The sequence below is a fragment of the Candidatus Galacturonatibacter soehngenii genome, from assembly GCF_008830185.1.
GTDB lineage: Bacteria > Bacillota > Clostridia > Lachnospirales > Lachnospiraceae > Lachnotalea > Lachnotalea soehngenii.
In genome coordinates this window covers 403,699-519,041 of record NZ_WAGX01000004.1, presented here as the reverse complement: position 1 = coordinate 519,041, position 115,343 = coordinate 403,699, and the positions used below count along the sequence as shown (strand labels likewise).

General features: G+C 33.6%; 120 protein-coding genes and 2 riboswitches (1 of these 122 running past the window's edge). Of the genes, 34 read left to right on the top strand and 86 right to left on the bottom strand.

Translation table 11 applies throughout. The features are described from left to right. Both F7O84_RS04955 and F7O84_RS04950 read left to right on the top strand, forming a co-directional pair. Positions 1-682, top strand: partial view of a CPBP family glutamic-type intramembrane protease gene (locus tag F7O84_RS04955; RefSeq protein WP_151142548.1) — the 3' portion only. The gene continues 122 nt to the left of window position 1, outside the view; 682 of the gene's 804 nt are visible here — the last part of the coding sequence; its start codon lies beyond the left edge, outside the window; the stop codon is at positions 680-682. Beyond that, the gene (locus F7O84_RS04950; protein WP_151143705.1) at positions 679-1,524 is read left to right on the top strand and encodes an ornithine carbamoyltransferase; all 846 of its coding nucleotides are present in this window, start codon (positions 679-681) and stop codon (positions 1,522-1,524) included. The genes F7O84_RS04955 and F7O84_RS04950 overlap by 4 nt, the downstream gene beginning before the upstream one ends. A gap of 5 nt (positions 1,525-1,529) precedes the next feature. Here F7O84_RS04950 and F7O84_RS18935 read toward each other — a convergent pair whose 3' ends face one another. Further along, positions 1,530-1,700 (bottom strand): glycine zipper domain-containing protein, encoded by a 171-nt coding sequence (locus F7O84_RS18935; RefSeq protein WP_192451686.1) that lies wholly within the window; start codon positions 1,698-1,700, stop codon positions 1,530-1,532. Positions 1,701-1,900: 200 nt separating this feature from the next. Here F7O84_RS18935 and F7O84_RS04945 point away from each other — a divergent pair, with 200 nt between their 5' ends. From F7O84_RS04945 to pepF, 6 genes are all read left to right on the top strand, one after another. Beyond that, on the top strand, positions 1,901-3,274 hold the full coding sequence (locus F7O84_RS04945) for an MATE family efflux transporter (protein ID WP_151142546.1): 1,374 nt from the start codon (positions 1,901-1,903) through the stop codon (positions 3,272-3,274). Positions 3,275-3,459: 185 nt separating this feature from the next. Next, positions 3,460-5,118: an FAD-dependent oxidoreductase gene (locus F7O84_RS04940; RefSeq protein ID WP_151142544.1), complete on the top strand. Its 1,659-nt coding sequence runs from the start codon at positions 3,460-3,462 to the stop codon at positions 5,116-5,118. A gap of 167 nt (positions 5,119-5,285) precedes the next feature. Beyond that, positions 5,286-5,906 (top strand): GNAT family N-acetyltransferase, encoded by a 621-nt coding sequence (locus F7O84_RS04935; RefSeq protein WP_151142542.1) that lies wholly within the window; start codon positions 5,286-5,288, stop codon positions 5,904-5,906. 39 nt (positions 5,907-5,945) lie between these two features. Continuing rightward, the gene (locus tag F7O84_RS19155; RefSeq protein WP_243140808.1) at positions 5,946-6,134 is read left to right on the top strand and encodes an NUDIX hydrolase; all 189 of its coding nucleotides are present in this window, start codon (positions 5,946-5,948) and stop codon (positions 6,132-6,134) included. An 11-nt stretch (positions 6,135-6,145) separates the two neighbouring features. Further along, complete coding sequence (locus tag F7O84_RS19150) at positions 6,146-6,361, top strand: hypothetical protein (protein WP_243140807.1); 216 nt, start codon at positions 6,146-6,148, stop codon at positions 6,359-6,361. 178 nt (positions 6,362-6,539) lie between these two features. After that, a complete protein-coding gene (gene pepF / locus F7O84_RS04925) occupies positions 6,540-8,357 on the top strand; it encodes an oligoendopeptidase F (protein WP_151142540.1) in 1,818 nt (605 codons plus the stop codon). Positions 8,358-8,450: 93 nt separating this feature from the next. Here pepF and F7O84_RS04920 read toward each other — a convergent pair whose 3' ends face one another. Continuing rightward, a complete protein-coding gene (locus tag F7O84_RS04920; RefSeq protein WP_151142538.1) occupies positions 8,451-8,825 on the bottom strand; it encodes a PH domain-containing protein in 375 nt (124 codons plus the stop codon). Between the two features lie 204 nt (positions 8,826-9,029). Between F7O84_RS04920 and F7O84_RS04915 the strand changes: the two genes are divergently transcribed. From F7O84_RS04915 to F7O84_RS04905, 3 genes are all read left to right on the top strand, one after another. Next, positions 9,030-9,578, top strand: a complete 549-nt coding sequence (locus F7O84_RS04915) for a ClbS/DfsB family four-helix bundle protein (protein ID WP_151142535.1) — start codon at positions 9,030-9,032, stop codon at positions 9,576-9,578. Between the two features lie 300 nt (positions 9,579-9,878). Next, positions 9,879-11,144, top strand: coding sequence for a Y-family DNA polymerase (locus F7O84_RS04910; RefSeq protein ID WP_151142533.1), 1,266 nt, complete (start codon positions 9,879-9,881; stop codon positions 11,142-11,144). Then, entirely contained in the window at positions 11,134-11,469 is a 336-nt protein-coding gene (locus F7O84_RS04905) for a YolD-like family protein (protein ID WP_330578723.1), read from the top strand. Before F7O84_RS04910 ends, F7O84_RS04905 begins: the two co-directional genes overlap by 11 nt. A gap of 130 nt (positions 11,470-11,599) precedes the next feature. On the opposite strand, the gene F7O84_RS04900 is transcribed toward F7O84_RS04905, so the two are convergent. Further along, entirely contained in the window at positions 11,600-12,490 is an 891-nt protein-coding gene (locus F7O84_RS04900; protein ID WP_151142531.1) for an AraC family transcriptional regulator, read from the bottom strand. Positions 12,491-12,727: 237 nt separating this feature from the next. Here F7O84_RS04900 and F7O84_RS04895 point away from each other — a divergent pair, with 237 nt between their 5' ends. From F7O84_RS04895 to F7O84_RS04880, 4 genes are all read left to right on the top strand, one after another. After that, on the top strand, positions 12,728-13,561 hold the full coding sequence (locus F7O84_RS04895) for an HAD family hydrolase (protein WP_192451662.1): 834 nt from the start codon (positions 12,728-12,730) through the stop codon (positions 13,559-13,561). A gap of 265 nt (positions 13,562-13,826) precedes the next feature. Then, positions 13,827-14,210: a maltose acetyltransferase domain-containing protein gene (locus tag F7O84_RS04890; RefSeq protein WP_151142526.1), complete on the top strand. Its 384-nt coding sequence runs from the start codon at positions 13,827-13,829 to the stop codon at positions 14,208-14,210. A gap of 142 nt (positions 14,211-14,352) precedes the next feature. Then, on the top strand, positions 14,353-14,760 hold the full coding sequence (locus F7O84_RS04885) for an MmcQ/YjbR family DNA-binding protein (RefSeq protein WP_330578722.1): 408 nt from the start codon (positions 14,353-14,355) through the stop codon (positions 14,758-14,760). Between the two features lie 182 nt (positions 14,761-14,942). Then, positions 14,943-15,548 (top strand): lactate utilization protein, encoded by a 606-nt coding sequence (locus F7O84_RS04880; protein WP_151142521.1) that lies wholly within the window; start codon positions 14,943-14,945, stop codon positions 15,546-15,548. A gap of 231 nt (positions 15,549-15,779) precedes the next feature. On the opposite strand, the gene F7O84_RS04875 is transcribed toward F7O84_RS04880, so the two are convergent. The 3 genes from F7O84_RS04875 to F7O84_RS04865 are packed head-to-tail and all read right to left on the bottom strand — an operon-like array spanning position 15,780 to position 17,382. Beyond that, positions 15,780-16,406 (bottom strand): class I SAM-dependent methyltransferase, encoded by a 627-nt coding sequence (locus F7O84_RS04875; RefSeq protein WP_151142519.1) that lies wholly within the window; start codon positions 16,404-16,406, stop codon positions 15,780-15,782. A gap of 30 nt (positions 16,407-16,436) precedes the next feature. Then, positions 16,437-16,937, bottom strand: coding sequence for a GNAT family N-acetyltransferase (locus tag F7O84_RS04870; RefSeq protein WP_151142517.1), 501 nt, complete (start codon positions 16,935-16,937; stop codon positions 16,437-16,439). Beyond that, positions 16,930-17,382 carry a MarR family winged helix-turn-helix transcriptional regulator gene (locus F7O84_RS04865; protein WP_192451661.1) on the bottom strand — a complete coding sequence of 151 codons (453 nt, stop codon included), beginning with the start codon at positions 17,380-17,382 and terminating at the stop codon, positions 16,930-16,932. The genes F7O84_RS04870 and F7O84_RS04865 overlap by 8 nt, the downstream gene beginning before the upstream one ends. Positions 17,383-17,628: 246 nt before the next feature. Between F7O84_RS04865 and F7O84_RS04860 the strand changes: the two genes are divergently transcribed. The 6 genes from F7O84_RS04860 to arsA all read left to right on the top strand — a co-directional run bounded on the left by F7O84_RS04860 (position 17,629) and on the right by arsA (position 23,268). Further along, positions 17,629-17,883, top strand: a complete 255-nt coding sequence (locus F7O84_RS04860; protein WP_420886631.1) for an ArsR/SmtB family transcription factor — start codon at positions 17,629-17,631, stop codon at positions 17,881-17,883. A 15-nt stretch (positions 17,884-17,898) separates the two neighbouring features. After that, complete coding sequence (locus F7O84_RS04855) at positions 17,899-19,542, top strand: FAD-dependent oxidoreductase (RefSeq protein WP_151142513.1); 1,644 nt, start codon at positions 17,899-17,901, stop codon at positions 19,540-19,542. A 97-nt stretch (positions 19,543-19,639) separates the two neighbouring features. Further along, complete coding sequence (locus tag F7O84_RS04850) at positions 19,640-19,987, top strand: ArsR/SmtB family transcription factor (RefSeq protein ID WP_151142510.1); 348 nt, start codon at positions 19,640-19,642, stop codon at positions 19,985-19,987. Positions 19,988-20,000: 13 nt separating this feature from the next. Next, a complete protein-coding gene (arsB, locus tag F7O84_RS04845) occupies positions 20,001-21,053 on the top strand; it encodes an ACR3 family arsenite efflux transporter (RefSeq protein WP_151142508.1) in 1,053 nt (350 codons plus the stop codon). A 32-nt stretch (positions 21,054-21,085) separates the two neighbouring features. Then, positions 21,086-21,478, top strand: coding sequence for an arsenite efflux transporter metallochaperone ArsD (gene arsD / locus F7O84_RS04840; protein WP_151142506.1), 393 nt, complete (start codon positions 21,086-21,088; stop codon positions 21,476-21,478). 53 nt (positions 21,479-21,531) lie between these two features. Then, on the top strand, positions 21,532-23,268 hold the full coding sequence (arsA, locus tag F7O84_RS04835; protein ID WP_151142504.1) for an arsenical pump-driving ATPase: 1,737 nt from the start codon (positions 21,532-21,534) through the stop codon (positions 23,266-23,268). A 488-nt stretch (positions 23,269-23,756) separates the two neighbouring features. Here the strand turns inward: arsA and F7O84_RS04830 are convergent, their stop codons facing one another. The 14 genes from F7O84_RS04830 to F7O84_RS04765 form a co-directional block, all read right to left on the bottom strand. Then, a complete protein-coding gene (locus F7O84_RS04830; RefSeq protein ID WP_192451660.1) occupies positions 23,757-24,347 on the bottom strand; it encodes a class I SAM-dependent methyltransferase in 591 nt (196 codons plus the stop codon). A 19-nt stretch (positions 24,348-24,366) separates the two neighbouring features. Continuing rightward, entirely contained in the window at positions 24,367-24,753 is a 387-nt protein-coding gene (locus F7O84_RS04825; protein WP_151142500.1) for a VOC family protein, read from the bottom strand. A gap of 194 nt (positions 24,754-24,947) precedes the next feature. Then, positions 24,948-25,919, bottom strand: a complete 972-nt coding sequence (locus tag F7O84_RS04820; protein WP_151142498.1) for a hypothetical protein — start codon at positions 25,917-25,919, stop codon at positions 24,948-24,950. A gap of 477 nt (positions 25,920-26,396) precedes the next feature. Further along, on the bottom strand, positions 26,397-27,119 hold the full coding sequence (locus F7O84_RS04815; RefSeq protein ID WP_151142496.1) for an AAA family ATPase: 723 nt from the start codon (positions 27,117-27,119) through the stop codon (positions 26,397-26,399). A gap of 205 nt (positions 27,120-27,324) precedes the next feature. Beyond that, positions 27,325-30,138, bottom strand: coding sequence for an Ig-like domain-containing protein (locus F7O84_RS04810; protein ID WP_151142494.1), 2,814 nt, complete (start codon positions 30,136-30,138; stop codon positions 27,325-27,327). A 216-nt stretch (positions 30,139-30,354) separates the two neighbouring features. Further along, positions 30,355-31,167, bottom strand: a complete 813-nt coding sequence (locus F7O84_RS04805) for a pentapeptide repeat-containing protein (RefSeq protein ID WP_151142492.1) — start codon at positions 31,165-31,167, stop codon at positions 30,355-30,357. A 32-nt stretch (positions 31,168-31,199) separates the two neighbouring features. Further along, a complete protein-coding gene (gene rpiA / locus F7O84_RS04800) occupies positions 31,200-31,880 on the bottom strand; it encodes a ribose-5-phosphate isomerase RpiA (RefSeq protein ID WP_151142490.1) in 681 nt (226 codons plus the stop codon). 57 nt (positions 31,881-31,937) lie between these two features. After that, positions 31,938-32,288, bottom strand: a complete 351-nt coding sequence (locus F7O84_RS04795) for a DUF2200 domain-containing protein (RefSeq protein WP_151142488.1) — start codon at positions 32,286-32,288, stop codon at positions 31,938-31,940. 242 nt (positions 32,289-32,530) lie between these two features. After that, positions 32,531-32,947, bottom strand: coding sequence for a VOC family protein (locus F7O84_RS04790; RefSeq protein ID WP_151142486.1), 417 nt, complete (start codon positions 32,945-32,947; stop codon positions 32,531-32,533). Positions 32,948-33,013: 66 nt separating this feature from the next. Further along, complete coding sequence (locus F7O84_RS04785; protein WP_151142484.1) at positions 33,014-33,925, bottom strand: helix-turn-helix transcriptional regulator; 912 nt, start codon at positions 33,923-33,925, stop codon at positions 33,014-33,016. Continuing rightward, the gene (locus F7O84_RS04780) at positions 33,915-34,664 is read right to left on the bottom strand and encodes a MerR family transcriptional regulator (RefSeq protein ID WP_192451659.1); all 750 of its coding nucleotides are present in this window, start codon (positions 34,662-34,664) and stop codon (positions 33,915-33,917) included. The genes F7O84_RS04785 and F7O84_RS04780 overlap by 11 nt, the downstream gene beginning before the upstream one ends. Before the next feature lie 123 nt (positions 34,665-34,787). After that, positions 34,788-35,768 (bottom strand): GGDEF domain-containing protein, encoded by a 981-nt coding sequence (locus tag F7O84_RS04775; RefSeq protein ID WP_192451658.1) that lies wholly within the window; start codon positions 35,766-35,768, stop codon positions 34,788-34,790. 175 nt (positions 35,769-35,943) lie between these two features. Then, positions 35,944-37,056 carry a 5-methyltetrahydropteroyltriglutamate--homocysteine S-methyltransferase gene (locus tag F7O84_RS04770; protein WP_151142478.1) on the bottom strand — a complete coding sequence of 371 codons (1,113 nt, stop codon included), beginning with the start codon at positions 37,054-37,056 and terminating at the stop codon, positions 35,944-35,946. 143 nt (positions 37,057-37,199) lie between these two features. After that, the gene (locus tag F7O84_RS04765; protein WP_151142476.1) at positions 37,200-38,111 is read right to left on the bottom strand and encodes a LysR family transcriptional regulator; all 912 of its coding nucleotides are present in this window, start codon (positions 38,109-38,111) and stop codon (positions 37,200-37,202) included. A gap of 279 nt (positions 38,112-38,390) precedes the next feature. On the opposite strand from F7O84_RS04765, the gene F7O84_RS04760 reads away from it, so the two are divergent. The 3 genes from F7O84_RS04760 (at position 38,391) to F7O84_RS04750 (ending at position 40,085) form a co-directional block, all read left to right on the top strand. Further along, on the top strand, positions 38,391-38,753 hold the full coding sequence (locus F7O84_RS04760) for a winged helix-turn-helix transcriptional regulator (RefSeq protein WP_151143698.1): 363 nt from the start codon (positions 38,391-38,393) through the stop codon (positions 38,751-38,753). Positions 38,754-38,965: 212 nt separating this feature from the next. Next, positions 38,966-39,148: a hypothetical protein gene (locus tag F7O84_RS04755; RefSeq protein ID WP_151142473.1), complete on the top strand. Its 183-nt coding sequence runs from the start codon at positions 38,966-38,968 to the stop codon at positions 39,146-39,148. Positions 39,149-39,626: 478 nt separating this feature from the next. Next, positions 39,627-40,085 carry a hypothetical protein gene (locus F7O84_RS04750; protein ID WP_151142471.1) on the top strand — a complete coding sequence of 153 codons (459 nt, stop codon included), beginning with the start codon at positions 39,627-39,629 and terminating at the stop codon, positions 40,083-40,085. Positions 40,086-40,155: 70 nt separating this feature from the next. Here the strand turns inward: F7O84_RS04750 and F7O84_RS04745 are convergent, their stop codons facing one another. From F7O84_RS04745 to F7O84_RS04720, 6 genes are all read right to left on the bottom strand, one after another. Then, positions 40,156-40,902: a response regulator transcription factor gene (locus F7O84_RS04745; protein ID WP_151142468.1), complete on the bottom strand. Its 747-nt coding sequence runs from the start codon at positions 40,900-40,902 to the stop codon at positions 40,156-40,158. Continuing rightward, positions 40,895-42,646, bottom strand: coding sequence for a sensor histidine kinase (locus tag F7O84_RS04740; protein WP_192451657.1), 1,752 nt, complete (start codon positions 42,644-42,646; stop codon positions 40,895-40,897). The genes F7O84_RS04745 and F7O84_RS04740 overlap by 8 nt, the downstream gene beginning before the upstream one ends. Before the next feature lie 89 nt (positions 42,647-42,735). Continuing rightward, positions 42,736-43,575: a carbohydrate ABC transporter permease gene (locus F7O84_RS04735; RefSeq protein ID WP_151142464.1), complete on the bottom strand. Its 840-nt coding sequence runs from the start codon at positions 43,573-43,575 to the stop codon at positions 42,736-42,738. After that, positions 43,576-44,457, bottom strand: a complete 882-nt coding sequence (locus tag F7O84_RS04730) for a carbohydrate ABC transporter permease (RefSeq protein WP_151142462.1) — start codon at positions 44,455-44,457, stop codon at positions 43,576-43,578. A 2-nt stretch (positions 44,458-44,459) separates the two neighbouring features. Next, the gene (locus F7O84_RS04725) at positions 44,460-45,797 is read right to left on the bottom strand and encodes an extracellular solute-binding protein (protein ID WP_151142460.1); all 1,338 of its coding nucleotides are present in this window, start codon (positions 45,795-45,797) and stop codon (positions 44,460-44,462) included. Between the two features lie 109 nt (positions 45,798-45,906). Next, on the bottom strand, positions 45,907-47,157 hold the full coding sequence (locus F7O84_RS04720; protein WP_151142458.1) for a DUF4317 domain-containing protein: 1,251 nt from the start codon (positions 47,155-47,157) through the stop codon (positions 45,907-45,909). A 197-nt stretch (positions 47,158-47,354) separates the two neighbouring features. Here F7O84_RS04720 and F7O84_RS04715 point away from each other — a divergent pair, with 197 nt between their 5' ends. Next, a complete protein-coding gene (locus tag F7O84_RS04715) occupies positions 47,355-48,215 on the top strand; it encodes an aminotransferase-like domain-containing protein (RefSeq protein ID WP_151142456.1) in 861 nt (286 codons plus the stop codon). A gap of 137 nt (positions 48,216-48,352) precedes the next feature. Here F7O84_RS04715 and F7O84_RS04710 read toward each other — a convergent pair whose 3' ends face one another. From F7O84_RS04710 to F7O84_RS04655, 12 genes are all read right to left on the bottom strand, one after another. Further along, on the bottom strand, positions 48,353-48,628 hold the full coding sequence (locus F7O84_RS04710) for a hypothetical protein (protein WP_151142454.1): 276 nt from the start codon (positions 48,626-48,628) through the stop codon (positions 48,353-48,355). Between the two features lie 52 nt (positions 48,629-48,680). Further along, complete coding sequence (locus F7O84_RS04705; RefSeq protein WP_151142452.1) at positions 48,681-49,454, bottom strand: hypothetical protein; 774 nt, start codon at positions 49,452-49,454, stop codon at positions 48,681-48,683. A 164-nt stretch (positions 49,455-49,618) separates the two neighbouring features. Beyond that, a complete protein-coding gene (locus tag F7O84_RS04700) occupies positions 49,619-50,563 on the bottom strand; it encodes a M14 family metallopeptidase (protein WP_151142450.1) in 945 nt (314 codons plus the stop codon). A 1-nt stretch (position 50,564) separates the two neighbouring features. Beyond that, positions 50,565-51,923 (bottom strand): MATE family efflux transporter, encoded by a 1,359-nt coding sequence (locus tag F7O84_RS04695; RefSeq protein WP_151142448.1) that lies wholly within the window; start codon positions 51,921-51,923, stop codon positions 50,565-50,567. Continuing rightward, the gene (locus F7O84_RS04690) at positions 51,920-52,666 is read right to left on the bottom strand and encodes an ABC transporter ATP-binding protein (RefSeq protein WP_151142446.1); all 747 of its coding nucleotides are present in this window, start codon (positions 52,664-52,666) and stop codon (positions 51,920-51,922) included. The genes F7O84_RS04695 and F7O84_RS04690 overlap by 4 nt, the downstream gene beginning before the upstream one ends. Continuing rightward, positions 52,650-53,492: an ABC transporter ATP-binding protein gene (locus F7O84_RS04685; protein ID WP_151142443.1), complete on the bottom strand. Its 843-nt coding sequence runs from the start codon at positions 53,490-53,492 to the stop codon at positions 52,650-52,652. The genes F7O84_RS04690 and F7O84_RS04685 overlap by 17 nt, the downstream gene beginning before the upstream one ends. Continuing rightward, positions 53,489-54,313 (bottom strand): nickel/cobalt ABC transporter permease, encoded by an 825-nt coding sequence (gene opp1C / locus F7O84_RS04680; protein WP_151142441.1) that lies wholly within the window; start codon positions 54,311-54,313, stop codon positions 53,489-53,491. Before opp1C ends, F7O84_RS04685 begins: the two co-directional genes overlap by 4 nt. Then, the gene (gene opp1B / locus F7O84_RS04675) at positions 54,314-55,252 is read right to left on the bottom strand and encodes a nickel/cobalt ABC transporter permease (protein WP_151142439.1); all 939 of its coding nucleotides are present in this window, start codon (positions 55,250-55,252) and stop codon (positions 54,314-54,316) included. Between the two features lie 124 nt (positions 55,253-55,376). Next, positions 55,377-57,020 (bottom strand): nickel ABC transporter substrate-binding protein, encoded by a 1,644-nt coding sequence (gene nikA, locus F7O84_RS04670; RefSeq protein ID WP_207708036.1) that lies wholly within the window; start codon positions 57,018-57,020, stop codon positions 55,377-55,379. Positions 57,021-57,138: 118 nt separating this feature from the next. Beyond that, positions 57,139-58,047: a LysR family transcriptional regulator gene (locus tag F7O84_RS04665; RefSeq protein WP_151142437.1), complete on the bottom strand. Its 909-nt coding sequence runs from the start codon at positions 58,045-58,047 to the stop codon at positions 57,139-57,141. 27 nt (positions 58,048-58,074) lie between these two features. After that, the gene (locus F7O84_RS04660) at positions 58,075-58,692 is read right to left on the bottom strand and encodes an NUDIX hydrolase (protein WP_151142435.1); all 618 of its coding nucleotides are present in this window, start codon (positions 58,690-58,692) and stop codon (positions 58,075-58,077) included. A gap of 149 nt (positions 58,693-58,841) precedes the next feature. Further along, positions 58,842-59,777 (bottom strand): hypothetical protein, encoded by a 936-nt coding sequence (locus tag F7O84_RS04655; RefSeq protein WP_151142433.1) that lies wholly within the window; start codon positions 59,775-59,777, stop codon positions 58,842-58,844. Positions 59,778-60,133: 356 nt separating this feature from the next. On the opposite strand from F7O84_RS04655, the gene F7O84_RS04650 reads away from it, so the two are divergent. Continuing rightward, a complete protein-coding gene (locus tag F7O84_RS04650; RefSeq protein WP_243140806.1) occupies positions 60,134-60,448 on the top strand; it encodes a hypothetical protein in 315 nt (104 codons plus the stop codon). Positions 60,449-60,542: 94 nt separating this feature from the next. Here F7O84_RS04650 and F7O84_RS04645 read toward each other — a convergent pair whose 3' ends face one another. The 5 genes from F7O84_RS04645 to F7O84_RS04625 form a co-directional block, all read right to left on the bottom strand. Next, on the bottom strand, positions 60,543-61,040 hold the full coding sequence (locus F7O84_RS04645; protein ID WP_192451656.1) for a CarD family transcriptional regulator: 498 nt from the start codon (positions 61,038-61,040) through the stop codon (positions 60,543-60,545). Positions 61,041-61,393: 353 nt separating this feature from the next. Then, positions 61,394-62,422, bottom strand: coding sequence for a ribonucleotide-diphosphate reductase subunit beta (locus F7O84_RS04640; RefSeq protein WP_151142429.1), 1,029 nt, complete (start codon positions 62,420-62,422; stop codon positions 61,394-61,396). Between the two features lie 18 nt (positions 62,423-62,440). Beyond that, positions 62,441-64,732, bottom strand: coding sequence for a ribonucleoside-diphosphate reductase subunit alpha (locus F7O84_RS04635; protein ID WP_151142427.1), 2,292 nt, complete (start codon positions 64,730-64,732; stop codon positions 62,441-62,443). Positions 64,733-64,833: 101 nt separating this feature from the next. Further along, a complete protein-coding gene (locus F7O84_RS04630) occupies positions 64,834-65,259 on the bottom strand; it encodes a hypothetical protein (protein ID WP_151142425.1) in 426 nt (141 codons plus the stop codon). 79 nt (positions 65,260-65,338) lie between these two features. Further along, a complete protein-coding gene (locus F7O84_RS04625; protein WP_192451655.1) occupies positions 65,339-65,791 on the bottom strand; it encodes a zinc-ribbon domain-containing protein in 453 nt (150 codons plus the stop codon). 227 nt (positions 65,792-66,018) lie between these two features. Between F7O84_RS04625 and F7O84_RS04620 the strand changes: the two genes are divergently transcribed. Both F7O84_RS04620 and F7O84_RS04615 read left to right on the top strand, forming a co-directional pair. Continuing rightward, positions 66,019-67,986, top strand: coding sequence for a methyl-accepting chemotaxis protein (locus F7O84_RS04620; RefSeq protein WP_151142421.1), 1,968 nt, complete (start codon positions 66,019-66,021; stop codon positions 67,984-67,986). Between the two features lie 139 nt (positions 67,987-68,125). Continuing rightward, a complete protein-coding gene (locus F7O84_RS04615; RefSeq protein WP_151142419.1) occupies positions 68,126-69,121 on the top strand; it encodes a choloylglycine hydrolase family protein in 996 nt (331 codons plus the stop codon). A 45-nt stretch (positions 69,122-69,166) separates the two neighbouring features. Here F7O84_RS04615 and F7O84_RS04610 read toward each other — a convergent pair whose 3' ends face one another. The 6 genes from F7O84_RS04610 to F7O84_RS04585 all read right to left on the bottom strand — a co-directional run bounded on the left by F7O84_RS04610 (position 69,167) and on the right by F7O84_RS04585 (position 77,484). After that, positions 69,167-69,550: a PaaI family thioesterase gene (locus F7O84_RS04610; RefSeq protein WP_151142417.1), complete on the bottom strand. Its 384-nt coding sequence runs from the start codon at positions 69,548-69,550 to the stop codon at positions 69,167-69,169. 39 nt (positions 69,551-69,589) lie between these two features. After that, positions 69,590-72,088 carry a CoA-disulfide reductase gene (locus F7O84_RS04605; protein WP_151142415.1) on the bottom strand — a complete coding sequence of 833 codons (2,499 nt, stop codon included), beginning with the start codon at positions 72,086-72,088 and terminating at the stop codon, positions 69,590-69,592. Positions 72,089-72,220: 132 nt separating this feature from the next. Beyond that, on the bottom strand, positions 72,221-73,564 hold the full coding sequence (locus F7O84_RS04600; protein ID WP_151142413.1) for an AI-2E family transporter: 1,344 nt from the start codon (positions 73,562-73,564) through the stop codon (positions 72,221-72,223). A gap of 205 nt (positions 73,565-73,769) precedes the next feature. Beyond that, a complete protein-coding gene (locus F7O84_RS04595) occupies positions 73,770-75,062 on the bottom strand; it encodes an ABC transporter permease (RefSeq protein ID WP_151142411.1) in 1,293 nt (430 codons plus the stop codon). After that, the gene (locus tag F7O84_RS04590; RefSeq protein WP_151142409.1) at positions 75,059-75,757 is read right to left on the bottom strand and encodes an ABC transporter ATP-binding protein; all 699 of its coding nucleotides are present in this window, start codon (positions 75,755-75,757) and stop codon (positions 75,059-75,061) included. Before F7O84_RS04590 ends, F7O84_RS04595 begins: the two co-directional genes overlap by 4 nt. Before the next feature lie 11 nt (positions 75,758-75,768). After that, positions 75,769-77,484 carry an HlyD family efflux transporter periplasmic adaptor subunit gene (locus F7O84_RS04585; protein ID WP_151142407.1) on the bottom strand — a complete coding sequence of 572 codons (1,716 nt, stop codon included), beginning with the start codon at positions 77,482-77,484 and terminating at the stop codon, positions 75,769-75,771. Between the two features lie 227 nt (positions 77,485-77,711). Here F7O84_RS04585 and F7O84_RS04580 point away from each other — a divergent pair, with 227 nt between their 5' ends. The 3 genes from F7O84_RS04580 (at position 77,712) to F7O84_RS04570 (ending at position 80,543) form a co-directional block, all read left to right on the top strand. Continuing rightward, entirely contained in the window at positions 77,712-78,389 is a 678-nt protein-coding gene (locus F7O84_RS04580) for a response regulator transcription factor (RefSeq protein ID WP_151142405.1), read from the top strand. Next, positions 78,382-79,425, top strand: coding sequence for a HAMP domain-containing sensor histidine kinase (locus F7O84_RS04575; RefSeq protein ID WP_151142402.1), 1,044 nt, complete (start codon positions 78,382-78,384; stop codon positions 79,423-79,425). Before F7O84_RS04580 ends, F7O84_RS04575 begins: the two co-directional genes overlap by 8 nt. A 68-nt stretch (positions 79,426-79,493) precedes the next feature. Beyond that, positions 79,494-80,543: a tyrosine-type recombinase/integrase gene (locus F7O84_RS04570; RefSeq protein ID WP_151142400.1), complete on the top strand. Its 1,050-nt coding sequence runs from the start codon at positions 79,494-79,496 to the stop codon at positions 80,541-80,543. 206 nt (positions 80,544-80,749) lie between these two features. Here the strand turns inward: F7O84_RS04570 and F7O84_RS04565 are convergent, their stop codons facing one another. From F7O84_RS04565 to F7O84_RS04515, 11 genes are all read right to left on the bottom strand, one after another. Further along, positions 80,750-81,715: a tocopherol cyclase family protein gene (locus tag F7O84_RS04565; RefSeq protein WP_151142398.1), complete on the bottom strand. Its 966-nt coding sequence runs from the start codon at positions 81,713-81,715 to the stop codon at positions 80,750-80,752. A 216-nt stretch (positions 81,716-81,931) separates the two neighbouring features. Beyond that, complete coding sequence (locus tag F7O84_RS04560) at positions 81,932-82,690, bottom strand: MBL fold metallo-hydrolase (protein ID WP_151142396.1); 759 nt, start codon at positions 82,688-82,690, stop codon at positions 81,932-81,934. Positions 82,691-82,937: 247 nt separating this feature from the next. Beyond that, positions 82,938-83,429, bottom strand: a complete 492-nt coding sequence (locus tag F7O84_RS04555; protein ID WP_151142394.1) for a hypothetical protein — start codon at positions 83,427-83,429, stop codon at positions 82,938-82,940. Positions 83,430-83,437: 8 nt separating this feature from the next. Further along, positions 83,438-83,740, bottom strand: coding sequence for a DUF3781 domain-containing protein (locus tag F7O84_RS04550; RefSeq protein WP_151142392.1), 303 nt, complete (start codon positions 83,738-83,740; stop codon positions 83,438-83,440). A 72-nt stretch (positions 83,741-83,812) separates the two neighbouring features. Then, positions 83,813-84,361, bottom strand: coding sequence for a GNAT family N-acetyltransferase (locus F7O84_RS04545; RefSeq protein WP_151142390.1), 549 nt, complete (start codon positions 84,359-84,361; stop codon positions 83,813-83,815). A 258-nt stretch (positions 84,362-84,619) separates the two neighbouring features. After that, positions 84,620-85,315 (bottom strand): class I SAM-dependent methyltransferase, encoded by a 696-nt coding sequence (locus tag F7O84_RS04540; RefSeq protein ID WP_151142388.1) that lies wholly within the window; start codon positions 85,313-85,315, stop codon positions 84,620-84,622. A gap of 3 nt (positions 85,316-85,318) precedes the next feature. Further along, entirely contained in the window at positions 85,319-85,744 is a 426-nt protein-coding gene (locus tag F7O84_RS04535) for a hypothetical protein (protein ID WP_151142386.1), read from the bottom strand. 21 nt (positions 85,745-85,765) lie between these two features. Next, entirely contained in the window at positions 85,766-86,137 is a 372-nt protein-coding gene (locus F7O84_RS04530) for a hypothetical protein (protein WP_151142384.1), read from the bottom strand. Between the two features lie 28 nt (positions 86,138-86,165). Next, a complete protein-coding gene (locus tag F7O84_RS04525) occupies positions 86,166-87,362 on the bottom strand; it encodes an enhanced serine sensitivity protein SseB (protein WP_151142382.1) in 1,197 nt (398 codons plus the stop codon). Between the two features lie 30 nt (positions 87,363-87,392). Next, positions 87,393-87,818, bottom strand: coding sequence for a VOC family protein (locus F7O84_RS04520; RefSeq protein WP_151142380.1), 426 nt, complete (start codon positions 87,816-87,818; stop codon positions 87,393-87,395). A gap of 197 nt (positions 87,819-88,015) precedes the next feature. Then, positions 88,016-90,037 (bottom strand): glycoside hydrolase family 127 protein, encoded by a 2,022-nt coding sequence (locus F7O84_RS04515; RefSeq protein WP_151142378.1) that lies wholly within the window; start codon positions 90,035-90,037, stop codon positions 88,016-88,018. A 407-nt stretch (positions 90,038-90,444) separates the two neighbouring features. On the opposite strand from F7O84_RS04515, the gene F7O84_RS04510 reads away from it, so the two are divergent. Both F7O84_RS04510 and F7O84_RS04505 read left to right on the top strand, forming a co-directional pair. Further along, positions 90,445-91,296, top strand: coding sequence for an AraC family transcriptional regulator (locus tag F7O84_RS04510; protein WP_151142376.1), 852 nt, complete (start codon positions 90,445-90,447; stop codon positions 91,294-91,296). Between the two features lie 25 nt (positions 91,297-91,321). Next, positions 91,322-91,840: a YdeI/OmpD-associated family protein gene (locus F7O84_RS04505; protein ID WP_192451654.1), complete on the top strand. Its 519-nt coding sequence runs from the start codon at positions 91,322-91,324 to the stop codon at positions 91,838-91,840. A gap of 146 nt (positions 91,841-91,986) precedes the next feature. Here F7O84_RS04505 and F7O84_RS04500 read toward each other — a convergent pair whose 3' ends face one another. The 17 genes from F7O84_RS04500 to F7O84_RS04420 all read right to left on the bottom strand — a co-directional run bounded on the left by F7O84_RS04500 (position 91,987) and on the right by F7O84_RS04420 (position 106,446). Then, a complete protein-coding gene (locus F7O84_RS04500) occupies positions 91,987-92,322 on the bottom strand; it encodes an RNA polymerase sigma factor (RefSeq protein ID WP_151142372.1) in 336 nt (111 codons plus the stop codon). A gap of 138 nt (positions 92,323-92,460) precedes the next feature. Continuing rightward, positions 92,461-94,167: a sensor histidine kinase gene (locus F7O84_RS04495; protein ID WP_151142370.1), complete on the bottom strand. Its 1,707-nt coding sequence runs from the start codon at positions 94,165-94,167 to the stop codon at positions 92,461-92,463. Beyond that, the gene (locus F7O84_RS04490; protein WP_151142368.1) at positions 94,164-94,838 is read right to left on the bottom strand and encodes a response regulator transcription factor; all 675 of its coding nucleotides are present in this window, start codon (positions 94,836-94,838) and stop codon (positions 94,164-94,166) included. The genes F7O84_RS04495 and F7O84_RS04490 overlap by 4 nt, the downstream gene beginning before the upstream one ends. A gap of 325 nt (positions 94,839-95,163) precedes the next feature. Continuing rightward, the gene (locus F7O84_RS04485; RefSeq protein WP_151142366.1) at positions 95,164-95,769 is read right to left on the bottom strand and encodes a trimeric intracellular cation channel family protein; all 606 of its coding nucleotides are present in this window, start codon (positions 95,767-95,769) and stop codon (positions 95,164-95,166) included. Positions 95,770-95,846: 77 nt separating this feature from the next. Beyond that, positions 95,847-95,919: riboswitch (glycine riboswitch) on the bottom strand. Between the two features lie 3 nt (positions 95,920-95,922). Further along, a riboswitch (glycine riboswitch) is annotated at positions 95,923-96,042 on the bottom strand. Positions 96,043-96,194: 152 nt separating this feature from the next. Next, a complete protein-coding gene (locus F7O84_RS04480; RefSeq protein ID WP_151142363.1) occupies positions 96,195-96,758 on the bottom strand; it encodes a thymidine kinase in 564 nt (187 codons plus the stop codon). A gap of 170 nt (positions 96,759-96,928) precedes the next feature. Next, positions 96,929-97,261 carry a cell division suppressor protein YneA gene (gene yneA / locus F7O84_RS04475; protein ID WP_151142361.1) on the bottom strand — a complete coding sequence of 111 codons (333 nt, stop codon included), beginning with the start codon at positions 97,259-97,261 and terminating at the stop codon, positions 96,929-96,931. A gap of 150 nt (positions 97,262-97,411) precedes the next feature. After that, complete coding sequence (locus F7O84_RS04470) at positions 97,412-98,050, bottom strand: cytidylate kinase-like family protein (RefSeq protein ID WP_151142358.1); 639 nt, start codon at positions 98,048-98,050, stop codon at positions 97,412-97,414. A 264-nt stretch (positions 98,051-98,314) separates the two neighbouring features. Then, positions 98,315-99,190 (bottom strand): L-serine ammonia-lyase, iron-sulfur-dependent, subunit alpha, encoded by an 876-nt coding sequence (gene sdaAA / locus F7O84_RS04465; RefSeq protein ID WP_151142356.1) that lies wholly within the window; start codon positions 99,188-99,190, stop codon positions 98,315-98,317. Then, entirely contained in the window at positions 99,180-99,857 is a 678-nt protein-coding gene (sdaAB, locus tag F7O84_RS04460) for an L-serine ammonia-lyase, iron-sulfur-dependent subunit beta (RefSeq protein WP_151142354.1), read from the bottom strand. The genes sdaAA and sdaAB overlap by 11 nt, the downstream gene beginning before the upstream one ends. Before the next feature lie 215 nt (positions 99,858-100,072). Continuing rightward, positions 100,073-100,987 (bottom strand): RluA family pseudouridine synthase, encoded by a 915-nt coding sequence (locus F7O84_RS04455; RefSeq protein ID WP_151142352.1) that lies wholly within the window; start codon positions 100,985-100,987, stop codon positions 100,073-100,075. After that, positions 100,974-101,528 (bottom strand): signal peptidase II, encoded by a 555-nt coding sequence (lspA, locus tag F7O84_RS04450; protein ID WP_243140805.1) that lies wholly within the window; start codon positions 101,526-101,528, stop codon positions 100,974-100,976. Before lspA ends, F7O84_RS04455 begins: the two co-directional genes overlap by 14 nt. Continuing rightward, on the bottom strand, positions 101,521-102,633 hold the full coding sequence (gene aroB, locus F7O84_RS04445; protein WP_151142350.1) for a 3-dehydroquinate synthase: 1,113 nt from the start codon (positions 102,631-102,633) through the stop codon (positions 101,521-101,523). The genes lspA and aroB overlap by 8 nt, the downstream gene beginning before the upstream one ends. 19 nt (positions 102,634-102,652) lie before the next feature. Then, entirely contained in the window at positions 102,653-103,414 is a 762-nt protein-coding gene (locus F7O84_RS04440) for a YlmH family RNA-binding protein (protein ID WP_151142348.1), read from the bottom strand. Positions 103,415-103,419: 5 nt separating this feature from the next. Then, positions 103,420-103,938: a cell division protein SepF gene (locus tag F7O84_RS04435; RefSeq protein ID WP_151142346.1), complete on the bottom strand. Its 519-nt coding sequence runs from the start codon at positions 103,936-103,938 to the stop codon at positions 103,420-103,422. Between the two features lie 114 nt (positions 103,939-104,052). Then, positions 104,053-104,745 carry a YggS family pyridoxal phosphate-dependent enzyme gene (locus tag F7O84_RS04430; protein ID WP_151142344.1) on the bottom strand — a complete coding sequence of 231 codons (693 nt, stop codon included), beginning with the start codon at positions 104,743-104,745 and terminating at the stop codon, positions 104,053-104,055. A 17-nt stretch (positions 104,746-104,762) separates the two neighbouring features. Continuing rightward, positions 104,763-106,148, bottom strand: coding sequence for a biotin/lipoyl attachment domain-containing protein (locus F7O84_RS04425; RefSeq protein ID WP_151142342.1), 1,386 nt, complete (start codon positions 106,146-106,148; stop codon positions 104,763-104,765). Positions 106,149-106,176: 28 nt separating this feature from the next. Next, the gene (locus F7O84_RS04420; protein WP_151142340.1) at positions 106,177-106,446 is read right to left on the bottom strand and encodes a hypothetical protein; all 270 of its coding nucleotides are present in this window, start codon (positions 106,444-106,446) and stop codon (positions 106,177-106,179) included. Between the two features lie 266 nt (positions 106,447-106,712). On the opposite strand from F7O84_RS04420, the gene F7O84_RS04415 reads away from it, so the two are divergent. Beyond that, the gene (locus F7O84_RS04415) at positions 106,713-106,925 is read left to right on the top strand and encodes a DUF378 domain-containing protein (RefSeq protein WP_151142338.1); all 213 of its coding nucleotides are present in this window, start codon (positions 106,713-106,715) and stop codon (positions 106,923-106,925) included. Between the two features lie 203 nt (positions 106,926-107,128). On the opposite strand, the gene F7O84_RS04410 is transcribed toward F7O84_RS04415, so the two are convergent. The 9 genes from F7O84_RS04410 to mreD all read right to left on the bottom strand — a co-directional run bounded on the left by F7O84_RS04410 (position 107,129) and on the right by mreD (position 115,323). Then, complete coding sequence (locus F7O84_RS04410) at positions 107,129-107,548, bottom strand: twitching motility protein PilT (protein WP_151142336.1); 420 nt, start codon at positions 107,546-107,548, stop codon at positions 107,129-107,131. A 105-nt stretch (positions 107,549-107,653) separates the two neighbouring features. Continuing rightward, entirely contained in the window at positions 107,654-108,634 is a 981-nt protein-coding gene (locus tag F7O84_RS04405) for a D-alanyl-D-alanine carboxypeptidase family protein (protein ID WP_243140804.1), read from the bottom strand. Continuing rightward, a complete protein-coding gene (locus F7O84_RS04400; RefSeq protein ID WP_151142334.1) occupies positions 108,618-109,013 on the bottom strand; it encodes a methylglyoxal synthase in 396 nt (131 codons plus the stop codon). Before F7O84_RS04400 ends, F7O84_RS04405 begins: the two co-directional genes overlap by 17 nt. 11 nt (positions 109,014-109,024) lie before the next feature. Next, complete coding sequence (locus F7O84_RS04395) at positions 109,025-110,128, bottom strand: FtsW/RodA/SpoVE family cell cycle protein (RefSeq protein ID WP_151142332.1); 1,104 nt, start codon at positions 110,126-110,128, stop codon at positions 109,025-109,027. An 18-nt stretch (positions 110,129-110,146) separates the two neighbouring features. Further along, positions 110,147-110,419: a cell division topological specificity factor MinE gene (gene minE / locus F7O84_RS04390; protein WP_151142330.1), complete on the bottom strand. Its 273-nt coding sequence runs from the start codon at positions 110,417-110,419 to the stop codon at positions 110,147-110,149. A gap of 13 nt (positions 110,420-110,432) precedes the next feature. Then, positions 110,433-111,224 (bottom strand): septum site-determining protein MinD, encoded by a 792-nt coding sequence (gene minD / locus F7O84_RS04385; RefSeq protein WP_151142328.1) that lies wholly within the window; start codon positions 111,222-111,224, stop codon positions 110,433-110,435. Positions 111,225-111,262: 38 nt separating this feature from the next. After that, positions 111,263-111,931 (bottom strand): septum site-determining protein MinC, encoded by a 669-nt coding sequence (minC, locus tag F7O84_RS04380; protein WP_151142325.1) that lies wholly within the window; start codon positions 111,929-111,931, stop codon positions 111,263-111,265. Between the two features lie 28 nt (positions 111,932-111,959). Continuing rightward, positions 111,960-114,812 carry a penicillin-binding transpeptidase domain-containing protein gene (locus F7O84_RS04375; RefSeq protein ID WP_151142323.1) on the bottom strand — a complete coding sequence of 951 codons (2,853 nt, stop codon included), beginning with the start codon at positions 114,810-114,812 and terminating at the stop codon, positions 111,960-111,962. Continuing rightward, on the bottom strand, positions 114,805-115,323 hold the full coding sequence (gene mreD, locus F7O84_RS04370) for a rod shape-determining protein MreD (protein ID WP_151142321.1): 519 nt from the start codon (positions 115,321-115,323) through the stop codon (positions 114,805-114,807). Before mreD ends, F7O84_RS04375 begins: the two co-directional genes overlap by 8 nt. Positions 115,324-115,343 lie beyond the last annotated feature (20 nt).

The window sequence follows — 115,343 nt, the reverse complement described above, 5'->3', positions numbered from 1 at the left end:
TATACAAGAATTTGTTATGAACATCCCTTTTGCAATCTATATTTTGTCACCAGCCATTGCATCATACGTCGTTCTTAAGAAAAATAATAAAATTGCAGGTTTTAAGGAATGGCTAACCACTGTTTTTTACATAAAAAGTAACATAGGTTCTTATTTATTTGTTATTGCAGGTCTTTTCCTGTATTTTTTAATTCATATTCTTGTTACGAAAACCACGAAAATGGCGCTTCCGTTTTATAACTTTTTCCTTTCCCTACCTGGGTGTCTTATCATTGGTGGCTTAGAAGAATCGGGCTGGATGTATATATTGCAGCCAAAGCTTGATAAAAAATATGGTTATGTTTTATCCGCTATCCTTACTTGGATTATTTGGACAGTTTGGCATATTCCTCTTTTCTTTATTCCAGGGACGAACCACGGAGATGGTCTTATTAATTTTTGGATGTTTAGCGTTCAACTTTTATCTTTTCGATTTTTTAATGGAGCACTTTACAAAATATCAGAAAAAGGGTGTGTGTTTATGTGTGTATTATTTCATACAATGTACAATGCGGCATCCCCAATATTTGGAACTATGACAATGACTTGGACAGGAACCATTTTGGCAAATGCTGCGATTACTCTAGTTTCAATTGTAACCGTTCGTATCTATGACAGGAGAAGGAGGTGCATCAAGCAATGAAGCATTCCTTCCTACGTCTAACCGATTATTCTAAAAATGAGTTTAAAGAAATCTTTCAAATTGCAGATGAGTTAAAAAAACAAAATCATAAATACAAAAATGCTTTGCTTGGTAAGACGATTGTTATGTTTTTCCCTGAAAGCAGTATTCGAACTAGAATTACTTTTGAGAAGGGGATTTATTTACTTGGAGGACAAACCATACTATTTCCTCCTGAAACATTACGAAAAAAAGAAGATCTCAAAGATGTGATTGGGTATTTGAATAATTGGGCAGATGCGGTAATTGTTCGTGATAAAGATATAAAGGTATTAGAAGAACTGGATGCATACGCAAATATTCCCATTATCAATGCAATGACCAATGACAATCATCCTTGTGAAATCCTTTCTGATCTTTACTCCTTATCAAAAATGAGGGCAAATTACCAAGACGATCATTTTTTATTTGTTGGTCAAAAAGGAAACATCGGTCTGGCATGGAAAGAGGGAGCCGATGCAATGGGACTAATATTAAAGCAAAGTTGTCCAAAAGGATATGAGATTCCAGGAGTTGAAGTGATTTACGATATTAAAACGGCTATGAAAGAGTCTGATATTGTATGTACAGATTCTTTGCCAAATTCTAATTTATCCGTTTTTAAAGAGTATCAGATTACAAGAACACTCATGGATCATGCAATGATTGGTGCAGTACTAAACCCTTGTCCTCCGTTTTATAGAGGTGAAGAGGTGAGCGAAGATGTTATAAATAGCCATTATTTTGTAGGATATGAGTTTAAAAAACATCTTCTAGAAATACAGCAGGCAATTATCCTTCACTGTCTTGGCTTGAATCAATAAGACTACTATTTTACTTTTTTTGATTTGTATTTATCAAATGAGAGACCAAAGACTAAGCCTAATGACAATCCGAGTGCAAGATTATCAAACAAAAGACCATAGAGGAGCCCTAAACTTAATCCTGTTCCCAATCCCATTCCTATACTAGATGAATCAAACTTTTTGTTTTTCGACATGTCAAATCTCCTTGTTTTTATTACTAGTATACAACTTAAAAAATGACAAGTAAAGTTAGAAACCTTAATTGACACTTTTATTATCTTATTTTAGTACTTTTCAAATCACAAAATTTCCTTTATAGTATAATACGAACTTTCTATGTTAGAAAGTAATCAGACTGATAATAATTTACAAGAAAGAGCATAGAGAGGTAGTTATGGAAACAAGAAATACTTTAACGCAAGGACCTATATTTTCAGCACTTACAAAGCTTGCTGTGCCGATTATGGCAACATCCCTAATTCAAATGGCTTACAATATGATAGATATGATTTGGATAGGACGTATCAGTAGCAATGCAGTTGCATCTGTTGGTGCCGCTGGTATGTATATGTGGCTGGCAAATGGAGTATGTACCATTGCTAAAGTTGGAGGGCAGATCAAAGTAGGACATGCCATGGGGGCAAAAAAAATAGAACAGGCAAAGTTATATGCGAAAAGTACATTGCAGATTGGTATTATTTTCGCACTAATATATGGACTTATCATGGCTGTTTTTTCTAAAAATTTGATTTCCTTTTTAAAACTGAATCAAGAAAGTGTAATACTAGATGCAAGAAAATATTTGGTGATTACGTGTGGACTTATCATATTTGCATTTTTGAATCAGATTTTTATTGGATTGTATACGGCCATTGACAAAACTAGAATTGGGTTTGTAGCAACAACAATTGGTCTTATTATGAATTTTATATTAGACCCTGTTCTAATCTTTGGAATAGGACCATTTCCAAGGCTTGAAGTAGCTGGTGCTGCATGGTCAACCATCATTTCTCAGTTAACTGTTACTCTAATATTTATCCTTGTATCACTAAAAGATACCGTTTTATTTCACGAATTTAAAATAATATCAAAACCAGATACAAATACAATAGGAGAAGTTGTTCGAATTGGTCTTCCAATTGGAGTGCAAAGTATGATGTTTACTGGAATTTCCATGATATTATCAAGAATTGTTGCCTCCTTTGGAGATACTGCAATTGCAGTACAAAAAATTGGTGGGAATATAGAATCCATTTCATGGATGACTTCTGAAGGATTTTCCTCCGCTGTTAATACCTTTTTAGCACAAAATCATGGTGCTGGAAACAAAAGCAGAGTAAAAAAAGGCTATAGGACTTCCATGGTAGTAGTGGTTATTTGGGGAATAATAGCATCTGGATTATTGATATTTTTACCTGCACCTATTTTTAGACTTTTTATCAACGAAGCAGAAACCATTTCACTCGGCGTTCATTATTTGCAGATTATTGGCTATTCTCAGCTTTTTGTTTGTATGGAGATGGCTACGCAAGGAGCATTTTCAGGACTTGGTAAAACAGTCCCTCCAAGTCTTGTTAGTATAGGACTAAATTTGTTGCGAATTCCAATGGCTTTCTTTTTATCTGCAACACCATTGATGTTAAATGGTGTTTGGTGGAGTATTTGTATAACGAGTGTATTAAAAGGATTATTACTAGTTGTTTGGTTTTTATATTATCTAAGAAAATACATAGGAGCTAACAATAGGGCAGTGAGTGAAAATAGATAGCGCATAAAAGTATAGCAGTACTTCATCTTCTTATTTTAATTTTTGGCGTTAATAACATGTTTGATTTAATTTATACATATATTACATTGATATTTCTATTGCTACAGTTTAGAAGTATTAAAAAATCAACGACTGTGTGAATCTATGATAAAATGAATGGTATATGAAAGAAAAAGGAGTAAAGCATGAGAATTATAATAATTGGTGCTGTGGCAGGGGGAACATCAGCAGCAACAAAGGCAAGGCGTAATGATGAATCAGCAGAAATTATTATCTATGATAAAGACAGCCATATATCTTATTCAGGTTGTGGAATGCCCTATTACCTCGGCGGGGAAGTGGAGGAAGTGGATAGCCTAACGCCAAGAGATTCTGCATTTTTCAAATCAAAATACAATGTAGAAGTAAAAACTTTACATGAAGTGACCAAAATAGATGTGCCGACAAAAACAATTGAAGTAACAAACCTAGTAACCAATAATAAGTTTAGAGATACTTATGATAAATTGATTTTTGCAACGGGTGCATCCGCAATCATCCCTCCAATTACTGGTGTTAACAATTCTCATGTATTTAGCTTAAGAAATATTGGCGATATGCAAAACATTCATGCCTATATTCATAAAAATCAGCCGAAAAAAGCTGTCATTATAGGGACAGGTTTTATTGGCCTTGAAGTATGCGACAATCTAAAAAAGCTTGGGATTGAGATTTCTTTGGTGGAACGGCTTCCACAAATAATGCCAGCACTTGATCTTGATATGGCAGTGTATCTAGAAGAACATTTAAAGACAAATGGAGTAAAAGTATATACTGGATTATCTGCTATAGCAATTGAAAAAAATGCAGTGGTACTAGAAAATAACAAACGTATTGATGCAGATATTGTATTGCTTTGTGTTGGAGTTAAACCTAATACAGTGCTTGCCGCGAGCATTGGTGTTGCCCTTGGTGCAAGTAAAGGCATTCAAGTCAATGATAAAATGATGACAAATATAGCAGATATATACGCCTGCGGTGATTGTATTGAACAGTTTCATCAAATCACGAGGAAAGCACTATACCGACCTTTGGGATCGACTGCTAATAAGACAGGTAGAATAGCTGGAGATGTCGTGACAGGAGGCAATCTTTTGTTTCGTGGAATTCTTGGAACAGGAATTTTTCGGATTTTGGGTTTGACCGTTGCATTTACTGGTTTATCACAGAGAAAGGCGTTCCAAGAAGGCTTTGATGTAGAAGTATGTCATAATATTAAGCCTAACAAACCAAAGTATATGGGTGGAACAGAAATGATAATTAAGGGAATTGCTGACCGAAGTACTCAACGGCTGATAGGGGTCCAAATGATTGGAGAAGAAGGCGTTGATAAAAGAATGGATGTATTTGTTACAGCCATTACTTTTCAGGCAAAGGCCAAAGATCTATTTCATTTGGATTTGGCATATGCACCCCCATTTTCAACGACTAAAGATCCTGTCATGTATACAGGAATGATTCTTGACAATGCTTTGAATCAAGGAAGAAAACTAATCAGTGCCAACGAACTGAAAGAGAAAATTGAAACGGATGAGTCACTTCAACTTATTGATTCTAGAGTTGTAGCCCAATATGAGAAAGAACATGTAGAAAGTGCTGAAAATATCCCACATGCTAGCTTAAGAGAAGCGTTAAAAGACCTAGATCCAAATGCTTTGACAGTAACGTATTGTAACAAAGGGGTAACAGGCAATGCAGCACAAAACATTTTATTAAATCATGGATTTGAAAAAGTCTATAACCTGTCAGGTGGACATAAACAATATCGTAAAATGAATCCAAATAAAAATGTAAGTGATGAATAATTTATGCGCTTTATGAATTAGTATAGTGACTAAAACAATGGATACAAAGTTACAATTGGTAATCAATATAAAAATTGCATGATTGCATATTTTAAGGTATCCTTCATATATTTTATTGTGTTGAAATTATAAATAAGATTTTTAAAATTGCTTAGAAAGGATTTTTGATGCGACAAATTAAGAAAGAAGAAATACCCCAAATAGCTAAGATGTTAACATCTACATTTTCAAATTATGAGCAGATTCTATATTTGTTTGAAGAGATGCAACAAAAAGATTTTATTTTAAGTAAGGTTTTTGAAGGACAAATGAGAGCTATATTTGATAAGGGTGATATTTTTATTACAGAGGATCTTAAGGCAGTTTGTTATGGATTCTCTACTAAAAAGACATCCTTGATTAAACTTTTAATAATGAGTGGTCTATATACATATAAATATTATCGTCAATTACCAAAAAATGATTATAAAACATTACTGACTAACACGAAAAAAGCCTCTGAAACAAATAATCTTTTTTGGCAAAATAAATATGTTAAAAAGCCATATTATTATATTATGACAATAGGAATTGATCCATCTATGCAAGGGAAAGGTGTATTAAAGCAGTTATTAAGTCCAATAATTGAACAATGTAAAAAAGATAACATGCCAATGATTATAGAAACGCATCGTAAGATTAATGTTTATATCTATGAAAAATTTGGATTTCAATTGGTTCGCACGTTTCATTCAAAAGATAACGGTCTGTCTAAGTACTGTATGGTGCGATACTCTAATATAAGTTAAATTAATATTAAGCCAACAGCATACACAATAGGAGGTAACATGCAAGGATACAACTGTATCATGGTGTTTAATAAAACTAAAAAGAAATTGTTATTTTGTAAACGTCAAAAGCCCCCATATGAGGGGCTTTATAATCTGGTTGGAGGTAAAATTGATCCAGAAGAAAATGGGTTTGTTGCCGCATATCGTGAATTAGAAGAAGAAACGGGAATTACCAAAACGATATAACATTATCCCATATGATGGACTTTACTTATTATAATCAAAATTGCTTTGTTGAAGTATACGTTGGCTACTTAAGTCATTCTATACAATTAAGAGAAGAAGCACATCCACTTATATGGCTTGACTTACATCATGATTTTTTTGATTGTACAAAATTTGCAGGTGAAGGAAATATTGGTCATATGGTGGAACAGGTAAAGATTTATGGACAAGGGCTTTATAAAAATTGAAAACTTAAAGAGAATACTTTAGCACTAACATTTGATAAAACAACGATATAAAGAAGTTATTACGCTGTATTTTTACAAAAATACATGATATAATTCCAATAAAATAAAGTTGTATACAAATTTTAAGTGACACCAATTTTGTAGATAAAATTCGTATACTAGAAAAAGGGGTAATTGTATGGAAAACTCATTAAAACATAGAAGTGAAATTCCAAAGGAACTGACATGGAATCTTTCATCCATTTATGATACCATAGAAGGTCTATGGGAAGATATCAATAAGATGAAGATTCTTACGAGTCAATTGGAAGAAGATTACAAAGGCAAACTAAGGTCAGCTAAGATTATCAATTGCTGTTTGGATCAGCTAAGACAGATTTATGAATACAAAGATCATATTGGCTCCTATGTGGAACTGGCACTATCTGTAGACTATACCAATCATGAGAACCATGATTTGTATTCCATTGTTTCCAATATAATCTCTGATATCAATAGTAAACTAAGCTTTATTAATAGTGAATTGGTACAGGTGGAGGAAGAGATTTTAATCGAAGCAATGCAAACATCAAAAAGTAATAAAGGTTATTTGGAAGATATTTTAAGAATAAAGCCTCATATGCTTCATCCTGAGACAGAGAAGTCTTTAGCCGCACTATCAACCACCTTAGAAGCTCCTTATTTTATTTATGAACAGTCCAAACTTGCAGATATGCAATTTGATGATTTTATCGTGGATGGGAACAAATATCCTCTTGGATATGCTCTCTTTGAAAATGAATATGAATATGAATCAGATTCCAAACTTAGAAGAGCGGCATTTCATGCCTTTTCCTCCAAATTAAAAGAGTATCAGTACACAACAGCAGCCGCATATCAGACTCAGGTACAAAAAGAAAAAACACTTGCAACTCTTAGAGGCTTTGACTCTGTAATTGATAGTTTGTTATTTCCTCAAAAAGTAGATAGAGAATTATTCGACAGACAAATTGACTTAATTATGGATAAACTTGCTCCTCATATGAGAAGGTATGCGAGGCTACTAAAGAAAGTTCATAAGTTGGATGAGATGACCTTTGCAGACTTAAAAATAACGCTAGACCCAGAATACGATCCAAAGATAACCATAGAAGAGTCCAAAAAGATGATGGAAGAAGCGTTAGCGATTTATGGTGAAGATTATATAAAAATGATTCAATCTGCATATGACGATAGATGGATTGATTTTGCTAAAAATATAGGAAAGTCAACGGGTGGATTTTGTGCTAGTCCTTATCAAAAGAATTCCTATATTCTTTTATCCTGGAGTGAAAAGATGGCCGAGGTATTCGTACTGGCACATGAACTTGGTCATGCTGGACACTTTAAGTTATGTAATGAAAATCAAAATATTTTTGATGTAGATGTATCTACTTATTTTGTAGAAGCACCTTCCACGATGAATGAGCTTATTTTAGGCAATCATCTTATGCAATCTAATAAAGACAAACGATTCCAAAGGTGGGTGTTATCTTCATTAATCAATCATACGTATTATCATAATTTTGTTACGCACTTATTAGAAGCCGCTTACCAAAGAAACGTATATCAAATCATTGATGAGGGTGGAGCCATTTCAGCCAGTGTTCTAAACAAAATCAAAAAAGAGGTATTACAAAAATTCTGGGGAGAGGATGTTGTTCTTACTGATGGGGCAGAATTAACCTGGATGCGCCAGCCCCATTACTATATGGGATTATATTCTTATACCTACAGTGCTGGCTTAACAATCGCAACTCAGGTGAGCAAGCGTATGCAAAAAGAAGGTGCAAAAGCTGCAAATGATTGGAGACAGGTACTACTTGCAGGTTCCACTAAGACGCCAGTAGAACTTGCCAAAATGGCAGGAGTTGACATTACTACAGATGAACCACTATTAGATACGATTGAACATATTGGAAGTATGATTGATCAAATTATAGCCTTGACAGATGAGCTTGAGAAAGGCACAAAATAGGAAAATTATTTAAGGTATAGACTGAAAAAGGAATAGCGTAAAGCTATTCCTTAAACTATAGATATTCGTAATTTTGTTAATTCATTAAAGCTTTTACAATATCATTTCTCCAATAATTCTTCCAATCGTAGTAATATCACTTGCTCCAGTAAATTCAAAACGTACCTTTCCAAGTCCGCTAAAATATAATTCTAATTCGCTATCCAAATCTAATACACCAGCTGTTTCAATTGAAAACGCTTGTATTTTTGAATATGGTAATGTGGAAAAATCCTTTTTCTTACCCGTAAGCCCTTGTACGTTAACAGCAATGATACGCTTGTTTGTAAATACAACAAAGTCACGAATACTTTTATAGGCTCCAATGATTGCCTCACCGTTAACAAATAAAGGCGCAACTTCCTTCTCTACAGAATCTCCAGCTACTTTTTTTAGTTTTAAATAAGCTCCGTTATTAAAATCAATCATACAATCCCTCTTTCATGTAATTTATGTTAAAATATAAAATGATTATCTACGGATTTATATGTTATGTCAATAGAATATTAACAAAAGCAAATAACAGAATATCAAAATAGAAAAAAGTCTAAAAAAATACAAAACCTGACATAGGGTGTCATGTTATATTTACTATAATGGATATAAAAAGTAACAATCAGAAGGAGAAGGAACATGGGAAGACCTACATCAAAACCAGATTTAATTACTGCAGCAGAAGCGAATTATGAAGAAATGAAAGCGATTATCGCATCCTTGACAGAAAAAGAATTATTAACCCCCTTTGAGTTTGATGCTAATAAGAAGGAGGCTCATTGGCAAAGGGATAAAAATCTTCGTGATGTTTTAGTTCATCTTTATGAATGGCACCAGCTTTTGCTAGACTGGATTTCGTCAAATATGAAAGGAGAGAATAAAGCATTTCTCCCTGAAACGTATAATTGGAAAAACTATGGGAAAATGAATGAGTTTTTTTGGAAAAAGCACCAGAATACAACATTAGAGGATGCAAAGGAAATGTTGGATAAATCCCATAGAGAAGTGATGAAGTTGGCTGAAACATTTACAAATGAAGAATTGTTTTCGAAAGGAGTTTATCAATGGGCTGACAACAATACGCTTGGCACTTTTTTTGTTTCTAATACTGCAAGTCATTACAACTGGGCGATTAAGAAACTTAAGGCACACAAAAGAAGATGTAAATTAATTGTTTATCCAAATTGACAGTGGCTAAAATAATAAAAATTATATAATTATGAAAGCTTGATTTTATAGGCTTTCAATAGCGTAAAATAATCTTCCAACAGACTTTTGTCTGTTGGATTTTTTATGTAAATTGAGTCCTTTTACATAAACCCCTCCACTCTTTATTCTAAGTTTTCAACATATCAGATAAGGTTCTTTCATAATAAATATTTCTAGTAATTATTGTTAAAATTTACTATACACAAACATTTGTTCGAATGGTATAATAAAACTAATTATGGATACCAATACTAACAAGAGATAGGAGGTGCTTTAAAAGTGGAAGACAGGATTTATTTTTGCATTGACTTGAAATCGTTTTATGCATCCGTTGAATGCGTAGAGCGCAAACTTGATCCATTAACCACCAATTTGGTCGTAGCTGACCCAGAACGCAGTGAAAAAACGATTTGTCTTGCAATTTCTCCAAGTATGAAAGCACTTGGAATAAAAAATAGATGTCGTGTCTTTCAGATACCCTCGAATGTGAACTATATCATGGCGGTACCCCGTATGAAGCTTTACATTAAGTATTCGGCAGATATTTATGCCATTTATCTAAAATATGTTGCAAAGGAGGATATTCATGTTTATTCCATTGACGAGGCATTTCTTGATGTCACACAATATCTTTCTTTGTACCAGATGGATGCAAAAGAACTAGCGATTCAAATTATGGAAGATATCAAGTTATCAACTGGAATTACCGCAACAGCAGGAATTGGAACCAATCTCTATCTTGCAAAAATAGCTCTTGATATTACAGCAAAGCACACTAAAGATAACATTGGATATCTAGACGAAACGATATTTCAAAATACTTTATGGAAGCATAAACCACTAACTGATTTTTGGAGAATAGGAGCTGGAACGCTAAAAAGACTTGCTAGTATCGGGATTACTACAATGGGTGAGATTACACAAGCGAATGAAGATATGTTATATCGTTTGTTTGGAATTGATGCTGAACTCTTAATTGACCATGCGTGGGGACGAGAAACCACCACAATGAAGGACATTAAGTTGTACAAACCAAAAAGTAACTCCATGTCAAGCGGACAGATACTGCCAAGAGATTATCGTTTTGAAGAATGTGAAATTGTGGTTAAAGAAATGACAGATACACTATGCCTTGATTTAGCAGAAAAGGGCTTATTGACAAGTTCGCTCACTCTAGTGGTTGGATACTCCAAAGAATTAGAGATGAAGTCTGCCATGGGAACAATCACAATGACAGGAGCGACGAATACTTATAACACAATCATTCCTTATGTAATCGATGTGTATCGTCGAATCGTTGATAAAACCAAGCCAATACGAAGACTTAGCATTTCTTGTAATAACGTAGTTGAGGAAGCTTACGAACAATATGATTTGTTTACTGATCCAGCAAAGCTTGAAAAAGAGCGAAAGATTCAAAAAGCTGCAATCGAAATCAAACGAAAATACGGAAGAAATGCATTTTTACGTGGAATGGATTTACAAAATGGAGCCACTGCCATAGAGAGAAATTGTCAGATTGGAGGGCATAAAAGTGGGGACTAGGTTTGAAAAAATGGACAGAGAACATCGGGCAAAGCAATTTATGCCTTTTGATGCTTTGAAAGGACTTCGTGAAGCACTCGCCGAAAAAGAACGCATTCTTGTCCCAAAGAAAGAGTTGTCAGAGGAACAAAAAGATGATTTGAATCGAAGATTGCGACTCATTCGAAAAGGTGATATTGTTACGGTGGAATATTTCCAAAACGAGGAGTATGTTAAAATTACTGGAATGGTTAGTCGTATACAAGAATCAAGTGGAGTATTAGAAATTGTTAATACGAGGATTTCCTTTGATGATATAATTGACTTGCAGATTAACAACGAATAACAAATTAGTGAATTAGGAACACTTAATGAATTAATTCATTTGGATAATTATGGTTGTTAGATATATAATGAACTAACCAAAATAAAATCAAAAGGTAAATCAAGAGGATATATGATTTACCTTTGGTGTGTTATTTCAATTGATGATTCATTTTTGACCTATATTCTGTTGGAGTGCATCCTTTAAACTTTAGAAAAATTTCTGAGAAGTAACTTGGATTGGAAAATCCGCAGGAATAAGCAATTTCAGCAATTGAGTATTGAATATCTCTTAAAAGAATCTGGCTTTTTTCCAAGCGATAGGAATTTAAGTAATCATTTGGCGTACTATTTAGATACTGCTTAAAAATTTTACAACACTTGCTCCTACATATCCCACCTGCATTCGCAATATCAGCAAGGGATAGCTTGGCTTCATAATTAATGTAAATAAAGGACAACATTTTTTTTAATGTATTAAGATTGGTATCTGTAGAACCTAGTTCTTGAACAAAATATGGTTGAATTATATGGTATAAAGCTTCCCATAAGCTGTATAGAAAGCTAATTGCTTTCAGTTCAATTTGTTCTTCTTCCTGTACATAGAGTGAGTAAATCCGACTTATCATACTTCGTAGTTGTGTATGTGAAGAATTGTCTGCTTTTATGACAAACTCAGATAAATAACTCTCTAATATTGGTGTAACATAGCGATTCTGTATCTCTGTAATAGATAATAAAATTTTCGGATTGAATACAATACAGATATATTCACAATCTGAAATGTCTTTGGAGAAACCATAATGCATCTGCCTAGAGTTAATAAAGATGGCCTCTCCTTCTTTAATAAGGAATGTATTCCCATTCACATGATAAGATATATGTCCTTTAACAGGCATAAGAAACTCCACATCATCATGCCAATGACAATGTGCCTCTAAATTAGTAAATGAGGTGAGATTCCCTTTTCGAACATAAACTGGAAAAGCGGGATTGTTATAATGGATAAATTCTGATGAGTCTTTTAATACATTAAGATTCATATGTTAATTACCTCCTAGCCCTGGTAAGAGTTATATTATTCTTTATCAATTTTTGTATTTATATAACATTAATTGTCTAATTAACTAAAAAACGATACAGAAAATACGATTGTTATATAAATAGATATGATAACGACTGATAAATGAAATATTGTATACTATAATTATATCATAAATATGAATAGTATCAATGAATAACAAAATTATTTTAGCAGAAAGAAAAGGTGAGATATAATTATGGGAAAATTATTATTTATTGATGTAGATGGAACTTTAGTGGATTATGAAAACAATCTTCCAAATTCGGCAGTTGAAGCAATTAGAAAAGCCAGACAAAATGGGCATAAAGTCTATATCTGTACAGGACGTAGTAAAGCCGAGGTATATCAAAATCTTTGGGACATTGGATTGGATGGAATGATAGGTGGCAATGGAAGCTATGTGGAAGATCACAATCATGTTATCCTGAATCAAATGATTACCTTAGAACAATGCCATAGGATTGTGGATTGGTTACATGAAAGAGGGCTCGAATTTTATTTAGAAAGTAATAATGGTTTGTTTGCTAGTGAGAAGTTTGAACAAAGGGCAGATGCTACAATAAAAGAGTATGCGAAAAGAAAAGGAAAAGATGATGCAGAGCAAATGACGGTAAGAAAAATTTTTCCAGAGATGATTTTTGGTGGAGAATTATACAGAGATGATTTAAATAAGGTAAGCTATGTTCTAGATTCTTATCAGGATTTTCTTGACACAAAAGGGCAGTTTCCAGATTTAGAATCAGGGACATGGGGTGGTAAAGGTGAAGAAGCACTTTTTGGTGATTTAGGAGTAAAAGGAATCACAAAAGGAAATGCCATTGAACATCTATTACAATATTTAAATGCCAATCAAGCTGATACGATCGCATTTGGAGATGCTAAAATTGATATTCCAATGCTTGAATATTGTGCATATGGAGTTGCCATGGGAAGTGGTGGAAAGGAAATCAAAGAAATAGCTGATTATATTACAGATGATGTGGACAAAGATGGACTATACAAAGCATTTCTAAAATTAAATTTAATTTAGCAAGAAAGCAGTGAATTGTTATGAATTTTAAATCAATAAAAAAATCAATTGCTACAAACCTTTTGGTTTTAATAGAAAATAAAAAAAACAGTAAATTTAAAGAGGTATACATAAAACTATTAAATGATTTATTAAAAGATTGAGATAAAAATATAAATCAGAGTATGCCAAGAGATTCCAAGTTTTATACGGGCATTTAAAGTTAATATTGTATATATTTTTTATTTTAGTATTGAAACTTTCCAAAAAGGAGAACAAAAATATTATGACAATGAAAGAGCGAATAGAAAAAGGAATGCTATTTACAGATGGTTGTGAGGGTCTACCCAAGGAGAGAGTGGAATGTAAGAAAAAAATGATTGCATTTAATAATTCAATGCCAGACAACGTAGAGCAGAGGATGGAATGTTTGAATCAGTTATTGGGACGTAAAACAAATGCTTGGGTAGAGCCACCATTTTATTGCTGTTATGGAACAAACATAACGATTGGTGAGGGGTCTTATATCAATTTCAACTGTAATTTTGTTGACGATGGTAAAATTATGATTGGTAAAAAAGTAATGTTTGGACCAGCGGTTACAATTGCTACTGTAGGGCATCCAATGTGGATTGCTGGGAATGGAATGTCCGCAGGAGATGTAGGGTAATATTTGAAGCTAAATCTATTATTCATATCAAGTAACGCCGTATGAGTTGTAGAAAATAGATTGATACTTATACGTTCAACACTTATAATAAAGGGAAAGAAAAAGTTGGAGCATTAGTCAGAAAATAAAAAGGGGAATAATGATGGAGATGACAAACCGTGTAACACCATGGTCAGAGGACACTATGAAAAACTACCAATGGCTGGATGAATATTTATTAAAGCAGACCGCCACCGTAAAAGAATTTCAACCAGCATGGCAGGCCTATAAATATCTGTTGCAAAGCAAGATGTATGCCTATATCGGCATAAACGACCAAAATGGCCGACCTATCATCACATTGAAACTGGAACCAATGTATAGTGATATGCTACGATGTAAATATGATGATATTGTGCCAGGTTACTACATGAACAAGTTATATTGGAGTAGCGTGTATTTGGATGGTGATGTGCCACAGGAGGTTCTTGCTGACATGATAAGCGCCTCTTATAAAGAGGTGCTTTCATCGCTAAGTAAGAAAGCACAACGAGAAATAATGGGAAATTGATCATGTGACATTTTGAATAAGAGATATGAAGTTAACTAATTTTTCTTCAGGTGGTAATTCCATCGAGAATAATGATTTCAAGGAATTACCAATGAAGACAAAGAAATAATTTGGGATTATGTCGCCAACCATATTGCATTTTAATAAAAAAAGAAAACTAGTACGAAAAGGAGCGCCCAAAAATGGAATTTACAAAACTCAAAACAAGTTTAGAGTGCTTAGGATATACCGTAAGTGAATTTAATGATGCAGAAGAAGCAACTAAGTATTTAGCTAATCAACTGAGTGATAGAACTATTGGAATTGGAGGTTCAGTTACTGTAGAAGAGATGAAACTGTATGATGCGTTGGTGTCTCATAATGATGTGTATTGGCATATGCGACTTCCTGAAAACATGAGTGCCATGGAAGTAAGAAAGAGAGCAAATCAGTCAGAATTTTATATTTCTTCGGTAAATGGAATTGCAGAAACAGGAGAAATCATCAATATAGATAATACTGGAAATCGTGTATCTGCAATCAGTTTTGGACATGATAAAGTTTATTTAATTATTGGTGAAAATAAAGTAGCTTCAAGTTATGAAGAGGCCTTAGGTAGAGCAAGAAATATCGCGGCACCCCTTAATGCCAAACGTTTAGGAGTAAAAACGCCATGTGCGATAAAGGGTGATAAATGTTATGATTGTAAAAGCCCGCAGAGAATATGCAGAAATTTTTCTGTACTATGGGAGAAACCTACAGGGAGTGAATATGAAGTTATTTTAATTCATGAAAAGCTTGGATATTAGATTAATACCCAAAACAGAAAAAGAATAAAATATTATATGTATAATATGCTCATTTGATTAGAACTAGTATTAGTATTAGCTATTAGTTTAATTATATTAGAACTATATAGCGTTATATTATGAATAAACTGATGTACGTACCTCAAAGTAACTAAAATTAGTTTCAACAAACAAATTACCTAACTGTATTAATTTTTACAGAAATAATTTACTTATGTATAAAAGGATAAATCATTTCATCCCAAAAGCAGCAAATATACTAATACTAGCCTTCTCTTCACTATTTGTTGAATCGGAACAACAATTACATCCAACACTAGAAATGTTAACATTTTTAAACCCTGCTTCTAAATACCATTCTTTTAGCTGATTTCTATTAAATCCCATCCATACATCATGCTGTTGTGTTTTTAAGAAGGTGAAATTATGCTCATCTAAATCGGTTATCACTAATTTACCACCTGGTTTTAAAATTCTATAAATCTCATTAAGAGCAGTAAGTGGATTAATGACATGATGTAAAAACATGTTTGCAAATGTGTAATCAACACTATTATCTTTTAATGGTAGGGCATCGCTATCACCCAATAAACCAGTAAAGGTATCATACTTACTAAATTTATTCTTCATATGATTTAACATATTTTCAGATTGATCAATTGCAAAAACCTTTAATCCATCCTTCAACAGTCCTTCTGTTATGAATCCAGTACCAGCACCTATATCAGCAGCAATTTTTCCCTTCTGAATATCCGCTAATTTATATGCGTGTTCCCTAATATTTTCAGAAAAAAGGGATGTCCTTATTGTATCCCATGAACCTGCGATTTCATTAAAGTAATTTTTACTATTTTCCATGTAATTAACCTCCTTAGAAGATTTATTAAGTTACATTATTAAACTACTTCTTCGCTCAAAAAGAATTGTATTATGCCAATTACCAAGGCGATCCTTTGCAATATTTTCTCGATATCCAACTTTTCTAAACCCACATTTTGCATGTAGAGCTATACTGCCTATATTTTCTTCAATTATACTAGAATATAGTGACCAAAATCCGCGTTTTTCAGAATCATCTATAAGATGATTTAATAATAATGTTCCAATTCCATTATTTTTGAATTGTGTATCAAGATAAATACTAACTTCAACTACTCCACGATATACTTCTCGTTTAGAAGTTGGAGAGAGTACAGCAAAACCAACGACCTTATCATTATATAAAGCTACAAAGCGGCAGTCTTTAAGGTGTCCCTCGTCCCATTCCTCAAAGCTTGGACATACAGTCTGAAAAGTGGCAATATTAGAATCTAACCCTTGTTGATATATTTCTTTCACATAGGTCCAGTCGCTTTTCTTAAAATCTCTTATTGTAATTAAATCATTCATTTTCTTTAGCCGCCTTCCATTGTTCAATTGCCTGATTGTAAATTGAGAGTGAGCGAAGTAATTCATCTTGTTTTTGTGGGTCTATAAAGCTAAAAATTTCTTCAAAAATTAAATCCATATTATTTTCTATTTGATCAAATATATGTTTGCCTTCTTCAGATAAGTTAATCTGAACACTCCTTCGATCTATCGTAGATGGTTCTCTTAATACAAGGCCTTTTTTTACTAATTCTTCAACAACTTTACTTGCTGTACTAATATCAATTCGAAGAGTAGTTGCAAGGTCTTTTAGCATTGAGTCATTTCTTCTGCCTATTTCAACTAGGGCATGGCACTGAGCACTCGTAATACTGCAAATAGAGCAGTCATTGGAATTTAGTGACTCTAAATTTCTTTCTAGTATTCGAGTTTTTTCACGAAATTCTTTACTTTTTCTATCATACATAAGCATACCTCCTTTCAACTTTTTATAAGTATACTGCAAATAGTTTCCAAATGCAACTATTTTATTTTGCAACTAATATTAATTAAATATTACTACAATAATAATCGAAATATCATATTGACAATTATCGATATGAGTGTTATACCTATACATATCGATAATTATGAATGTGAGGTAATATTATTGGATAAGAATTATGAAAATAATGCAGGGGTATTTAAAGCGCTCTGTGATTCAAATCGCTTGATGATAATAGATTTACTTAAGAATGGTGAAAAATGTGCATGTAATCTTTTAGAAGAGATGGAAATTTCACAATCAACCTTATCTCATCACATGAAGCTGTTATGTGAGTCAGGCGTGATAAACTGTCGGCGTGAAGGAAAATGGATGTACTATTCGTTAAGTAAAAAGGGATTTGAAAAAGTACAACGTTTATTGGATGAAATAATGGAGGCGGCCGTACTTCTCGACACTGAGGAAGAGTGTAGTTGTGAATAAAATGGAGGACTTAATATGCGTATTATTATAGTTGGTGCAGTTGCTGCAGGAACATCTGCGGCTGCAAAAGCAAGAAGAAACAGCGAAGATTCAGAAATTGTTATTTATGAAAAAGATAGTTTCATTTCTTATTCTGGATGTGGTATGCCTTATTATATTGGGGGCGAAATTGAAAGTGCAGATGAGTTAATTCCTCGTAATCCTAAATTTTTCAAAAGTAAATACAATGTAGCTATCCATACATTACACGAGGTTATATCTATACATCCTCTTGAGAAGAAAGTAGTAGTTAAAAATTTGTTAACGAATGAAGTATTTAGTGATTACTATGACCGACTGGTACTTTCTACCGGAGCAAGAGTAGCCACTCCACTAATTAAGGGAGTAGATTCTAAGCATGTTTTTGCATTACGTAACATCAATGATATGAACGGAATAAAAGATTTTATAGATAGTAAATCCCCTCAATCTGCCGTAATTATTGGAACAGGATTTATTGGTCTTGAGGTATGCGAAAGCCTAAAGAAATTAGGAATCAATGTAACAATGATAGAAAAATCTCATCAGGTAACTCCTGGGTTAGATGAAGATATGGCTATTTATGTAGAAAAACATCTTATTGAGAACAATATAGCTGTGTTAACTAATAATTCAATCACTGAAATTAATGAAAAGTCTGTTACTCTAACAGATGGGAAGATAGTTGATGCAGATATGGTTCTACTTTGTACTGGTGTTAGACCAAATGTTGAACTCGCAAAAAAAGTAGGGATTGAACTTGGTGTTACAGGTGCAATCAAAGTGAATAGTAAAATGGAAACAAGTCAAAAAGATATCTATGCTTGTGGCGATTGTATTGAGCAGTTTCATGCTGTGACAGGTAAACCAGTTTACCGGCCACTAGGTTCTACAGCCAACAAAACAGGTAGAATTGCAGGAGATAGTATGACTGGTGGTAGTCTCGAATTCAGAGGAATTCTAGGTACGGGAATATTTAAAACCTTCGATATGACAGTGGCGCAAACTGGTCTTTCAGAACGTGAAGCAGAAGAATTAGGATATGATATTGCAACATGTCATAATATAAAACCAAATAAACCAGTATACATGGGTGGTACGGAAATGGTCATCAAAGGAATTGCCGATAAGGTAACTGGCAGACTCCTCGGCGTGCAAATTGTAGGATTTGAGGGTGTTGACAAAAGAATTGATGTCTTTGTGACGGCAATTACTTTTAAGGCAAAGGTAGAAGATCTTTTCCATTTGGATTTGGCATATGCTCCTCCATTCTCAACAACCAAAGATCCAGTCATGTATACGGGAATGATTTTAGATAATGCAATTAACAAGAATAGACCATTGATAACCGCTAAAGAGTTGGATGAACTCATGGTGTCTGGTGAAAAGTATGTATTGATTGATGCAAGGGTAGTAGCACAGTATGATAAAAATCATATCGAAACTGCAAAGAGCATACCTCATACTAAACTAAGAGATAATGTTGAATCGCTTGATAAGGATGCGGTCGCAATCACCTACTGTAATAAGGGTGTGACAGGGAATGCTGCACAGAATATTCTTTTTGGAAAAGGGATTAAAAAAGTATATAACCTTTCAGGAGGACAAAAGCACTATAGTAAAACGCATGATAAAAAATAAACGTAATGTTAAAGTCATTGGCAACAATGGCAATTTGAATGCATATAGTATGAGTATATGCGCATATAAGAATAATAAGATGAAAGGGTGAAACGATATGGTGGATATTTTCAAGGCATTGTCTGAAGATAGTAGGCTTCGGATATTATCACTAATTTTAGAAGGCGAACTATGTGTCTGTGAGATTGAAGCATGCCTTAAAATGACGCAATCAAACGCTTCTCGCCATTTAACGGTTTTAAAAAAGAGTGGAATTCTTGAAAGTTACAAGCATGCACAGTGGACGTATTACAAAATAAGTAATGGTTTCATTCAAGAGAACAAAGAATTATGGGAATATCTGAAAATCAAGTTAATAAAACTTCCATCCTACCTATCGGATTATGAAGCATATCAGAAATGTAAAACGCAGGAATTATGTAATTGTAACAAGCGACCACATTAAAGGAGTAAGTAAAATGGAAAAAGAAACAACACAAGGCATAGGTTTTTTTGAGAAATATCTTTCAATATGGGTACTTCTTTGTATGGCATCAGGTATTTTAATTGGAAAATTCTTGCCAGGTATTCCATCTATATTAAATAAAATGCAGTTTGCAGAGCAAAATATACCTCTCGCAGTTCTCATATGGATAATGATTTTTCCTATGATGATGAAAATAGATTTTCAATCAATAAAAAATGTAGGTAAAAATCCTTTAGGGATAATAATATCCAGTAGTAGTAGTTGGTTAATCAAACCATTTCTTATGTTTGGGCTAGCTTCACTGTTTTTTCTAGTTATTTTCAAGCCTTTCATACCTGGGAACTTAGCTCAAGACTTTGTTACAGGTGCAGTTTTGCTGGGTACAGCGCCATGTACTGCAATGGTATTTGTATGGAGTACACTAACAAAAGGAGATCCGGCACATACCCTTGTACAGGTTTCAGTAAATGACTTACTTATTCTTGTCCTTTTTGTACCACTTGTTCAGTTTCTACTAGGTGTTAACAATGTTCAGATTCCATGGGGTGTTCTTATCTTATCAATCGTATTATTTGTAGTCGTTCCACTGATTGGTGGTTTTCTTACACGATTTTTTATAATAAAGAAAAAAGGTGAGGCGTTCTTTAACGAGAAATTTGTACCTAAATTTGATGGTGTTACAACTTTAGGGTTACTCATGACTTTGGTAATTATCTTTTCTTTTCAGGGAGATATTATTTTGGAACAGCCACTATTTGTGCTTTTAATAGCAGTTCCACTAATACTCCAAAATGTAATCTCAGCTACTTTTACGTACCTAATTTGCAAATGGGCAAAGCTACCTCACAAAATAGCAGCACCTGCAGCTCTTATTGCTGCCTCTGATTTTTTTGAACTGTCCGTGGCCGTTGCAATTGCACTCTTTGGACCAACTTCTCCAGTAGTGCTTGCATGTACGGTTGGTGTGCTTACTGAAGTTCCTGTTATGCTTTTACTTGTCAAGTTTGTAAACAAAACCAAGCATTGGTTTCAAACCAATAGCTAATAACAAATATAATCAATAAGGAGATATTTTCTATGAAAAAAATGTTTATTTATGAGCCAGCAATGTGTTGCTCAACGGGTCTTTGTGGTGTTGGAGTGGATCCAGAGCTTATCAGAATTTCGACAATTCTAAATACGCTTAAGAAAAAAGGTGTAGAAGTAGAAAGGTTTAATCTTTCCTCTTCACCGCAAGAGTTTATAAATAATAAAGATGTAAATGAATTTATTAACGTAAAAGGTGTAGATGAATTGCCACTCATCGTTGTAGATGGAGAAATCGTAATAACTGGTAGATATCCAACTAACGATGAGTTTACAGATTTACTTGATCTACCTGAAGGCACATTAGAAAAAAAACCGAAAGCGGTAAGAGGAACTATGAAAAAAATGGATAGTTACGGATGTTCTGATAATAATTGTTGTTAATGGTTTAAATGAAACGCATCCCATATAATTAAACAAAACTGGAGGTACTTTATATGGAGAATTTTAATCCACAAGATATTGCGCTTACTAAATACTTATTTTATACAGGAAAAGGTGGGGTAGGTAAAACATCCACAGCATGTGCCACTGCAGTTACACTTGCAGATCGCGGTAAGAGAGTGATATTAATTAGCACAGATCCCGCATCGAATTTACAGGATGTTTTTAAAACCGAACTTACCAACAAAGGAGTCCCTATCAAGGGTGTAGCAAATCTTGTTGTAGTAAATTTAGATCCTGTGCAAGCTGCAGCTGAATACAGGGAAAGTGTTATAGCACCATATCGTGGAAAGTTACCTGATGTGGTATTAAACAATATGGAAGAACAACTGTCTGGTTCTTGTACGGTAGAGATTGCCGCTTTCAATGAATTTTCTAATTTTATTACAGATGAAAAATTACAGAAAGAATATGATCATATTATATTTGATACGGCTCCCACAGGTCATACCCTAAGGATGCTACAATTACCATCAGCATGGAGTAATTTTATCAGCGAAAGTACACATGGGGCTTCATGCCTAGGTCAGCTTTCTGGCCTGGAAAGTAAAAAAGAAATTTATATAAAGGCGGTTGAAACTTTGGCAGATGTCAAGCAAACTACCCTTATTCTTGTCAGCCGTCCCGAGAAAGCGCCTCTAAAAGAAGCGGAAAGAGCATCAAAAGAACTTGCTAGTATTGGTGTAATTAACCAGACATTAGTAATTAATGGTGTGTTGGATAATTATGACGACAAAATTTCCGAGAGTTTATATCAGAAACAACAAAGAGCACTTTCTGAAATTCCCCAAGTTTTACAAGAATTAAAAACTTATAAGATACCACTTCGAGCATATAATATCACAGGAATTGAAAATGTGCGTTCATTCCTTATATCTGACAACTATGTCACTTGCGATGAAACTATCAATACACAAACAATTTTTCAGCTCAAAGATATTATTGATAATTTAGATAAAACAAATAAAAAGGTTATTTTCACCATGGGAAAAGGTGGGGTAGGAAAGACAACAATTGCGGCAGCAATAGCTTTAGGATTAGCTGCAAAAGGTAAGAAAGTTCATTTAACCACAACTGATCCAGCTGCTCATCTTAAGTTTATAATTGACGAAAAGAGCGGCATTACAATGAGCCATATTGACGAAAAAGAAGAGCTTAAAAAATATCAAGAAGAGGTTCTATCAAAAGCAAGAGAAACTATGTCCGATGAGGATATTGCCTATATAGAAGAGGATTTACGTTCCCCTTGTACACAAGAGATAGCAGTGTTTCGAGCTTTTGCAGATATTGTGGAAAAAGCAGAAGAGCAGGTTGTAGTAATAGATACTGCACCAACTGGACATACACTTTTGCTTTTAGACTCTACTCAAAGCTACACTAAAGAGATGAAACGTTCACAGGGAGATATTCCTGAATCCGCAAAGAAACTTCTTCCAAGGCTGCGTGATCAAAATGAAACAGAAGTTATTATTGTAACATTAGCAGAAACCACTCCAGTTTACGAAGCTGTACGCCTTGAAGAAGATTTAAAACGAGCCAACATTGCAACAAATTGGTGGATTATCAATTCTTCGCTTTATCATACTAATACAAGTAATCAGTTATTATCAGCAAAGGCCAGCAATGAGATTTCTTGGATAAATAAGGTTGATAAACATTCTAACGGAAACTTTGCAATAATTAGCTGGCGTGGGGAAGAAATAAAAGGCAATAATTTATTTACACTCTAGAATATTGAATTGATACAAGTTTCGTTACATATATCAAGAAAACATGGATACTATGGTAACGAGGATAACCAAAAAATGAATGCATTAAGTATTATACAAAATGTGTTCATTTTTTTTATGTTATTGATGAGAATATGTTACCAAGATATATAGAATGTATTCATTTTAAATCATCATACAGATTTAGTTCATTATAAAAATAGATATTAAATATTATATTAGCCTTAGAGTAGTGTTATACTAAATTAGTTCATTGTATGTTCATGTGGACAGATTATTTATAAAATTTTTCCAGATCTATACGATATAAGCATAGTTTTAACTATTCGCGAAACACAACTTTAACGAAAAGCTGTTGATAAAAAGTTATCAACATAAAATATCTTGTTGTCACTTGATGTAAATCTGGTAATTTGTTTTCTGTTTGGTAAGGATTACCATTGGTTTGTCTTCCGCTTTCTCAATCTTCAAAAACGGCTATGTTTTTTCTATTTCATACAAATGAAAATATATGCAAAGTCTGTCTCGAATTGATTGATGATATTCATTTCCGTTAAATTGATATATTTCGATATATTATCAAGGTTGTCTGGATATATCTTTAATTTGTAGTCGCTCATATCAATATAATCATTTAAATTTTTATCAATAGATAAACAGAAAATACCATTTTCATTTAGCAATTCATTAACCTTAACAATAATTTGTTGTTTGTCTTCAAAGTGCATCATTGTCAGTGAGGAATATATTACATCAAATGTTTCATCAAAAACATAATCTGAAAAGTTTGCACAAACAAACTCTATATTATTGAAATCTGAAAGGTTTTCTTTAGCTCGTTTGATTGTTTTAGGTGATATGTCTATCCCTACTAGTTTTACACATAAAGGTGCTACTTTTGCTGCTATTCTACCTGTTCCTATACCAATTTCAAGTACTTTTTTTGTTCGAGAGAGACGCATTGAATCTATGAATACTTGACCATCCCACTTGTCCATATACTTTCGTAGAGGAGGCGGGTCGCGGAATGGGTCATTATTATCATCTATAAGTTTATCGTAATGTGTTATAACATTCAATGTAAACACCTCCTCTAATTCAAATTGCAATCCACCAACACACACCATATTTGTCTATAACAGTCGCACAACACTTGCTCCATGGAACTTCCTGAATGGGATTAATAATAACACCGCCATTACTCAAAATATGAAAGGCATTATAAACCGCTTCCTCGCTCCCCATTTCAAAAACATTAAACGTCATAGTTTCCCATTTCATTTTGTGAACTAAATTTATATCACAAGGATTCACTGCTTCACTTAATGCTAAAAATCCTTCTCCATCTACCGATAATTCACAGTGATCATAAGCAGTTTCGTCAGCATTTTTTATTTCAAATGTAATCTCTGCACCAAAGGCCTCACAATACATTTCTGCCGCTTCAAAACTATTTTTTACATAAACTTGAGTATAATTTTTCATATGTTCCCTCCTATACAAAATATGAATAATCCCCTGTTAAAACTGTTCGATATAAAACTGTTTTACTCGCCTTATATTAGGTTCTTTGATAATAGCGTTTTTCAGCATGTGTGCTTCCAATAAAAAGTATATTCATAATTTTCTCATTCAAATGACTATATATAACTTTTATAAATATAATGGAAAGTTTGGATTTACTCATGTCCTGCTAACATCTCCAACATATTTTTTATCTGTGCCAGACTTCCTTCCACTAAATTCATACATACGCTTCTGCCTTTAACCCCCGTCATAGCACTCACATGACATTCGTGAACTAACTCATCTATTAGCAACATCTTTTCACTTGCTGATTTACACATTAACCAATTATCTGTATATGCTTTAAATATTTCTGTTGCGCGTCCTCCAGGTACATTATTCGCGTTACAACTGCGACGATATTCACGATATGTATAGTAATAACCACATGGGCATGCTATCAATGCCGTATAACTGACGGCTTTATGCACCGTGCCACAAAAATGACAGATTATTTCACCTTTTTCTAAATGTTCACGAGTATCTCTTGCCTGCTTACACCGAGTATAAAATGTATACCCAATATCATCTAGCAAATCTTCATCAAGAAGCCCTTTCGCTTCGCCTTGATAGAGTTTGATTAACTTATTTCTCGATACTTTATCGGCCCATTTCGATTTATTGAATTTTGATGAATTGATATTTTCAGTCAACTCCATAAGTTCTTTTTTTTCACGTTCTAAACGAGATTTCGTTCTAATCATTTGATTGGTTTTTTTAGCAGTTGTTATTAGGTTATACCTCTCTTCGTATCCATCATCATATTTTGCTTTGCATTTTTCAAGCAAGACATTTAAAGATTTATTATCTTTTACAGTAATGCCCAATGCTTTAAACGAATCGTCGACGATTGTAACAGATAGCAATTCAACGCGGTATTTACGACAATAACCGTATTTCCAGCCTGAAGTTTTATCAAAACGAGGATAATTATTATATACTTGATAATCAGATGCCATTTTATTGTCAAAGACCAAAAACAGTTCGCGGATTCCTTCTGGAAAAAACTCAATTAATTCCTCATAAGTGGGCTTAACATTCTTAGGAAACTTTTCTATCCATTTCATAACGTTATCCTTTCGCATTACAAAATATACATAATGTTTTTATTCGATTATTTATTTAAGGTGAATTACGTTGCTAATTACTTAGTAGCCATTGTATAAATTAAAAATCATGTTAATTTCCTATTGCTGCTACTATATGCTAATATACTTTAGTACATATTAAATGAACAAGTTAATATCAGTTTAAACCATATTACAATAATTTACCATTTATATTTCTCGACATTGTAAAAAAATTCATTTCTCAATAAGTTATAAAAAACGACATTATTATCATATATAATTTTGTCGTTTTTTGGTTATTTATTATATTAGGTGCTCATCTATTATGCGGATTTATAAACATTTTTGAAGATAATGTCTTTTTTTATCTATATCCTTTACAAAATAATCAAGACTCTTGTTTTTATAAAAAATTCATCTTTTATTATTTTGAACTCTCATAAGGTAGGCTACTTTAGTGTTGAATATATATGTTTTTGCATTAAATTCTTATTAATTAGAATATAATTTTTTTAAAAGTAACTTTCTATTTTCAATAAAAAGTTTAGTTATATTATAACTTTCTGTTTCTTCATATGTGATTTGATTTATTGTTTCACTGTCAAAAGAATAAATACATGCATCATCAATTCCTAATAAAATTGGAGAGTGAGTTGCTATTATAAATTGAGAATTATTATTAACCAATTCATTTATCTTTATGAGCAATGATAATTGTCTTTGAGGTGAAAGTGCTGCTTCAGGTTCATCTAGTAAATATAATCCATTTCCTCTAAATCTATTATTTATTAATGCAAGAAAGCTTTCGCCGTGTGACTGTTCATGCAATGACCTTCCACCATATCCATTTAAATTAACTCCTATATCATCCACGTAACTAGCCATATTATAGAAACCTTCTGCTCTAAGAAAAAAACCATCTTTTGCCCGAATGCCCTTTGAGAGAAGTAGTAAATCTGATAAAGATGAATGTGTTGACTTTGTGCTAAAATTGTAATTAATACTACCACCTTCAGGATTAAAACCATAATTTACTGCAATAGCTTCAAGCAAAGTAGACTTTCCAGATCCGTTTTCACCTACAAAAAAAGTAATTTTTTTCTTAAAATCTAAATTATTAAGATTTTTAAGGCTACTAATATCGTTATAGTAATCTTTATATTCTTGCTTGTTCCAATTTATTTTTATACTATTAATATAATTATCTATATGCATTATTAATCCCTTCTCAATTTAGTTTAAAAGTAAAATATTATCTGCTTATACAAAAGAATATTTGATAAATCAAAGGCACTCCTTAAATTTTAATTATACAGAGTAAAGATAAAATCATTTCCAAAAGCAAATAATATGGCTTCTATATCATATTAATCCAGACTAATCTTGCCCTTTTCAGCCATACAATGCTCTCTTATCTATATTATTTAATTTTAACTTTTTGTACCTTACTATACGTACTGTAGACTTTTTGACCATTTACTACACGATAAGTTCTTACTTTAAAATAATAAGTTTTTCTTGATTTTAGCTTACTTTTCGTATAAGTGGTCGTTTTAGCTTTTTTAACAGTCTTAACCTTTGTATATCCCTTGGATTTATTGGTAGACATATAAATTTCATACCCACTAACCCCTACAGGTTTAGACCATTTTAATTTTGCCTTTTTTGAAGTAGAACTTATGCTTAAAGTAGGCTTTTTCGTTGTTGTCGTTGCCGTAAGTACACGTGAATATGGGCCATAAGTTGTTTTTTTATTCGCTTTTATGAAAGAAACAACTTTATATTTATAAGAAGTTCCACTAGTAAGCTTCTTATTTGTATATGTATTAGATGTTGTTGTAGCAATTTTTATATATTTTTTCTTACTGGTGTTGTATCGATAAATCTCGTAGCCGCTTATACCTGATTGTTTATCCCATTTTAGCCTTATTTTACTATCATTTTGCCAATCTGATGTTAGATTTGATATTTGACTTAGTTTTACTGTAACCTGAATTTGATCTGTTTTTCCATTCTTTGTTGCAGCAGTTAAAGTAGCCGTTCCTAAACCTTTTCCTACAACTATTCCATTTGAGTCAACAGTGAAAACACTTTTATTTGATGAAGTCCATGTAACGGATTTATCTGTTGCATTGGATGGTGAAATATTAGCACTTAAATTCCGACTTTCACCAGGTGCTATGGAAAACGAAGAGCTGTTAATCTTAATTCCAGTCGCCGGTACTGGATTTTCATCTTTAGTCTCAGTAACTGTTACAACGCATTTTGCTACTTTACCATTTACGGTAGTCGCTGATATGGTAGCTGTTCCAGTTGCCTTAGCTACAACCTTTCCGTTATCAACTGTAATAATGTCTGTATTCGAAGATTCCCATACTACACCTTTATCTGTTGCATTTTCAGGTGAAATAGTTGCAACTAAGGAGGCACTATTGCCAACCTTTAAAGATAAAGAAGTCTGATTTAGAGAAATATTCGTTGGATAAATAGTTTCCTCTTCTACTTGAGTATCACTTGTAAAAGCTTTTATTCTTGCAACAGTATTATTGTTGTGTAAATCAGTCCATGTATAACCCTCTCCATACTTACTAAAACTTTGCCTTTGTGCTGTTTGGCTTGTAAATCCAATCCAATCACCATTCTGATATGTAGTATCACCAAAGAAGGTTGTATAAGTTCCATCATTTTTTGAAAGTGTTATTACGACTGAGAAAGTATCGCCTTCTTTAACCGTTACAGGTTGCTCTAATGGTACAGTATAGTAACCCACAAAAGTAGTTGAACCTGTGACGGGACTCGATAATGCTTTCGTTCCACTGGTCGGATTTGAGGGATCATTTAACTTTGTGTATATATCAATACTATAATTTACATTTACATCAGATAATGCAAATGCTACCGCCTCAATCAACTCTGCATTTCCAGTACTATTTCCAGTTGCGGTAAATACATTTGCGATACTTCCTCCACTGTTGATAGAATAAGAATAAAGGCCATAAGCGCCATCATATTGATAGTTATGGTCGTAATTATCTGCACTTTCAAAGTCAAAAACATAGGCTTTTGAATAGGATTCAGAAGTAAATGCTGAATCCTCATAGGAAATCCAAAAATAACCATTATCACCAAAGTTATCTCCCCAACTGTTTCGGACTAGCCATGCTCCATTACTGGTAGGGCATTTAGATGCGTTAAAGTTAGAAACACTATAGTCATCATCCCAACCGACTATCGTAACTGCATGATTCGTTTTATATGCCCCATCATAATAGTAAGCATAAGTATATGGATTATAATAAGTAGTAGTTTGAACCGCATTATATGATGTTGCTACTGCACCATGTTCCATTATCATTTTCTTTACTTCATTTCGGTCTTTCGCAATATTTATCCAATATGCATTCTGCATATGATAGGTGGCATCATAGGCAAGACCACTATCAATTGCATTTGAAAGTGATGCCGTTTCATAAGGAGCAATCGATTCGTCTGTTACTCCTACCCAGCTTGCTAATGCAAATGTCGTAAAAGCACTATTTCCCCCTAAATCAAGATAATTACTTAGTAAAGGTTTTGTTTTATCTCCAATCGTATTTCCAAGGGGATCAGCTACCGAATTATAGAAAAAGTAAGCTAATTGTAATTCGGAAAGATCGATAGAGCTATCAGCAAGTCCTTTACTAATAACAGAAGCTTCCGCAGCTCCAACTGCGGCAAAGCTCCAACAAGTACCCCAACCCCCTTGGTTTCTTACAGCAGGGAGTCTATCTCTTGAACTATAACTAGATGGAATTACTTGTGAGTATAATGATGATTTATTTGCACTATATGAATTAATTACACTTGGTATCTTAAAGTTTTCATCTATGTAATTGGACTGATAAACAGCCATATCTTCGAATACATCAGATTGTGTATCGGTATCTGTGTCTGCATCTTTATCAATATCTGTATCTGTATCAGTATCTTTATCAGTATCTTTATCAGTATCTATATCAATATCAGGTAACTCACTGTTATCTTCTACAATGTCATCATCTGAACCTACTTCACCATCTGTATCCGTCTCACTATCTGATACGACTTTATCAGTATTATCTTCCAAGTCAACGGATGTTTCTGTGGTTTCTGTTACATTATTTATACTCAATGAACTCGCAAAGACATTTGAGTTAAAAAACAAGCTGACTGCTAAAACGGTGGCAAGAGATTTTAGTATTATCTTCTTTTTCATTTGTATATCTCCTTGGTATTTATATTAATATAAAAGTACATTATATTAGAAATAGCCTTTAAACCAAATGGTACAGGCTATTTCTATTTTACCTTATGTTATGGTTACTTTACAAGTAGCTTTACCGCTCATACTTTTAACTGTTAAATATTCCATCCCAACACATATCTGGTATATTTTGTCCTTAATCATTTATCCTACATTCGTAATAATTATTTATATTTCCCAACTAATCGCCCGTGACAAATAATAGGGAATTTTTGTATTTGAATTCCCTTTTGCTGAATTAATCTGCATCTGCGTTAAAAATACACTTTCACTTAAGTCTGCATTACACAGATTCGCATCACGCATGTCGGCTCCCAAAAAAGAGGTTTGTTTTAAGCTACACCCTTCGAGATTTGCCGCAATCATCAAAGACATACTAAAATCTCTTTTGTCTAAATTCGCTTTGTGAAAGTTTTTACCAAAATAGTTTCCTTTGTTCGTTTGATTTGATTTTTGACCTGAAATCGCATTACATATTTGTTTTAAAACCGTGTTCACCCTATTTCTGTATTCATCTAGGTCTAACTTTAACATATCTATAATCGGTTGCTGTAACATTTGCTCATACTCTTTCATAAGCTTATCAATTCTTACGAGTAATGTCTCATCTGACGTTAATGTAGAAGCTTCTATTAGATACCAAGTCATTTGATGCAGCTGAAAAAGAATCAAAAAAATAGCAAAGATATTATCTTTTTCATTCGGATTCTCGTCCCATGTTACATCTTTAAAAAGTTGTGTTGTTTTCTGTCCTGCGCCAAAGCAATCATACGTAATACAACCTTTATAGTTCTTACTAATCAATTCAGAATGTATGTTACATCTATAATTGGATTCCAAATGCCTACAAGGTTTGCCTGCCTCTTTATCGGCTGGAAAACCATCTGTTTTTGAGCAATATAATGCAACGCAGCATAGTCCGCTGCAAGCTTCACAATCTATTTTAAGTTTATCTCTTATCTTTTCATATTTAATATTCATATTGTCAAATTCTTCTTTGTCTCCTATATGTCTTATCTTTTATATTTATTTTCAATCACTTTAATAGAGTGATCCTTTCTTCCTACAACAATTCTATCACACATATTTAAAAATAGTCCTACTTCTAAAACACCTGTTATATTCATCACGTGTTCCATAATGTCTTTCGTATTAAGAGGTGCCTTTAATTGTAAATCAACAATATAATTACCATTATCAGTAAGAAAGAATTCCTTATCTTTTTTTCTGATTCTAGGTAGATAAGAAGCTTTTTCTAATTGTTCTAATACATAACGATATCCATATGGTAATATTTCAATTGGCAAAGGGAAATTCCCTATTTCTTTTACTAACTTGCCATCATCCATGATCCAAATGACTTCTTTAGCATGCGAGGCAACAATCTTTTCACGAAACAAAGCGCCGCCTCCACCTTTGATTGCATTAAATTGATTGTCTATTTCATCTACCCCATCAATCGCTAAATCAATGGTTGGTACTTCATTGATATCAAAGGTTGGAATATGAAGCCTTAAGGCATGTTCTTCACTTTCCTTTGAAGTGGCAACTGCTTTTAACTTCATACCAGCTTTGACCAAAGCACCAACTTTTTCTATCATGTAGTATGAAGTAGAACCAGTTCCAAGTCCAATAACCATACCATCTTTTATATACTCAGCCGCCTTTTCTCCTGCTATTTTTTTGGAATTCATGTATCCTTTCCCTCCATGCAAAGCAAGTATTAAACGTTTGGACAAATGACTCACGAATTATGCCCTCAATATTTTCTGCATTGCTTTACCTTTTGCTAATTCATCAATTAATTTATCTAAGTATCGAATCTTTCGCATCATATCATCTTCGATTTCCTCTACGCGATATCCACAGATAACACCTTTAATCAAAACGGCCTTGGGATTCATGCAAGGCGCTTCGTTAAAAAACTGTTCCATGCTTACTTCATCTTTAATTTGCTGCTGTAATGAAACTTCATCATAGCCTGTTAACCAATATATAATTTCATCTACTTCTTGTTTCGTTTTTCCTTTTCTTTCTACTTTTTGTATATAAAGTGGATAAATGCTTGAAAAGGACATATTAAAAATACGTGGTTTCTCCATTTGAATTCCCTTTCTGTTCGTACTTATTTTTTGTATTTTTCCTATTCTTAGTTTATATCAAATACTTATGAAATACTACCTATTTATTATGTCTAATAAAAAATATCTGGTTTGCAAAGTAACGACTTCCTATCGTGGTATACATTATTAGCACATAGGAGTTTTCACATAATTACCCATTTATCAAAAAACGACAATAGAATGTTCATCCATTGTCGTTTAGTTAGAACTTACATATTAAATTATTCTTCAAATGTATAATAAGGATTGTAGGCAACCTCCCAGTAATACCCATCAGGATCTGAAAAATAAGCGTGATAACCTCCCCAGAAAACATCTTGAGGTTCTTTTTCGATTTTAGCCCCTGCTTTTATCGCTAAATCAATAATTTCGTGCACTTCTTCCTTGGTTCTAACATTGTAAGCAAGTGTTATTCCTGAAAACCCAGCATGAACGCTAGGTGGATTCTTATCGTCAATATCCTTGGCCAACAAGTCAAGCGGATAAAGCTCAAATTTGAGTCCTCCGTCTGTGTCAAAAAAGATGACTGGAGGATTATAAGCTGTCTCTTCTGTTTGAAATCCTAGTCCGTCTTTGTAAAAGCGAATAGACTTTTCCATATTTGTTACACCCAGACATATAATTGATATTCGATTCATTTGTTACCTCCTGTTATTTTATTTGTACAACATATTGTAAGCTAAGTAATACGTCAACAGTATGTCTTATTCCTCATATTGTTTTAAAATATTTTTTGCATGTTCCTTGATATGAGAAATCAACCAAGGAGGGTTTATTACCTTTACTTTATCTCCAAAGCTAAGTATCCATTGCACTAAATAATTCGGATTAGTAAAGCCTCTTTCAAAAAAAAGCTTACCTGTTTTTGATATGCTATAGCACATGGGCCCATATGCTTCAATAAGACGATATTTTACACTTTCATCAAACAGCGCAGATAATTGAATTTCTTCCTTTAAGAAAAAGTGTTCAAATTTTAGATTCTCATCTGTAATTTGTCGAGGTACAAAGAGAATTTTCATATTATGTAACTTTGATAATCGATTTAATTTGAATAATCTAAAACCATTACTCATTAGACAATACCCATACACGTACCAAGACGACCATTTAAAAACAATCAAATATGGTTCTATTTCTCGTTTTGTTTCGCCTTTGTCCGAGTAATATAAAAAAGCTATTTTTTCCTTCTCTTGAATTGCATGTTTTATTTCTTCAATCTTTTCCTTTAAACGATCTTGATTCCAAGAAGCCAAATCAATTAGAATTCTATCTTGGTCTACTAATAAGGAATCCTTTCCATGCGTAAATTTATCAATGAATGTTTGTCTATATTGTGTTTTCGAAACACTATCTATGCTCTTAATTCCTGTTAAGATTACTTGTAATTCTTTTTCTGTTAGTATTGTCTTATCTATTTTATAGCCATCGGCTATTGTAAGACCCCCTTGGTATCCTTGTGTGGAAATAATTGGAATACCAGCTTTGCAAAGAGTGTCAATATCTCGCTGAATCGTTCTGCTTGATACTTCAAATCGAATGGCCAATTGAGAAATGGTTATCTTATCGATTTGTAACAGTATGGTTAAGATTCCAATAAGCCGATCAATCTTCATTTAATCCCCTCATTTCCCCTAAAATTTCAATCATTTCTAACACATCCGCTTGTGCCATTGATAATGCAGTAATATATCGATCTGCGGCGCATACGATATCCTCTTCTTCACTTGGAGTATCTATCACCTCACGAATGTTACAATTCCCCTGATCTATTTTCTTTAGCATACGAAGAATGGACATGCGAGAATAATGTGCGTTTCGAAGCGTACGTATAATCTTTAGTCGATTCATTTCTTTATATCCATATACGCGGTATCCATTTTCCATGCGTGGTACCACCAACAATCCATTTCTCTCCCAATCTCTAAGAACATCTATCGTAATCCCTAATATTCTTGCTACCTCTGCTCGTTTGTGATATGCAATCGGGTTCGTTACTTCATTACTATTTTCTAACATATTTAAAACGATATGAATCGCTTCTTCTGCCTTTGTTTTTTCTTCCTCTAGATGCTTCGAATACATCTTTGTTGCTTTTAATGCAGCGTCTATCTCGTTTGTTGCAGATATTTTAACAATTTCAAAGACTTCCTGCCTTAGTTTATTACTAATTATTTCGGCACGAAAGGCTGTTCGAAGAAAACGAAGTTGTAAAAGATGATAATCGTTAAAAATACGATAACCATTGCTTTCTCTTGGTATCGGAGGTAATAATTGCATCTGTTCATAAAAACGTATTGTATTAGGATGAACCCCAATCATTCTTGCAATTTGTGTTGTTTTATAAAATGCCAAATGATAACCTCCTTTGTGAATAATAAAAACCATAATTATTATACCTTATTTTACGCACAATAAAAACCAGCAAAAACCAGTATACCATCAACAACAAGGGGTGGTGATTTACTGGAGGGTTTGTTAGGAGGTTGTCTTATGTTTTATTTTTTCTTTGTACATTTCTTCATCAGCAAGTTGAAACAGTACTTGGGAGTCGGTACCATTCATCGGAAAGCTAGCATAGCCAATTGATAAGCTGATTCGATTTGAAAAAAATTCTTTGATAGTATCTTGTAACTGTTCTTTGATAGGCGTTGCATCAATTGAATTCTTATCCGCTATTAATATAACAAACTCGTCTCCACCATATCGAGCTACAATTCCACTTGTTCCAATTTCTTGTTTAAGTAAATAAGCTACATCACAAAGAATCTTATCACCTTCTAGATGACCAAATGTATCATTTATTTTTTTAAAATCATTTACATCAATCATAAATAATAAAAACTGCTTTTTCTCTTTTGAAGTATCCTTTATATAATCCTCTAACACACTAAAAAAATACTGTCTGTTGTACAACCCTGTTAATTGATCTTGCTCTAGTAACTTAGCGCTGTAATCGTTTGTTTTTCCATAAATTAGTCCGATAAAGATTGCCAATGCAAACAAAAATAATAATCGAAACATGGCATAAAATGTCAAACCACCGTCAAATATAGCGATACCGAAATAACATGCCCCGATAAAAATAGTAACAATGAAAAGATTGATTACTTTATGAACAATTCCAAAAAAGACAATAATAAAAATATAAGAGAAATATAAAATACTATCAAACCCTCCCGTAATAGACAAACCATAAGAAAGCATGAGTGTTTCGCATAGCCCAATTATGATTGGATATTTCCATACGATTAGTATACGAAGCTTTGGAAAGGCTAATAATATCATTCCATAAATCAAGTAAACAACAATAAAACTAAAGTTCCAGTTTAAAGTGGTTTTTCTATAATGAATCATTAAAACCATTAGGATTACGGTCGTAATTAATCGAAACATTGGAATAATTGCATCATATATCTTAAAATGTGATTTCTGAACAAATGATGATTTATTTTTCATTTTATATTCCTCTTTCATCCATCATAATAAAATGCTTAAGACTCCAAATAGACCGAATCTATTTGGAGTCTTATCATTTTACTATACCACTATTCATAATTCAATAAAAACGAGGTGTTTTCATTTCAATTTAATGAAATCTTAAAACATTTCATAAATCATTTACGTGTATTCGTTACCCCCATACTTCCTCTGCAATTTCTTTTACAAGTGCAAGCTTTGCCCATTGTTCCTCTTGCGTCAACTTATTTCCTTCTTCGGTAGAAGCAAAACCACATTGTGGACTTAAGCATAAACGGTCAAGTGGAATGAAAGCATTGGCTTCCTGAATACGTTTCTTAATATATTCTTTGTCCTCTAGCTTAGGGGATTTGCTTGTCACAAGTCCTAATACTACTTTTTTATCTTTGCTTACATACTGAAGTGGTTCAAACCCACCTGAACGTTCATCATCAAATTCAAGATAAAACGCATTCACATTTTCTTTTGCAAATAGCTCTTTCGCAATAAGGTCATATCCGCCCTGACAAGCCCAGGTCGAATGGAAATTTCCTCTGCAAATATGCGTATTGATTACTAAGTCTTCTGGTTTTCCCTCAATCGCAAGATTGTTTACACGAATTAATTTCTCAACAAATTTCTCTAACCCATCCTCATCGGTTCCAAGTATCAAATAAGCATTTGGATCTACACATACACCCCAGGTGCAATCATCAAATTGAATGTTTCTGCACCCTGCTTCATATAAATCCTTAATTACCTTCTTATATCCATTTGCAATATCTTGAATCAAATCATCTTCATTTGGATAGATTTCTTCTGTCTTATCAATATTATCTGGTGTTATCATCTGAAAATAAAATTGTGCTGGTGCAGGTATGGTCTGGCGTGCTATCCTTTGCTCATCCTCGAACTGCTTCACAAATTGAAAGTGCTCAACAAAAGGATGTTTATTGATTGAAAGTTTACCTGTTAAAAATGTATCATCAATTAAGGCCGGCTCGCCGTGGAAAGGGATTCCATTTTTTGTTTTTTCATGACCGACTCCCTCAAATGCCCACATAAAATCCAAATGCCAAGAGCTTCTTCTAAATTCTCCATCTGTAATAACAGATAATCCTGCTTCTTTTTGCTTTTGTATCAGCTCAATAATAACCTTATCTTCTACTTCTTTTAACGCTTCTTTGCTTATTTTCCCTGCTATATAATCTTTTCTTGCTTGTTTTAACTTTTCTGGTCTTAAAAAACTTCCTACAATATCAAATCGAAATGGCGCATCTTTACTCATCTTATTCTCCTCTTTTCTTCTTTTTCTTTTTGTTAGATGTAGTATAAAATACTTTCAGTCATTTGAAAAATACGAAAAAAGAAGGGTTTGACATAGTTTAAATCTATATCAAGCCCTGATACATAAACGAAAGCACTCATTTCTTAATCCAGATAATCTGATACATGCAATTTTAAGGCCTCCATATATGCCTTTCCATAGCGACTTAACACCATATCTTTTTTTATAATCGTACCAATACGCATATGTTCTTCCACAAGTAGTGGCCTTGCAATGATATTTTCTCCATTTAGCTCCTTGCTGATAACGCCTGAACTAACCGTATAACCATCAAGTCCGACTGCAAGATTAAATAATGTTGCTCGATCTCTAACTTTAATATTTTTCTTTCTATCAAGCGTACTAAGGATTTCTTCTGAAAAATAAAAAGAATTATAATCCCCCTGTTCAAACGATAGATAAGGATACTCTTCTAATTGTTCCAAGCTTATGGCTTCTTGCTTTGCTAATGGATGTTTATAACTGATAAACACATGAGGCTTTGCAACAAAAAGCTCATGAAAGACTAAGCCTTTTTGCTTAATTAGTTTGCCGATTACTTCTTCATTTTTTGAAGAGGTATATAATATACCAACTTCACTTTTTAATCGACTTACATCTTCAATGATTTCGTTGGTCTGTGTTTCCCTTAACGTAAAATCATATTGGTTGCCCCCAAATGTCCGAATTACATCAACAAAGGCATTGACTGCAAAGGAATAATGTTGCGTCGATACCGAAAAAATAGGACTTTGCTTTTTCACATTCAAGAATTTTTCTTCTAATAGATTCGCCTGTTCTAGGACTTGCCTTGCGTATGCTAAAAATTCATCTCCTGCATTTGATACATTAATTCCTTTATTGGTTCGATTAAAAATCGTTATCTGCATTTCATTTTCCAGCTCTTTGATAGCGTTTGTTAAGCTAGGCTGCGATATAAATAAAGCTTTTGCTGCTTCACTAATGGTTCCTTTTTCAGCAACCATTACGACATATTTTAACTGTTGTAAGGTCATTGACTCATCTCCTGTCTGTTATAACATTTTGACCATTATAACAAATAACCTCCTCACCTGTCATTGAAAAGTGCGTAAATGAGATAATATATCCATTTAACAAAATACCGCTAAATTCCTATTCACTAAGGGGCATTTTTTTGGTATACTAATAAATAGTACTGACAATTTTGAGTATAGTTAATTTTTTAACACTTACTATATTTTTGATATTTAAAACGAGGTGATATTATGGCTGAAAAAATGCTTTGCAACGAACCATTACATGAAGAATGTGTAATGAAAGATCAATGTCTCAAACATAATATTTGTCCCATGGCAATTGCTCATGAATTAATATCTGGCAAATGGAAAATCTTGATTTTATGGTATCTTAGTTACCAAACACTAAGATTTAGCGATATTAAAAGGCGTACTCCGCAAATTACACAAAAAATGTTAACGACACAGCTTCGCAGTCTAGAAGAAGATGGACTAATTTGTCGTACCGTTTATCCTGTCATTCCACCAAAGGTCGAATATAGCTTAACCGAAATCGGACATAAAATAATACCTGTTCTTGAGGCTTTGCATTCATTTGGAGGAAATTATTTGAATGAGAAATTTAAAAATATTCCTATGGACGAAGAAAAAGATGATTAATAATACGGGGCTGTAAAAAACAGTCCTAGAAAAAGAGGTCATCTCGCCAACTGGCGAGATGACCTCTTTTTCTTTCGTTTATTATTTTTATTGCTACTACCAAATTTCTTAAAATCCTTCTTTTCATATAATTAACCCCTCCCTTTTAATTGACATATCTATAAAAGTCAATATAATAATAAATATAGCATAAAAGAGATTGGAGATTATATATGAAGTATAAACACATTGGTATTTTAGTTATATTTTTATTATTATTTTTTTCTGGTATATTACTAATTTTAAAAAGTGTTATGTGGAATTTAGGCAGTGAAGTAAGTATGAATTTAGCTGGTTCTATCATCTCTATTTTTTCAGGAATGGTTTTTATAATTGAATTTTTAAAGAAGAATTAGCAGCTCATTAATATTGATTAAGACAACGAAAAGATCTATGCACATTATTATTTAATTACTCAGTCAAGTGCAAAAAAACATTATTTTCATTATTATTTGATATCCATTTAATCTCGATACTGCCATATGGTTTTATGGAACACAATGTACATATTCCATATCCTTCTGCTCCCTTTTGAGTTATAGTCATCATCTTTTCCAAAAAATTCAACTCCAATTTTTCTTTCGAAAAAGATGCAAATTTTCCATTTTGAGAAAATTGATTCTTTACCTGAATTGTATCAAAATTCTCTGTTCCATGATAAAAAACATATCCATTCCATGTTAGCTTAGGGTCCTCTATGTTAATAATATAATATACGTCCCAATCTCCATAGTATCACACCATTGGACTCTTACACAATTATGTCTATCATTATATACGAAAATCATTTATAATAGTACTAGGATAAATTAAATTTTTTAAGGGGAAATATTTATGAAAAAGATACTTATCATTTTGCTTTTACTCATCATTTTTAGTGGTTGTGGTTCAAAGAATGGTTCAAAGATAGAGGGTTTAAGTTTATCTTCTTCACTTCAACCTGTTTTGCAAGTAAATAACCAGTCGTTTAAAGCTCCAAATGATTTATTATTTCACGACTACTCTAAGGGACTTTATTTAACTTCGAATTCCACTGTAACACTTCCAACTACATATTCTGATGAAGAGAATCAAACGATACTCCTTTATGCAATTAGGTTAGAAACTGGTGACAGCATTCGTTTGCAAAAAGATAATGATAATCCAACTATTACATTTACACCCAAAATTAATGGCTATTATCAATTTCAAGCTGTTTTGGAAGATGGAGTTTCCACTGATTTGACAGAACGTGTAGTAATTGAAACATACTATGAGATTGAAACTGGAGAAGGTCTCATTCCTTTGAATTAGAAAGAAAAGTCCAAGGCAATATATATGTTTATATTCCTCGGATTTCTTCCTTTAAATACCACGCTCTCCCCTATTCTCTCCTAACATTCTTTACATAATCCGTATAGCCATAATCCGTATACTTTTTAAAGCATTTTCCAAAATAATTAGGATCAGGAATGCCTACCATTTTGGCTGTCTTATACATAAGAACGCCTTCTTTGGCACATTCAATCGCCTTCTCCATACGTATTTTAGTAATATAATCAATCATACTAATCCCTGCTTCTGCTTTAAACATACGGCTTAAATAGCTTGGATTAAAGTTAAAATACTGTGCTATAGCAGTCAAATTCATCTGTGAGTTGTTGTAGTTTTCTTGAATATAATTTTTTATATTCATAATATGTGGATTACCCTGTTCCTCTTCTACATTATCTTTTTTGATATCAGGTATTGGACGTGCATCGAGTTCTTTTACCAAAGTTGCTAGATTCTCCTGAATATCGGCCTTTACAATTGGCTTTAGCATATAATCACTGATACCAATTCCAATACATTCTCTTGCGTATTCAAAGTCATTGTAAGCCGTTAGTATGATGATTTTTAATTTAGGATAACGTTTCATGGCTATTTTAGAAAATTCAATTCCATCCATAAAGGGCATTCGAATATCCACAAATACAATATCTGGCTGTATGTCATCAATGATATTAATAGCCTCTATCCCACTTTGTGCTTCTCCCGCAACATATGAGTTATACTCCTCCCATTTAATCACAACCTTTAAAAGATTGCGAATGGATTTTTCATCATCAATAATCATTACTTTATACATGATTTCCCCCTATAAGTGGAAGCTTTAAATCGATTTCATTATAAACCCCTTCTTCGCTTCGTATCTCATATACGTCTTCCACTCCGTAATAGTAACGAATACGTTTTATAATTCCTTTTAATCCAAAGCTTTTTGAATTATTTTCATTCATTAACTCTTCGATTTTAGTTGTATCCATACCAATCCCACTATCATACACCACAATATGTAAATGACTCTCCGTGCGATACGCGGTTATTTTAACAATTCCTTCTTCTCCCTTTAGTCGTATTCCGTGATACAAGCTGTTTTCCACCAATGGCTGTAAGATTAACTTTGGTACTTTGATTTGCAACAAAGCTTTATCAATATCATACATATCTTCAAATATATCACCATAGCGAAGCTTTTGAAGCTTACAATAATCTTTTACAATGGCAATCTCCTCTTCTAAGGTAATCTGCTTACTTCCTTTGCTTAAAAACTTTCGGTAAAAGCTACCAAGTGTTTCAATCGCATTATACACCTCTTCTTTTTCCTTTTCCAAAGAAAGATACGCAATGGTATCTAAGGTGTTATAAAGAAAGTGTGGCTTGATTTGCTCTTGTAAAATATCAATTTCAGCTCGGTGTGTCTGCTTTTCGTTCTCCACTAACTCATCAATCAAACGGTTTAGTTCAATTAACATCTTGTTATAACTATCTTTTAATTCACCAATCTCATCATTTGACGTTTTTAGGCTGGCTCTTCTAAGCCAGCCACTCTTCACACTTGACATCGACCATACCAATCTTTGAATTGGAGTAGTAATATAATGCGTAATAAATATCCCCAAAATAGAAAGACTTAAAAACGTTAAAAGAATTAGAATCAAAACAAATCCAAGAATATCCTTTGATATAAACTTTGTCAGTGATATGGATTCAATTCCTGCAATTCGAAGAGGTGTAGATGGTACATGGTAATAAGAAATCACCTTCTCTTTAAACATCCCCCCAACCGAAATTTGCTCATAATCTTCATGTGTAATCGGAGTTTCCTCTATCTCCTTTAATGCTTCTCCCTTGGAAAGCAGATGTCCCTCTTCATCATAATAAGCATAACTACGTCCATTGTCCAATACGTCTTGTAAGGTATTATTTAGAATTTCTTGGGATAAATTAATGATTAATATTCCAATTCTTTCTTGTGTATCAATATCATAAACAGCACGCATCATAGATATCATGGGGCGTCCATCATAATATTCAAAGGCACCTCCTCCATTGACTTTTATGATATATCCGCCCCTTTTTTCATTGATATCTGCAATCCATGCCGTATCCTTTAAATATTTTGGTTCAAAATATGTAATGCTGTTACTGGCATCCATATAATTCCCATCATCCCTGATTAAGTAAATCGAAGAAGCATCTTGTAAGTTTGTCATGATATTTCGAATCAGCATCAAAACCTGGGGAGCATAATTTTCTTTTTCCGTGACTGAACATTTTAAGAAATTACGAACATTACTATCTCCCATGATTAACTGACTCGTTTTACTTATATTGTTAAGCTCCCCATTCAAATTGCTACCGATAGAGACCATCGTATTTAAATTACTCGTCATCATATAGGCAAACATATTTTTTCGAATTACGAAAGCATACATGAGTAAAAATACGATGACATACAAGCTTATAATGATTAAAAATAAATATTTTACCTTTTGATTTAACTTTCTGCTTGATATCCATTGCTTAAAATCATGCCATTTCTTTTTCATTCCCCACATCCCCTTCATCTTCCCTTCCCCTTGAAATGATTTGATGTCATTTCTATTATATCAGATAGGGATGTATTGAAAAAGCTTTCTTATCCTTTTACCGCACCAGCAATCAAACTATCTTGTATTTTTTTACTCATAAAGATATAAATAAGTAACGTTGGAAAGGTTGCAATTACAAGTGCCGCTCCAATTGGCCCCCACTCTGTCGTATAAGAACCAGATAACGTTTGAATTCCTACAGAAAGAGTCCGATAATTGGAATCACTAATAAAAATAACTGCAAACATTAATTCATTCCAAGCCTGAAGAAAGGTAAAGATTGCTATCGTAGAAAAAGCAGGCTTCATAAGCGGCAATATAATCTGGAAAAAGATACGATATACACCACATCCATCCATACAAGCAGCCTCCTCTAATTCAACTGGAATATTTTCGATAAAGCTTTCACAAATCATGATTGCCATCGCAAGTGCAAAAGCAGTATACGGAATAATCAAGGCTTGATAGGAGTTAGTCATTCGCAAATTTCTTAGCATGATAAAAACGGGTAGTATTGCCGCATGTATCGGAACCGTAAGACCAAGCATGAAAATTTGATTCAAGGTCTTTCTACCCTTCCAGATAAGTCTTGTTAATGCGTAGGACGCCATGAGTGAAGCCATTAACGTAAGTGCAATGGTACACCCCGTAACAATAAAACTGTTAAAAAAATACTTTAACATATTTCCTGTTGTAAGTGCCGCTTCGTAATTTGACCACAACCACTCCCTTGGAAGCCCTATGATGTTTTCACCAAATATTTCTTTGTTACTTTTTAAAGAAAAGGTAAGCATAAAGTAGAGTGGAAAAAGGCTAATAAAAGTCCAAAACCCTAATACCAAATATGTAAAAATAGGTAGACGTCGTTTGCTATTTTTATGTTTCATTTAAAGTTCCTCCGTTTTAAAGAATTTTTTAATGACCAGAGCGAAAAAGAAGCATAAAAATATGATAAAAATGGCTATTGTACTTCCAAACCCATAACGGTTACGTCCAAATATCATATCCACCATCAAGGTACTTGGTACTTCGCTGGCATGAGAAGGCCCTCCATTTGTCAAAACATAGATTAAGTCAAATGCCTTTAACGAACCTGTTACCGCAAAAATAACGCAGATTCGAATAACTGGCTTAATCATAGGAATGATTACATAACGGTTCACCTTCCATAGGTTAGCTCCATCTATTTTAGCTGCTTCTTTTAATTCAGGAGGAACCGATTTGATTCCTGCATACATAAGAAGCATATGATAGCCAACATATTGCCAAAGAATAGGAATAAACACAGCAAGCAATACGGTTTTCTTATCACCAAGCCACGTTCTGGCATAAGAATCAAGTCCAAAAAAGTGTAATGTCATATTAATAATCCCGTATTCTGGATTGTATATTTTTAACCATAACTGACCAATTACAACGGTTGAAATCAATACCGGTATAAAAAACACAGCTACAAAAAATCCTTCACCCCGAATTCCCTTGGCCAATAACAAAGCAAGTACCAAGGAAATGGGAAGCTGAATTATGACAGACAATAAAGCAAGTAGCAAAGCATTTCCCAAGGTCTTCATAAATCCTGCCGATGGACTTGTGAATAAATTGATATAGTTCTTTAATCCGATAAAGGTTCCCTGCGTCATTCCATCCCAATCAAGTAAGCTATAATACCCCGACATAAAGATAGGTATCATGATAATCATCGTAAAAAGGAGAACGGAAGGCATTAAAAAGATACAGACTGCTCGTTTATTCTTTCTTACTTTTTCCATACTTAGTTCCCTAACTGACTTGCCATAGCCTTTGTAAAGTCTTCAGGAGTAAGATCTCCACTGTATAATTGTTGTAGTAAAGACAAATACTCTCCTGCATCATCTGCATCCATTAACGTATCAAACCAAATGGTAAAAGAAGTTGCCTTTGCTGCATAATCCGCAATTTTCTTGGAAAGGGCATTCACACTGCTATCATCATAATCTTTTTCCCACGCTGCAATTCCAGCGCCATCAAGATATCCATATTTAGAAATACTTCTAGCTAACTCAAAAGCAGCTTTTGCAGCCAAATCTTTATTTTCTGATCCTGCATTTACCATAAGTGTATCGACTGCACCACCCATAAAATCAGTTGCTTTCGCATTTTCAGAGCATACTGGAACAGAAACTGCATCAAAATCTTCTGGGTTATCTGCATTATCTTGAATACTTCCAGCTAAGAAACTACCACTAATAAACATAGGAACTTTTCCGCTATAGAAGGTAGCAGTTGCTTCATCATTAGAAAGACCTGCCGCACCATCACTGTATGCACCCATTTCAACTAACTGTCTGAATTTTGTCGCAGAATCTAAGAAGTCTGGATCATCATAGCTTTGTCCGTTTTTGGTTAGAGCTTTTGAAAGCTTATCTGGTCCCACGCTTTTTAAGGTAAGTGCGTCATGTGTCATTGCAAGCACCCAGGTATCTTTTGCACTAATTCCAATTGGTGTAATTCCTTTTTCTTTGAATGCGTTGCAAGCAGCAACCAAATCATCAAATGTTTCTGGAACCTTTACGTTATTTTCCTGAAACATCTTCTTGTTGTAAAATAAAACAGATACAGGTGTTGTAAAAGTAGTTCCGTAAAGTTTATCCTCATAAGTTGCGTAGGTCAAAGCAGCTTTTGGAAGCTGTGTTTGATAATCACCCGTATAATATTCATCCAAAGGAAGTACTTTACCTGATTCTACGAACGATTTAGAAAAGCCTCCACCCCAAGTATAGAAAATATCAGGTAATTCATTGGCAGCAACAGCAGATTTGATTTTTGTCTTATATGATTGATTCTCAAAAGTCTCCATTTTTATTTTAATGCCTGGATTTGCTGCTTCAAAGTCTGCGATTGCTTGTATGTAAGCATGATGAAAGGAATCACTTTCCGTAGCAATACTCCACAAGGTCAACGTCGTCTCCTTCGTTGCATCTCCTGTATCCACTGCTTTGTCCGTATTCTCCTTTACTTCTTCTTTCTTATCTGTCTCTGCTATGGTATCACTTGAAGATGGGCTACAACCAGCTAATAACGAGGCTGTAACAGTAAGACTTATTAGAGCATGTAACAATTTTTTTTTCATATAAATTTCCCCCAATTATTTTTTATATTCTGATTATAAAAAATAATTAGGGGAATAGGAACGTATATTTTTTACTTCCAATGTGGAATATTTTTACTATATCCTTTTTTTAGACATATTCTTCATTTTCATCCAAAAAAGATAAATCTGATTTTCCATTAATATTGGTCTGTTCATCCTCTTCCACAGGAATCACGATGCATTTTTTTCCATCAATTAATTGTGTTTTGATTTGACTGACCTTTTCTTCTTTTACCTTTAAAACAATATCAAATTCTTCTGCATTCGTTTTAACCGATTCTTGTAAACGCTCTTGCAGCACTTGAATTTGTTCTACTAACACCTTAGTAGCTTTGTTCTTCTCATTTTCGGCGAGAATTTTTTTATCAATTAAATGTTCTACAACAGGTGGTTCCTCAGCAAAATTTTCCTCATAGGATGCTTGGATTTTTTCTACAAGGTCTTCTGAAACACCACACTCTACTAATATTTCTTGCACGGAATTGCTTGTTAGAATAACAGGCTCTTCCGATTCTGGTGCTGTAGCTTCCTGCTCTTCTACAATCAGACTTAAGTTTTCTTGAATTTCACCAATTACCTGTGTTGTCTTCTCAGAGTCATTGATTACATTTTTGATGATATTATGAAATGTTTGTTTTTGTTCGGTTGCCGTAGCTTTTGGCGAGCACCCTAGTACAAATTCAATTAACTCTTTATGTGGTTCCAATGCATTCTTTGTATAAAACATTGCAGAATGTATATCGGTACTACGATCCGTAAACGCAGGGAAAATAAATCCAGTATCTGGAGCTCCTACCACCCAATCACGATTTCTCGGTCCAATTTTATTTACATCCTCTAAATACCCAAGTCCTGGCTTAGTTAGTGTCACTGGGCAAATGGCACATAGTATGTATTCATAGACTTCTTCTGACTCGTCCAACTTGTTATTATCACTGGTTTTAGTCATGACATCATAGGCATCATGATAAACTAAAATAAGATAATTACCAGCATAATCATAGTTGTCAATGATAAGCTGATAAAAGGTTTCAAGTAGTCCTTCGTTCTTTAATTTGCTTTCTCTAAGCCCCATAAGAAATTGCTGTTTTCCTCCTTGTTCCTCTTCCTCCATAGGAAAATTCACTTCAAGCAGATTGTTTCCCACTGTTCCTGATAATGCCTTTTTGGCAATTTCTAAGTATTTATAAAATTCATCCTCTTCTAAGTTTAAAAAGGTTTCATTAAAATTGACTACAATTTCCTTTGATGCATTCACATAACAACCACACATTTTAGTAAACGTACATCCTGTTTTCTTTAGTCTGTTTTTTAATTCTAGCACTTCTTTTTTATTCATCATCTACCTCCATTCCCCATATTTAAAATACTGGGGGCCAATTATTAATTATAAGGCAAAAATGGAAATAAATCAAAGTGAATTCCGAATCTTCTTGTCATTTTCCTTGACGAAGCTTATAATATATCATGATTATTGGTAGTTAGAAAAGCACCAATTATGCAATGATTAAAGTATCATTTATTTAGGAGACTTACATGATATACATTGATAAAACAAGTCCAATTCCACTTAATCGCCAAATCTATAACTGTATTGTCGATTCCATTCTTTCGAAGCATTATAAACCTTTTGAAAAGCTTCCTGCAACCAGAAAGCTTGCTTTAGAGTTATCTGTAAGCCGAAATACGGTTGTTTTGGCATATCAGAAATTGCTTTCAGACGGATACATATCCTCTTTGGTCGGAAGTGGATATACGATTAGTGACACTGCACCACTAGATTGGAAAGTGGAAAAAGAAAAAAACTCCCCTTCAACACTACAAAAGAAAACTAATGATTTTACCTATGAAAACATAGCGAATTACTTACAACGGACGAGGGGAATAGCCTGTGACCCTTCACAAATTATTATTACGTCTGGTCATCAATTTTCAATGGAAATAATAGCTACTTTATTCCAACATACTAGAAAAAGACTTGCCCTTGAAACTCCTGGATATGATGCTACCAGAAAGACATTTGAAAAATATAATTATACGTTCTTACCTGTTCCTGTTGAAAAAAACGGAGTAGATACAATATATTTGAAAACATTAAAAGCTAATCTATTATATCTGACACCATCTCATCAGACTGGCTCAGTACTTCCACTTCATAAACGACTACAAGTGATTCAATGGGCGCACGATAATGATAGTTATATCATAGAAGATGATTACGAAAGTGAGCTTCGATACTACACACCCCCAATACCTTCTATATGGTCTTTAGATTCATCAGGAAACACAATTTATGTTGGAACATTTTCAAAGGCATTACTACCCTCTTTAGTTGCTTATCTAGTATTACCGAAAAACCTACTCTCTCTTTTCCATCAATACAATGCGAACATTTGAATTTGAAAAGAAAAAACCAAGGCATGGGACATATGATAACAGACGATCAGCCAAGAAGCTATTTCTGGCTGATCGATTTTTACACGAAATGAACAGTTATGCTATCCAATTCCTTGTTGTTGTGTGGTTTTATCATTTTATGCTTGAAAGCTGATATGAAGGATCTCATCTTTTAATGTATCCTTGGTAATTTCTTCAATTACTGCAGAAATCATCTGTCCTTGCACTTCAATTTCTACTTTACTTTTCTCTCCTTTTTTTCTATGTAACCACTCAGCGTCCTTTTTTCTAATCTGAATGGTTAAGGTTTCTTTATATTGAGGTCCAGATACACAACCTGGTACCCATCCCTCTCTCCTTAATTTTTTAGCTTTAACATTACCATCTCTGATTTCTGTTTTAATTAATTCCATTTTTTCCTCCTATTTAAGTAAATATTTATATAAAAAGCATGAAGCTTTTATATCATGATTCATTATTTAATCGATTGACAAAACAAAAGTATTCATAGAATTCCTTCATTTTTTCTTTTCTCTTACTGTGAGAAATTTTTTGCTGCATATCTTTTAAAATAGTCTGCATTTGTGTTATTGTAATCAACTTCATTTCTGATCTGCCCCATTTCAATGGTTCTGATTCTTCAAAGTAATCCCAATATGGCAGCCTTTCTCTCTCTTTTAATTCCATTCGAAAATAGTCATGGCTTCGAATGATACCATCCATGCAAGAACTAGCATCAAAATCATCCTCAACCATAAATGCACCTATGATTTTCCTGTTTTTCTCAGGCTCTCCCATCCGACGTAAGGTAATCAAACAGGCAGAATTCAAATCCAGTTTAGTTGGAATTTTAGGCTCTCCTTTTGACTTACCACTTAAATATTGTCCTGTATAAACACTCCAACGCTCAAAAACCTGTTCTTGATTATTTGGGCTAAGCCCAAAAGCTGCCTGAGAATACTGTCTGATTTTTAAATTTTGTATACGTTGCTGTTTCTCTTGTTCTTTTCGTTCTTTTTCTCGCCTTTTTTCTTCCCTTGATAGTTTCCCATCTAAGATTTGATCGATTTTTTCTTGTGTTTTCTCGTCTTTTAGGATAAGAAACTTTAAAAAGGCATCTGGATAGAGAAATTTCTTCTCACCATGAGGAAATAAAATTGTAATATATTTTTCGCTGGATTCTTTTACAATACCTTTCCCGAATTTAACATGGGAAATTGCCTTTCCTTCTAATTTCATCTTACTCTCCTTCTTGTCCTATCCTCTATGTTAAAAAAGAAGGGCTTTCAGCTGTGCACATGGCACGTTACCAAAAGCCCTTCTTATGGATAAGACGGTTCTTTGTTTGTTCAATTACCTTTATTATAACACAAAGAAATAAATAAGCAACCCTGATTTGACTGTTATATTTGTCCATAAGTGATTATATTCTGTCTTTCCTGAATGCCTAGCGAAGAAATTTGAAATAATATCACTCCATTTTCTTTAAAATAATATTTCTCAATAATATTTCCAAAATAATCTTTTATTTCTCCCGCCAGTTCACCCTTACACACTTTTTCACCAGCTCTTTTTGCTGGATACCAACAACCAGCTACAGATGAATATATTTCTAGAATCTGCTTGGTACGCTTTGGCTTATACTCAATTTCTTGGATACTATCCTCTAATATCCCAAGAAATCGCATTACATTTTTAATGTCCTCCTTATATAAGACCACATCGTCCTTTGTCCAAATTCCTCCACAGCCACGTTCAATTAGAATCGAAGGAATCTTACAAGCACCAGCGTAATTATAAGAACCTTCACCTCCTACTTTTGAGCCTACTTTATAATTAACATTCACTCGGTTAGCCATTTCTTTTGCTTTCTGACTAATCTCTGGTGTTGTAACGGTCACATAGTAGACATAAGGTGTCAAATCCTCTTGTATATTACCTCCATGCATATCGATATAATAATCCGCCTGTGAATGTAAATTTGTAACAATATAATCTGCTATCTGTTCTGAGGCGCTTCCATCTCTATTTCCTGGAAAGACTCTATTAAGATTCTTATTATCTTTCGGTACACAAGAATTAAGCTGTCCAGCCTCAAATCCTGTTCGATTAACAGGGTGAACCAAGATAACTCTACCTTTGATTTGGTCTGGCTTAAGCTCCTGCGCCAATTCAATGGCAGTTTCAATACCAGTATATTCTGTACAATGTATCCCACTTGTAATTAAGAGAGTCTTTCCTTTCTCTTTTCCTTCAATTAATGTAACAGGCAGACGTTCAATCCCATTTATTTCTAGAAAGAACTCTTTTTTTTCTCCTGTCTTTGTATGTAATAAATTTTCAATCATTTCAAATCTCCAGTTTTCTTTTTATTCTTCTCCACTGTGTTATCAGAAAAGTTGCATTTAACATTGCACAGATCCCCCATGTAATAGGATAAACCATTGCAATTTTATTTAATTGTTTATAATTAGCAGCCCATAGGCTAACAATTGCAATTCGAAGGAATCCTAAACTAACGATACTATTAATCATAGGAATCAAAGAATTACCTAACCCTCTTACTGTGTTCCCCGTGATATCAAGAATGGCATATATAAAATAAAATGGGAAACAGATAAAAATTAATGTTTTTCCAAACGCAATAATGTTTTTATCTTTAATCAGTATCCAAAAAATCTCTTCTCCAATTAAAAGTGTTCCAAACGACAATACTAAAGTAGTAAAAACAGCAAAGCAAAGGCTAAAAAGAACACCTTTTTTTATCCTTTCATATTGTTTTGCACCTACATTCTGACTTACAAAAATTAATACGGTGTTGCCTATAGCAAGAATTGGAAGATAAATCATGGTTTCAATTTTAAAATAAGCTGCAAAAGCAGCAACCTGATAGATTCCAAGCTGATTCACAAAATATTGCATAACTAGATTAGAAAAAGTGAGAAACACAGCCTGTATTCCTGCTGGTAATCCAATTTTTAGCATCTTTAACATGAAATTTCTTTCTTTTTTTCTACTTATTTTCACTTTCACATAAGATAGTTGGAGTTTTTTCCTGATGTAATATACAAACATTACTCTAGTAAAGATTGCAGCAATCCATTGAGATATCACCGTAGCTAGGGAAGCTCCTAGAATTCCCCATTCCATAACTAAGATAAATATATAATCTAATATTGCATTAATCACTCCTGCAAGAAGCAAACTATAAACTGGTCGTTTTGCCTCATTGGAGGCTTTCATAAGAGCAAAATCAGTTTGAAAAAGAAGCATAGGCATTAATCCAAATAAATACGTTTTTGCATATAGTAAGGCATCATCTAATATCTCATTTGGCGTTTTAAATAAAATTAATAGAGATTTCATATTCATCCAGCCTAATAACATAATGAAAACGCCAAAGATAACACTCATTTTTCTTGCTGTTTTACCAACCTCAATATACTCTTTCCATCTTTTACTACCAAAGAAACGAGCAGCTAAAATTCCTGCCCCTGTTGTAAGCCCTGTAAAAAGTCCAATCATACAGGTTATTAAAACTCCACTTGCTCCAACTGCTGCTGCTGCATTTTTTCCAACATAGTTTCCAATAAAGTACATATCAACCGTACTAAACATTTGTTGCATGATACTATTAAGCAACATAGGAATTGCAAATAGAAGAAATCCCTTAACCATACCACCTTCTGTCAATGAGGCATGTTTCATTTTTCGTTACTCCTAATATCTACAATGGAATAAAGCAAGCTTTTTGCATAGTCATGCTCCACTCTCGCCAAATCTGTTACTTTTTTTTCTTCAACAACACGTCCTTGATACAAAAACAAGACTCGATCACAAAAATAAGTAACAGAAGTAAGATCATGTGTAATAAAAACATAGGTAAGATTAAATTGCTTTTTTATTTTAAGTAATAAATCCATGATTTGTACCTGTGTATGCGCATCCAATGAACTGATTGCTTCATCAAATAAAATAGTCTTTGGTTGCAAGGCGACAGCACGAGCGATACAAACTCTTTGTAACTGCCCACCACTTAACTCATGGGGATAACGAGTCACAAAGTCTTTTGGTAATCCAACAAGCTCTAGTAGATGCTGTACCTCTTCTTCTTTTTCTATCTTTATGCCTTGTGTTCTTTCCCTTACAGATAGTGACTCTTTTATAATCTGGCTAACTGTGAATCTTGGGTTGGCTGAGGTTGTATAATCTTGAAACACAATACTAATTGGACCTGTAACATTTATAGTACCACTATCAGGCTTTAATAAGCCACATATTATCCGCCCAAGTGTACTTTTTCCACTCCCGCTTTCTCCCAATAATCCGATACATTCTCCTTGATTTACATGCATGGATACGTCAAATAACACTTGCTTTTTTTCTTTCCCAAATAACTTCGTTGTATTTTCTTTTCGAAACCCTACATTGATTTTATCGAGTGTAATCATCTTTGTATCCTTTCTGCAAAATAGCATTGTACTTTTCTAGTACCATCCTCTTACTGCTTACAAGTTGTTTCGTATAAGAATCTTTTGCATGAAGCATGATATGATTTAAATCACCTTGCTCTGCAATTTTGCCTTGATTCATTACAATTATTCTGTCTGCAATTTGAGAAACCACACTCAAATCGTGAGAAATAAAAATCATAGCTGTTTTTCTTTTTTTTATTTCTTCAAACTCTTTCATAATCTCATATTGAGTAATTGCATCAATTGCAGTAGTTGGTTCATCTGCGACAATCAAATCAGGTTCCATGGATAAAGCCAATCCAATTGTAATTCTTTGCAACATTCCTCCACTTAACTGATGGGGATATTTTTTTAATATTTCTTCTGGATCTTTTAACTGCATTCGAGCAAGCATATCCATTGCTTTATCTTTCATTTCGTGTTTCGATAAACGTATATGCGACATCCAGGTTTCCTTTATTTGTTTTTCCATTGTATAAAGAGGATCAAAGCAAGTCATAGGATTTTGCAATATCATAGTTATTTTATTTCCACGATATTGTCTTAATTTTTCGTTTGTTTGTGAAAGCAAATCGACTCCGAAAAACATTGCCTTGCCATTTATAATAAAATTTGAATTTAATAACCCTAAAATGGCTTTTACACTCATGCTTTTCCCACTACCACTTTCACCTAAAATACCAAGGCACTCTCCTTCATAAAGCTCAAAACTAATATCATGAATGATTTTTTGTGTTTGTTTATTTGTATTTCTTAAATCAACGGTAAGGTTTTTTATTTCCAGTATTTTTTTCTCACTCATAGGTTTTTCTCCTTTGGATCCAATGCATCACGAAGTGCATCACCAAGAAAATTAAAGGCAGCGACCAAAATAACAATAGCCACACCAGGTGCAATCATTTGATTGGGATTTGTCGTCAATACGTTTTTTGCCTCACTAAGCATAGCACCCCATTCTGGCGTTGGAGCTTGCACACCTAATCCCAAAAAAGACAAGGTGGAGATATTAAGAATGGCCCATCCAATATCTAGGGTTGCTAAAACTGCCATTTCTGAAGAAATACTTGGTAATAGATGACGAAACAAGATAAAGCTTTCTTTGTTACCAATGCATCTGGAATACAATACATAGTTGGTATCTTTATACTTCATAACGTTAGTCCGTATCATTCTTGCATACCATGCCCATTTGATAAACACATTTGCTAAAATAACATTTCTAACATCTACACCAAGCAACGCTACCACTGCAAACACCATGATTTGGCTAGGAAATGATAACATAACATCAACCATACGCATTATAATTTCATCAATAATTCCTGTAAAATAACCAGCCAATAGTCCCATGACTGTTCCTATCGAAATCGTTCCAATCATAGTAAGCAAGGACAAAAAAAGCGTAGGGCGAATCCCATATATCATGCGAGATAAAATACATCGACCCAGATTATCAGTTCCAAGGGGATATTCTAGGGAATAAGGCGCATATTTATCTAAAATATTAATTTTATATGAATCATGCGGTGCAAAGAATGGAGCAAAAATACCTATTATTGTCGTCATTAAAATAATGCCAATCATAACCATTGCCATTTTATTTTTATAAAGTCGTCTCCACATTTATTTGTCACCTCTCAGTCTTGGGTCTGTAACATAAGAAATAATATCAAATATTAAATTAAATACAACGAATAAAGTTCCAATTAATAGTACATAGGTCTGTATCACTGGATAATCTCGATTAAAAATTGATTCGATACAAAGCTTGCCAAGTCCTGGCCAAGCAAACACATTCTCTACAACAATTGTCCCTGAAATTAATTGTGGAATACTCATGCCAATTGCCACAATACAAGTATGTAAGGAATTTTTTAAAATATGTCGAATTAGAATATTCGTTTGTTTTAAGCCACGCACATTGGCATAAAGTACATAATCTTCTTTCATATTTTCTAACATATTATTTCTTATCAACCGAATGTAAGTTGAAATATAGGTTAGGGAAACTGTGATTGCTGGTAATATAATATGCTTCATACTTCCACTCCCGCTTGTTGGCAGTAAGTCTAAGTATATACTTACAAACCAAATTAGCAACAATCCAATCCAATAAGCTGGCATAGCGGTAGTCATAAAAACGATTGCTCGAACAATTTTATCAAACCAGCTGTTTTGAAATACCGCACACAAAAATCCAATCGGCAAACTGAGTAAAATAACAAAAATTAATGATACCATTGCTAACTGAACCGTTGCTGGAAGACAACGACTTATTTCACCAAGAACCGTTCTAGAAGGATTCGTATAACTGACTCCAAAATTAAAAGAAAGGCAATTCATAAGCCATCTTCCATAACGAACAAGATAAGGAGCATTTAATCCAAGTTCTTCTCTCACCTCTTCAATTGCCTGTTCTGTAATAACAGGCGTTTGTCTTACACGTAGTGCAACCTCAGCAGGATCTGAAGGAATCAGATTAATAAATACAAAACATAAAAAAGAAATACAAAACAGTAAAGGAATCGCACTTCCAATTCTTTTCAAAATATAAGTTTTCATCTAATTTATTCCCTTCTAACATAAAAGGCTTTTATTTATTCTCATACAAAAATACCAGATATAAATTGGAGATTTCACCGATTCATCTGGTATTTTATTTTATAGATTAGGTAGTAGCTCTACTTTATTCAAAGTACATATTATAAAATGGTACTTCATATTGACTTTGTGTAAAGGTTACACCTTGTAAATCTTTTGTATAAATGGCCTTATTACACTCATAAGTCAAAGGTATATATAAAGCATCTTTGTGAAGGCTTTCAAGAACAAAATCATATAATTGTTGTCTGGTTGTTTCATCGGTAGAAACTAAGATTTTTTCAATTGCTTCGTCAATTTCTGCTTTATTATCGAGTCCAAGCTGAGCAGCATAGTCGCCATAAACAGGTGCCGTCATACCTGAAAGGGAGGATTGTGGATCATATGGAGTTCCCCAACTGATATTAAATACTATATCAAAATTACCTGCCTTCATATTATCTCTATAAGACTGTTCTTCTTGTCCATTAATGATAATCTGTACACCAATTTGCTGATATTCTGCCTGAAGGTATTCTGCTATTGTTTTTTCAGTTACGCTATCACTGTTGTATAACATATCAAGAGATAATTTTACGCCAGCTTTTTCACGAATTCCATCGCTTCCAACTACCCAACCTGCATCCTCTAGTAATTGACTTGCTGTCTCCAAATTATATTCATAAGGTGTCAATGCTACATCACAATATGGAATAGTCTTTGAGAATAAGAAATCAGCAGGCTCTTCAAGTCCATAAAAGATACCTTCTGCGATTGCTGTTTTGTTGGTCGCATGCTGCAATGCTTTTCTTACTTCAATATCACCTAGAATTTCATCTGTTGTATTCATTACCAACTGTCTTGTTGATGTTGGTTGTGATAATGCCACCTTAATTTCTTCACTATCTGCATATTTGGTAATTGCATCTGCATCTATCATGTTTTTACCATATATTAAATCAATTTCACCTTTTTCAAGTGCCAGAATTCTTGTTTGGTTATCTGGAATTACTTTTACCGTTATTTTCTGAATGGTTGGTTTTTCACCCCAATAATTATCATTTGCTTCAAATACCGCATACTCATCAATTACAAAGTCCGTTAATACATACGGACCAGTTCCAATATACTCCTTTACACCGTCCTTTGTACTTCCATTCATCATTGCATTAGGAGAAATTATTGCAAATGGTCTTGTTACTCCAAGTTCTGTTAACATTGGATAATATGGTGCCGATAACGTAATGACAAATGTATTTGAGTCGGGTGCATCTACACTAACCAAAAGATTCATCATTTCAAGCCATGTATGTCTTTCTTTATTTTCAATAATGGCATCAAAATTAGCCTTAATTGCATTTGCATCGCAAATGGTTCCGTCTGAGAAATATACCCCCTCACGGATTTTAAATGTATAGACTCTACCGTCTTCACTAATATCCCAACTTTCTGCCAGACATCCTTTATATCCATCTTCAGTTATCGTTACCAATGTTTCATAGAGCATTTCCTGAGCATACATTTCGCCTGCATACAAATGAGGATTTAAATCTCTAATATCTCGAAAATTAACAAATACAAGTTCTTCTTTTCCAGTTGAATCTGCTTCGTCTTTCTTATCTTCACTGGCCGCAACCGTTTTTGCAACTTCTTGTTTATTTGTAGTAGTCGAGTTATTCGTACTACATCCCGCGATCATACTTGCTACAAGTGCAATGGTAGCACAAGTTAATATCTTTTTGTTTTTCATAATACTGCCTCCTTTTTCCATTTGTTACTATAACATAAGTTAGTTACAACTTACTAATGCCAAAAAAAAATAGGATGGTTATAACAATTTGTTATAACCCCTATTCATACATGTAATTTCACTGAAAAAGCGTACCTAATGATTCAATATATTCCTTCTCGTATTCTTCCAGTTCAATACTTTTATCCGTAACATACCCAACCAAAAGACATTTTTCACATCCATTCACAGGTAATGTTTTAATATCATATTGTTTGTAATTCGATTTCATAAAGTCCAAGCCAATGCTGCATAAATCTGTATATAGTAACATATCCAAAAAGCAATGGTCACTGTTAGTATGTACCATATGTTTGAGTTGTTCCGTTCGAACCACCCCAAGACTAAAGTTGTCTAAATGATCAATCATAGAAAAGTAATCTTTGTTTCTCTGTACAAAACGAAGTTTTGTTAGCTCTTCAAAGTCAATACTCCTTTTATTATAATATGGATTTTTAGGACCTACGTACAAACATAGTTCGCATTCTCTTAATTGCGTAAATTTAAGATTTTTTGCTTCTAAAATTCTTTTTAAAATACCTTCTTGTTTTTTAGCTAAATAGATTATACCAATTCTAGACTGGCTTTGTGAGACAAGTGATATAACTTCTTCCGCAGTTCCTTCCTGAAACTCAATATGCAGTGTTTCATCTTTCTTGTCCATATAAAAGTCAGAAATATGTCTAGCAATCATATTACTTGGGTAAGATGCAATCTTTAATTTTTGATAGAGTGCATTTCTTGCTAATATATTTATCATTTCTGCATTTTTAACAATATTCTTAGCATATTCATAAAGATTTTCTCCAAACGGTGTTAAACGAATTCCCTTATTGGAACGAACAAAAATCTCAGCATCTAACTCGGTCTCTAAATTTCTTATTACTTTGCTTACATTTGGCTGGGTAGTATATAGGATTTCAGCAGCTTTATTCAAACTTTTAGTTTCGATTGCAGCAATCAAATACTGCATTTGTCGTATTTCCATCTTTTTCTCCGATATCAATTGTTCTTGTTATTTATGAAGAATATCATATTCTTCAATTAACCCTACCATAGACTTAACTATTTGTGCAGTCATTCCCCATATAATCCAGTTTTCATAAGAGTAAAACAATAAATCATAGCTGCCTTTAGCCCAAGGATATTTCGTACCACCTGGAATCCATTCGTAAGGTAAGTCTTCTGGCGGCTCATGAATCAGTTTTGTCTCGAATCGCTGCGGTTGGTGGTTCTTAAAAAAATCGAGTGGAATTTTAATGATTTCTTCTACTTCATCTTTGCCATACGTGTCCTTGTAATCCTTGATTCTTCCAAGAAAAGGATAAATCATTAAGTTAAACGGGGATATATAAATATCACCAGGTCCTATCACTTCAATCTGTGTCGAGTTGATTTGTAATTCTTCCGTAGTCTCCCGAATTGCACATTCTTGCAAAGATTCTCCAGCTTCTAGTTTTCCACCTGGGAAACATATCTCTCCTGGATGATGTCTTAATTTTTTAGACCTCTTTTCAAATAACAAGTAAGTGGCTCCCCTATCATCAATCAAGGGAACAAAAACAGCATATTGCCTGAATTTTTCTTCTCCTATCATTCCAGGGCTTCGTAATGAAAACTCTTCCTTCTTCAAAATAGTCACCTTCCATTGTTCTTTTAAAAGTTATTATTGTTTCTTTTACTGCAACATACCTTTCATTCTACCCTAAAATTCTTATTTTAACAATGCTCCATCAAGAAAAGAGTCTGTAATATCATGTTTACAGACTCTTTGGAACTATATTATTCTAAACGATTATGTTCTCTTAATATCCTTATGCTATCAATCAACCCATATATCGGCCACCAAAGCTCGCCAACTGATCCGATTTCTTTTAATCTTTGTTCGGGATTCTCACATTTTAATCCTTCCTCAGACCAGATTCCATTTGCTATTTGCTCTACCATCGCATCTAGCTCTTCTTCCCCTAAATCATTCTGTTCAATTAACTTTTTACTTGATTGATAAACACCATCCATCGCATTTTTCTTTATGATTGCATCTAGTTTTGTAAAGAGCTCTTCGCATTCTTCTTCACTTTTTAACTTATTTTCTTGTAGACACTTGATTAACTTAATCCAATCATGGATTTCAATCCCTTGCTCAATATCACTTTTTACGAAGGATAAGAATTCAGCCAGCGTATCCATAATCGAAAGTCTATATTCGATTATCTGCAAGGCTCCTTTATAAAGCTTTGATTCCTTCTTTGCGTATTTCATCACAAACTGGACAAAATCGCCATTGGTGTAATTTTGCGGAGGCCAGTCCTTTGGAAACCATGGTGCATTTGGATATAGATACCAAGGTTGTACAGGGTATTGATTGTTCGATGGTATGGACCACAAGCAGCCTTTCTCATTCCAAAAATCACCCTGTTCCAAGTATTTTAACATACTTTTTATTACTGGATTATCTTTTTTGTCATACCCAATTTCCTTTAAAATGTTCCAAGCCATAAAGGTACTAACTGGCGTTGAATTTGGATTCCAGCAATCACATTCCAAAGCATGTCCAAATCCCCCATCTGCATTCTGATAAAATAACAATGCTTCTAAAACATCCTGCTTACTTCCATGTTCGAAATGATATTGCCACCTCGTTATATCCAGATATCTCGCATAGCGATAAACCCACTTTCTCACTCTTTGATAATCTTGATACGTTAACATTTTCATTGTAGTACCCCCTTAATTATGTTATTTTCTTTTGATGCCTTCACATTAAAATTTATATATACCTTTCATATATATATCAAATTAAATATAGTTATTACATTTTCCCCAATAAATTAAAACGAGTATAACAACATCGTTTTATCTGTGTATTCAATTTATCATAATATAACATTTTTTTCAAATATAATAAACCTTTTTTGTAAAATAATTACAATTATTTTAAAATAAAATTTAGAAGTAAGCAATTTATTTATGAACTTTGAAGAATTTTAAAAAAATTTATAAACTTTTGTTGTGTTTTCGTCACAAATTTTGTATTTTTGAATATTATATATTATGGAAGGAGTGATTGCATTATGGATAAACAACAACTTTTGACTCTTATTGAAGGTAAATCTGATACAGAGATAAAAGAAATCCTAGATAAAAACTTTGGTATAACTTGGGATCGCTTTGATAGATCATGTAAATCTTGGTATGCTAAGGTATTCACTTATTGCAATGCAGAACAGTTAGAAAGAGAATTAAATTACTTCTTATGGCTCGTTAATTTATTTGCCCCTTTATTCCATGTGTATTTCCAAGAAGAAGAAACCGTTTTTGTAGGTTGTTCTTGCCATTGTGGAACCAAAAAACTAATTCTTTACTACTCACTAACACCGCTTAAATAAATAATTATAGTATTGATTTTAAGCTTTTAATAGATTAGAACTTAAGCAAACGGTCGAGTAAGAATAAAAACTTACTCGACCGTATATCAATTCTTTAATCTATTTTTTGCAAAATAAACTCTTCAACTTCTTCTCTTTTCATCTGTAAAGGAATAGATAATTCACCCAAAACACAATCTTTGGCAAGATTTAAGTATTTTTCATCAGTCGCAATTAATTTTTTTCCTTCTTCTTCTCGAATTTTTTTGCGGATAGAAATTGTTTTGATAATCTTAATCAATTCTTTGCAATCGTATGTTTTCATTAGTTTACGATATACAAACTCTCTTTCTCTATCCTCTAATTCATTAATTGGTTCTATCTGGTCTATTTGAGAAATCAGTTCATGAGCAGCTTTTTTTGAGATGATTGGTCTCATCACTGTCTTTTCACTATCTACTGGAGTATACACCATCGTTCCTTTTACATAGATAGGTAACAAAAAATAGTATTCTTTTTTGCTTAAAACTCCGCCAATCTTAATTGGACCAATTTCTTCTACTTTACAAACCCCGTTACTACCATAAATAATATAATCTCCAACTTGAAACATAGTGATAACTCCTTTCATTCTAATAATCAATAAAATTCAAACTTTCCTATATAGAATAAATCCACCAGAAATAAAATTGATTCTGGTGGTTTATCATTAAGTCTATATTCAGTCACGTCTTAGGAAATCAATCCTTTTTATTAATTACTACGAAACCGTGATTGGTAAGTACCGTTATTAGTTCTATTTCAATTATAGCTTATCCCACAGGGAAAAGCAAGGTTTTTATATTTTTTCTACAATTTTACCATGCTCTAACCTATATGTTTTTGTGCATATTATACAATTTATGATTGGATATCAGAAGAAATTGGTCGATAATAATATGATTACATCAATCTTTGTCGATTCATCTATTCCAAATCATCAAAGTTAAAGGCTGCAGCCTTCGTATAATTTGTTACCTTAGCTTCAAAGAAATCCGTCTTTGTACTGTTTAGATTGGAAAAGTTTTCAATCCATGCCATCGGATTTTCCGTAATTTCTGGATATAGCTCTTTTAGACCGATTGCTTTTAATCTTTGATTTCCAAGGTATTTGATATATTTTTCAATTAACTCATCATTAATTCCTAATATTTCATTATTGGTCACATACTGTCCCCATATTATCTCATGCTCAACTCCTGTTTTCATCATATCTCTAATTTCTTGTATGAGTTTGTCATCAAATAACTGCGGATTCTCATTTTTTAACTCCTTAATGATATTTTGAAAGAGAACCAAGTGAGTTACTTCATCACGATTGATATATTTAAAGATGGTACTTGTTGCAGTCATCTTCCCTTGTCTTGCCAGAGTGTAAAAAAAACTAAAGCCTGAATAAAAGTAAATTCCCTCCAAGATATAGTTGGCAATTACCACACGAATAAAATGCTCCACAGTTGCTTCTTCATTGAATTGTTGATAGATATTTGCAATGTAGCGATTTCGTTTTAATAGATTTTTATCTTCTCTCCATTCATCATAAATCTTATCTCTGGTAACAGGATTGGTTACGGTATCTAAGATATAGGAATAGCTTTGCGCATGTATTTCTTCCTGAAAAGCCTGTATATTAAGGAGTGAGGATACTTCTGGTGCTGTAATATATCTAGATAGATTTGGAAGATTCTCACTTTGAACGGAATCAAGGAAATTCAAAAAGGAAATAATCTTATCAAAGGCATTTCGCTCTCCATCCGTTAGTAAAGGAAACTGTTTGATATCCTCATGTAAGGAAATTTCCTCTGGAATCCAAAAATTATTTAACATGGTACGATACATTAGATTCGCCCAGTCATATTTGATACGATTCCATTCTCTTAAATTCGTTGTGTTTCCATTAATCAAAGAAACAGTTCCTCTTACTCCGTCCTCATTAAAAATTTTCTTTTTTATCATCTTTGCCTCCTATACGCATTAACTGGAACAGCTTACACACTCGTCCATTTCAAGCGATTGATTTCGAATATAATAGATTGTCTTAATACCATTTTTCCACGATTCCATATATAAATCAAGGATGTCTTTTGCTTTTACCTCTGGTGTAATATAAAGGTTAAAAGACTGCGCTTGATCGATATGCTTTTGTCTTACTCCACAGGCTTTGATGCTGTACTGCTGATTGATATGATGTGCTTCTTTATAAAGCCAGAAATTAGCATCACTTAAATCAGGAGCTGCCTTTGGTGTAACACTTCCTTTCTTTTCCTCTACGAATACTTTTCGAAAGATTGGATCAATTCCTGCTGTCGTTCCTGCTATATTAGAGGTACTTCCAGTTGGTGCAACTGCCATAATGTAGCCATTTCTGATTCCATATTTAGCTACTTCTTCTTTCAATGACTGCCAACGCTTTGACTGATAACCTCTTCGTTCAAAGTATTTGCCTGACTGCCATTCGGAGCCTTCAAACGCTTGATAAGCTCCCTTTTCTTTTGCTAATTCAACAGAAGCCTTGATGGCTTGATATGCAATTTCTTCATAGAGTACGTCGGCTTCTTGTAGGTGTTCTTCACTCTCCCAAGCAATACCTTGATTTACCAAATAATGATGATAACCACTTGTACCAAGACCAATCGCGCGGTACTTATCACTTGTAATCTTAGCTTCTGCAACGGGTGCTTGATTCAACGTAATTACGTTATCAAGCATACGAATTTGTAGAGGAATTGTCTCTTTTAGTTCTTCTTTTGTTACACGCCCTAAGTTAATAGAATTTAGATTACAGGTAACCATGTCACCAGATTGAAGCGTTCTTATTACCTTTGCTTGTCCATCTTCGTATTCAACTGTTTCTTCTACGAAGGTTGATTCACTTACATTTTGTGCAATCTCATGGCATAGATTGGAAGCATAAATCATTCCAGCATGTTTATTTGGATTGGCTTGATTTACTGTATCACGAAAGAAAATAAACGGTGTTCCAGTCTCTACCGCACTCTTCATGATTCGTTTCATAATATCAAGAGCCGTAACTGTAATTCTTTCTAATTTTTCATTATTTTCACAGGCAAGATAGCGGTTGGTGAATTCTTTTTCATCTACTTCATCGTAATAATCCTCCAGATAAAATCCCATTTCCTTTTTAACCATATATGGATCAAATAATGACCAGTTACTTCTGGCTTCTAAACGTTGCATAAATAAGTCTGGAATACTTACTGCTGGGAAAATATCATGTGCCTTTCTCCTATCATCACCATTATTTGTACGAAGTTCTAGAAACTCATATAAATCCTGATGCCATATATCCAGTGTGATAGAAGCACCGCCCTTTCTTCTTCCAAGCTGATCAACTGCAACGGCCGTATCATTATAGAGGCGAATCCAAGGAATTACGCCACCTGAGGCATTCTTATGTCCTCTGATTTCACTATTGAGTGCACGAACTTTTCCAAGATAAATTCCAAGTGCTCCGCCATGCTTTGATACATTTGAAAACTTTTGATTTACATCATAAATCGACCAAAGATTGTCACCTACCACCGATATAAAACAGCTACTTAATTGATGATAAGGAGTGCCAGCACCTGCTAGTGTTGGAGTTGCCGTTGTCATTTTTAGTTCGCTTAAAATATCATAAAATTTCTTTGCATAAAAAAGTTTTTTCTCTCCTTCTGGAATGGCCAGATGCATCGCTATTACCATGAAACGTTCCTGTGGAAGTTCAAGCACTTCTTTATCAAATCCTCGAATCAAATAGCGATCTGCTAATAACTTAAGCCCTTCATAGTTAAAAAGTAAATCTCTTTCTTCTTTTAAATAACTTCCTAGTTCTTTTATCTCTTCCTTGGAATATTCTTCAAGTAAATACGCTCCATAATATCCTAAATCACTTAACTTATGTACCAATTCACTAAAATCGCCATATCCAAAATGTTTGTATCCTCTATTAATTGCTGCTTCTTTATATAAATCAGACATTAATAATCTAGCAGCTACATATTGCCAGTTAATATTCGTTTTCTTAATGAGATTACCAAACTCATCCTTCGTTGTTTGAACCATCTTTTCGATGGCTGTTTGAATTAATACTTTTTGAATCTCTTTTGTACTCATTCCATCACGAAATTGTAAATTAGAATCCATCTCAAGCTCAATGGGATTACAGCCTTTTAGTCCTTCACAGGCAAAAGCGACCATTTTTTTTGTTTTCTCTACACATAATTGCTCATAGGCACCGTTACGCTTTTTGATTTTGATGTTCATTCGTCCACCCTCTCTTACTTGTTAGCATAATTTGATAACAATAACTATTATTGTATTTATTCTATACTAAGTTAGTAGATTTGGCTAGGGGTAATTTTGCACTATATTTTTTTCTTTCTACTTATTAAATAACGAATACTTCCTGCCAAAGCAAGTAGAATCAAAGCATGCAGGACTATGTGATAAATATCTGGTATGTAAACTTCTTTTGTTTGAAATAATTTTATTGTATCTGAAAAATATTGTCTTTTCTTCTCCCAAGGTCCAAATATTGTAAAATACCAATGTGAAAGAAATTGAGTTACAAACCATAGAAACAACCAAAAGCTAAGTGGGTAAAGGCCTATTTTTTCATTTATAAGAAATACCAATAACAACACTAGATAAATAATAAAAAATATTCCGTCATCGTTAAATGATCTACTAACCAAAGTATTCCCAAATAGACTTAAACCTATCATATCTAGAAAAAACCAAAACAATAAGAAGAAATTAAAAACTAATAAAATTTTCTTTTCTTTTTTCATAATCAAAACCCTTTCAATCACATCCTCTAATTAAGGAAAAGCTATTCTCATTTGAAAATAGCTTTCACTTTCTTTTACATTAAATTATAACATCGTCATTGACTTCTGGCTGTTCTTCCTCACTTACCTTGTCATTGTTTCTATCTTCTTGTGGTGCTTTTTCTGACTCTTGACTTTCTGCCTCAAATTGCGCGCCACATTTTGAACAAAAGGCTGAATCAGTTGGAACTTCCTCTTGGCATTTTGGGCAAATTTTTGTATTCTTTATTGTTTGAATCTCATCTTGTAAGCGTTTGATTTCTTCCATTGCGTGATTGATACTATCGAATTCTGCCCCAAATTCGTTAAAAGAATCCTCTTTGTACTTTTCATAATATTTTTGACCAATCTGTGCATAGGTCTTTTTTATGATATCTTCCTGGGTACTAATCTTAGCATTCAAGCTGACAACTTCTGCCACCTCTTTTGCTTTTTTGGCTACATCTTTACTTTTGGTTGAAATCGTTTCTCCCAATTTTTCAAAAAAATCCATATAATACCTCCTTGCCATTATTCGTTTTAGAATCTAATTAAAATTATAGTATATATTAACCTTTTACACAAGTTTAATAATATTATCATCAATTGCTATTTATTTTTTATTCCGTTCATAATTCTTTTTCACTTATTTATATATTTTTAAGCCATATTTTTCAACAAAATTATAGTGTAGTGCTATAATCCCCATATTACATAGTAACAGTCTTTAAGGAGGACAAAATGAAAAAAGCAAAATTGGGAACCAAAATAACAATATTATTCATAGTTATTGTACTACTATCTGTTGGACTTTCAGGTGTCTTATCTGCACTCTCTCAAGATAGTATTATTGAAAAACAATTAAATTATTCCACACAGCAAAATGCAGATGCATTGGCACAGCAAATCGATTCTTTTTTACAATCTAAAGCACAAATCTTGGAAGCTTTATCAGAAATCTCTGATATAAAAAACCTTGATTTAGAAAAACAAAAAGATATTTTAAAAGCAACCAATTCAATTTATAATGAATTTGCTGTCATGTTTATTGCTGACATGACTGGACAACAAACATGTAAATCAGATGATTCAAAAGTTGCAAATATTTCAGATCGAGCTTATTTTACACAGGTTACTTCAGAGCAAAAAACAATCTTTAGCGATGTCATTATTTCCAATACCACTGGTAAGTCTGCCATCGTCATTGTCACACCCATTAAAGATAACTCTGGTAAAATGATTGCGTTATTAGGTGCTACTCTTGATTTATCCAAACTAGAAGAATACAGTTCAAAAATTGTATTAGGAAAAACTGGATATGCCTATATAACCGATAGAAATGGAATCATTCTCGCACATAAGGATCAAGCCTTTGTTGAGGAACAAAAAGATGTATCCGACATATCAATTACTCAAAAAGCATTAGAAGGTTCATCTGGTACTATGTCTTATACCTATGAAAATCAAAAGAGATTTGGAGCCTATACTTTCGTTCCTACAACGGGCTGGGGCATCGTAGTTCAACAGTATTATGATGAGGCTTATGCACAAGTATACACGGTTATCTTTGATGTAATCATTGTAGCAATCATTATACTAATTATAGCTACCATCATCAGTTTTATTTTTTCTAAAATTATTACACGTCCACTTATCATTCTAAATAAAAGTGCAAAAGACTTGGCAGAAGGAAAAATTGGACAACCCATTCTCGTTAAATCCTCTGACGAAATCGGTCAGCTTGCACGTTCCTTTGAATATATGAGAAACAGTTTAAAGGATATGGTAGAACAAATAGGAAAATCTTCTGATGAGGTAAAAGAATCAACCGATAAGGTATTGTTTCATTCTCAAAAAACACAGGGAGTTGCAACTCAAATCACTGATGCAGTGAGTGATTTGGCTTTAGGAAGTGATGAGCAAGCACGTAATTTACAAAGTACCGCATTTTCTATGACAAATATTGCAAAATCGATTGATACGATTGCAGATAATAGCAATCAATCTTATCAATCCTCAACAAAAGCAAGTAAGTTAGTTCAAAATGGTGCTATCATTGTTAAAGAGCAAGATCAAAAAATGCTAGAGACAAACCAGGCAGTCGATCAAGTTTCTGAAATCATTTATTCGTTACATGAAAAAACTGATGAAATCGGTAGAATTATTGAGGTAATACAAAGCGTTACAAAACAAACAAATCTGTTAGCTCTCAACGCGGCAATTGAAGCTGCAAGAGCTGGTGAACAAGGAAAAGGCTTTGCGGTAGTTGCTGATGAAGTAAGACAGCTAGCAGAACAATCACAGGCCTCTACTGGTGAAATACATACCATAATTAACTCCATTCAATCCACAACACAAAATGCAGTGGATCGAGTAAAATTCGCCAAAACTACCATTGAAGAACAAAACAAAGCCGTAGAAAATACCTCTAAAATATTTGATGATATTTTAAAAATTGTTGGTGTGATTGCAAATGAAGTACAAGAAATCTCTCACGCTACATCAACCGTTAGAGAGGAAAGTGAAAGTATTCTACAAAACATTGAAAGCATATCTGCTGTTTCAGAAGAGGCAGCTGCAAGCACAGAGGAAGTAACTGCCTCTACAGAAGAACAAACTGCTTCTATCGAATATGTAGTACAAGAGATTGAAAAATTAAATGAATTGGCTGAGAATCTACAAGCAACTACTAAATTTTTTCATGAATAATATTAATAAACGCGCCTAAATCAAAATGATTTAGGCGTTTTATTAATGTTCTTTAACATGCATGCATATGTATTAATATCACTATGTCGATCGATTCTTGTTAATGCTTTTCTACTTCACATAGTCAGGAGGAATACATATGTGTACATCAATTACGTTACAAACCATGCAAAAAGAAAATTTTTTTGGACGAAATATGGATTTTTCTTATCCTATCAACCCTCAACTCTACATCATTCCAGCAAATCACAGCTGGGGAAATACGATAAACGGTAAACAAATAAAAAACAAATTCCGATTTATGGCAATCGGGGAAGAAAAGGATAACATCCTTGGATTTTTTGATGGAGTCAATGAGAAAGGCTTTGCTGCTGCAACTTTGTTTTTTGCAGGCTATGCCAGCTATTGTGATCCCAACAATTTAAAAGAAAAAGAACCCATTGCCTCACTAGACTTTTTACATTATCTGTTAGGGCAATGTGAATCCATCGATGATATAGCCCCCATACTTAGTCATACTGCATTAATTGGCCTGCCAGATCCCATCACGCAAAATGTTGCCCCACTTCATTGGATTGCTACCGATAAAAGCGGTCAATGCGTTGTCATTGAACATACAAAAAGAGGCTTTATGTTATATCATAATACTATCGGTGTTATGACTAATAGTCCAGATTTTGCTTGGCAAATGACCAACCTTAGAAACTACTTAGAAGTAAGTCCTTATCAAACGACAGAAACTTATTGGGGTGATATCAAACTAACTCCTTTTGGGCAAGGTGGAGGAACTATACCTTTACCTGGGGGACATACTTCACCAGAGCGTTTTGTAAAAACCTCTTATCGAAAGACCCATATCCCAACGCCAAGAAATCAAACCGACGCTGTCATGTCATGTTTTCATATCTTAGAAGGGGTAACCATTCCTAGAGGAGTCGTAATTACCGATCGAGATCAGTATGATTACACCAAATATAGTTCTATCATTGGTACTGCCACTAGCACATATTATTTTAGAACTTATGATAATTTGCAAATTGCATCGGTTAATCTTTATAATACCGCTGTAAATGCCAAAGATATTGTCAATCTGGGACGATTATCAAGACCTGTTGTATATCAAAAGCTTGAATAAGGTGTGATTATCTCACACTTTCTTCAAGCCTTTACATTTTAGCCTTTATGCATCAATCTTACAAAAGATAAAATTACCTTTGGCAACTAATTTGCCTTTATCATCTTCTATTTCAGTTTGAACAAATCCTAATTTTGCACCCTTTTTGATAATTGTTGCTTTACAAATTAATTTTTCGGTATCCTTTGCCGCCCGTAAATAGTCTATCGTTCCATTTGCAGTGACACCTTTATCAACTTGATTATTATAAGCAACTCCTGCCGTTATATCCGCTAAATTATAAAGACATCCACCCCCAACCATCTGAAACATATTTAAGTGTTCTTGCTTTATAAAAAGCTCACTTTCAGCATACATCTTTTCTATTTTTAGAAAGTGAATCCCTGTATGACGCCTTATGTTTTCTACTGCTTCCTTTATATCTATCATAATCTTTCACTCCTTTTCAATAGAATTTCTCTCTTTTCTTTATACAAACAAGTTTACGTTTGACTCTTCTGCATCTCCAAGATAAGTAGCAACACCTGCTAATTCTACTCCATCGATCAATTCTTCTTTTGTTATTCCCATCACATCCATTGACATGGTACATGCCACTAACTTCACTCCATTTGCCATTGCCTGTTTCATCAATGCCTCAAGGGAATCTACATTTTTATCCTTCATCACTTTCTTCATCATCTGGGTACCCAAACCGCCCATGTTCATTTTGGAAAGCTTTAACTTTTTCGTTCCTCTAGGCATCATAAAGCCAAACATTTTTTCAATCAACGATTTATTGACCTTTACAGACTCATTTTTCCGTAGAGCATTCAGTCCCCAGAAAGTGAAAAACATTGTCACAGGTCTTCCCATTGCTGCTGCCCCGTTTGCTATAATAAAAGAAGCTAGCACCTTATCAAGGTCTCCACTAAAAACTATAATGGTCTTTCCTTGTGGAACATGGACTTCTTTTGGTTCTATCTCGCAAAAAGAAGTTCCCTTTTTTATATAAACAATATTTTCCTTCTCGATTCTTTCCTTTTTTATTAGTGTATTACCAGTTCTTTTACACCAAGCTTCGATATCTTTCGCAAAACCCATATCGGTAGCAGATACTTTTAAGATATCCGATTCATTCATTTCACTGATTGCTTCATTTACTTTCACAATCGGTCCTGGGCATTGCAAACCGCAACAATCTAAAACTAGCATTTGACGGTCTGCTATGATTTCATCCTCCTCTTTTGCACTCTCATCCATTTGTGCCGCTGTAATTTCTGGATTCTTATCCTCTTTTTCTAACGCTGTCATGTCACAGCTATGCATGGACTTATAAAAAGTAGTTCCACCTGATAAAACAGCAACATTTTGAAATTCATTTTGCATTAACATACGTGCTGCATTATAGGCACGAACACCGATTGCACAATAAACGATAATGAATTTACTCTTATCTAGTTCTTCCATTCTTGTTCTTAATTGACCAAGTGGAATGTGATAAGATTTTGGGATACTAAAAACCATACGCTCCATTGCTTCCGTAACATCAAGAACAATGAAGTCGTCTTTTCCTTCCTGAATTCGTTCATCTACTTCATCATATTCTACAAAATGAACCAGGTTATTTAATACATTTTCTGCTACAAAACCAAGCATATTAACTGGATCTTTTGCTGAGGAAAATGGAGGTGCATACGCTAGCTCTAATTCTGTTAAGTCTGATACCTTACCATTTAACCGTATGGTAGTTGCAAGGGTATCAATACGCTTATCAACTCCGTCTTGCCCTACAATCTGTCCACCTAATATCGTTCCATCTAATTGAAAGATTAATTTAAGAGTCAACGTGGTAGCCCCTGGATAATATCCAGCATGTGATTTTTGATTGATTAAGACCGTTTGATAATCCCTTCCTTTTTCTTTTCCTTGCGCTTTTAGTGTTTTTTCATTCACGCCCACACAAGCTACATTTAAATCGAATACCTTCGCCACCGATGTTCCTAAAGAACCATTGTATTTTTTATGTTCTCCAGTTATGTTGTCTGCTACAATGCGCCCTTGCTTATTAGCTGGACCAGCTAATGGAATCATTGTTTTATCTTTTAGGACAAAATGCTCCACCTCAATTACATCTCCAACTGCATAGATATGAGGTATATTTGTCTCTAAATATTCATTCACAACGATACCACCTCTTTGATTCACTGCAATGCCTGCGTCTTTTGCAAGAATACTATTTGGCTTTACTCCAATTGATAGAATGACCATATCAACAAGAATAGACTTCCCGCTTGCTAGAGAAATATTGGTTTCACCCTGAATATTCGTAAAGGATTTTACACCATCTCCTAGTATCAATTGTACCTTATTCATCCTCATATTTTCATGAAGCAACTGCGCCATTTCATAATCAACTGGTGCCATCACCTGATTTTGCATTTCAATGAGAGTCACTTCAAGACCAGCGTGGTGTAAATTCTCTGCCATCTCTAATCCAATGAAGCCTCCACCAATAACAGCCGCTCTTTTTGGCTTTTTTTCGTGAATATAGTGCTTAATTTTATCCGTATCTGGAACTGTCCACACCGTAAAGATATTATCTTGATTTACGCCATCAATTGTTGGTACAATTGGAGACGATCCTGTTGCTAGAATCAAATCATCATAAGACTCTTCGTATTCTTCTTTGGTCCTATGATTAAAAACCAATACCTTTTGTTCCTTAGGATTTATCTTTATTACTTCTGATGAGATACGTACCTCTATATTATATCTTTGTTTCATCGCTTCAGGCGTTTGTAATAACAAAGCATCTCTGTTTTGGATTACATCACCAATATAATAAGGAAGACCACAATTTGCATAAGAAATGTATTCTCCTTTTTCTAATATTATAATTTCTCTTGATGCATCTTTTCTTCTAAGACGTGCCGCTGCACTGGCTCCGCCTGCCACCCCACCAATAATTACAGTTTTTTTACTCATAATATAAACTCTCCTTTTCTTATTTGGATTGTTAAATTTATAACTTTTGTTTACACAACTATTAGATTTTATAATCTCATTATAATCGTGTGTCATTATGAGTTTCTGTAACTAAGTCACGTTAATTGTCTATTAATCTTTCTTTTTCCTTTTCTCTTTTTCTTTTAACTGCCGTTTGGCCTTGATTTCTTCTATTTTAGTATGAATCTTAGAGTCTTCTTGCTTTTCTTTTCTATTATATACCTTCTCAAACGTATCTTCATCAATATAATCTAAGTTAAAATAATCGTTGGTTCGAAAAGGCAAGTCGTGGGCAATTAGCGTTCGATTAATAAAGGCTTTGATAAGGGCATAGATGACAGCAAATATCGGAACCCCTATAAACATGCCTAATATTCCAAATAGACCTCCGCCAAGTAATATTGCGACAATCACCCAGAAGCTTGATAATCCAGTGGAATGCCCCAATATTTTAGGCGCAATAATATTACCGTCCAAGGTCTGCAATAACATAATGAAGATAATAAAATAAATAGATTTAATCGGGTCAACAAGTAAGATTAAAATAGCACTTGGAATTCCTCCAAGATAAGGGCCAAAAAACGGTATAACATTTGTTACTCCAATAATTACACTAACTAGTATCGCATATGGCATATTCATTAAGTTTGTTACAATAAAGCATATGAAACCAATCAGCAAAGAATCAAGTAATGTGCCACTAATAAATCCACTAAACATTTCATTCGTCAACCTTACATTTTTAATCAAAATATTTGCTCGATATGGTTTTAATACAGCATATACCAACTTTTTTGTTTGAGCCGCAAATAATTCTTTGCTACTCATGACATAAATAGAAACAATAACCCCAATAAATAAATTCTTTAGCACACCAATAAAATTAATGACTCCAGAGGATAGTTGCACAAAAATCTGATTTACTCTTGGTAAAATCTGTGTATTTAAGAATTTCTCCGTATATTCTGATGCAGCATCTAGATACTCAATGACATCTGTTTCTAAATTTGGTTTATCTATAAAGACCTCTTCAACAGATTGAATAAAGTTATCATAAATTTGCGGAAATGACGTTATTAAGCTACTAATACTTATAAAAAGCTGTGGAATCAACAAAGAAAACAAACCAAAAAAGAGTAAAAGCGCAAAGGCAAGTGTTACAAAAATAGCTAAGGCTCTGATTCGTTTTCGATTCTTTTTACTTTTAGCAAAGCGGCATTTCTCATAAAAGAAGGGTTTTAAGACATGTTTTTCCAAGTAATTAACAACCGGTGACAACAAATACCCAATTACCAGACCATAAATGATGGGCATTAAAATGGTTATCCATTTGCCGATTGCACATTTTATTTCATCAAGATGAAATACTCCGTAAAATAAGAATATACTTACGGATATTACAGAAATTGCCGTTACCCCCCAATATAAATACTTTTTATCCCAATGATATTTCATATTTATCCTCCATGCGATTGTTAAGAAAACGCTAGATGCGTCTTGATTTTATTATAGTCAAATAAGAAAAAGGTATTCGTTCTTTTCAAAATCCTTATTTTGGCGTTATCATTTAGCATACCCATATATGATTTGAAGCGATTCAATTGTACTATGGAAATAGAAAAAGAGCAGGCGTTCTAAGCCTGCCACTATTTCATTTCTATTATTCATATCGTAATGCTTCAATTGGATTCATTTTAGCCGCTTTATTAGCTGGATAATATCCAAAGAAAACGCCAATTGTCATTGAAAACGTCAAGGAAGCTAAGATACTGCTAGCAGATGCTGATGCAGGATATCCTAGTAAAGTTGCTGCTACATTTCCTAATATCACACCTAGTACAATACCTAGTATTCCTCCAATCATACAAATAATAACTGCTTCTACAATGAATTGTAACCGAATAGAACCATTTGTTGCACCCAATGCCTTTCTTGTCCCAATCTCTCTGGTTCTTTCTGTAATGGAAACAAGCATGATATTCATAACACCAATACCTCCAACTAATAGTGCAATCCCTGCAATAACAGATATTGCTACCGTAATGGTAGAAAGCATATCCATCATAGTTGATACAAGAGATTCCATACTAAAAGCACTTATCTCAAAATCATTATTGTTTCGATAAAAAGGTTCATAGAAACGTTCAATTTGATTTACAAAACTAACTGAATCTACACCTGTTTTGGTTACAACCGAAAATTGTGAGAATCCTGTTGTATGATTTATATTCATAGCTGTCTTTAGAGGAATGTACATACTTGTCGTAATATCCTTATCAGACATGGTTGAAAAACCAAAACTCGCCTCTTCATATTTGTAGACACCAACAATTGTATAGGTAATATATTTATCATTTGTTTTAACTTCAACTTCATTCCCAATTGCATCCTCTAGGTTCCCATCAAACATATTGTCTACGAATTTATCAGATACAATTGCTACTTTTTTTGCTCCTTCAAAATCACGCTTTGAAAAAGCACCTCCCTTTAAAAAAGTAATATCATTTGCAACAAAGTATCCTGCGCTTACACCAATTACTTGTGTATTTGCAGATTTATTGCCTGTCTTTGACTGACCTGCTCCAACCGTTTCACTAGCTGAAATGACTTCAATTGAATCTGGATAAGTTTCACATAGCTTTTCTATCATCTGCGTTGTAATGTAATCTTTTTCTTGTGCCAATCCACTTCCCTTTTTACTACTCCCAAATACAGCTCCAGATTCATTTACCTCTTCCTTCTCTGTTTTTTGCTGTAATCCAACCGTAATGTTATTTGCTCCCATAGATTCCATGGAGGAGGATACAGAGTTGGTTAAAGAGTCACCCACTGTCATAATCGCAATAACAGAGCCTATACCTATGATGATGCCAAGCATCGTAAGGAGTGCTCTCATTTTATTTGCTAATAAACTGTTGACGGCGAGCAGTATGTTTTCATAAATTAATGTCATGCTCCCATCCCCTTTCTTTCCTCTATTACATTACCATCTTTGATAGTAATGATACGCTGTGTTTCTTCTGCTAATTCATTGGAATGAGTAATTAATACGATGGTCTTTCCTTGTTCCTTATTTAACTTATGAAACAAATCCATTACCATTCGCCCTGTTTGGGAATCTAGGGCACCAGTTGGTTCATCTGCTAAAATAATTGCAGGATTATTCGCCATTGCTCTTGCAATCGCAACTCTTTGCTTTTGCCCTCCCGATAGTTCTTCTGGCTTGTGCTTTAATCTTTCTCCAATTCCAACCAAATCAAGGAGTTCTTTTGATCTTTCAATACGTTCTTTTTTCTTTTTTCCTGCATATAACATGGGTAACTCTACATTTTTTAATGCAGTGGTCTTTGAAATTAAGTTATAGGTTTGAAACACAAACCCAATCTTTTCATTTCTGATTTTTGAGAGTTCATAATCTTTAGCTGCGTTGATATCTACACCATCCAAGATATAATTACCTTCTGTCGGTCGATCTAAAATTCCTATCACATTCATTAATGTACTTTTTCCTGAGCCAGACGCTCCTACAATGGAGACAAATTCACCTTCTTCAACTGATAGCGAAATTCCATTTAGAATTTGAAGCTCGTTTGGTTCTCCAATGTAGAATCGTTTGATTATATTGTCTAATTGAATGATTGTTCCCATTTTAATACCTCCTAGAACCCTCCCATTGGTCCCATGTTTGGTATTGAGACCTCTGTATTATTAGAAGGTATTACAACTTGCATGCCCTCTGTTATTTCTTCACTGATGATTTCTATATAATAATCTGTATCAAGTCCAAGGGTAACGGCTATTTGCTTTGGCTCTTTACTACCCTCTGTAACCACTTCAATTGTTCCTTGTCCATCGCCTGTCTGTGTCACTGCATCATATGGTACTGCTAATACATCTTCTTTTGTCTCAAGTATTATGCTTAATTTTGCAGTCATTCCAAGACGTAATTTCTCATTTTGTGAATCAACGGATACCTCAACCTGATAATTTACATCATTGCTTGTAGTAGAGGTGGTAGTCTTGGATTCTGGTTTTGGTGAAATATATGTAATGGTACCAGCTAATTCTTCTTCTCCTGTTGCATTCGTTTTAATCACTACTGGCATTCCTGTGTAAAGACTTCCAATGTCATATTCATCCACAGTAGCTTTTACAAGAAATGAATTGTCATTTTCAACTACAACCATATCGCCACCCGTATAAACATTGCCTGCAACTACATTCACTGCGGTTACGACTCCATCAATCTTTGCAGTTACATTTCCTTTTTCTAATTGCTCTTCATATTTCTTTAATTCATCTTTTTTTGCATCAAGATTCGTTTCATTTGAAATCCTTACTGACGCCAAATTCTCTTCTTGAGCACGAACGGTATTGGTGTTGCTTCGATTCGTATTGTCTCGCTCCATTACGGCACTGTCATAGGTATTTTGAGCTGCTTCTACAGAAGATTTAGCCACGTCTAGTTGACTTTCTAAAGCTGACTGATTACTTTTTGCGGTCTCATAGGCTACTTGTGAAGCCTCATATGATGCTTTGGCTTCACTATAAGACGCTTCTATGGTTGCTAACTGTGTTTTTGCATCACTTGTTATCTGTAATTTCGCCGCCAAATCTTCTTTTGCAGTTACTAACTGTTCATTGAATTGCAAAAGCAATGTTTCATCTGTTGTAGAAGCTATTTTCGTCGTCAACTCATCTACTAAAGCCTGTGCTGCATCCGAATCTGCCTTTGCAGTTTCATAAGCAATGTTTTTTGTTTCATATTCTTTGCTTATTTTTTCAAAGGCTTTCTTTTTACTACTATAGTCCTTTTTCGTACTTTTAACTTTATCTTCTGCTGATTCCAAATCGCTTTCTATTTCACTTTGATTGTTTTGTGCTTCTGTCAATTTATTCTCCGCAGTTTCAACTTTACTGTTTGATTGTTGTGTTGCAGCATCCAACGTTTCTTTCGCGTAACTTAAGGAGCGTTTTGCTGCTTGTTCACTGATACTATTTTGTTTTTCACCTGTTTCAATGCTTTTTTGTGCCAAATCCATTGAATCCTCAATGTTACTTACATCAAACGTACAAAGAATATCACCAGCCTTCACTTTATCTCCTACTTTTACATTTACTGAAGTGATTTCATAACTAGTAAGTGACGCTTGCTCTTCTTGTACTTCGCTTGCCGCTATGGTACCCGTTGCACTTATACTATTGGTCAGTGTTCTTCTTTCAATGGTTTCTGTTTCAAGAGCGGCTTCCTGCCCTTTTTTTCTATTAGAAGAAAGTGCATTTGCTCCGAATAATCCTACAACAAATAGCACTACAACAATGAAAAGTGCTATTATTTTTTGTTTCTTTGAAAAAATCTTTTTTAACTTACTCAATCTAACATCCTCCGTTTTGTGATTTTTTCATACGATATCAAATGAATTTAAACTCAATATAAACAAATGTTTTATATCCTAAAAGTATATTTGTTCATATTAAGTTTAAAATACTTTACTATAATTAGATTATCACACTTAATTGTGTTAAAATATATGAAAAAAGCAGGTAAGTTACCTCTTATAAACGTCATAAAAGAGGCCTTACAACGATTGGAGGATTCGTTATGTTTACAATATTGGTCGTGGAAGACGATGATAATCTAAGACAGCTTTTTTGTACGGTACTAAATAAAAACGGTTTTCGAACCATTGATGCCAAGGATGGAATAGAGGCATTGGATTACATGGATAAAGAGTATGTGGATTTATTGATTTCCGATATTATGATGCCAAATATGGACGGTTATACCTTAATCAAAGAATTAAGGGCAGCACACTATGAGATACCGATTCTTTTAATCACAGCAAAAGAAAGCTTTCAAGATAAAAAGCAAGGCTTTATGTATGGAACAGATGATTACATGGTAAAACCAATCGATGTTAACGAAATGGTTCTTCGTGTTAATGCTTTACTTAGACGAGCACAAATCATCACAGAAAGAAAACTAACGATTGGAAAGACCGTTCTAGAATACGATACCTTGACGGTTTATCAAATGGACGAGACTATACTTCTTCCTCAAAAGGAATTCTATCTTCTCTATAAATTGGCTTCTTACCCAAATAAAATTTTTACCAGACAAAGTATTATGGATGAAATATGGGGCATGGAAAGTGAATCGGATGAGCGTACCGTTGATGTTCATATCAATCGACTTAGAGAGCGTTTGAAAGAAAATGAAGATTTTGACATCATTACCGTTAGAGGCTTAGGATACAAAGTGGTGAAGAAAAATGAGTAGAAAAAAAAGAAAATATATAAATCTATGGTTCACCTTTGTTTTAGTCGTGTTTTTTTCAACTCTTCTTTCTACTGTTTTACTTAGTTTGATTGCTGCCTTCTTTTTGCATTTTGGACTTTTTATTCATTTAAAAGAAAATCCACTAGTTCCCATTATTATGTTACTTTTTATAAGTACTTGTATTGGTACTGTCTTTTCCATGATTAGTGCAAAGGTAATCATTAATCCAATCAAACGATTCAGCCATGGATTAAATCAGGTGGCTAAGGGTGATTTTAATGTTTCTTTGGAGGAAAATCAGAAAATCTATGAGATTGATGTTATGGCAAAAAACTTCAACAAAATGGTGATAGAATTGTCTAGTATTGAAACACTACGAAACGACTTTATTGCCAATGTATCTCATGAATTTAAAACTCCCCTTGCTACCATTGAAGGATATGTAACATTGCTACAATCTGAGGACTTATCACCACAACAAAAGCAAAATTATATAGATATTATAATGAGTAGCACAAGACAGCTTTCTACACTCACTAGTAATATATTAAAAATTTCTAAATTAGAGCACCAAGAACAACTTTTGGACAAGAATTGGTTTTCCTTGGATGAACAAATCAGGCAGGCCTTGCTTTTTTTAGAAAGCAAATGGGCGAAGAAAGAAATCAACCTTGATCTTGAATTAGCAACTATCTCGTTTTATGGCAATGAAGAATTAATGATACAAGTATTTATCAATTTAATCGACAATGCCATCAAATTTACATCAAAAGGTGGTCAAATACAAATCGTTGCCTATCAGACTAGTAATGAGGTAACGGTTTCTATTACAGATAACGGCATTGGAATCTCCAAGGAAGGAAGACTACATCTATTTGAAAAATTTTATCAGTCAGATAAGGCTAGGTTATCTGAAGGAAATGGACTAGGCTTAACTTTAGTAAAACACATTGTAGATTTGTCAGGAGGAACTGTTGATGTTCACAGTGAATTAGGAGTAGGAACCACCTTTACGCTTACTTTTCCAACTTCATGAATGGGAACTGGTAATCCTTTGAAAATATGATATACTATTGTAATAATGATGTCGGAGGAAGATATTTTATGAAAGAACATACGTATCATGAACAAATCAATATTGATAACGCAGTAAAGCTTCGTACCATTTTAACTACGTTACCTCGTTTTTGTGCAGACTTTTTTAGAGGAATTGAACCTTCTACCTCGTCTCGGACAAGAATTGCTTATGCTTATGATTTGCGAACTTTCTTCGAATTTTTGCATGAGGAAAATCCAATCTGTAAAAAAATGAATATGAGTGATATTCCTCTTTCTATACTAGATGAATTAAAACCAGTTGACATTGAAGAATATCTGGACTATTTAAAATACTATACAAAAGATGGCGTGGAATACACGAACAAAGAGCGAGGAAAAATGCGTAAACTTGCCTCTCTTCGAACCTTTTATAACTACTTTTATAAGAAGGAACTAATTGAGAAGAATCCTCCTGCACTTGTTACCATGCCAAAGGTACATGAAAAAAATATTGTACGTCTTGATATCGATGAAGTTGCAATCTTACTTGATGAAGTAGAACAAGGCGATAAGCTGACGAAAAAGCAACAGCAATTTCACAACAAAACAAAAGTTCGTGATCTGGCCTTGCTTACTCTCTTACTTGGCACTGGGATTCGAGTATCTGAATGTGTCGGACTTGACATTGATGATGTGGATTTTAAAAACAATGGAATTAAGATTCATCGAAAAGGTGGTAACGAGGTGATTATCTATTTTGGCGAAGAAGTGGAGGAAGCCTTACGAGATTACCTTGAACAGCGCACCCACATGATTGCTGTTGAAGGCAGTACCAATGCTCTCTTTCTTTCGCTACAGATGAAGCGCATGAGTGTACGCTCCGTTGAACTCTTAGTCAAAAAATATTCAAAGTTAGTAACTCAGCTTAAAAATATCACACCACATAAACTTCGCAGTACATATGGTACGAATCTCTACCGAGAAACAGGTGATATTTACTTGGTGGCAGATGTTCTTGGACATAAAGACGTTAATACAACTAGAAAGCACTATGCTGCGATTGAAGAAGAACGCCGCAGGAAGGCAGCGGGGTTTGTGAAATTGAGGAGGGAATAGGTATTGCAGTTATAAAATACTCACTTAAAGATTTTAAATACGAATTTTCTCAATTACAGACTATAATAACCCAATGAAAATCTAAAGATTTTCATGGGGTTCATCGGTGGAGGCGATGCATAAACTATATAATTCATCACAGATATTATTTATATTAATATTCTATTTTTAAATTTGCTCCATTGTTGCGATTAGAGGTGGGATAATTATTTAGGAATCAACATATCTACAAGTTCCATTCCACACTGATAACTTTTTGATTTCAGTATAATATGACCTTTTTGATTTTTTAACAAAATTTCTACTTTCCCAGACAAACCTTCCTTGATTGTTTTATCCATTATGCCTAATTTAGGAGCCAATAACTTTTTAAAAAGTGCTGCCTCACCCTTTATTTTCAAATAATACTTTTTATTTCTTAAATCCAAGTGAACACTCGTATCTGTACGTTTATTTACATTTAATTTTGATCCATTATAAGTTGCAAATCGATATTCTACCCCTTGATGAATTAAATTACAAATAAATCCAGTAAATGAAAACGACAAAAATGGTATTGTTGCTACGGAGCAAAACAGTCCGGTTGTGCTATCTTCAAAATGATTGGATTGTATCCAAACATAGCTTTTGGGAAAAGATCTTCCCCAATCCTTCTCAATATATCCTTTGCCACCTGTAAAATCAATTACTTCACCATTGACTTTTAAGGTTCCACTCAGTTGATGACTCATGCTAATAATACCATGCTTACATTCCATAAAAGGAATATAACTAAAAAACCCCATAATATTGGGGCTAAGTGCAGATGTTACAATTGGCGTTAGATCTATCAATTTAACAATTACATTCACCTTTAATTTTTCTGAATCAATGTCTAGTTTCAAACAATCCTTTGAGAAATAGTTGTTATTGATAGATATCGAAAAAGGATTATCAACGTTAGAAAAAGCGCCGATAGGATAATCAATCATATACGTATTTAATTCATTGTTTTGATTCAAATGAAGACATTGAATAAAACTCTTAGCACCGGATTTATCTAAATTCACTCCTGGAATAAAGCAAACGGTATTTTTTCCGTCTGATGTAACTTGCTTATAATACCAGCCCTCAAAATATGACTTATTGTATTTTCTTTTCTGAAAGGTCTCTGGATGTTTATGTTTATTCATTGTTTTAAGCCCTCTTTCACACAAATAAATTTATTTCCAGATAATCGCTGTCATCTTTTCAAACTCAATTCTGCCAAAACTAAGTATATGATTCCATTCATTTACGATTCCTATTTATTATTAAACTAAATTGCTAATTTTTATTCAGGGTTATCGTGTTTATTTTAATGCTCTTTTTTTAATTTTCCCCTCTAAATATCGAGCTATTAACCTATTCTAAAGCTTATCAATCGAATAGCAAATAACACTCTCCCCATCTCCAAAAATATGTTGTTTGTCTACTCCACCAAACCATTCATAGTCCTTATCACCTTCACCTCGGGTTTTTATCAGATCAGCAACACCATCTCTTAATTGCGTAAGCAAAGAAATATCGTCAAATCCCTTTGCATGACCATGAAGAATATAATCGGCATCATTTGTAACATACATAATTTTATCGAGATGTTTCAATAAATCCTCTAATTTACTACTTTCCTCAAGTTGCATCCATAGATGATGGTTAATACCGTCCCCAGTAAATAATATCCTATCCTCTCTCAATAATAAACAGATCCCCCCAGGCGTATGTCCAGGTAAAGAAATCACATCCAACGTTAATCCGCCAAGTTCAATCACATCACCATCTGAAATATCTTTAAACGGAGGCATTGATAAATTGTGTGCCTTACACGCTTCAACAAAATCGGGAAGGGCAATATGCTCTTTCACAATTTCTTTATCATCTGGATGGATATATGCCTCTTCAAAATAAATATTTCCATATATATGGTCACAATGTCCATGAGTATTTACTACCATGAATGGCAAATCAGTCAACGTACGAACTACATCATGTACATTCTCATATCCAGTCATGGTATCGATCACTAAAGCCTTCTTTTGCCCTACTACTAAATAACCAGTAGCGCCTTCCTTATCACGCAAAAGATAAATATGATCCTTTAATTGTTTCACTTCAATTTTTCTATTCATTTAACCTTCCTCCTTAAAATTCATTCCCCCTGATAAATTTCATTTTATTAACTTATGTACCTAGAATAGCCCAAGGAAACCATTTAACCGGTTCTGCATCTTTCACTTCCTCGTTGGTATAGTTCGCTAACATTTGTGCCTCTTTCAAAGTTTCAATAAATCCATTTTCATTTAATGAATAATCAAATTTATTCTTATACTGATTTTCAAGACCGTTACAGATATAGGAATGAAATCCACCATGCTCTTATCCTAGAATCTCATATCCTAAAATTGTACTATGTGAATCAATTGCCATAGCTTTATTAATGTTTTTACATATTCCATATCCCAAATCTTGATCTTCTAAAAAAGAATTCTTATAAGTCTTTGGTAGAGCAACTCCGATAATTTTCAGTTCACTTTGATTATATAAAAACTTCTGGCAAAACTCATTTGCACTATTTAGGCTACTAAAAACATTCGGATATTCAAAGCGATTCTCAGATTCTTTATTTAACCAATCTTCCATTTTATTATAGTCAGAAAAATCTACCCCAATTTCCTTCCTATACTCTTTCTTTTTCTTTCGTGACTTGTTAAAAACAACACTACTATCCGGATAGAAATCACAAATACAACTGCTTGCAGAAAGTAGTGATTCAGGCAGTACATCATGATTCATCCATTCAGCTCTCGTTATCGGCTTTATAATAAAATAGCCTCCTAGATAAAAGTATTCATTTAAATAATTTGTCAAATCATCACCTAAATTCTATCTTTCCTTTTACTCAAATGTAGCTTATCAATATTACTTGTTTTTAGTATTTTTCTCTTTTTATGTGCTGTAATAATTGTATAACTATGCGCATTTACCGTAATAATACAATCCTTGGTAGCAATATACCAATTTTTCCCACTTCTTTCTATGGATGACTCTGTCAATAAGGCCTTTTCTTTACACCATGCAACCACATCTTCTGTATCAAGAGAAAGATTTTTCTGAATTCGTGTCACACCTAGTTTGGTAGTATGGAGCTTGTTAATATTTTGTAATAATTCATTTTTCATATTTAGCTTCTTCCTCTTCTCCATACTTAATCTAGTTAATCATAATATATCCCTTTCTTGAAACGAATTGTTTCAGCTTATTTCCATTAATTCATATTCTTCCTTTGTAATACAACTAATATGCTCTGTCTTAATCTCATTGATGAGTGGCCATTCTTTGTCTTTTAATGTGTACTGATACTGAAAGCCACATTTTTCTTGCACACTCTTTGATTTATCGTTGCCATCAAAATATCCGCACCAAAGTTTTTTCATATGTAATTGATGAAATGCATATTCCATCAAGCACTGAACTGCTTCTGGTATCAAGCCTTGTCCCCAAAAAGGAACGCCAAGCCAATATCCAATTTCTGCTTCATCACTTGCAATCTCGATGTTACTTTTTTCTCCAATCCTAAGACTTATACAACCAATAGCCTTATTATCCTCCTTCAGGCAGACAGCATAGGTCTCTGGTATTGCTAGCACAAGTTTTATGATATCTTTGCTATGTTCAATACTGGTATGTATTGGCCAGCCTGCACTTGGACCAACTTTAGGATCGCTTGCATATTCATAACAGCTTTTTGCATCACTGATATCCCAAGGACGTAGTCGTAATCGTTTGGTTTCAAACTCCATTTTTCATTCCCTCTTTCTAACTTGTTGCCTTAGCTATAATCAATCTTACATATAGCGTCGTACTCTTTCTTTATAGCTTATGTACTCTAAACCATAACCATCTTTCTTCTGCAAGAATAATCCAATGTGCAGATATTTGAAAAATGATAATGATTGCAAGTAAAATACAAGATTTTGTAAGAAAGAAGCATCCTATGAAATAAATGAAACATTTAGTCTCCTTATTATTTTGGAATTACGTTATTTGCGGGTATGACTTTACTTTTGGCATTTTACGAAATACTGTATCATTGGCCCTACTTCTTCTTTCTTTTCTATGACAAAATATTTTTCTAACATATCTTCAAATGATTGGATTGACATATTAAATAAATCTGGTCTACCTAAGTGTTTTTCAATCATCATAGTAATTTGGCACACTGGACTTTCTATGTTTGGAATATCAAAAACAAATTTGCCATTTTGTTTCATTATACGATGAGCTTCTATGATTACTTGTTCAATAAAATCACTCTCAAAATACTCAAGGGAACCTATACATGCACCGATATCAAAAAAGTTTGCTTCATAAGGAGTGTCATGCATACTTGTGCAATGCAATGAACCAATACTTATATTATTCTTTGCAACAAATTCGTTAAGTAACTCAATTGTTTTACTACTTATATCTACCCCATGATAGGTTGATGACCAATTATCATATCCAGCAAACTTAAGGTTTAGGCAGCATCCAAGGTCAATAAAATTCATATCTTTTAATGGTGATAAATAGTCTTTGATTTCTTGCCTTGCGCTATCGGATAGCAATCCTTTACTTCTTAAAGATTGAAACAATGGATAGTTTGGATGATTTGTAATATACTCTGGTAATTCATTGTACAAATCAATACCTTTTCGTCCTAAATCAATTGCTTTATCATATGATTTTGCAACTTCTTTTATCTGCGTTTCCATTATTTAATACCCCCACGTTTTTACTTCCCAAGCTCCGCCTTTGTTACGAACGAGAATCCATTGCCAATCAGAATACGTTTCATTCGGATTAAAGCTACCATCCCCTCCTGCTGCATCTACATCAAATGTTGATAATAAAACGATTGCTTGGTCTGCATTATATTGGATTGCCCATCCTCCTGATTCCGTTACACTCGTACTGTCTTTATAACATAATTGCGTTAATTTACAACCTTCAAAATGATTACGAAAATATTTAACCACTGCATCCATCGCATCATTGATATCTTTTTGGCTGTACACTTCGGATGCTGTAACCTTACGGCTTACGTTACTTACATCCCCAACGTCTTTTTTCAGGAAGAAAAATACAATACTTATTACAATAATAAGTATTAGTAAAATAGGAATATATCTTCTTTTCTTCAAAACGTGCATGCCCTTTCCCTTTTATTTATTGTGTTGTTTTTTTATTGCCGCTTCTATAAATGCTTTTGAAATACACATTGCACTTATCATAGGACTCATTCTTTTATATTGTACGGTATCCTCTTTATATTTCATTTGGGCTTTCTTTGTTTTATGTATAATAGAGAGTATAGGTTGTAATGATTTTTCGATATCTAACTGTGTATATAAATCAATACTACTATCCTTTGCTATCAATGCCTTTGCTATCTGCAACGCTCTTATTCTATTTTTTAAGAGCGAATGTTGAGAGGTACCTTCCAAAAACTTTGTTTGCATCTTTTCACAATTGATAATGGTAGAAGAAATAAGTTGTATTGCAGCATCTAATTCTTCTTGTGAGTAATTTTCCATGTCTATCTACTCCTAACTTTGTTTCCATTTAAAAAATACCAAACTTCTTTTTCTTATAAAAAGGCACAACATCTTTTACGGCATCTCTACCAAAGTCACTAGACAAAGGAACAAAATCAAGATATTTTCCATTTGAAAAAGGAGTTCCCACATTTGCTATTTTAGAAAACACTTCATTCATATCACCAGTAAAATCTACAACAATAAGATAGCTTTGTTCATCATCTTTTATCATTAATCTTAAATATGCTGCATTTATCTTCTTATTCGTTTTAAGGTATTTGCAAATTGCATCAATCATTGCATTTGGGTATTCTGCTGGCTCACCAAGCAAAACTTTCGTATCCTTATTTGCTACCTGTTCTTTTACCACTATTTTTTGAGGTAATCCGTTTGCAACCTCATCAATGATCTCAATCATATCTTTTGTTAAAATAATATTTACACCATATGGATTAATTGTAATACCATCTGCTTGTTCAATAAAAGCTTTGAATTCTTCAAACCCTACAATGTTACCACTATATTTTAGATCTTTATCAAATCTTTTAAATTCGTTCCAGTCAGTAAAAAATGGATAAAAGTTTTTCTCTTCTTTATTGGTAACGAGAGGAAATTGTATAATACTATCTTCCTTAATTACACGAGTCCCATCTTCCGTATTTTTATTTTCCATATTCAATTTACTAGCATCCATTGGCATTAGATATTTTGCATGATATATTTCTTTGAACATATTTTCTTCCAAAACTTTTGTAGCTTTTTTGCTACGCAGTTCTTGAAAGAAATGGTTAGCTGCACAAACTAATGTTGGATTCATAATTGGTTTGTTTATCTCTGGGACATTTGAAAAATCTGGCTCGTCAATCACATCTAACAAACTCATTACCAAATGAGTCTGACCATTGTCTATTACAAGCATTTCAAAACCACTCCGATACAAGTCACCAAACATAAACATTCTTTGCTCTTTCTTGCTTTCTAATGGACTTACAAATATTTGTTGTTGTAACATATAATCTTGATATTCTTCGTAGTATTGTTTTTCTGAAAAGAGATAGCCAGCTGGCTTGCCACTCTCATAATCTAAATAATAATTATTGGTGTAAGGCATAAATGAAATCCAAATGGATTCTTCACTTTTTAATCGCTCAATTATTTGTTTATATACCTGATTATCCTTTTTTAAATCGTACGATTTGATGAGCTGTTGTATTGTTTCCATGTTATAACTCCTTTGTTAGTTACCTCTTTACTATAGCAATCCAAAATCTGGACTCTCCATTAATGCTTTCATTTGACATAAACAAAAAGGATGTCCTGCAGGGTCAAACATAACTCTCCATTCATCTGAAAATTGCTGTTCTGCGATTATCGCACCACATTTGATTGCATGTTGAACCGCTTTTTCTAAGTCATTCACGGCAAAGTCCAAATGTGCCATTTGCTGTTGCGCTTTTGGTTCACCTGGCCATACAGGAGGTTCATACTCAGGATTTTGTTGAAACAGTATACAAGGATAGCTTCCTTGATTGGTTCCTGGCGGGTATACGTATGCCCATCCATCATCAACAGCCAATACCTCCCAGCTTAGTAATGCTGCGTAAAATTTAGATAATTCTTGTGGATCTTTGCAATCCACCGTAAATGAGTACATTTTGATTTTTAATTCATTATCCATAGCATAAAACCTCCTGATTAGTTATTTCTTTTAACCGTGTCTCTCCCCTTGTTGTATTAATATACTTTAATACTATTCCTATTTTAAATCAAATTACCAAAATATACCACACTTTATTTGTAAGGTTTTCGACAAATCAACAACATTTCTTTATATAAAGCAAAAACAAACCATACTTTTTATGAATAAACGAGGACTCATTCTACTCTCGTCCAAACCTGCATCTCATTTTCTCCACGATTTGCCCAGACGTAGTATGGAACATAGGTCAAACATACCTCTTTCGATTGCTTTTCTTTAAATGGCTGGTATAAACCATTTTCCTCAGTTTTTAATGTTCGCTTCCCAAAGGCAGTAATTGCTTTTACTGACTCATGTTCAATTTTTTTATCTATTAAAGTAATTGACTTTGTAGCTTCTACTGAAAGTAAGTGCAAATCTTTTCCATTATCCACTTCCTCCAAACAATATACAATTGGACCTCTCATCAACGCTACTTTTCCTACCGTTTCCCGAACCTCTGTTCTTGCCGCAACCAATACTGGTTCCATTTGGAAAGATATTTGGATATGTTCTTCTTCTAACCAATTTTTTTTAAGGTACAAGTAACCATCCTCTTTTCTGATTTCAAATTGTTCCAAATCAGAAATTTGATATCCATTACACCAACCTGGTATTCTAAGTGCTAATTCAAAATCAGTATCTTTTGCACGAACGGATATTGCAACATGCCCTTCCCAAGGAAACTTGGATTGAATCGTAACCTCAATATCTTGATTACCGATTTTTTTTGTTAAACATGCACCCATATATAAATGGACAAATAAAGTCTTCTCTGATTCTGTGAATGCATAAGATCCAATCGAACTTAATAGTCTAGCCAAATTAGGAGGGCAGCAGGCACAGCCAAACCACTTTTGACGAATGGGTTTTACATGGTGCTTTCTCTCATCCTTATAACAGGCGATTGGATTGACTTCCAGTGGATTGACATAAAAGAAGCTTTTGCCATCCAGTGCCATACCACTTAGCACGCCATTGTATAAGGCTCGTTCCATAACGTCAGCATATTTTGCTTTTGGTTTAATTTCCAGCATCCTTCTCGCAAAAAATACCAAGCCTATAGAGGCACATGTCTCTGCATAGGCGGTATCATTTGGTAGGTCAAAGGCAAATGAAAATGCTTCTCCCATATGAGTACTTCCAATTCCCCCAGTGATATACATCTTCTTTTCTACCATGTCCTCCCATAAAGATTCACACGCTTCATACATACTTTTATCTTCGTTTAGACGTGCAAGATCGGCCATACCTGAATATAAATATACGGCTCGAACCGCATGCCCAACAGCTTCTTTTTGCTCTCTTACTGGTAAATGCGCCTGATGATAAGAATATTTTAAGTGATTTTCTTCTTTTCTGGTTTGATCTGGATGATTCTCCGAGTCAAAATAATACGGTTTTGTCCCTCGCTGTTCAATAAAGAAACTACTTAAGTCTAGGTACTTTCGATTTCCTGTAACCTCATAAAGACGCACCAAAGCCATTTCAGCTATCTCATGTCCTGGATAGCCTTTACACTTTTCTTCTTCCTCGCCAAAGTAATTATAAATATAATTTGCAAAACGCTTCGCAGCTTCTAATAGTTTATCTTTTCCTGTTGCTTCATAATATGCTACAGCTCCTTCCGTAAGATGACCAAAGCAATATAGCTCATGATGATCTCTAAGGTTACTAAAAATCTTATCCTTACCATTTATAATATAATAAGTATCTAAATATCCATCCTCTTGCTGCGCCCCACAAACAATATCAATTGCTTCATCTGCAATCTTTTCCAACGCTGGATCTGGATGTTGTGTGAGTGAGTAACCAACAGCCTCTATCCATTTTGAAAAGTCGCTATCCTGAAAAACAAAACCATAGAATTTTTCTTCTAAATGATTTGGGTCTTCGGGTAAGGCTTCAAATCCCCGAAAAGAATACTGAGGTTCTACATATTTATCACCTTTTTGAGCTTTTTCCTGATTCATCTTACCAGCAATCTTGAAATTGCGCATACAAAAACTTGGCGATGCACCTTCCACACGATCGTTTAATGCTTCCCACTGATAAGGAATCACTTCATTTCGTACCAATTCCATCTCTTTTTTCCAGAAAACATCTGTAATTTTCATTTGTCGAAGCGACACTGGGGTATTAAAACTATTATAATTCATTTTTCTCCTCCTTTAATTCATGGATAGTGCTCATTGATTACTTTCACACTATAGCACCTTCTATATTTTGGGTAAATATCACATCTATAGAAAAGGTGTCAAAATTCTATAAATTCATTTTAGACTCTTTATGTTCTATCTTTTTGATATTTTTTCCATCCTTTTGAGCTTACTGTATATTTTTATTTACTTTATCTATCTTATATTGTATATTATGTACATAGAAGTCGTAATTTTTAATATAACAAAACTATCTTTTTTCCATCTAAACTATCATTTTGTTTGTTCTATATTTATAATTACAGGAAAAATGCACCTATAAAAATGACACATATCGCTTTATCAGACGAAGCTATCAACTGATTTATTAACAGCATCGTTTCGAATGGCAGAAAGGAAATGTTGACATGAGAATATTATCGCTTCCAAGCAATCAGATGTTGCAACATGTAATTACTGGTAAATTCAAGGCGCCCTCCGCAGAATGGAAACATGAATTATTTAATCTAGTGGATTACGAATTATTTGTTATGACAGAAGGAGTTCTTTACTTAAGTTATAACGAAGAAAACTTTACCGTTAAAGCAGGCGAATACCTCTTACTACCACCTGCCAACTCTTGGAGACAGGGATTTAAAGAATCCTATTGTTCTTTTTACTGGTTGCATTTTTCTTTGCCTAAATCGTGCAAATCTGCGGATAATAATACAGATATCGGTTTCGACCACACGTTTACCCTTCCACAATCAGGAACGATACCGAAATTGGAAAAAATGGTAGTTTTGATGAAACAGTTACAAGATTCTGTAAAAACCAATTATCCAGAGCTTACTTTGAATGCAATGACTACTAGCATTATCACCGAACTATATGGCCAACTTTGTTTAAATACTCCCATTCAAACCAAAACAGTATCTCAAAAGCAAATTCATTCCGATATTATAGATTTTATTCAATTAAATATTTCAAAAAATATTAAAGTTTCTGATGTGGCAGCAAATTTTGGTTATAATGAAAAATATTTATCTCATCTATTTAGTGAGATATCTGGAATTTCATTGAAGCAGTTGATTATGCAAAGAAAAATGGAAGCTGCAAATTTTATGCTAACGGATACGAATACTTCGATTGCAGAAATAGCAAAATCTCTTGGTTTTGCTGACAGCCACAATTTTTCCAGAGCTTATAAGAAATACACTGGTCTTACACCAAGTGAATATAGAAATGCATTTGCCACTCGTTTGTTATATCACAAGTGATTTAAATCACCGAAAGGAGCTTCATATGGCCATATTATTTGAAACAAATTTAGCAAAAGTAAACGAACGAAAAATAATAAAACTTCCTCTTGCACAAAGCAGGCAACTTCCCTCACGTGGCATGGTAATGGCAAAGGTTATAATTAATAAAATCGACTTCCTCGTACCATTAGAGCCTGATGGCAAAGGAAGTCATTGGTTTGAGTTAAAGGATGATTTATGTAATGAACTAAAGCTAGTCATTGGTCAAACCCTCACCATTCAATTAGAATCCATTGATGAGTGGCCTGAACCAGAAATTCCAGACGACATAATGGATACAATCAAAAGTGCAGGACTTTTATCGCAATGGAATAATGTCACGACGAAAGCAAAGTGGGATTGGCTTCGCTGGATTCGTTCCACTAATAATTTGTCTACCCGTAATAAACGAATTCAAGTGGCATGTTCCAAATTAGAAAAAGGTGATAAAAGACCTTGTTGTTTTGATCGCTCACGTTGTACGATTATGGATGTATCTAAAACAGGTGTTTTAATTGAATAATTTTCTTTGAACCTTGCTTCTTTGGTGGATTGGCCTTTATCTTACTTAACTAACCTGATGTTTTCTAAAAGTATGATAAGCAATTGGTGTAAGTATAGTGCATACACCAATTGAAAACATTGGCAAAAACACATATGGTTTCACGATTAATCCAAACAAATCATATAAAATGAGATTCGTTCTGTTAACTCATTTAATGCATCCTTTATGACTATGTTAAGCTCTAATTGCTCTAAACAGTCTTCACTTGGAATCTCTGTACATAATTCTTGTGTCTTTGCTTTACGAAATGTGTCCATACAAAGATTTCTTGCTATGGTATAAAGATAAGCAAGCTTCTTTCCACGCTCAACATAAGAATTCTGTGTCAAATATCGAAGAAACGTCTCCTGTGTCAAATCCTCTGCTAATGACACATTTTTAACCTTATAAAAACAATATCTATATATTTTATCATATTGATTCTGGATATCAGCCTGCACATGGTAACCCCCCTTCAAATTGTATAACGTATTTTCATATTGACATGTGCGGTTATTTTTTATTTTATTGATTTTATTTTTATCCTAGGTAAATTAAATGCAAAATTGAAACTATTTATTTCAATTTTGCATAGTAAACTACCACTTAATGGTAAAGCCAATTCCGTTTTTTGTATATTCCACACTACATTTCATATGATGCAACTCAGCAATTCGTTTTACAACATATAATCCCATCCCAAAATGTTTTTCTTTTTGATTCTCCTCTTCATCTAATCGATAAAACATATCCCATATCTTATTTAACTCCACTAATTTTTTTGAAGCATGTACTGTATTGTCTATCCTAAATTGGTATTGCGACAATTGAATTTCAATAATTCCATTAAGAGGTGTATAACTAACAGCATTAGAAATCAGATTACGAATCGCAATAGTAAAGTACTTTTTATCAACTATAATGTTAATGTTTTCATTTGAAGTCACAATAATATGTATTTGTTTTTCTTTTATGAAAGGTTCATATTCCTTTAATAACCCTTGTAGGATTTTATTTATATTCTGTGATTCCATAATTAGATGAAAGTCATCCGCATTCATTTTAGATAATTCTAACATCTGTACAATGATATCATCCATATGATCTACATGATTGATGATTGTCTTGGCATAGTATTGATTTTTATCCATTCTAATGTTTTCACTGATATTTTCACTAAAACTTCGAATAATACTAAGAGGTGTCTTTAATTCATGTGCCATCGCATTGGTAAAATCCTTGCGATTTTGTTCAAGAGCAATCCGTTTATCATACATGGTAATCACCTGTACACTAATTAAAACTACACAAACCGTACATGCAACAAAAGCAAATATATAGATATATTTCAAATGATTGATTGCTGCCAGATATGGGTATGCCGTTGCATTTATTTGTATCTGGAATATATCATCACGATAAGAGGCGAGTGACGTGTAATTCATTCTTTTTTCCCATATACCTTGTGTTTTTATGACAAACTTATAATCTTGTGCTTCTGTGTTAATATAATCTGCTTGCTGTAAGTAGGAATCATCATACCACTTTTCCCAGTTTTTATAACCTTTTTCCATATACGGAATAGTAAAACTTACCTCCCAAAGCTTTTTTGTATCCTCTTTTATATCTTGATTATGCCATTCCCAGACAATTTCGCTATCAATTTGAACCATACTTGGATTAGACATAGCATGCATTTGATTTGTTAAGGGATCAATTTGCGAATGATAAGTGCCATCGGCTTCATGCCATATCACGCGTTCTATATAAAGTTTTGCTGGTATCATTTCTTTTTGTTCTTCGACCGTTCCAATCAATACGCGATATGTTTCACTGGTATTATTTGTATAATTCTTACTTATGTATTGCATCACTCTCTTTAACTCTTCATTGGTTAGGAATTTATCCAAATCAAAAAATATGTTTTCTTGAACTTCTAACGTATCATCATAATAACTGTATTGAATCTTCGTTTGATCCTTAAGATTCTTATTTTTATCATATATAAAATAGCTCATCTGATTAAATTCACTTTCTGGCTCTTTTATATCATAGTATAAAAAGTACTCGTCCAAATACTCGTCTGGCGATTGATAAATATCCATTCTCTCCCAATACCACAATCTGGATTGTACCTCGTATAACATGCTAGAAACATTGCCAACACTCGTGTGTAAATCATTTTCAAACTTATTTTCATATTCATGTTCTATAATCATCGTAAAGATACACATCATTGCAAGATACAAAACCATAAAGCCAGTACTTATTTTTAACACTAACCTTCTCTTTTCTCCTTTTTTCAATCCACTACCTCCATTTTATATCCGACTTTTGTGACAGTCTTTATGTAGTTTCCATATATCCCAAGATTCTTTCTAAGCTTTTTAATATGATTATCTACCACCCTTTCATTTCCATCAAACTCATATCCCCAAAAGCGGATTAATATCTGTTCTCTTGTAAGAATCCGCCTTGGATTTTCCATGAAAAATAATAAGATATCATATTCTTTTGGTGGCAGAAAACAATCTTTTTGACCTGCCTTTACTCTTCTTGTTTTGGTGTCTACCATAAGATCACCAATTTTTAACTCATGTATTATGTAACTACCTCTAGCCCTTGCAATTAAGGCCATTGCTTTGGCATAAACAACTGGTAACGAAAAAGGCTTTGTTACATAATCATCTCCACCTTTTGAATAGCCATTTAGCTCATCTTCCTCTGAGATTCTTGCTGTAATAAAAATAATCGGAACATCGCTAGATTGGCGAATCTTTTTGCATACCAAAAAACCGTCTAGTTTTGGTATCATCACATCTAATAGAATCAGATGAAAGTTAGTATTCTCTGCAACCTCTATTGCTTCTTTCCCGTTTGTAACACATGTAACATCCCAATTTTTGTCTTGAAAATAATCCGATACCGCCTCTTGTAAAAACAAATCATCTTCTACAATTAAAAGTTGATATTTCATAGCTCTTCCTCCTTAGGCTTCCATTATAAAAAGTTATTATATCCTTTTTGTATCTTTTGGAAAAATTCTTTAGTTTACCATAATTATTTTATGTCAATAATGTTCTTAATTTTAAAAATGCAGGAGTTTTATCTCCTGCATCTTGATTAATTTTAATATTTATTTTCATTATATCGACATAGCTTTGCAAATTCAATATAGGAATCACTAGTACCTTTATTACCTTGCTAACTCGGATATTTCCATCTGTGATATTGTAATTAGTGTTACTTTTAACGATTCTAGTTATTTTTCAAAGATTGCTCTCCAACTTGGTAGCGAAATTTTAATATAAATATTTAATCTTTGGTAAATTTAGATTCCATTTGTAGCTAAACATTCGAATTAATACAATTAAGCATAACGAAAGGTATGCTGCATTTATCATGCCACAATAACTGTATAAAAAGCGAAGTAAAATTGCTCCAGCGATTCCTGCAATGCAATAGATATCACTTTGAAATACAACAGGCTTTCGATTGATAATAATATCTCTTAGCAAGCCCCCACCAACCCCTGTTATAGAGGTTACAAATATAAATAGTATAAAATTATACTCGTTATCAATCGCCTTAATTCCAGAGGATACAACAAACGCTGCCAATCCTATTGCATCAACAAACACAAGCATACTGTGGTTCTTCCATTTACACTTAAGAAATATAGCAAGTGTTGTAGCTATCAATATTAAAACAATCGCACTATAACTATGGAAAAATATAGGTATCCCTTCACCTGTAACAATATCTCTTATGATTCCTCCGCCCATAGCCGTTATAATTCCTAATATGTATACCCCTAATAAATCAAGTTCTTCTTCCATAGCAGTATTAGCACCTGATATTGCAAAGGCAAATACGCCGATATATTCTAAAAATGTAATTCCTTCCATCTAACTTCCCTGTAACCTTTCATATTTTTACACACAAAAAAGAGGCATATTATACCTAAAAAATAAATATAACACGCCTCTGTATTTTAACCTGAAAGATTCTCATAATTTTTTGCTATGATTGCTTCTTCGGTGCTATGCTTTCCAGAGTATCGTCCAAATTCGGTCCTTTTGCCTGAGAGTTTGTTGCGTCTTCACCTTCGGCTCTGCCTCACAAAAAATCTATCTACCTTCGATAGATGCACTTGTTGCAGTATCTCCCGAACTCTTCTTCCGATTAATTCTTACTCATTATATTGTAAAAAGTCTGCAATGTCAATCCATCTTTTTGACAAGTGAATTCTTTATTGGAGCAATACATCACCCATTACTCCTGAGAGAAAAAAGCTTGCAAATTACCTCTTATACTCTTGTACTTTAACGAGCTATTTGATATGCCCATTTCTATGATGTCTTCTACAGACAGCAATGTAACGGTCATTAGCTCCCATAACAATCTGTTCTCCACTTCGAATCATGTTACCAGCTTCATCAAATCTAGCGTTACAAGTAGCTGCCTTACCACACCAACATACCGTTTTTATCTCTTCTATTACATCAGCCCAAGCCATTAACCACATGCTGCCTTCAAAAAATTCTCTTTTAAAATCAGTTCTAAGCCCGTAACATATAACTGGAATCTTTAAATCATCAACAAGATGAACTAAAAATTCAACCTGATTCTTCGTAGCAAATTGTGCCTCGTCAACAATGATACAATCATAAGCTCTTAATTCCTGTTCTTGCATCTGTATTAATTGTTCTAAATAAATACATCTACACTTTAGACCGATTCTGGATGATACATAAGCATCCCCATCTCGGGTGTCTAATTGAGGTTTCACAAGCAAAGCTTTCTTTCCTCTTTCTCTATAATTGTACTCAACCATTAATGCATTGGCGCTTTTAGAACTACCCATGGCACCATATCTAAAATATAACTTAGCCATTCAAATTACCTTCCTAATCTTTTCGTAATATAAAATTATATCTTTTATTAAATTGTGAATTATCACGTCACATACCTGTTACATATAGTAACATAAAGTTGAATATGGTACAATTCCTAAATGAAAAGAAAAGAAGACAATCCTAACTATTGTAATTAAGAAGCAATTAATTATTTTAATGTTGTGGAATAATATGGCACCGTTAAATACTGTCCTTCATGTATCTTATCATCATCAAGTGAATTCAAATGCTTCACTTCTTTAATATAATCACTAATTGATTCATACTCTGCTGTTATGTAAGCACTTGCAACTTCCCAAAGCGTATCCCCGCTTTGAATCTGAATACTTGTATAATATTTAATCACTTGATCTTCAGACTGATTACTCTTTGCTAACGAAATAAAACTTCCATAAGTTACTGCAATCGCTATCACGAAACATAGCGTCATTACTATAATATAAAACTGTTGCTTATCTGCTTGGTTATATTGTCTGTTCATACTATCTCCTCCCAATCGAACATACTTTTCGAACAATTGTTCTGTATGTTGTAATTGTATTATACGAACAGATGTTTGTCAATAGTTTAAAATAAAAAAATCGAACAAATTTTCGATTGAATTTGTTCGATTTCTATTACGGTATTTCATTTATATATGTGGAGTATCCTTTTGCATATATTCCAAGTAGTCTCTTATAATTTTTACTGCTCCTTCAACACCAACAATACTGCTGTCAAGTGCTAAATGATAACTTGAAGTCTCTCCCCACCTTTTACTAGTATAATAGTTATAATAGCTAGAGCGACTTTTATCCGTTTTATGTATTAAATCTTTTGCCTTTGCTTCGGTTAAATTATATTTTTCTACTATTCTTTTTATTCTGTCTTCTAATTTCGCATGAATAAATACATTTAAACAATTTTTATAATCTGCTAATGCATAATCGGCACAACGCCCTACTATCACACAAGATTCTTGATTCGCTATTTTTTTAATTGCATCAAATTGAGCTAGAAATACTTTATGATTCAGTGGCATATCAATAAATGCAGAAGAGCTATATCCCAGAGAATATGTATCCATTACGAGTGAATATAGGAAACTATTTGTAGGCTTTTCATCATGATTTTCAAATAATTCCTCACATAATCCGCTTTCCTTTGCTGCTTTTTTTAATAATTCTTTATCATAACAATTAATTCCAAGTTCCTTTGCCAATAATTGGCCTATTTCACGTCCTGCACTTCCGTACTGTCTTCCGATTGTTATTACTGTGTTATTTGACATAATGTATCACCCTTTCTGCCATTTTTATTACACGATATTTCTTTTACTTCGTGTAATAGCTAAGAGCAAAGCTCTATCACCAACAAAGTAGTGTCCTTTTTAATAATTATATTATACTACAAATATAGTGAAAATTAAAGGTAATTTTTTTATATGTCTAACAATTCTCTTAAAAAACCTAGGCTAGCTAATAGCCTAGGTCAGAATAAGTAATCGTGTTATTTAAAAATCAAGCACTCTCATTTAAATCACACAGTAAAAGAATTACTTTTGTTTTGCGAGTCTTTTTGTTATCTCTTTCGCGTATGGAGTTGCCGCCAATCCTCCCAAACTTGTTTCACGCAATGAAACATCCATTCGTTCTCCAACCGCCCTCATGGCATCAATTACCTGATCGGCTGGTATCTTACTTGTAATACCCGCTAATGCCATATCTGCACAAGATAGTGCATTCATAGCTCCTATTACATTTCTTTTGATACATGGTACCTCTACTAAACCCGCCACTGGGTCGCAAACAAGTCCAAGAAGGTTTTTTAGTGTCATTGCTACTGCATTTGAAATCTGATAAGCATTTCCACCTTTGATATGAACCAATGCTCCAGAAGCCATTGCTGATGCCGTTCCTACCTCCGCTTGACACCCTCCTGCCGCGCCAGCAATAAAAGCACGTTTTGCTATCACTTCACCTATGCCTGCTGTGACATACAAAGACTCAATGATTCGTTCATTCGCAATACCTTTTTCACGAAATAAAGGTAACAAGACTGCAGGTAAAACTCCACAGGCACCAGCGGTTGGAGCTGCTACAATTCTCTTCATGCAAGCATTGGATTCTCCCATTTGCAGCGCCTGTGCAATAACCATTGAGATAAAACTTCCACAAAAGGTATCATTTTCTTTATAATAGCTTTCCATTCGACCACCATCACCACCTACCAGGCCACTTGCAGATTTCTCATTTTTGTCATAGTTATCACCTGCTAATTGCATTGCCTCCCAGAGGGATTGCATTGTATTTATGGAATCCTCTTTGGAAACCTTACGTGAATCTATATCATCTAACAGTACAGCTTCCCAAAATTCTATTTTTTCTGTTTCACAAACCTCTTCAATCTCCTTCAATGCACTATAACTCATACGTTTCTCCTTCAACATTCACATATGTTACTTTGATAATTCCTTCTAAATGCTCCAACCACTTAATAGACTCTTGTGGAACTGGTTGGTCTGTCTCAATTACCATAACTGCATAACCACCTCGTTTATCTCGATATAATTGCATGGTCGCAATATTGACCGCTTTATGTGACAACGTTGACGTTACTTCTGCGACATGACCAGGTTGATCTATATTATGCACAATTAACGTTGGACTATCTCCTGTAAAATTAACATCGATACCGTCCAACTTATTAATCAATATTCTGCCACCACCAATGGAGGAGGCTTGAATCTCTAATTCCTTCCCCTCATCTGCTGTTAGCTGTAATAACACAGTGTTTGGATGCGCATCTTTTATATTTATTTCAGAAATTTCAAACTCCATACCCTTTTTCTTTGCAATTTCAAAGCTTTTGGGAATCAGCATATCATCTGGTGTCATTCCCAATAATCCTGCAACAATAGCTCGATCCGTTCCATGCCCTTGCCCTGTTGCTGCAAAAGAACCATGAAAAAAGATTTTTGCATTTTGGGGTGTTACGCTTAACATTCTAGAAGCAATTAAACCTATTTTTACTGCTCCTGCTGTATGTGAACTTGAAGGGCCAACCATAATTGGTCCCAGAATATCAAAAATACTCATAGCAATAACCTCTCTTTTCTATTACTATAACGAACAACAAAGAGTTCCCTTACAAACCTACGAACTTTTCGATTATATAAAAAGAATGTACTATAAAGTACATTCCCCTTTGAATTATAATATTATACTATTTTTTAATAAATATATGATAAATTATAAAAATACGATTCCTATAGTCGGCTTACAATTGCTTTCTTCTTTCGCTAGTAAATTCATCAACTTCTTAACTTATCTAATAGTGAAACAAAGTAAGAAGGCAATGGTGCTTCAAATTCTACGTATTCTTCTGTTCTTGGATGATGAAACCCAAGTACCATCGCGTGCAGCGTCTGTCCATCGAGTGAAAAGCGTTGCTTGGAAGGTCCATATACGCTATCACCTAGAATTGGATGTTGAAGGCTAGCCATATGAACTCTAATTTGATGGGTTCGACCTGTTTCTAATTGACATTCTATATACGTATAGTTTCCAAAACGTTCTATCACTTTATAATGTGTGATTGCTTCTTTGCCGTTTTTGTGATTGATTGCCATTTTTTTTCGTTCAATTGGATGTCTTCCAATTGGTGCATTAATCGTTCCTTCTTCTTCCTTTATATTTCCATAAACTATTGCACGATATTTTCTAGTAATCGAATGTACCTTTAACTGTTTGGTTAACGAAAGATGAGCATTATCGTTTTTACAGATTACTAAGGCACCTGTTGTATCCATATCAATGCGATGTACAATCCCAGGTCTAAGTACTCCATTGATTCCAGATAAGTTCTCCTTACAATGATACATAATTGCATTTACTAAAGTTCCATCGTAATGTCCTGCGCTTGGATGTACCACCATATTCTTAGGTTTATTGACAACTAATATATCTTCATCTTCAAAAAGAATATCAAGTGGTATATTTTGAGGCCTTATTTCAAGTGGAATCGCATCTGGAATGGTAATTACAATTACATCACCCGTACTAATTTTATAGTTTGCTTTCACAATTTTTTCATTTACAAGCACTTGATTGTCTTTGATTAGTTTTTGAATATAAGAACGAGTTTGATTTTCCAAGAGTTCACTTAAGTATTTATCGATTCGCTCTCCTACATAGCTTTCATCCACCAAAAATTTATTTTGCGTCATCATTTTCTCCTGCGTGTTTCGAAGAACCCAAATCAATAAACTTAAAGTCCTCTTCTTTATAGATAAACATTATGGAAATGATGAGTAACGCGGCGGCTACAGTTACATAGCAGTCTGCTACATTAAATATCGGAAAATTAATTAACTCAAAGTAAAAAAAGTCAACTACATAATTCTTACTAACACGATCAATCATATTTCCTATGGCACCAGCGGCCATTAGAATAGCCAAAATCCGAAGTAGGTGGTATTTCTTTGTAGATGGCATTTTATTGTATAAATAGGCAATTGCAACCAAGATAATGATGCCTGTGATAACAAAGAAACCTTTTTGTCCCTGTAAGATACCAAAAGCCGCTCCTCGATTTTCCAAGTACCGAAGTTGAAACACTTTTTCTATTATAACAAATGGCTCCTGATTCATTAACTTGTTAACTGCAAGCATTTTTGTCCATTGATCAAATGCAATTAATATAATGATTGATACAATACCCGCAATATTAAACATCATTCTTTTGTTATTATTGTTTGATTTATTCATTTTCATCCTCATCAAATATTATAAATTGAATTGCTTCAAGTATCTCGTCATCTGTTACTGTTTGATCCATAATTGCTTTTCCCATTTTTTTAAGAAGAATAAATTTAATTTGTCCGCTGTCCATCTTCTTATCTCGTTTTGTTGCCTCTAGTACTTGGTTTGCATCCAAACCTGAAACAGTAATTGGAAGATGAAAAGCTACGTACATATCTCTAATTTCATAAAATTCTTCTTTTGTTAATAATTCTTTTTTATATGAAATATACGCAGCAGCAACGCTTCCTAACGCAACGCATTCGCCGTGAAGTAATTCAAAATTCTTTAGCTTTTCAATTGCATGGCCAATGGTATGGCCAAAATTTAGAAGTGCCCTATCCCCTTCTTCTTTCGGGTCTTTTTCTACCACAGCACTCTTTATCAGACAACTTTCATATACCATTTCCTCTAAGGTATCCATATCTTTTTCATAAATCTCATATAAATGTTCAATGAGCCATATATAGTATCCTTCATTTTTAATTAAACCATGCTTTAATATCTCACCCATGCCTGAATAATACTGGACTTCCGGTAAACTTTTTAGTACACTTAAATTCATATAAACTAGTTTAGGTTGATGAAACGCTCCAACCATATTTTTATAAGAGTCAAAATCAACGCCCGTCTTTCCACCTATGCTGCTATCAACCTGTGACAAAAGAGTCGTTGGAATCTGAATAAAATCAATTCCTCTTAAGTAGGTTGCCGCCGCATAACCAGTCAAATCGCCAACCACACCACCGCCAAGTGCAACTAACATATCCTTTCGATCAAACTTTTCAAGGATTAGCTTCTCATATAAAGCTTTTACCGTATCTAAATTCTTATTTTCTTCTCCTGCTGGAAATGTAAATACTACTACTTGGCTAAATATTTCTTTTAGTATCTCTTCTAATTGCTTTGAATAAATTGATTCTACATTACTATCTGTTACAATACATATTTTCCGATTTTCCAAAGCAAAAAGCTTCAGCTCATTTGCAAGCTGGTCAAAGGACGACTCAATCACAATATCATATAAGTTGACCTTTTTTGTTTTTCCGTGAATTGTTAAGCGCTTTCCCATTTACGCGTCCCTTTCTCAATTAAATATATTTTTTAATCTCTACAAATACTTTACCTTTTTTTGTGTGTGACAAAATACCTGTAAAAACAAATTTTCCTACACCTCTAATTGAAATAATATCATTTTCTTTTATTATCTCACTGTTTGCCTCTATCAGTCTTCCATTTAAAAAAGCCTTTTTTCCAAGAATGTAATCTACCGCCTGACTTCTTGATGTTGCGCAACACAAAGCGATTACACTGTCAATTCTTGTGGATGAAATAGAGCCTTTTATCATTTTAAATTCAGGCTGATAAGTAAAATCACCAAGCGTTTCAACTGTAACTGAAACATTAGTATGTTTTACTTTTGTTAGTTGTTCCACAAAAAAATCTGTTAGTTTTTCATGGCAAAATAATATCGCTTCATTTTCTTTCACTAAAATATCACCAACTTTACAACGATCAATTCCAAGGTTAATAATAGCTCCTAAAAAATCTCGATGTGTCAATGTATCCGCAAATTTGTGATTAACTGGTTTGATTTTAATGACTGCAATAGGATAATGTGATTGATAATCATAACAAAAAGCATCAGGTATAAATGCAATCATCTGACGCTCGGCTGATTCATAGCCCCCAAAAGCTTGATACCTTACAGTATGAAGCTCTTTGGTAATGCCATAAAAAATATTTAGTTCATTTAGATTTAAAAAATCTGTAAAGACCAAAATTCCTCTATGAAAGGCTACGTTACTCAGTTCAATAAAACGTTTACTTAATAATGTTTCTTCCTTTGTCATTTCTTTTAAATCTCAGTATGTAGTGCTGGTACATCAAAGGCTCCACTTAGTAAATCTTGAAAATCACCTGAAATATCAACACTTGGTGGTGTTATAATAAAAATATAATTTGAAATCTTTTGTAAATTACCACTAATTGCGAAACAAGAACCTGAAGTAAAATCAATAATTCTTTGAGCAATGTCTACATCAAGTCCTTCCAAATTCAAAATAACAGCTCGTCCAGTTAATAATGTCTCTGTTACTTCTCTTGATTCTTCCATTGATGTTGGTTTAATCACACAAACTTCCATACCGCCCACCTGCTTTCTTGAAGGTCGCATTGGTGTTACTTTTGAATTGCTTGTCTTCACTGCTTTTGGTTTGAATTTTGTATCATTTTCATAAAAACTATCATCTATATCTTTTGCTGTATTTTTCTTCTTTGGTTTTACATCATCGTAATCGTCATCATAGAAATCATCTTCATAATCATCTTCATCATTCAGACGCATTACATCCAAAAATTTATCCATTATTCCCATATTTACCTCCATCTGAACACTCTTTTACAATATCAAAGCATACTGCAAAGAATTGTTATAGCAAATGTTATCATTTACTGCAACAACTAATGTACAGAATTTATTTTCTTAATGTTAAATATTATAGTTTCTTTCTCCAAAAATACCGGTTCCTACTCTAACATGCGTTGCACCTTCTTCAATCGCAACCTCATAATCGCCAGTCATTCCCATTGAAAGAATATTCATACTAACATTATCAATGTTTTTTGTTTTTATGTCAACAGATAATTGCTTTAATTTGTGAAAAATATACCGATTTTCTTCTGAATCTTTCACAAATGGTGCTATAGTCATAAGTCCTTTTACCAAAATATTGGGTAATTTTGAAATTTCTTCCACAAATGGCAAGGCTTCTTCAACACGAATTCCATATTTACTTTCCTCTTGCGCTACATTAACCTCGATTAAAATAGAAGCCGTCACGTTCTTTTTTGCTGCCTCCTGACTAATTGTCTCAGCCAATCTCAATGAATCCACTGAATGAATAAGGCACGCTTTATCAACAATGTATTTCACTTTGTTTCTTTGTAAGTGACCAATCATATGCCAATTAATATGATTTGGTAATTGCTCATACTTATCACACAGTTCTTGTACCTTGTTTTCTCCAAAATGAAGGATTCCTTCTTCCAATACCTCTTCAATCATAGAAATTGGCTTTGTCTTACTAACTGCAATTAAAGTCACTTCACTTCTATCTCTACCTGCTCTTTTACATGCATTTGTAATTTTATGTTCTACTAAATCTAAATTATCCTTAATCATGAAAACACTCACTTTCCTTAATATATAATGTCATCTTCTTCAACCGCTTTACCATCTAAAACAATATGATCAAAGACAGCAATTCCATATGTTGTACCTTCCTCCACGATATAGTACTCTTCGTTTTGAAATAAAATATTGATCTGTTTGAATTGCGCATATCCTTTGTTTATATTATAAACACCAGTAAGCTTGTCTGTTTTACCAATTGGATATCGGTCGGTTGAATCTGTTTTTACGATATAATTACCAGTTTCAAATTCATGTTTTTCCACATAGTAATCTTCATCCGTTGAATAGTAAATGTTTGGTTGCACAAATTGTGTCATACTTTTACCATTCTCATCAAAGGTTTCAAGTAGAAAACCAATATTTTTATTGTCGCCGCCTTGCGTCGCATATTCTACTGGTATTGTATAAAAATCTTTCTCAACTACAGCACTTAATGGTATCTTAAGTCCCTCTTTACTATTTACCATAAACTCAACGTCAATAAAACGATCCGTCGCATAGCGAATAACAGAACTGGTTAAGTCTAGTTTTGCATATGGCTTACTATTCATTCGAATAATACTAAAACCTGCGTTGGCTTTTACTCCATCCTTTTTAAACTTAATTCTCATTGTTTCTCTTTCAGCATACTCATTTGCTTTTTCTTCATCCAATGGTATGATAATCGACCACGCTTCATCTGTAATTAATTTGTACGCCACATCACCTGCATTAACCAAATCTGAAGTTTTAACAGGTGTTTTTTTGTAATTTTCGTAGTTAAACATATCTTCTGTAAGTGTATCTATGGTTACACCTTCATATCCATCTATCGAATATACTACCAACCCTTCCGTTGGAGCAGAATAGGTGGTAAAAACACCAGCATTTTCACTACTTAAATCAGCCAGACTATTCAACAAGTTAATGTTTACTAGTTCCAGTACTGTATTTTCAATATCGTATTTAAAATTATATACACTTTTAAAATTATTGGAATCAAAATTATTTGCAAAACTCGAAATTTCTGTTTTAAGTGATTTAATATCTTGCTCTGTAAGTGTACTTTCACTTTCTGTTGTATCCGATAAAATCTGTTCTAATTTTCCTGTTTCGTCAATTGTATAGACTGTTTGTCCTGTTCCAATTTTTTCTCCTTCTCTGGCATAAAAATTAACATAGCCAGCCTTCTCGCATGCGACAATTGTCTCATTACGAAGTATCAATCCTTGATAGGTATTATTTGTTGCTAAAGAACCTTTATTTACTTCATATACTGAAATCTTGGGATTAACGATATAAACAAAAACACTGATTAATATGTAAATAAAAATAATACCAAAGATTATTATACCGATATTTATGTTTAATGGTCTGCGATACTTTGTAACCTTATTATTTCTAGATGCCAAAAAAAATTCCTCCCAATTTCAATTTGATTTACTCATGCTTGTTTCCTTCCGATAGCCTACACTCTGCAACTTCGTTCCTTCGTGTAATAGCTCTAGAGCTTCGCTCTATCGCTAACTTATCGGGTAAAACAAATGTCTGCTTCGCAGTCGCTTGTTTTCCTTCCGATAGCCTACACTCTGCAACTTCGTTCCTTCGTGTAGTAGCTCTAGAGCTTCGCTCTATCGCTAACTTATCGGGTAAAACAAATGTCTGCTTCGCAGCCGCTTGTTTTCCTTCCGATAAGCCTACACTCTGCAACTTCGTTCCTTCGTGTAGTAGCTCTAGAGCTTCGCTCTATCGCTAACTTATCGGGTAAAACAAATGTCTGCTTCGCAGCCGCTTGTTTTCCTTCCGATAAGTTACATTATATACAACTTGTACTTTTATATCAATAATAATGCTTTCTAAATATTGTATTTTTATTAGACCTAAGAAGATAAATGCCGTATAAAAATTACATATTTTACCACTCATAATTAAATAAAAAAACATCAAACTAATAGTATATTAAGGAGGTAATAAATATGGATTCAAGAGGATTAGATTATACATTATTAACAATTGCAATCATTGGAGCTGTGAACTGGGGCCTCATTGGATTTTTCCGATTCGATCTTGTTGCATTTCTTTTTGGAGAAATGACTGTTTTTTCAAGAATCGTATACGGCATTGTTGGGCTATCCGGTCTTTATATCATTAGCTTATATGGTAGAATTGGTGCAATGAACAAAGCTTAAACTTATGATTATCGATTAAAAGGAATACGAATGTATTCCTTTTAATCGCAATCCAATCAATTACATAATTCAACTTGCACCTTTCAAATTAGAATGCAAAAAGTTGCTCTTGTTATGAATAAAAGCTGTTGCTTCTAGGCAACAGCTCAATTTTTCATGTTAAGAACTTTTTATCTATGAAAAGATTTATCTTTTTGTCTTTTTTATAATGATTCAATTAAATATGATTTTACCATATCTGTTAAATTACTTTCATCATCTGAAACACTAATTGTAAAATTCACTTTGAATTTTTCACTTATCTTTGATAGTTTTTCAATCGCATGATCTATTTCTAAATTGTCAATATGTGCAATTTTTAAAAAGCTATCAAGGTAAACTTCTTCTAAATCATAGTCCTGCGAAATAATTCCACAAATAAAACCAATAAATTCATCACAATTTTCAAGTGGATAATCTAAAACATTAATTAATCTAACTTTATTACTAAGTTCATGAATATTTCTTGTGCTCTTATCTAAGTAGACGATATTTCCTGAAGTACTTTTTACCTTATTGTTCACTGAATTAAGTAGTAACTTTGTCTTTCCCTTACCCTTTTTTCCTACAATCAAACTTATCATTGTAATCTCCTCCTTAGACATATTGTTCCAATAGAAAAACACAACACTCGTTAATTGATTTATGATTTAATTCATTATAGCCTAAATAAGAGAAAAAAACAACTACTATTTGTTGATTTCGCCCAAAATGTCAGTCATTTGCGTATACAAAATACTTCTACTTCCAGCCTTTAAAACAATTGATATATATGGGTTACCTGACTCATTTTTACTTAATAACACCAAACAAGACCCCGCTGCATTCGTCGTACCTGTCTTTCCACCAATAACAGTTACTCCTTCTGGAGACTTTTCATCGCCTTTTAAATATAAATTAGTGGTTTTAAAAGTGATTTCTTTTGATGAACCATTACTTAATGTATAAGAGGTTGTCCATGAATCAGTATTAATAATTTCTACAAATTTATCATATTTCATAGCAGCATTAAAAATCAGATACAAATCATATGCAGTTGTATAATGATTTTCATCTGATAATCCATGTGGGTTAACAAAATTAGAGTTTGTAGCACCAAGTTTCTTGGCTGTTTCATTCATTAAATCAGAAAATTCCTCTACACTTCCTGATATATATTCTGCGATAGCAACACCAGCATCATTTCCAGAATACATCAACAAACCATGCAATGCCTGTTCTAACGTAATTTTATCCCCTTCTTTAAAACCACATAATTGAGCACCTGATTCCTTAATTTCTGCATCTTTTGAAACAGTAATTACATCGTCTAGCTTGCCCTTTTCCAGTGCTATCAAAGCGGTTAAGACCTTCGTTATACTTGCTGGATATAATTTTTCATTGACATTTTTGGCATATAATACCTGGCGTGAGTCCACACCAAACAAAGCAGCTGCCTCCGAAAGAGAATCATCAATATCATCGGAGAGTACATTGTCCGAAACAACACATAAATCAGCTGCAAAAGGTTTTAATGTTAAGTTCTCAGCTACATTTGTTATGTTATATGCATAATCACTATTTGTTATATCGTATTCTTTTGTAAATTTTTTATCTGCACAGCCTGTAAATAATACAGAAACTGTTAGTATCGTAATTAACGAAGTAATTACTTTATTTGTACATTTCACGCCACTCTAAGTCTCCTCTGTCAAGTGATTTGATCAATAATTCTGCAGTAGCTAAATTGGTAGCCAGTGGAATATTATGCATATCGCATAATCTAATTACATTATTTACATCTGGCTCGTGTGACTTTGGAGCTAGTGGATCGCGAAGAAATATTACCAAATCAATTTGGTTGTGCTCTATTTGAGCTCCTAACTGTTGCTCTCCTCCCAAATGCCCCGCTAAATATTTGTGAATATTTAAATTTGCTACTTCTTCAATTAACCTTCCTGTTGTACCAGTAGCAAATAGCTCATTTTTACTTAAAATGCCGCGATACGCAATACAGAAATTTTGCATCAATTTTTTCTTTGAATCATGTGCTATTAAACCTATATTCATACAATACCTCCTTAATATTTTTTAGGCTGAAGCCCAACATTAAAAACAAATCCCATACCAATAAAAATACTGACCAGAGATGTTAATCCATAACTTACAAACGGTAATGGAATACCAGTATTTGGCATTAATCCAGTTGCAACACATATATTAACAAAACTTTGGCAAACAATCAATGCCGCCATACCAGAGCAAATAAGTGTCCCCGAAAAATCTTTTGCATTTCTACCAATCCTAAGACATTCCAACGCAATTAATAATAATAGAACTATTATAACACATCCGCCGATAAATCCAAGCTCTTCTCCTACAACTGCAAAAATAAAATCTGTATGAGGCTCTGAAATAAAATTTCCATTTTTAACAGACGAAATAATATTATTATTAAGTCCTTTACCAAATAATTGTCCGGAACCAATCGCAATTTTTGAATTCAATTGCTGGCGTGCCAAATCAGAATATTGTTCTGGCTGCAGCCAAGCTAATACTCGGTTAGCCTGATATCCTTTTAGTAACTTCTGCCCAGGTTGCAAAATAATGCTAATTCCTATGATAAGCATTGGAATCGTAACCGCTGCAACACTTAGTATTATTTTATAACTTAATCCTGAAACAAACAAGAGTACGCAAAAAATTAATGCTACAACAATACTTGTTGATAACGCCGGTTGGGATACAATCAAGTACAAAGGAACACCAATCAAAACTGCAGTCAAAGCTAATATTCTAACAGTATTGATTTTTTCCTGATATTTGGTAAAAAACTTCGCAAAAAATAAAATTAAAAATATCTTACTAAACTCCGATGGTTGAAAACGTATGCCGGCAATTTCAACCCATCTAACTGCACCACCAGCATCGTCACCAACAACTTTAACTAAAAGCAACAGTATAATATTTACAATATATAATAGCCAATAGAAATTTAGGATATAGGAGTAATCCATAAGAGATACAACAAGTAAAGCCACTAATCCCAAGGCTAGTCCCATAATCTGTTTGTTCTGGAGAGAGGATCTTGCACTTCCCACAAATAGAACTCCTAAGACAGAAATCGCTATTATTAAAATAAGTAATCTAAAATTGTAATTTTTAATTTCATACTGTTTTAACATAAATATTCTCCAGTTTCTTTATTCAGAAGTCTGTTTCAACTTCTTAATCGGTATATTTGCATATAGCGCAGGAATTCCTTTACTACCATCAATGTCTGTTTGGGTAATTTGAATATCTAATCCCTCTGCATCCACTTCCAAATATTTTGATATAACCTTAATGATATCATTTTTAATCATTTCCATGACTTCTGGTGAGCAATTAGCTCTATCTGATACTAACACTAACTTTAAGCGATCCTTTGCAACATCGCTTGAATTTTTCTTCCGGAAAAAATCCATAATGTTCATACTAACTGCCTCCTTAGTTTTTCTTAAATAAATTCGCTATTTTCGCAAACAAACCATTTTCTGTACTAAAATCCATTAATGGCACTTCTTCACCCAATATTCTATGACAAATATTCATATAAGCTTTTCCAGCTAATGTGTCAGAACCTACTAATGGTTCTCCTTGATTGGTAGAAATAACAATTGCCTCATCATCAGGTACGGCACCAATTAAGTTTATTGCTAAAATATCCACAACATCATCAATCGACATCATATCGCCTCTTTTTACCATATCTGGTCTTAGACGATTTACAATTAAATCAATTTTTTTCATACTATTTGCTTCTAAAAGTCCAATGATACGATCTGCATCTCTAATTGCTGAAACTTCAGGTGTTGTAACAATAAGTGCTCGATCAGCACCTGCAATTGCATTCTTAAATCCTTGCTCTATTCCTGCAGGACAATCAAGAATTATGTAGTCAAACTCTTCACGAAGCTCGTCTGTGAGCTTTTTCATCTGTTCTGGTGTAACAGATGTTTTATCTCTTGTTTGAGCAGATGGTAACAAATAAAGATTTGGATATCTTTTGTCTTTGATTAAAGCCTGTTTAATTCTACAATTTCCTTCTACTACATCTACCAGATTATAAACAATACGATTTTCAAGTCCCATTACAACATCAAGATTTCGTAGACCTATATCTGTATCAATAAGAACAACTTTTTGATCAAGCTTTGCAAGACCTGTTCCTACATTTGCAGATGAGGTTGTTTTACCAACTCCACCTTTACCCGATGTTACTACAATTACTTCACTCATACTATGTTTCCCTCCAAATATTAATCTTAAAGTTTAGTTTATAAATTTATATCGTTTAGTACAGATTTTGTGATTGGTTCTATATAGATGTTTCCATCTTCCACGTATGATATTTTAGGCTCATTATCAAAATTTTTCTTCGTTTCGTCTGAACTCCTTGCAATAACATCTCCAATTCGGATTTGTACTGGATTCATCTCAAGCGCTACTACAAAAGAAGAAGTATTACCACTAGCACCAGCATATACATTTCCTTTTAATGCTCCTAGTATAATTACATTTCCCTTTGAAATAACTTTTGCTCCTGGATTTACATCCCCAAGAACCACAAGGCTTGTCTCTGCTTCCAGTACTTGTCCCGAACGTAAGGTTCCTTTGTAGAACTGTCCGTCACGTGAATTAATATCACTTAGCTTGTCTTCTAAAGTCTTCTTAAATCTCTCTTCACGCTTTTCATCTTCATCAATAATGCAAACTATATGAATTTTAGAATTTTGTGATATCACATCTAAAATATCTTGCTCTTCCTCTTGTGTTAGCTTTCTCCCTTCAAAGGACAAAACCATCTTCGCATCCTTAAAGAACTTTTCAGATTCTTTAAATTTCTTTGCAATTTCCTCTAATAACTCTTCATATGGAGTAGTCTCATCTAGTCTTACTACAATGCCATACTTATTACTCTTAATTACTACCGAGTTATTGCTCATTCCATATTTCCTCCTTTACCAGAGTTTACTAATCGCCTGCAACTTCTGAATCTGGCGGTGTCGCAGTACCTGTAATGATCTCCGATTCGTCAGCAAGGTTAAAATAATATTTAACCACATCCCTGCCAACTTCTGCTGCATTTCCTGACGTATAACCATTTGCTATTTGAACAGTAATTGCCACTTCTGGATTATCATAAGGTGCATATGATACAAATAATGCGTGGTTTGGTTTGGTTGTGACCTCTTGCGCAGTACCCGTTTTACCTGCCACAGGAAAGTCAATTCCTTTAAATGCTTTTAACTCTTCCACTACCAAACGCATGCCTTGATGTATTGCAGTCCATGTAGATGATTGTATATCATCTAATGTATTATATACTGTAGGCTGATAATCTTCAATAACATTTCCACTAGAATCTGTAAGTTTATTTAGAAGTGTCAAATTGTAACAAGTTCCGCCATTTGCTACCGTCGTTATATACTTAGAAAGTTGTACATTTGTAAAGTTATTCGTACCCTGTCCAATGGAGGATCGGATGGAATCTTCATTCGTAATCTGAGGGGATGATTCAGTTATTTCTATTCCACTTGTCTCTGAAAGACCAAACATAGTTGCATATTGCTTGAGTTTATCAAGACCAAGTTGGTTTGAGTATTGTCCCGAAGGGGTTGTACTTAGTCGATATCCTACCTCATAGAAAAAGTAATTACAAGAATCTCTTAGTGCTTCTGAAACATTTATTTTTCCATGGGTTAGATGTCCACTTTGATATCTCCAACATTTTGGTGCCTTTGGCTGTTCCTCTACTTTATCAAACACACCAAGGTCATCAATTATGCTATTAGGATCAATGACTCCTTCTTCCAGACCTGCTGTAGCCGCCACCATCTTAAAGGTTGAACCTGGAGCAGTCTTTTGTTGAGTTGCCCTGTTTAATAGCGGATAGGATTTATCATTTAATAATTTATTATAATAATCTGCATCAATGCTGTTTGCAAATTTATTATTGTCATAACTTGGATAAGTAACTGCCGCAAGAACCTCGCCTGTGTTAACATCCGTAATAACACAAGAACCAGAATTTGGCCAAAGAGCTAATTGAGCAGGTGTGATTTCAAGATTCTTAATTTTTCCAACTAAAAATCGATATGCTCCGCCTGCAGACGAAATCTCTTCACTTGGTGTTTTCCCTTCCTCTGTCTTTAATATGCCTTGTTCAAATAAAAGCATACAAATCTCTTGTCCAGATAAAGAGTTTTCTTTTATCATGTACTTGTATAGTTTCTTATCAAAATCAACGTTACTTTCTAAACTACTTTCGATATAAGTAATGAGTGACTGGAAAATCTCTGTAGAATCTGCATATTGACTTTCCACTTTTATTTTTGTGATGTCAATCCAATTCTGAGCCACTGCATAGGACAAATAATCTTTTAAGCTAATCGACTCATTTTTCCAAGCTTTGTACGTATCATCATCCGTATTAATGGAATCTTTTAATAATACTTGGTTATTGGTTAAATAATTCACAACAAAGCTTACATAATCTTTCATCTCATCACTAAGGTTTTGATATGCTATGGAATCACCATTTAACTGAGCGGCTATATTTGCTATAACCGAAGCTTTTTTATTTTCATATTTGGAATACACCAAAGCTTCCGTCTCATTCGAGTCTTCAGCAAAAAAATGATTGGTATCAATGACATTATTATCAATCAATGCAAAATAAACATCATCAATCGGAATTTGAATATCACTAGCCGTCCCATTTGCTTTTGGTACATATTCTTTTATATTTTGAATTCGAGATACTAAAATTCCCGCAAGTTTTTGTTCTAGAATTTTATATACTGCGATATGCAACTTTTTGTTAATGGTAAGATATACATCATCTCCAGCACTTTGTTCTGTCCTAGAATCTACTTTAATTACTTTACCTAAATTATCAACATAGACTTGTTCACTACCTTTTTTACCTTGTAGCTGTTGTTCCATATATTTTTCAATACCAGATTTACCTACAACATCCGTAAGTCTATAATCTTCATTTTCTTCTTTTAATGCATCTAATTCATCTTGTGATATTTTTCCTGTATAACCTATAATATGTGCAAAATATTCACTGTCTACATATTTTCGAACGGAGCCTTCTTCAATATTAACGCCTGTAAGGGTATCTTGATTCTCCATAACAACTGCTACCGTTTCGTCACTGACATCAGATGCAATGGTTGTAGCCAAGTACTTTTGATAACTATTTGCCGCCATAGCATAACGAATGGTTATAATCTTTAATGCTTCCTCCGCACTATACTTATCACTGACTCCATAATTTTTTTCATTCATTAGATACTCAATTACTTCCTTCGCTGTAACATTTGGATTTTCTTTCTTTTCAAAATCTTCTATTTTACGATATCCATATACGTCAGCAAGAAATCTCTTTAACTGTGTATCCTCTACGGTATAAGTAAAACTACCCGAACCATCCAAAACAATATTAAAATCATTGATGATGCTATCTCCATGGGATTCAATAATTTGAATGAGTCGATAAATAATTTCGTTTAATTGTTCGTTTTTAACCTTTCTACTTGGATAGCTACCATTATCTTCTATGGTTACCGCATAAGCTAATTCACTATAAGCAAGTAATTCTCCATTTCTATCAAAAATTCTTCCACGTGTACTTGGAATCGTTTTTTCTTTTTTAATTGTTAATGTAAAATTCTCCAAATATGTATCACCATTAACGATCTGTAATTGAAAAATTCGCTGGATTAGAATTGCAAACATAAAACAAAAAATAATTGCTAATATAAAAAGTCTTGATTTTACTATGCTTGCTATTACTTCTTTTATATTCTTAAACAAACTTGCTTGCACTCCTTTTTTCTCTAGACTCCAATTTACGGTTAATAGCTCTTATTACCCGATAAAAAACAATGGTAACAACAACGGTATACACAACTTCTGGAATGATAATGTGAACGATGTAATACATGATATCAAGCCTGGTTCGAAGAAGGAATAAAAACAAATAAATAATAAAACCATATACGAAATCACTTAGTGTAATTAATATAATAGGAAGCTTAATATCCTCGTCATAAAAAATCTTATTAAAAAATCCATTGACATACCCAATGTACATATAAACGAGTGCATAAAACCCTAACACATCACCATAAAAAATATCGATTAAAAAACCACAAAAAAATCCAATGATTAAACCTTCCTTCTTGCCTCTCATCAAACCAAAAGAGGATGTTATAATAATTAGAAGATTTGGTGCAATGTAACCTAAAGACAAAGCTTTAAATAATGTACATTGCAAACAAAAACATATAATGATAAGCAGAGTCAATACTATTTTTCGATTCATTCCTACCCCGCCTTTCCTTG

What these genes read in the sequence shown, in the direction of transcription:
- F7O84_RS04950 (WP_151143705.1), top strand. Translation starts at nt 679, where the DNA reads ATGAAGCATTCCTTCCTACGTCTAACCGATTATTCTAAAAATGAGTTT.
- F7O84_RS18935 (WP_192451686.1), bottom strand. Translation starts at nt 1,700, where the DNA reads ATGTCGAAAAACAAAAAGTTTGATTCATCTAGTATAGGAATGGGATTG.
- F7O84_RS04945 (WP_151142546.1), top strand. Translation starts at nt 1,901, where the DNA reads ATGGAAACAAGAAATACTTTAACGCAAGGACCTATATTTTCAGCACTT.
- F7O84_RS04940 (WP_151142544.1), top strand. Translation starts at nt 3,460, where the DNA reads ATGAGAATTATAATAATTGGTGCTGTGGCAGGGGGAACATCAGCAGCA.
- F7O84_RS04935 (WP_151142542.1), top strand. Translation starts at nt 5,286, where the DNA reads ATGCGACAAATTAAGAAAGAAGAAATACCCCAAATAGCTAAGATGTTA.
- F7O84_RS19155 (WP_243140808.1), top strand. Translation starts at nt 5,946, where the DNA reads ATGCAAGGATACAACTGTATCATGGTGTTTAATAAAACTAAAAAGAAA.
- F7O84_RS19150 (WP_243140807.1), top strand. Translation starts at nt 6,146, where the DNA reads ATGATGGACTTTACTTATTATAATCAAAATTGCTTTGTTGAAGTATAC.
- pepF (WP_151142540.1), top strand. Translation starts at nt 6,540, where the DNA reads ATGGAAAACTCATTAAAACATAGAAGTGAAATTCCAAAGGAACTGACA.
- F7O84_RS04920 (WP_151142538.1), bottom strand. Translation starts at nt 8,825, where the DNA reads ATGATTGATTTTAATAACGGAGCTTATTTAAAACTAAAAAAAGTAGCT.
- F7O84_RS04915 (WP_151142535.1), top strand. Translation starts at nt 9,030, where the DNA reads ATGGGAAGACCTACATCAAAACCAGATTTAATTACTGCAGCAGAAGCG.
- F7O84_RS04900 (WP_151142531.1), bottom strand. Translation starts at nt 12,490, where the DNA reads ATGAATCTTAATGTATTAAAAGACTCATCAGAATTTATCCATTATAAC.
- F7O84_RS04895 (WP_192451662.1), top strand. Translation starts at nt 12,728, where the DNA reads ATGGGAAAATTATTATTTATTGATGTAGATGGAACTTTAGTGGATTAT.
- F7O84_RS04890 (WP_151142526.1), top strand. Translation starts at nt 13,827, where the DNA reads ATGACAATGAAAGAGCGAATAGAAAAAGGAATGCTATTTACAGATGGT.
- F7O84_RS04885 (WP_330578722.1), top strand. Translation starts at nt 14,353, where the DNA reads ATGGAGATGACAAACCGTGTAACACCATGGTCAGAGGACACTATGAAA.
- F7O84_RS04880 (WP_151142521.1), top strand. Translation starts at nt 14,943, where the DNA reads ATGGAATTTACAAAACTCAAAACAAGTTTAGAGTGCTTAGGATATACC.
- F7O84_RS04875 (WP_151142519.1), bottom strand. Translation starts at nt 16,406, where the DNA reads ATGGAAAATAGTAAAAATTACTTTAATGAAATCGCAGGTTCATGGGAT.
- F7O84_RS04870 (WP_151142517.1), bottom strand. Translation starts at nt 16,937, where the DNA reads ATGAATGATTTAATTACAATAAGAGATTTTAAGAAAAGCGACTGGACC.
- F7O84_RS04865 (WP_192451661.1), bottom strand. Translation starts at nt 17,382, where the DNA reads ATGTATGATAGAAAAAGTAAAGAATTTCGTGAAAAAACTCGAATACTA.
- F7O84_RS04860 (WP_420886631.1), top strand. Translation starts at nt 17,629, where the DNA reads ATGATAATAGATTTACTTAAGAATGGTGAAAAATGTGCATGTAATCTT.
- F7O84_RS04855 (WP_151142513.1), top strand. Translation starts at nt 17,899, where the DNA reads ATGCGTATTATTATAGTTGGTGCAGTTGCTGCAGGAACATCTGCGGCT.
- F7O84_RS04850 (WP_151142510.1), top strand. Translation starts at nt 19,640, where the DNA reads ATGGTGGATATTTTCAAGGCATTGTCTGAAGATAGTAGGCTTCGGATA.
- arsB (WP_151142508.1), top strand. Translation starts at nt 20,001, where the DNA reads ATGGAAAAAGAAACAACACAAGGCATAGGTTTTTTTGAGAAATATCTT.
- arsD (WP_151142506.1), top strand. Translation starts at nt 21,086, where the DNA reads ATGAAAAAAATGTTTATTTATGAGCCAGCAATGTGTTGCTCAACGGGT.
- arsA (WP_151142504.1), top strand. Translation starts at nt 21,532, where the DNA reads ATGGAGAATTTTAATCCACAAGATATTGCGCTTACTAAATACTTATTT.
- F7O84_RS04825 (WP_151142500.1), bottom strand. Translation starts at nt 24,753, where the DNA reads ATGAAAAATTATACTCAAGTTTATGTAAAAAATAGTTTTGAAGCGGCA.
- F7O84_RS04820 (WP_151142498.1), bottom strand. Translation starts at nt 25,919, where the DNA reads ATGCGAAAGGATAACGTTATGAAATGGATAGAAAAGTTTCCTAAGAAT.
- F7O84_RS04815 (WP_151142496.1), bottom strand. Translation starts at nt 27,119, where the DNA reads ATGCATATAGATAATTATATTAATAGTATAAAAATAAATTGGAACAAG.
- F7O84_RS04810 (WP_151142494.1), bottom strand. Translation starts at nt 30,138, where the DNA reads ATGAAAAAGAAGATAATACTAAAATCTCTTGCCACCGTTTTAGCAGTC.
- F7O84_RS04805 (WP_151142492.1), bottom strand. Translation starts at nt 31,167, where the DNA reads ATGAATATTAAATATGAAAAGATAAGAGATAAACTTAAAATAGATTGT.
- rpiA (WP_151142490.1), bottom strand. Translation starts at nt 31,880, where the DNA reads ATGAATTCCAAAAAAATAGCAGGAGAAAAGGCGGCTGAGTATATAAAA.
- F7O84_RS04795 (WP_151142488.1), bottom strand. Translation starts at nt 32,288, where the DNA reads ATGGAGAAACCACGTATTTTTAATATGTCCTTTTCAAGCATTTATCCA.
- F7O84_RS04790 (WP_151142486.1), bottom strand. Translation starts at nt 32,947, where the DNA reads ATGAATCGAATATCAATTATATGTCTGGGTGTAACAAATATGGAAAAG.
- F7O84_RS04785 (WP_151142484.1), bottom strand. Translation starts at nt 33,925, where the DNA reads ATGAAGATTGATCGGCTTATTGGAATCTTAACCATACTGTTACAAATC.
- F7O84_RS04775 (WP_192451658.1), bottom strand. Translation starts at nt 35,768, where the DNA reads ATGAAAAATAAATCATCATTTGTTCAGAAATCACATTTTAAGATATAT.
- F7O84_RS04770 (WP_151142478.1), bottom strand. Translation starts at nt 37,056, where the DNA reads ATGAGTAAAGATGCGCCATTTCGATTTGATATTGTAGGAAGTTTTTTA.
- F7O84_RS04765 (WP_151142476.1), bottom strand. Translation starts at nt 38,111, where the DNA reads ATGACCTTACAACAGTTAAAATATGTCGTAATGGTTGCTGAAAAAGGA.
- F7O84_RS04760 (WP_151143698.1), top strand. Translation starts at nt 38,391, where the DNA reads ATGAAAGATCAATGTCTCAAACATAATATTTGTCCCATGGCAATTGCT.
- F7O84_RS04755 (WP_151142473.1), top strand. Translation starts at nt 38,966, where the DNA reads ATGAAGTATAAACACATTGGTATTTTAGTTATATTTTTATTATTATTT.
- F7O84_RS04750 (WP_151142471.1), top strand. Translation starts at nt 39,627, where the DNA reads ATGAAAAAGATACTTATCATTTTGCTTTTACTCATCATTTTTAGTGGT.
- F7O84_RS04745 (WP_151142468.1), bottom strand. Translation starts at nt 40,902, where the DNA reads ATGTATAAAGTAATGATTATTGATGATGAAAAATCCATTCGCAATCTT.
- F7O84_RS04740 (WP_192451657.1), bottom strand. Translation starts at nt 42,646, where the DNA reads ATGAAAAAGAAATGGCATGATTTTAAGCAATGGATATCAAGCAGAAAG.
- F7O84_RS04735 (WP_151142464.1), bottom strand. Translation starts at nt 43,575, where the DNA reads ATGAAACATAAAAATAGCAAACGACGTCTACCTATTTTTACATATTTG.
- F7O84_RS04730 (WP_151142462.1), bottom strand. Translation starts at nt 44,457, where the DNA reads ATGGAAAAAGTAAGAAAGAATAAACGAGCAGTCTGTATCTTTTTAATG.
- F7O84_RS04725 (WP_151142460.1), bottom strand. Translation starts at nt 45,797, where the DNA reads ATGAAAAAAAAATTGTTACATGCTCTAATAAGTCTTACTGTTACAGCC.
- F7O84_RS04720 (WP_151142458.1), bottom strand. Translation starts at nt 47,157, where the DNA reads ATGAATAAAAAAGAAGTGCTAGAATTAAAAAACAGACTAAAGAAAACA.
- F7O84_RS04715 (WP_151142456.1), top strand. Translation starts at nt 47,355, where the DNA reads ATGATATACATTGATAAAACAAGTCCAATTCCACTTAATCGCCAAATC.
- F7O84_RS04710 (WP_151142454.1), bottom strand. Translation starts at nt 48,628, where the DNA reads ATGGAATTAATTAAAACAGAAATCAGAGATGGTAATGTTAAAGCTAAA.
- F7O84_RS04705 (WP_151142452.1), bottom strand. Translation starts at nt 49,454, where the DNA reads ATGAAATTAGAAGGAAAGGCAATTTCCCATGTTAAATTCGGGAAAGGT.
- F7O84_RS04700 (WP_151142450.1), bottom strand. Translation starts at nt 50,563, where the DNA reads ATGATTGAAAATTTATTACATACAAAGACAGGAGAAAAAAAAGAGTTC.
- F7O84_RS04695 (WP_151142448.1), bottom strand. Translation starts at nt 51,923, where the DNA reads ATGAAACATGCCTCATTGACAGAAGGTGGTATGGTTAAGGGATTTCTT.
- F7O84_RS04690 (WP_151142446.1), bottom strand. Translation starts at nt 52,666, where the DNA reads ATGATTACACTCGATAAAATCAATGTAGGGTTTCGAAAAGAAAATACA.
- F7O84_RS04685 (WP_151142443.1), bottom strand. Translation starts at nt 53,492, where the DNA reads ATGAGTGAGAAAAAAATACTGGAAATAAAAAACCTTACCGTTGATTTA.
- opp1C (WP_151142441.1), bottom strand. Translation starts at nt 54,313, where the DNA reads ATGTGGAGACGACTTTATAAAAATAAAATGGCAATGGTTATGATTGGC.
- opp1B (WP_151142439.1), bottom strand. Translation starts at nt 55,252, where the DNA reads ATGAAAACTTATATTTTGAAAAGAATTGGAAGTGCGATTCCTTTACTG.
- nikA (WP_207708036.1), bottom strand. Translation starts at nt 57,020, where the DNA reads ATGAAAAACAAAAAGATATTAACTTGTGCTACCATTGCACTTGTAGCA.
- F7O84_RS04665 (WP_151142437.1), bottom strand. Translation starts at nt 58,047, where the DNA reads ATGGAAATACGACAAATGCAGTATTTGATTGCTGCAATCGAAACTAAA.
- F7O84_RS04655 (WP_151142433.1), bottom strand. Translation starts at nt 59,777, where the DNA reads ATGAAAATGTTAACGTATCAAGATTATCAAAGAGTGAGAAAGTGGGTT.
- F7O84_RS04650 (WP_243140806.1), top strand. Translation starts at nt 60,134, where the DNA reads ATGGATAAACAACAACTTTTGACTCTTATTGAAGGTAAATCTGATACA.
- F7O84_RS04645 (WP_192451656.1), bottom strand. Translation starts at nt 61,040, where the DNA reads ATGTTTCAAGTTGGAGATTATATTATTTATGGTAGTAACGGGGTTTGT.
- F7O84_RS04640 (WP_151142429.1), bottom strand. Translation starts at nt 62,422, where the DNA reads ATGATAAAAAAGAAAATTTTTAATGAGGACGGAGTAAGAGGAACTGTT.
- F7O84_RS04635 (WP_151142427.1), bottom strand. Translation starts at nt 64,732, where the DNA reads ATGAACATCAAAATCAAAAAGCGTAACGGTGCCTATGAGCAATTATGT.
- F7O84_RS04630 (WP_151142425.1), bottom strand. Translation starts at nt 65,259, where the DNA reads ATGAAAAAAGAAAAGAAAATTTTATTAGTTTTTAATTTCTTCTTATTG.
- F7O84_RS04625 (WP_192451655.1), bottom strand. Translation starts at nt 65,791, where the DNA reads ATGGATTTTTTTGAAAAATTGGGAGAAACGATTTCAACCAAAAGTAAA.
- F7O84_RS04620 (WP_151142421.1), top strand. Translation starts at nt 66,019, where the DNA reads ATGAAAAAAGCAAAATTGGGAACCAAAATAACAATATTATTCATAGTT.
- F7O84_RS04615 (WP_151142419.1), top strand. Translation starts at nt 68,126, where the DNA reads ATGTGTACATCAATTACGTTACAAACCATGCAAAAAGAAAATTTTTTT.
- F7O84_RS04610 (WP_151142417.1), bottom strand. Translation starts at nt 69,550, where the DNA reads ATGATAGATATAAAGGAAGCAGTAGAAAACATAAGGCGTCATACAGGG.
- F7O84_RS04605 (WP_151142415.1), bottom strand. Translation starts at nt 72,088, where the DNA reads ATGAGTAAAAAAACTGTAATTATTGGTGGGGTGGCAGGCGGAGCCAGT.
- F7O84_RS04600 (WP_151142413.1), bottom strand. Translation starts at nt 73,564, where the DNA reads ATGAAATATCATTGGGATAAAAAGTATTTATATTGGGGGGTAACGGCA.
- F7O84_RS04595 (WP_151142411.1), bottom strand. Translation starts at nt 75,062, where the DNA reads ATGACATTAATTTATGAAAACATACTGCTCGCCGTCAACAGTTTATTA.
- F7O84_RS04590 (WP_151142409.1), bottom strand. Translation starts at nt 75,757, where the DNA reads ATGGGAACAATCATTCAATTAGACAATATAATCAAACGATTCTACATT.
- F7O84_RS04580 (WP_151142405.1), top strand. Translation starts at nt 77,712, where the DNA reads ATGTTTACAATATTGGTCGTGGAAGACGATGATAATCTAAGACAGCTT.
- F7O84_RS04575 (WP_151142402.1), top strand. Translation starts at nt 78,382, where the DNA reads ATGAGTAGAAAAAAAAGAAAATATATAAATCTATGGTTCACCTTTGTT.
- F7O84_RS04570 (WP_151142400.1), top strand. Translation starts at nt 79,494, where the DNA reads ATGAAAGAACATACGTATCATGAACAAATCAATATTGATAACGCAGTA.
- F7O84_RS04565 (WP_151142398.1), bottom strand. Translation starts at nt 81,715, where the DNA reads ATGAATAAACATAAACATCCAGAGACCTTTCAGAAAAGAAAATACAAT.
- F7O84_RS04560 (WP_151142396.1), bottom strand. Translation starts at nt 82,690, where the DNA reads ATGAATAGAAAAATTGAAGTGAAACAATTAAAGGATCATATTTATCTT.
- F7O84_RS04550 (WP_151142392.1), bottom strand. Translation starts at nt 83,740, where the DNA reads ATGAAAAATGAATTATTACAAAATATTAACAAGCTCCATACTACCAAA.
- F7O84_RS04545 (WP_151142390.1), bottom strand. Translation starts at nt 84,361, where the DNA reads ATGGAGTTTGAAACCAAACGATTACGACTACGTCCTTGGGATATCAGT.
- F7O84_RS04540 (WP_151142388.1), bottom strand. Translation starts at nt 85,315, where the DNA reads ATGGAAACGCAGATAAAAGAAGTTGCAAAATCATATGATAAAGCAATT.
- F7O84_RS04530 (WP_151142384.1), bottom strand. Translation starts at nt 86,137, where the DNA reads ATGGAAAATTACTCACAAGAAGAATTAGATGCTGCAATACAACTTATT.
- F7O84_RS04525 (WP_151142382.1), bottom strand. Translation starts at nt 87,362, where the DNA reads ATGGAAACAATACAACAGCTCATCAAATCGTACGATTTAAAAAAGGAT.
- F7O84_RS04520 (WP_151142380.1), bottom strand. Translation starts at nt 87,818, where the DNA reads ATGGATAATGAATTAAAAATCAAAATGTACTCATTTACGGTGGATTGC.
- F7O84_RS04515 (WP_151142378.1), bottom strand. Translation starts at nt 90,037, where the DNA reads ATGAATTATAATAGTTTTAATACCCCAGTGTCGCTTCGACAAATGAAA.
- F7O84_RS04510 (WP_151142376.1), top strand. Translation starts at nt 90,445, where the DNA reads ATGAGAATATTATCGCTTCCAAGCAATCAGATGTTGCAACATGTAATT.
- F7O84_RS04505 (WP_192451654.1), top strand. Translation starts at nt 91,322, where the DNA reads ATGGCCATATTATTTGAAACAAATTTAGCAAAAGTAAACGAACGAAAA.
- F7O84_RS04490 (WP_151142368.1), bottom strand. Translation starts at nt 94,838, where the DNA reads ATGAAATATCAACTTTTAATTGTAGAAGATGATTTGTTTTTACAAGAG.
- F7O84_RS04485 (WP_151142366.1), bottom strand. Translation starts at nt 95,769, where the DNA reads ATGGAAGGAATTACATTTTTAGAATATATCGGCGTATTTGCCTTTGCA.
- F7O84_RS04480 (WP_151142363.1), bottom strand. Translation starts at nt 96,758, where the DNA reads ATGGCTAAGTTATATTTTAGATATGGTGCCATGGGTAGTTCTAAAAGC.
- yneA (WP_151142361.1), bottom strand. Translation starts at nt 97,261, where the DNA reads ATGAACAGACAATATAACCAAGCAGATAAGCAACAGTTTTATATTATA.
- F7O84_RS04470 (WP_151142358.1), bottom strand. Translation starts at nt 98,050, where the DNA reads ATGTCAAATAACACAGTAATAACAATCGGAAGACAGTACGGAAGTGCA.
- sdaAA (WP_151142356.1), bottom strand. Translation starts at nt 99,190, where the DNA reads ATGAGTTATAGTGCATTGAAGGAGATTGAAGAGGTTTGTGAAACAGAA.
- sdaAB (WP_151142354.1), bottom strand. Translation starts at nt 99,857, where the DNA reads ATGAGTATTTTTGATATTCTGGGACCAATTATGGTTGGCCCTTCAAGT.
- F7O84_RS04455 (WP_151142352.1), bottom strand. Translation starts at nt 100,987, where the DNA reads ATGACGCAAAATAAATTTTTGGTGGATGAAAGCTATGTAGGAGAGCGA.
- lspA (WP_243140805.1), bottom strand. Translation starts at nt 101,528, where the DNA reads ATGAATAAATCAAACAATAATAACAAAAGAATGATGTTTAATATTGCG.
- aroB (WP_151142350.1), bottom strand. Translation starts at nt 102,633, where the DNA reads ATGGGAAAGCGCTTAACAATTCACGGAAAAACAAAAAAGGTCAACTTA.
- F7O84_RS04440 (WP_151142348.1), bottom strand. Translation starts at nt 103,414, where the DNA reads ATGACAAAGGAAGAAACATTATTAAGTAAACGTTTTATTGAACTGAGT.
- F7O84_RS04435 (WP_151142346.1), bottom strand. Translation starts at nt 103,938, where the DNA reads ATGGGAATAATGGATAAATTTTTGGATGTAATGCGTCTGAATGATGAA.
- F7O84_RS04430 (WP_151142344.1), bottom strand. Translation starts at nt 104,745, where the DNA reads ATGATTAAGGATAATTTAGATTTAGTAGAACATAAAATTACAAATGCA.
- F7O84_RS04415 (WP_151142338.1), top strand. Translation starts at nt 106,713, where the DNA reads ATGGATTCAAGAGGATTAGATTATACATTATTAACAATTGCAATCATT.
- F7O84_RS04410 (WP_151142336.1), bottom strand. Translation starts at nt 107,548, where the DNA reads ATGATAAGTTTGATTGTAGGAAAAAAGGGTAAGGGAAAGACAAAGTTA.
- F7O84_RS04400 (WP_151142334.1), bottom strand. Translation starts at nt 109,013, where the DNA reads ATGAATATAGGTTTAATAGCACATGATTCAAAGAAAAAATTGATGCAA.
- F7O84_RS04395 (WP_151142332.1), bottom strand. Translation starts at nt 110,128, where the DNA reads ATGTTAAAACAGTATGAAATTAAAAATTACAATTTTAGATTACTTATT.
- minE (WP_151142330.1), bottom strand. Translation starts at nt 110,419, where the DNA reads ATGAACATTATGGATTTTTTCCGGAAGAAAAATTCAAGCGATGTTGCA.
- minD (WP_151142328.1), bottom strand. Translation starts at nt 111,224, where the DNA reads ATGAGTGAAGTAATTGTAGTAACATCGGGTAAAGGTGGAGTTGGTAAA.
- minC (WP_151142325.1), bottom strand. Translation starts at nt 111,931, where the DNA reads ATGAGCAATAACTCGGTAGTAATTAAGAGTAATAAGTATGGCATTGTA.
- mreD (WP_151142321.1), bottom strand. Translation starts at nt 115,323, where the DNA reads ATGAATCGAAAAATAGTATTGACTCTGCTTATCATTATATGTTTTTGT.